Source organism: Halopiger aswanensis (assembly GCF_003610195.1).
Lineage (GTDB): Archaea > Halobacteriota > Halobacteria > Halobacteriales > Natrialbaceae > Halopiger > Halopiger aswanensis.
The window spans coordinates 447185-557553 of record NZ_RAPO01000003.1; the positions used below are offsets into that span (position 1 = coordinate 447185).

General features: G+C 66.1%; 111 protein-coding genes, 2 tRNA genes and 1 pseudogene (1 of these 114 cut by a window edge). 52 read left to right on the forward strand and 62 right to left on the reverse strand.

What is annotated here, in order from left to right:
* Window positions 1-788, forward strand: the 3' portion of a protein-coding gene (gene mdh / locus ATJ93_RS16120; protein ID WP_120245663.1) for a malate dehydrogenase. It extends 127 nt beyond the left edge of the window; the window shows 788 of its 915 coding nt (coding positions 128-915); its start codon lies off the left edge, out of view; it ends in the stop codon at window positions 786-788.
* Window positions 789-870: 82 nt separating this feature from the next.
* On the opposite strand, the gene ATJ93_RS16125 is transcribed toward mdh, so the two are convergent.
* Window positions 871-1116: a ferredoxin gene (locus tag ATJ93_RS16125; protein ID WP_013879002.1), complete on the reverse strand. Its 246-nt coding sequence runs from the start codon at window positions 1114-1116 to the stop codon at window positions 871-873.
* Window positions 1117-1240: 124 nt separating this feature from the next.
* Between ATJ93_RS16125 and ATJ93_RS16130 the strand changes: the two genes are divergently transcribed.
* Complete coding sequence (locus tag ATJ93_RS16130) at window positions 1241-2317, forward strand: poly-gamma-glutamate hydrolase family protein (protein ID WP_170155595.1); 1077 nt, start codon at window positions 1241-1243, stop codon at window positions 2315-2317.
* Between the two features lie 129 nt (window positions 2318-2446).
* Window positions 2447-3655: an inorganic phosphate transporter gene (locus tag ATJ93_RS16135; RefSeq protein ID WP_120245665.1), complete on the forward strand. Its 1209-nt coding sequence runs from the start codon at window positions 2447-2449 to the stop codon at window positions 3653-3655.
* Between the two features lie 40 nt (window positions 3656-3695).
* Here ATJ93_RS16135 and ATJ93_RS16140 read toward each other — a convergent pair whose 3' ends face one another.
* On the reverse strand, window positions 3696-4133 hold the full coding sequence (locus tag ATJ93_RS16140) for a universal stress protein (RefSeq protein ID WP_120245666.1): 438 nt from the start codon (window positions 4131-4133) through the stop codon (window positions 3696-3698).
* A gap of 151 nt (window positions 4134-4284) precedes the next feature.
* Here ATJ93_RS16140 and ATJ93_RS16145 point away from each other — a divergent pair, with 151 nt between their 5' ends.
* From ATJ93_RS16145 to ATJ93_RS16160, 4 genes are all read left to right on the forward strand, one after another.
* The gene (locus tag ATJ93_RS16145; RefSeq protein ID WP_120245667.1) at window positions 4285-4950 is read left to right on the forward strand and encodes a DUF6498-containing protein; all 666 of its coding nucleotides are present in this window, start codon (window positions 4285-4287) and stop codon (window positions 4948-4950) included.
* A gap of 85 nt (window positions 4951-5035) precedes the next feature.
* Window positions 5036-7453, forward strand: coding sequence for an ATP-dependent DNA helicase (locus tag ATJ93_RS16150; protein ID WP_120245668.1), 2418 nt, complete (start codon window positions 5036-5038; stop codon window positions 7451-7453).
* Complete coding sequence (gene cgi121, locus ATJ93_RS16155) at window positions 7453-7980, forward strand: KEOPS complex subunit Cgi121 (protein WP_120245669.1); 528 nt, start codon at window positions 7453-7455, stop codon at window positions 7978-7980. Before ATJ93_RS16150 ends, cgi121 begins: the two co-directional genes overlap by 1 nt.
* Window positions 7981-8157: 177 nt before the next feature.
* Window positions 8158-9333: an LEA type 2 family protein gene (locus tag ATJ93_RS16160; RefSeq protein ID WP_120245670.1), complete on the forward strand. Its 1176-nt coding sequence runs from the start codon at window positions 8158-8160 to the stop codon at window positions 9331-9333.
* 83 nt (window positions 9334-9416) lie between these two features.
* Here ATJ93_RS16160 and ATJ93_RS16165 read toward each other — a convergent pair whose 3' ends face one another.
* Window positions 9417-10271, reverse strand: coding sequence for a metal-sulfur cluster assembly factor (locus ATJ93_RS16165; protein ID WP_120245671.1), 855 nt, complete (start codon window positions 10269-10271; stop codon window positions 9417-9419).
* Window positions 10271-11335 (reverse strand): amidohydrolase family protein, encoded by a 1065-nt coding sequence (locus tag ATJ93_RS16170; RefSeq protein WP_120245672.1) that lies wholly within the window; start codon window positions 11333-11335, stop codon window positions 10271-10273. Before ATJ93_RS16170 ends, ATJ93_RS16165 begins: the two co-directional genes overlap by 1 nt.
* 206 nt (window positions 11336-11541) lie before the next feature.
* On the opposite strand from ATJ93_RS16170, the pseudogene ATJ93_RS24550 reads away from it, so the two are divergent.
* A pseudogene (locus ATJ93_RS24550) lies at window positions 11542-11871 on the forward strand (alcohol dehydrogenase catalytic domain-containing protein); the annotation flags it as partial.
* A gap of 89 nt (window positions 11872-11960) precedes the next feature.
* Here ATJ93_RS24550 and ATJ93_RS23750 read toward each other — a convergent pair.
* Window positions 11961-12069 (reverse strand) — tRNA-OTHER (locus ATJ93_RS23750).
* On the opposite strand from ATJ93_RS23750, the gene ATJ93_RS23755 reads away from it, so the two are divergent.
* Both ATJ93_RS23755 and ATJ93_RS16180 read left to right on the forward strand, forming a co-directional pair.
* Window positions 12064-12549, forward strand: coding sequence for a zinc-binding dehydrogenase (locus ATJ93_RS23755; RefSeq protein WP_281271577.1), 486 nt, complete (start codon window positions 12064-12066; stop codon window positions 12547-12549). The two genes, ATJ93_RS23750 and ATJ93_RS23755, sit on opposite strands and share 6 nt — an antisense overlap.
* Before the next feature lie 404 nt (window positions 12550-12953).
* Window positions 12954-14153 carry a S8 family peptidase gene (locus ATJ93_RS16180; protein ID WP_120245674.1) on the forward strand — a complete coding sequence of 400 codons (1200 nt, stop codon included), beginning with the start codon at window positions 12954-12956 and terminating at the stop codon, window positions 14151-14153.
* 164 nt (window positions 14154-14317) lie between these two features.
* Here ATJ93_RS16180 and ATJ93_RS16185 read toward each other — a convergent pair whose 3' ends face one another.
* Complete coding sequence (locus ATJ93_RS16185) at window positions 14318-14467, reverse strand: hypothetical protein (protein WP_245977616.1); 150 nt, start codon at window positions 14465-14467, stop codon at window positions 14318-14320.
* A gap of 200 nt (window positions 14468-14667) precedes the next feature.
* Between ATJ93_RS16185 and ATJ93_RS16190 the strand changes: the two genes are divergently transcribed.
* Window positions 14668-16017 carry an oxidoreductase gene (locus tag ATJ93_RS16190; RefSeq protein WP_120245676.1) on the forward strand — a complete coding sequence of 450 codons (1350 nt, stop codon included), beginning with the start codon at window positions 14668-14670 and terminating at the stop codon, window positions 16015-16017.
* A gap of 15 nt (window positions 16018-16032) precedes the next feature.
* Here the strand turns inward: ATJ93_RS16190 and ATJ93_RS16195 are convergent, their stop codons facing one another.
* From ATJ93_RS16195 to ATJ93_RS24095, 3 genes are all read right to left on the reverse strand, one after another.
* Window positions 16033-16710 (reverse strand): rhodanese-like domain-containing protein, encoded by a 678-nt coding sequence (locus ATJ93_RS16195; protein WP_120245677.1) that lies wholly within the window; start codon window positions 16708-16710, stop codon window positions 16033-16035.
* A gap of 141 nt (window positions 16711-16851) precedes the next feature.
* Window positions 16852-16924, reverse strand: a tRNA-Gln gene (locus tag ATJ93_RS16200).
* A 140-nt stretch (window positions 16925-17064) separates the two neighbouring features.
* Entirely contained in the window at window positions 17065-17853 is a 789-nt protein-coding gene (locus ATJ93_RS24095) for a homing endonuclease associated repeat-containing protein (protein ID WP_120245678.1), read from the reverse strand.
* Window positions 17854-17973: 120 nt separating this feature from the next.
* Between ATJ93_RS24095 and ATJ93_RS16210 the strand changes: the two genes are divergently transcribed.
* From ATJ93_RS16210 to cysE, 3 genes are all read left to right on the forward strand, one after another.
* A complete protein-coding gene (locus ATJ93_RS16210) occupies window positions 17974-18564 on the forward strand; it encodes an IMP cyclohydrolase (protein ID WP_120245679.1) in 591 nt (196 codons plus the stop codon).
* A 53-nt stretch (window positions 18565-18617) separates the two neighbouring features.
* The gene (locus ATJ93_RS16215; protein ID WP_120245680.1) at window positions 18618-19286 is read left to right on the forward strand and encodes a metallophosphoesterase family protein; all 669 of its coding nucleotides are present in this window, start codon (window positions 18618-18620) and stop codon (window positions 19284-19286) included.
* Between the two features lie 178 nt (window positions 19287-19464).
* Window positions 19465-19977, forward strand: a complete 513-nt coding sequence (cysE, locus tag ATJ93_RS16220; RefSeq protein WP_120245681.1) for a serine O-acetyltransferase — start codon at window positions 19465-19467, stop codon at window positions 19975-19977.
* A 39-nt stretch (window positions 19978-20016) separates the two neighbouring features.
* Here cysE and ATJ93_RS16225 read toward each other — a convergent pair whose 3' ends face one another.
* The 7 genes from ATJ93_RS16225 to ATJ93_RS16255 all read right to left on the reverse strand — a co-directional run bounded on the left by ATJ93_RS16225 (window position 20017) and on the right by ATJ93_RS16255 (window position 30220).
* Window positions 20017-20388, reverse strand: coding sequence for a hypothetical protein (locus tag ATJ93_RS16225; RefSeq protein ID WP_120245682.1), 372 nt, complete (start codon window positions 20386-20388; stop codon window positions 20017-20019).
* Between the two features lie 258 nt (window positions 20389-20646).
* Window positions 20647-21183: a hypothetical protein gene (locus ATJ93_RS16230; RefSeq protein ID WP_120245683.1), complete on the reverse strand. Its 537-nt coding sequence runs from the start codon at window positions 21181-21183 to the stop codon at window positions 20647-20649.
* Between the two features lie 16 nt (window positions 21184-21199).
* Window positions 21200-21667, reverse strand: a complete 468-nt coding sequence (locus ATJ93_RS16235; RefSeq protein WP_120245684.1) for a hypothetical protein — start codon at window positions 21665-21667, stop codon at window positions 21200-21202.
* 42 nt (window positions 21668-21709) lie between these two features.
* Window positions 21710-22246: a hypothetical protein gene (locus tag ATJ93_RS16240; protein WP_120245685.1), complete on the reverse strand. Its 537-nt coding sequence runs from the start codon at window positions 22244-22246 to the stop codon at window positions 21710-21712.
* A gap of 345 nt (window positions 22247-22591) precedes the next feature.
* Window positions 22592-23089: a hypothetical protein gene (locus tag ATJ93_RS16245; RefSeq protein WP_147376659.1), complete on the reverse strand. Its 498-nt coding sequence runs from the start codon at window positions 23087-23089 to the stop codon at window positions 22592-22594.
* Window positions 23090-23094: 5 nt separating this feature from the next.
* Entirely contained in the window at window positions 23095-28563 is a 5469-nt protein-coding gene (locus ATJ93_RS16250) for a hypothetical protein (protein ID WP_147376660.1), read from the reverse strand.
* 256 nt (window positions 28564-28819) lie between these two features.
* The gene (locus tag ATJ93_RS16255) at window positions 28820-30220 is read right to left on the reverse strand and encodes a phosphoglucomutase/phosphomannomutase family protein (RefSeq protein WP_120245688.1); all 1401 of its coding nucleotides are present in this window, start codon (window positions 30218-30220) and stop codon (window positions 28820-28822) included.
* A 152-nt stretch (window positions 30221-30372) separates the two neighbouring features.
* Here ATJ93_RS16255 and ATJ93_RS16260 point away from each other — a divergent pair, with 152 nt between their 5' ends.
* On the forward strand, window positions 30373-30978 hold the full coding sequence (locus ATJ93_RS16260; protein WP_120245689.1) for an NADPH-dependent FMN reductase: 606 nt from the start codon (window positions 30373-30375) through the stop codon (window positions 30976-30978).
* Window positions 30979-30991: 13 nt separating this feature from the next.
* On the opposite strand, the gene ATJ93_RS16265 is transcribed toward ATJ93_RS16260, so the two are convergent.
* The 3 genes from ATJ93_RS16265 to larB form a co-directional block, all read right to left on the reverse strand.
* On the reverse strand, window positions 30992-31243 hold the full coding sequence (locus ATJ93_RS16265) for a GIY-YIG nuclease family protein (RefSeq protein WP_120245690.1): 252 nt from the start codon (window positions 31241-31243) through the stop codon (window positions 30992-30994).
* A 91-nt stretch (window positions 31244-31334) separates the two neighbouring features.
* Window positions 31335-31484, reverse strand: coding sequence for a DUF7563 family protein (locus ATJ93_RS23760; RefSeq protein ID WP_170155596.1), 150 nt, complete (start codon window positions 31482-31484; stop codon window positions 31335-31337).
* 94 nt (window positions 31485-31578) lie between these two features.
* Window positions 31579-32358 carry a nickel pincer cofactor biosynthesis protein LarB gene (gene larB, locus ATJ93_RS16270; RefSeq protein ID WP_120245691.1) on the reverse strand — a complete coding sequence of 260 codons (780 nt, stop codon included), beginning with the start codon at window positions 32356-32358 and terminating at the stop codon, window positions 31579-31581.
* Between the two features lie 286 nt (window positions 32359-32644).
* Between larB and ATJ93_RS16275 the strand changes: the two genes are divergently transcribed.
* The 3 genes from ATJ93_RS16275 to ATJ93_RS16285 all read left to right on the forward strand — a co-directional run bounded on the left by ATJ93_RS16275 (window position 32645) and on the right by ATJ93_RS16285 (window position 33890).
* The gene (locus ATJ93_RS16275; protein ID WP_004267503.1) at window positions 32645-32812 is read left to right on the forward strand and encodes a DUF1931 family protein; all 168 of its coding nucleotides are present in this window, start codon (window positions 32645-32647) and stop codon (window positions 32810-32812) included.
* Between the two features lie 152 nt (window positions 32813-32964).
* Window positions 32965-33402 (forward strand): hypothetical protein, encoded by a 438-nt coding sequence (locus ATJ93_RS16280; RefSeq protein ID WP_120245692.1) that lies wholly within the window; start codon window positions 32965-32967, stop codon window positions 33400-33402.
* Window positions 33403-33467: 65 nt separating this feature from the next.
* The gene (locus tag ATJ93_RS16285; protein WP_120245693.1) at window positions 33468-33890 is read left to right on the forward strand and encodes a hypothetical protein; all 423 of its coding nucleotides are present in this window, start codon (window positions 33468-33470) and stop codon (window positions 33888-33890) included.
* Window positions 33891-33895: 5 nt separating this feature from the next.
* On the opposite strand, the gene rpiA is transcribed toward ATJ93_RS16285, so the two are convergent.
* Window positions 33896-34603, reverse strand: a complete 708-nt coding sequence (gene rpiA / locus ATJ93_RS16290) for a ribose-5-phosphate isomerase RpiA (RefSeq protein ID WP_120245694.1) — start codon at window positions 34601-34603, stop codon at window positions 33896-33898.
* Window positions 34604-35065: 462 nt separating this feature from the next.
* On the opposite strand from rpiA, the gene ATJ93_RS16295 reads away from it, so the two are divergent.
* A complete protein-coding gene (locus ATJ93_RS16295) occupies window positions 35066-35680 on the forward strand; it encodes a twin-arginine translocation signal domain-containing protein (protein ID WP_120245695.1) in 615 nt (204 codons plus the stop codon).
* 42 nt (window positions 35681-35722) lie between these two features.
* On the opposite strand, the gene ATJ93_RS24460 is transcribed toward ATJ93_RS16295, so the two are convergent.
* Both ATJ93_RS24460 and ATJ93_RS24465 read right to left on the reverse strand, forming a co-directional pair.
* Complete coding sequence (locus ATJ93_RS24460; RefSeq protein WP_342768869.1) at window positions 35723-36232, reverse strand: S26 family signal peptidase; 510 nt, start codon at window positions 36230-36232, stop codon at window positions 35723-35725.
* Window positions 36229-36525, reverse strand: coding sequence for a hypothetical protein (locus ATJ93_RS24465; RefSeq protein ID WP_342768870.1), 297 nt, complete (start codon window positions 36523-36525; stop codon window positions 36229-36231). The genes ATJ93_RS24460 and ATJ93_RS24465 overlap by 4 nt, the downstream gene beginning before the upstream one ends.
* A gap of 101 nt (window positions 36526-36626) precedes the next feature.
* Here ATJ93_RS24465 and ATJ93_RS16305 point away from each other — a divergent pair, with 101 nt between their 5' ends.
* Both ATJ93_RS16305 and ATJ93_RS16310 read left to right on the forward strand, forming a co-directional pair.
* On the forward strand, window positions 36627-37487 hold the full coding sequence (locus tag ATJ93_RS16305; protein WP_120245696.1) for an ABC transporter ATP-binding protein: 861 nt from the start codon (window positions 36627-36629) through the stop codon (window positions 37485-37487).
* 3 nt (window positions 37488-37490) lie between these two features.
* Entirely contained in the window at window positions 37491-38807 is a 1317-nt protein-coding gene (locus ATJ93_RS16310; protein ID WP_120245697.1) for an ABC transporter permease, read from the forward strand.
* Window positions 38808-38899: 92 nt separating this feature from the next.
* On the opposite strand, the gene ATJ93_RS16315 is transcribed toward ATJ93_RS16310, so the two are convergent.
* From ATJ93_RS16315 to ATJ93_RS16335, 5 genes are all read right to left on the reverse strand, one after another.
* Window positions 38900-40066 (reverse strand): ABC transporter substrate-binding protein, encoded by a 1167-nt coding sequence (locus ATJ93_RS16315; RefSeq protein WP_120245698.1) that lies wholly within the window; start codon window positions 40064-40066, stop codon window positions 38900-38902.
* Window positions 40067-40173: 107 nt separating this feature from the next.
* Window positions 40174-41079 (reverse strand): ABC transporter ATP-binding protein, encoded by a 906-nt coding sequence (locus tag ATJ93_RS16320; protein ID WP_120245699.1) that lies wholly within the window; start codon window positions 41077-41079, stop codon window positions 40174-40176.
* Window positions 41079-42230 carry a FecCD family ABC transporter permease gene (locus ATJ93_RS16325; protein WP_120245700.1) on the reverse strand — a complete coding sequence of 384 codons (1152 nt, stop codon included), beginning with the start codon at window positions 42228-42230 and terminating at the stop codon, window positions 41079-41081. The genes ATJ93_RS16320 and ATJ93_RS16325 overlap by 1 nt, the downstream gene beginning before the upstream one ends.
* A gap of 254 nt (window positions 42231-42484) precedes the next feature.
* Entirely contained in the window at window positions 42485-43168 is a 684-nt protein-coding gene (locus ATJ93_RS16330) for a DUF5518 domain-containing protein (RefSeq protein WP_120245701.1), read from the reverse strand.
* Window positions 43169-43243: 75 nt separating this feature from the next.
* A complete protein-coding gene (locus tag ATJ93_RS16335; RefSeq protein WP_120245702.1) occupies window positions 43244-44368 on the reverse strand; it encodes an AI-2E family transporter in 1125 nt (374 codons plus the stop codon).
* 87 nt (window positions 44369-44455) lie between these two features.
* On the opposite strand from ATJ93_RS16335, the gene ATJ93_RS16340 reads away from it, so the two are divergent.
* The gene (locus ATJ93_RS16340) at window positions 44456-45586 is read left to right on the forward strand and encodes a thiamine ABC transporter substrate-binding protein (RefSeq protein WP_120245703.1); all 1131 of its coding nucleotides are present in this window, start codon (window positions 44456-44458) and stop codon (window positions 45584-45586) included.
* A 62-nt stretch (window positions 45587-45648) separates the two neighbouring features.
* Window positions 45649-46014, forward strand: coding sequence for a hypothetical protein (locus ATJ93_RS16345; RefSeq protein WP_120245704.1), 366 nt, complete (start codon window positions 45649-45651; stop codon window positions 46012-46014).
* An 11-nt stretch (window positions 46015-46025) separates the two neighbouring features.
* Here the strand turns inward: ATJ93_RS16345 and ATJ93_RS16350 are convergent, their stop codons facing one another.
* The 3 genes from ATJ93_RS16350 to ATJ93_RS16355 form a co-directional block, all read right to left on the reverse strand.
* Window positions 46026-47390, reverse strand: a complete 1365-nt coding sequence (locus ATJ93_RS16350) for a tryptophanase (protein WP_120245705.1) — start codon at window positions 47388-47390, stop codon at window positions 46026-46028.
* A gap of 224 nt (window positions 47391-47614) precedes the next feature.
* A complete protein-coding gene (locus tag ATJ93_RS23765) occupies window positions 47615-47761 on the reverse strand; it encodes a hypothetical protein (RefSeq protein ID WP_170155597.1) in 147 nt (48 codons plus the stop codon).
* 107 nt (window positions 47762-47868) lie between these two features.
* A complete protein-coding gene (locus tag ATJ93_RS16355; RefSeq protein ID WP_120245706.1) occupies window positions 47869-49047 on the reverse strand; it encodes an aspartate kinase in 1179 nt (392 codons plus the stop codon).
* A 206-nt stretch (window positions 49048-49253) separates the two neighbouring features.
* Between ATJ93_RS16355 and ATJ93_RS16360 the strand changes: the two genes are divergently transcribed.
* Together ATJ93_RS16360 and ATJ93_RS16365 are read left to right on the forward strand one after the other, a co-directional pair.
* Window positions 49254-49691, forward strand: a complete 438-nt coding sequence (locus ATJ93_RS16360; protein WP_120245707.1) for a hypothetical protein — start codon at window positions 49254-49256, stop codon at window positions 49689-49691.
* 80 nt (window positions 49692-49771) lie between these two features.
* Window positions 49772-50389, forward strand: coding sequence for a TetR/AcrR family transcriptional regulator (locus tag ATJ93_RS16365; protein ID WP_120245708.1), 618 nt, complete (start codon window positions 49772-49774; stop codon window positions 50387-50389).
* 21 nt (window positions 50390-50410) lie between these two features.
* Here ATJ93_RS16365 and ATJ93_RS16370 read toward each other — a convergent pair whose 3' ends face one another.
* Window positions 50411-51163 carry an HFX_2341 family transcriptional regulator domain-containing protein gene (locus ATJ93_RS16370; protein ID WP_120245709.1) on the reverse strand — a complete coding sequence of 251 codons (753 nt, stop codon included), beginning with the start codon at window positions 51161-51163 and terminating at the stop codon, window positions 50411-50413.
* A gap of 96 nt (window positions 51164-51259) precedes the next feature.
* Between ATJ93_RS16370 and ATJ93_RS16375 the strand changes: the two genes are divergently transcribed.
* Window positions 51260-51601 carry an ArsR/SmtB family transcription factor gene (locus tag ATJ93_RS16375; RefSeq protein WP_120245710.1) on the forward strand — a complete coding sequence of 114 codons (342 nt, stop codon included), beginning with the start codon at window positions 51260-51262 and terminating at the stop codon, window positions 51599-51601.
* 15 nt (window positions 51602-51616) lie between these two features.
* Here the strand turns inward: ATJ93_RS16375 and ATJ93_RS16380 are convergent, their stop codons facing one another.
* Window positions 51617-53179 (reverse strand): DNA-directed DNA polymerase II small subunit, encoded by a 1563-nt coding sequence (locus tag ATJ93_RS16380; protein ID WP_120245711.1) that lies wholly within the window; start codon window positions 53177-53179, stop codon window positions 51617-51619.
* Between the two features lie 176 nt (window positions 53180-53355).
* Here ATJ93_RS16380 and ATJ93_RS16390 point away from each other — a divergent pair, with 176 nt between their 5' ends.
* The gene (locus tag ATJ93_RS16390; RefSeq protein ID WP_120245713.1) at window positions 53356-54309 is read left to right on the forward strand and encodes a S24/S26 family peptidase; all 954 of its coding nucleotides are present in this window, start codon (window positions 53356-53358) and stop codon (window positions 54307-54309) included.
* A gap of 141 nt (window positions 54310-54450) precedes the next feature.
* Here ATJ93_RS16390 and ATJ93_RS16395 read toward each other — a convergent pair whose 3' ends face one another.
* Entirely contained in the window at window positions 54451-54918 is a 468-nt protein-coding gene (locus ATJ93_RS16395; RefSeq protein WP_120245714.1) for a hypothetical protein, read from the reverse strand.
* Window positions 54919-55068: 150 nt separating this feature from the next.
* On the reverse strand, window positions 55069-56760 hold the full coding sequence (locus ATJ93_RS16400; RefSeq protein WP_120245715.1) for a Cdc6/Cdc18 family protein: 1692 nt from the start codon (window positions 56758-56760) through the stop codon (window positions 55069-55071).
* Between the two features lie 960 nt (window positions 56761-57720).
* Between ATJ93_RS16400 and ATJ93_RS16405 the strand changes: the two genes are divergently transcribed.
* The 6 genes from ATJ93_RS16405 to ATJ93_RS16425 all read left to right on the forward strand — a co-directional run bounded on the left by ATJ93_RS16405 (window position 57721) and on the right by ATJ93_RS16425 (window position 61483).
* On the forward strand, window positions 57721-58359 hold the full coding sequence (locus tag ATJ93_RS16405) for an Era-like GTP-binding protein (protein ID WP_120245716.1): 639 nt from the start codon (window positions 57721-57723) through the stop codon (window positions 58357-58359).
* A gap of 6 nt (window positions 58360-58365) precedes the next feature.
* On the forward strand, window positions 58366-58770 hold the full coding sequence (locus tag ATJ93_RS16410; RefSeq protein WP_120245717.1) for a DUF2073 domain-containing protein: 405 nt from the start codon (window positions 58366-58368) through the stop codon (window positions 58768-58770).
* A 1-nt stretch (window position 58771) separates the two neighbouring features.
* The gene (locus ATJ93_RS16415) at window positions 58772-59935 is read left to right on the forward strand and encodes an OapC/ArvC family zinc-ribbon domain-containing protein (RefSeq protein ID WP_120245718.1); all 1164 of its coding nucleotides are present in this window, start codon (window positions 58772-58774) and stop codon (window positions 59933-59935) included.
* An 84-nt stretch (window positions 59936-60019) separates the two neighbouring features.
* Window positions 60020-60109, forward strand: a complete 90-nt coding sequence (locus ATJ93_RS24680) for a hypothetical protein (protein WP_449271600.1) — start codon at window positions 60020-60022, stop codon at window positions 60107-60109.
* Window positions 60110-60120: 11 nt separating this feature from the next.
* Window positions 60121-60903, forward strand: a complete 783-nt coding sequence (locus tag ATJ93_RS16420) for a DUF7089 family protein (protein WP_120245719.1) — start codon at window positions 60121-60123, stop codon at window positions 60901-60903.
* 76 nt (window positions 60904-60979) lie between these two features.
* A complete protein-coding gene (locus tag ATJ93_RS16425; protein ID WP_120245720.1) occupies window positions 60980-61483 on the forward strand; it encodes a cupredoxin domain-containing protein in 504 nt (167 codons plus the stop codon).
* A 92-nt stretch (window positions 61484-61575) separates the two neighbouring features.
* Here ATJ93_RS16425 and ATJ93_RS16430 read toward each other — a convergent pair whose 3' ends face one another.
* Complete coding sequence (locus tag ATJ93_RS16430; protein ID WP_120245721.1) at window positions 61576-62154, reverse strand: DUF7090 family protein; 579 nt, start codon at window positions 62152-62154, stop codon at window positions 61576-61578.
* 420 nt (window positions 62155-62574) lie between these two features.
* On the opposite strand from ATJ93_RS16430, the gene ATJ93_RS16435 reads away from it, so the two are divergent.
* On the forward strand, window positions 62575-63255 hold the full coding sequence (locus tag ATJ93_RS16435; protein ID WP_120245722.1) for a class I SAM-dependent methyltransferase: 681 nt from the start codon (window positions 62575-62577) through the stop codon (window positions 63253-63255).
* Between the two features lie 201 nt (window positions 63256-63456).
* Here ATJ93_RS16435 and ATJ93_RS16440 read toward each other — a convergent pair whose 3' ends face one another.
* Window positions 63457-64038, reverse strand: coding sequence for a DUF1684 domain-containing protein (locus ATJ93_RS16440; RefSeq protein WP_120245723.1), 582 nt, complete (start codon window positions 64036-64038; stop codon window positions 63457-63459).
* Window positions 64039-64161: 123 nt separating this feature from the next.
* On the reverse strand, window positions 64162-64401 hold the full coding sequence (locus ATJ93_RS16445) for a DUF7127 family protein (RefSeq protein ID WP_120245724.1): 240 nt from the start codon (window positions 64399-64401) through the stop codon (window positions 64162-64164).
* A gap of 215 nt (window positions 64402-64616) precedes the next feature.
* Here ATJ93_RS16445 and ATJ93_RS16450 point away from each other — a divergent pair, with 215 nt between their 5' ends.
* Together ATJ93_RS16450 and ATJ93_RS16455 are read left to right on the forward strand one after the other, a co-directional pair.
* Window positions 64617-65582, forward strand: a complete 966-nt coding sequence (locus ATJ93_RS16450) for a CPBP family intramembrane glutamic endopeptidase (RefSeq protein WP_120245725.1) — start codon at window positions 64617-64619, stop codon at window positions 65580-65582.
* A 120-nt stretch (window positions 65583-65702) separates the two neighbouring features.
* The gene (locus tag ATJ93_RS16455) at window positions 65703-68090 is read left to right on the forward strand and encodes an ATP-dependent DNA helicase (RefSeq protein ID WP_120245726.1); all 2388 of its coding nucleotides are present in this window, start codon (window positions 65703-65705) and stop codon (window positions 68088-68090) included.
* A gap of 38 nt (window positions 68091-68128) precedes the next feature.
* On the opposite strand, the gene ATJ93_RS16460 is transcribed toward ATJ93_RS16455, so the two are convergent.
* The 5 genes from ATJ93_RS16460 to ATJ93_RS16480 all read right to left on the reverse strand — a co-directional run bounded on the left by ATJ93_RS16460 (window position 68129) and on the right by ATJ93_RS16480 (window position 70783).
* On the reverse strand, window positions 68129-68716 hold the full coding sequence (locus ATJ93_RS16460; RefSeq protein WP_211334077.1) for an SHOCT domain-containing protein: 588 nt from the start codon (window positions 68714-68716) through the stop codon (window positions 68129-68131).
* Window positions 68717-68774: 58 nt separating this feature from the next.
* The gene (locus ATJ93_RS16465) at window positions 68775-69272 is read right to left on the reverse strand and encodes an adenylyltransferase/cytidyltransferase family protein (RefSeq protein ID WP_120245727.1); all 498 of its coding nucleotides are present in this window, start codon (window positions 69270-69272) and stop codon (window positions 68775-68777) included.
* The gene (locus ATJ93_RS16470) at window positions 69269-69577 is read right to left on the reverse strand and encodes a DUF7521 family protein (RefSeq protein ID WP_120245728.1); all 309 of its coding nucleotides are present in this window, start codon (window positions 69575-69577) and stop codon (window positions 69269-69271) included. Before ATJ93_RS16470 ends, ATJ93_RS16465 begins: the two co-directional genes overlap by 4 nt.
* Window positions 69578-69779: 202 nt before the next feature.
* Window positions 69780-70232: a GNAT family N-acetyltransferase gene (locus ATJ93_RS16475; RefSeq protein ID WP_120245729.1), complete on the reverse strand. Its 453-nt coding sequence runs from the start codon at window positions 70230-70232 to the stop codon at window positions 69780-69782.
* An 11-nt stretch (window positions 70233-70243) separates the two neighbouring features.
* Entirely contained in the window at window positions 70244-70783 is a 540-nt protein-coding gene (locus ATJ93_RS16480) for a redoxin domain-containing protein (RefSeq protein WP_120245730.1), read from the reverse strand.
* 235 nt (window positions 70784-71018) lie between these two features.
* On the opposite strand from ATJ93_RS16480, the gene ATJ93_RS16485 reads away from it, so the two are divergent.
* Complete coding sequence (locus ATJ93_RS16485) at window positions 71019-71663, forward strand: helix-turn-helix domain-containing protein (protein ID WP_120245731.1); 645 nt, start codon at window positions 71019-71021, stop codon at window positions 71661-71663.
* Window positions 71664-71692: 29 nt separating this feature from the next.
* Here the strand turns inward: ATJ93_RS16485 and ATJ93_RS16490 are convergent, their stop codons facing one another.
* Both ATJ93_RS16490 and ATJ93_RS16495 read right to left on the reverse strand, forming a co-directional pair.
* Entirely contained in the window at window positions 71693-72061 is a 369-nt protein-coding gene (locus tag ATJ93_RS16490) for a hypothetical protein (protein WP_120245732.1), read from the reverse strand.
* A gap of 11 nt (window positions 72062-72072) precedes the next feature.
* Window positions 72073-73212, reverse strand: a complete 1140-nt coding sequence (locus ATJ93_RS16495; protein ID WP_120245733.1) for an aromatic ring-hydroxylating oxygenase subunit alpha — start codon at window positions 73210-73212, stop codon at window positions 72073-72075.
* A gap of 282 nt (window positions 73213-73494) precedes the next feature.
* Between ATJ93_RS16495 and solA the strand changes: the two genes are divergently transcribed.
* From solA to ATJ93_RS16520, 5 genes are all read left to right on the forward strand, one after another.
* A complete protein-coding gene (gene solA, locus ATJ93_RS16500; RefSeq protein ID WP_120245734.1) occupies window positions 73495-74643 on the forward strand; it encodes an N-methyl-L-tryptophan oxidase in 1149 nt (382 codons plus the stop codon).
* Window positions 74644-74796: 153 nt separating this feature from the next.
* A complete protein-coding gene (locus ATJ93_RS16505; protein WP_013878928.1) occupies window positions 74797-75222 on the forward strand; it encodes an EamA family transporter in 426 nt (141 codons plus the stop codon).
* Between the two features lie 220 nt (window positions 75223-75442).
* The gene (locus ATJ93_RS16510) at window positions 75443-77959 is read left to right on the forward strand and encodes a GcvT family protein (protein ID WP_120245735.1); all 2517 of its coding nucleotides are present in this window, start codon (window positions 75443-75445) and stop codon (window positions 77957-77959) included.
* A gap of 5 nt (window positions 77960-77964) precedes the next feature.
* Entirely contained in the window at window positions 77965-79200 is a 1236-nt protein-coding gene (gene ilvA, locus ATJ93_RS16515) for a threonine ammonia-lyase (protein WP_120245736.1), read from the forward strand.
* Window positions 79201-79474: 274 nt separating this feature from the next.
* Window positions 79475-81109: a BCCT family transporter gene (locus ATJ93_RS16520; RefSeq protein WP_120245737.1), complete on the forward strand. Its 1635-nt coding sequence runs from the start codon at window positions 79475-79477 to the stop codon at window positions 81107-81109.
* A gap of 176 nt (window positions 81110-81285) precedes the next feature.
* Here ATJ93_RS16520 and ATJ93_RS16525 read toward each other — a convergent pair whose 3' ends face one another.
* A complete protein-coding gene (locus ATJ93_RS16525) occupies window positions 81286-82530 on the reverse strand; it encodes a serine hydroxymethyltransferase (RefSeq protein WP_120245738.1) in 1245 nt (414 codons plus the stop codon).
* Between the two features lie 182 nt (window positions 82531-82712).
* Between ATJ93_RS16525 and ATJ93_RS16530 the strand changes: the two genes are divergently transcribed.
* Window positions 82713-83093 carry a Rid family detoxifying hydrolase gene (locus ATJ93_RS16530; protein WP_120245739.1) on the forward strand — a complete coding sequence of 127 codons (381 nt, stop codon included), beginning with the start codon at window positions 82713-82715 and terminating at the stop codon, window positions 83091-83093.
* 22 nt (window positions 83094-83115) lie between these two features.
* Here the strand turns inward: ATJ93_RS16530 and samp2 are convergent, their stop codons facing one another.
* Together samp2 and ATJ93_RS16540 are read right to left on the reverse strand one after the other, a co-directional pair.
* The gene (samp2, locus tag ATJ93_RS16535; protein ID WP_120245740.1) at window positions 83116-83349 is read right to left on the reverse strand and encodes a ubiquitin-like small modifier protein SAMP2; all 234 of its coding nucleotides are present in this window, start codon (window positions 83347-83349) and stop codon (window positions 83116-83118) included.
* Between the two features lie 150 nt (window positions 83350-83499).
* Entirely contained in the window at window positions 83500-84597 is a 1098-nt protein-coding gene (locus tag ATJ93_RS16540; protein WP_120245742.1) for a bactofilin family protein, read from the reverse strand.
* A gap of 174 nt (window positions 84598-84771) precedes the next feature.
* Between ATJ93_RS16540 and ATJ93_RS16545 the strand changes: the two genes are divergently transcribed.
* Together ATJ93_RS16545 and ATJ93_RS16550 are read left to right on the forward strand one after the other, a co-directional pair.
* Window positions 84772-85782, forward strand: a complete 1011-nt coding sequence (locus ATJ93_RS16545) for a replication factor C small subunit (protein ID WP_120245743.1) — start codon at window positions 84772-84774, stop codon at window positions 85780-85782.
* 35 nt (window positions 85783-85817) lie between these two features.
* On the forward strand, window positions 85818-86000 hold the full coding sequence (locus ATJ93_RS16550) for a hypothetical protein (protein ID WP_120245745.1): 183 nt from the start codon (window positions 85818-85820) through the stop codon (window positions 85998-86000).
* A 21-nt stretch (window positions 86001-86021) separates the two neighbouring features.
* Here ATJ93_RS16550 and ATJ93_RS16555 read toward each other — a convergent pair whose 3' ends face one another.
* Entirely contained in the window at window positions 86022-88532 is a 2511-nt protein-coding gene (locus tag ATJ93_RS16555; protein ID WP_120245746.1) for a GAF domain-containing protein, read from the reverse strand.
* A gap of 260 nt (window positions 88533-88792) precedes the next feature.
* Between ATJ93_RS16555 and alaS the strand changes: the two genes are divergently transcribed.
* The 4 genes from alaS to ATJ93_RS16575 all read left to right on the forward strand — a co-directional run bounded on the left by alaS (window position 88793) and on the right by ATJ93_RS16575 (window position 94810).
* Window positions 88793-91570 (forward strand): alanine--tRNA ligase, encoded by a 2778-nt coding sequence (gene alaS / locus ATJ93_RS16560; protein ID WP_120245748.1) that lies wholly within the window; start codon window positions 88793-88795, stop codon window positions 91568-91570.
* A gap of 131 nt (window positions 91571-91701) precedes the next feature.
* A complete protein-coding gene (locus ATJ93_RS16565; protein ID WP_120245750.1) occupies window positions 91702-92487 on the forward strand; it encodes an alpha/beta fold hydrolase in 786 nt (261 codons plus the stop codon).
* Window positions 92488-92602: 115 nt separating this feature from the next.
* Window positions 92603-93949 carry a class I adenylate-forming enzyme family protein gene (locus ATJ93_RS16570; protein ID WP_120245752.1) on the forward strand — a complete coding sequence of 449 codons (1347 nt, stop codon included), beginning with the start codon at window positions 92603-92605 and terminating at the stop codon, window positions 93947-93949.
* Window positions 93950-94039: 90 nt separating this feature from the next.
* Window positions 94040-94810, forward strand: coding sequence for a type 1 glutamine amidotransferase (locus ATJ93_RS16575; RefSeq protein ID WP_120245753.1), 771 nt, complete (start codon window positions 94040-94042; stop codon window positions 94808-94810).
* 107 nt (window positions 94811-94917) lie between these two features.
* Here ATJ93_RS16575 and ATJ93_RS24100 read toward each other — a convergent pair whose 3' ends face one another.
* From ATJ93_RS24100 to ATJ93_RS16595, 4 genes are all read right to left on the reverse strand, one after another.
* Window positions 94918-95328: a hypothetical protein gene (locus ATJ93_RS24100; protein ID WP_245977619.1), complete on the reverse strand. Its 411-nt coding sequence runs from the start codon at window positions 95326-95328 to the stop codon at window positions 94918-94920.
* A 107-nt stretch (window positions 95329-95435) separates the two neighbouring features.
* Entirely contained in the window at window positions 95436-96698 is a 1263-nt protein-coding gene (thrC, locus tag ATJ93_RS16585; RefSeq protein WP_120245754.1) for a threonine synthase, read from the reverse strand.
* 79 nt (window positions 96699-96777) lie between these two features.
* Complete coding sequence (locus ATJ93_RS16590; protein ID WP_120245755.1) at window positions 96778-97197, reverse strand: helix-turn-helix domain-containing protein; 420 nt, start codon at window positions 97195-97197, stop codon at window positions 96778-96780.
* Between the two features lie 30 nt (window positions 97198-97227).
* Complete coding sequence (locus tag ATJ93_RS16595; RefSeq protein WP_245977621.1) at window positions 97228-97536, reverse strand: hypothetical protein; 309 nt, start codon at window positions 97534-97536, stop codon at window positions 97228-97230.
* Window positions 97537-97669: 133 nt separating this feature from the next.
* Here ATJ93_RS16595 and ATJ93_RS16600 point away from each other — a divergent pair, with 133 nt between their 5' ends.
* Complete coding sequence (locus ATJ93_RS16600; RefSeq protein WP_120245757.1) at window positions 97670-98143, forward strand: DUF6789 family protein; 474 nt, start codon at window positions 97670-97672, stop codon at window positions 98141-98143.
* A 398-nt stretch (window positions 98144-98541) separates the two neighbouring features.
* On the opposite strand, the gene argF is transcribed toward ATJ93_RS16600, so the two are convergent.
* The 10 genes from argF to ATJ93_RS16650 form a co-directional block, all read right to left on the reverse strand.
* Window positions 98542-99459 carry an ornithine carbamoyltransferase gene (gene argF / locus ATJ93_RS16605; RefSeq protein WP_120245759.1) on the reverse strand — a complete coding sequence of 306 codons (918 nt, stop codon included), beginning with the start codon at window positions 99457-99459 and terminating at the stop codon, window positions 98542-98544.
* Complete coding sequence (locus ATJ93_RS16610) at window positions 99456-100574, reverse strand: [LysW]-lysine hydrolase (protein ID WP_120245760.1); 1119 nt, start codon at window positions 100572-100574, stop codon at window positions 99456-99458. The genes argF and ATJ93_RS16610 overlap by 4 nt, the downstream gene beginning before the upstream one ends.
* A gap of 2 nt (window positions 100575-100576) precedes the next feature.
* Window positions 100577-101728, reverse strand: a complete 1152-nt coding sequence (locus ATJ93_RS16615) for an aspartate aminotransferase family protein (protein ID WP_120245761.1) — start codon at window positions 101726-101728, stop codon at window positions 100577-100579.
* Window positions 101725-102600, reverse strand: coding sequence for an acetylglutamate/acetylaminoadipate kinase (locus ATJ93_RS16620; RefSeq protein ID WP_120245762.1), 876 nt, complete (start codon window positions 102598-102600; stop codon window positions 101725-101727). Before ATJ93_RS16620 ends, ATJ93_RS16615 begins: the two co-directional genes overlap by 4 nt.
* An 84-nt stretch (window positions 102601-102684) precedes the next feature.
* Window positions 102685-103761, reverse strand: coding sequence for an N-acetyl-gamma-glutamyl-phosphate reductase (gene argC / locus ATJ93_RS16625; RefSeq protein WP_120245763.1), 1077 nt, complete (start codon window positions 103759-103761; stop codon window positions 102685-102687).
* Window positions 103761-104642, reverse strand: coding sequence for a lysine biosynthesis protein LysX (lysX, locus tag ATJ93_RS16630; RefSeq protein WP_120245764.1), 882 nt, complete (start codon window positions 104640-104642; stop codon window positions 103761-103763). The genes argC and lysX overlap by 1 nt, the downstream gene beginning before the upstream one ends.
* Complete coding sequence (gene lysW / locus ATJ93_RS16635) at window positions 104639-104803, reverse strand: lysine biosynthesis protein LysW (RefSeq protein WP_005554620.1); 165 nt, start codon at window positions 104801-104803, stop codon at window positions 104639-104641. Before lysW ends, lysX begins: the two co-directional genes overlap by 4 nt.
* A gap of 243 nt (window positions 104804-105046) precedes the next feature.
* Window positions 105047-106537, reverse strand: coding sequence for an argininosuccinate lyase (gene argH / locus ATJ93_RS16640; protein ID WP_120245766.1), 1491 nt, complete (start codon window positions 106535-106537; stop codon window positions 105047-105049).
* A gap of 2 nt (window positions 106538-106539) precedes the next feature.
* A complete protein-coding gene (locus ATJ93_RS16645) occupies window positions 106540-107781 on the reverse strand; it encodes an argininosuccinate synthase (protein ID WP_120245768.1) in 1242 nt (413 codons plus the stop codon).
* A 334-nt stretch (window positions 107782-108115) separates the two neighbouring features.
* Entirely contained in the window at window positions 108116-109396 is a 1281-nt protein-coding gene (locus tag ATJ93_RS16650) for a helix-turn-helix transcriptional regulator (RefSeq protein ID WP_245977623.1), read from the reverse strand.
* Between the two features lie 83 nt (window positions 109397-109479).
* Between ATJ93_RS16650 and ATJ93_RS16655 the strand changes: the two genes are divergently transcribed.
* Together ATJ93_RS16655 and ATJ93_RS16660 are read left to right on the forward strand one after the other, a co-directional pair.
* A complete protein-coding gene (locus ATJ93_RS16655) occupies window positions 109480-109674 on the forward strand; it encodes a DUF7554 family protein (protein WP_120245770.1) in 195 nt (64 codons plus the stop codon).
* Between the two features lie 98 nt (window positions 109675-109772).
* The gene (locus tag ATJ93_RS16660) at window positions 109773-110273 is read left to right on the forward strand and encodes a 2'-5' RNA ligase family protein (protein ID WP_120245772.1); all 501 of its coding nucleotides are present in this window, start codon (window positions 109773-109775) and stop codon (window positions 110271-110273) included.
* Window positions 110274-110369 lie beyond the last annotated feature (96 nt).

The following is a 110369-nucleotide window of genomic DNA, read 5'->3' on the forward strand; positions in this document are numbered from 1 at the left end:
TCGGCCAGGCCGCCGACGTCAACCACGGCGCAGCGTACGATTCGAACACGACGATCCGTCAGGGCGGCTACGAGGACACCGCCGGCTCGGACGTCGTCGTCATCACGGCCGGCATCCCGCGCCAGCCGGGCCAGACCCGCATCGATCTGGCGGGCGACAACGCGCCGATCATGGAGGACATCGGCTCCTCGCTGGCCGAGCACAACGACGACTTCATCACCGTCACCACGTCGAACCCGGTCGACCTCCTCAATCGCCACCTCTACGAGTCAGGCGACCGCGCACGCGAGAAAGTGATCGGCTTCGGCGGCCGCCTCGATTCGGCCCGCTTCCGCTACGTCATCGCCGAACGCTTCGACGCGCCCGTCCAGAACGTCGAGGCGACCATCCTCGGCGAGCACGGCGACGCCCAGGTCCCCGTGTTCTCCAAGGTGCGGGTCAACGGCCAGGACCTCGAGTTCGACGACGAGGAGAAAGCAGAGTTACTCGAGGAACTCCAGACCTCCGCGATGAACGTCATCGAGAAGAAAGGCGCCACCCAGTGGGGCCCCGCCACGGGCGTCGGCCACACGGTCGAGGCCATCCTCCGAGACACCGGCGAGGTGCTGCCCTGCAGCGTCAAACTCGAGGGCGAGTACGGCCACGAGGACGCCGCCTTCGGCGTCCCCGTGAAGCTGGGTTCGGACGGCGTCGAGGAGATCGTCGAGTGGGATCTAACCGAGTTCGAGCGCAACCAGCTCGGCGAGGCCGCCGAGAAGCTCTCGGACCAGTACGACAAGATCGCGTAACGACCGCTTCCCGGATTCTTTTCGCAGCGCACCCGACGCACTGTCGACTGCGAGTCGCCGCAGGTGCAACCGAGGCCGATCCTCAGGGAATCAACTGCTCGCCGTCGTCGTCGTAGATTTTGATCGCGTCGACGGGACAGGTCCGGGCGGCGAACTTCGCGTCGAGTTCCGCGTCGTCGGGCACCTCCCGAACGAAGACGCCGTCCTCGACCTCCTCGCTGTCCGCGAGGTCGGCCTTGCCGGTCGATTTGTTCTCCTCGAAGGCGTCCCACTCGGCGACGCACTGGAACATCCCGATGCAGACGTCCTCGTCGAATTCGACCTTCATAGGAGCCCGTTCGGCCGACATCGGTAAAGCCCTGACGGGACGCCGATCGACCCACCGCAGGTTATAAAAATACGTATTATTTTGATGTTGAATTTAAGTTTAGAGAGGTGAGGTATATGACTGCATGGCTGGTAACTCAGACAGATCGGGAGGGGCAGACGGGACGAATCGACGGCGGATGCTTGGCCTCGGCGCGGGGCTCCTGGGACTGGGCGCGGTCACGGCCGGGTTGCGACCCGGTGCGGCCGTCACTGGGACAGGCAGCGATCAGAACGGCGACCTCGCCGCGGTACAGCAGGACGATACCGACGGCTGTGCCGCGATGTCTCAGTGGGACGTCTCGCTCGCAGAAACGACCGCCGACTGGAACACGCGCTCGAGTGCCAGCAGGTACTGCTCCGTGCCGTGCGAGACGACCGAGGGAACCGCCCTCGAGCGCGGCCAGCAGATCCGGATTGCGGCCGACGACGCCAGCGGCGGCTTTCCGGACGCGGTCTACACGATCGTCTCGACCCACGAGGGGACGGCCGTTCGACTGACGCAAGGCGGCCTCGAGCGGATCGGGGCGAGCGATTCGGCGGCGGCGACGCTCGGCGGGCGGGCGGTTCATCCGAGCTACGACACGCGCGAGTTGGGCCGGTACAACGACGAGTACGTCGAGTATCTCGTCGGCGAGGACGACGAGACGACCGACGTGTTCGCGATGGCGCCCCACGGCGGCTTCGTCGAGTACGGCACGGACTTTCAGGCCGAACGGGTCGCGAACCTGCGCGGCGATCTGGCCTGGATCTGTGCTGGATTCAACGACGGCGGCGGCGCGTACAGCCGCTGGCACGTTCCCTCGACCGAGATCAACCGCCGGTCGTTCCCGCTGCTCGACGGCCTGTCGGACCAGCCCGGCGACTGGGCCGTGTCGTTCCACGGCTACGCGGACGAGACCGTCTTCGTCGGCGGCACCGCCAGCGAGGCTGATCGACAACTCGTCGCCGAAGAAATCAGCGCCCGCATCGACGGGGTCGACGTCGTTCTGGCGAGCGGCGACGCGACCGACTACGACGGCGCCGCGCCGACGAACATTCTGAACGAGTCCGCGCCGGTTGGCCGGACCATTCAGATCGAGCAGCCGTCGGGCGTGCGACAGCGCCAGTGGCGCGCCGTCGCCGACGGCGTCGTTTCGGGGCTCGAGACGCTGCTCGAGTAGCAGCCGTCAGCAGCCGCCGCGACCGGACCAACAGCGGCCGGGCCGGCTGGACGATCGAACGCGCGGTCGTCGGTCGGTGAGCCTCGAGTCAACGCTTTTCCCGGCGGTTGTGGAAGAACAGCGGACAGAATGGTCACCCCGTCGTCTACGCTAGTCATCGGCGTCGCGATCGTTGCCTGCCTGTGTATGGCGTGGGTCCTCGGCGCCAACAGCAACTCGCCGCCGTTCGCCCCGGCGATCGGCGCGAACGCGATTTCGACGATGCGGGCCGCGTTCGTCATCGGACTACTCGCGACCGCGGGGGCGCTCATGCAGGGCGGGAGCATCTCGGAGACCATCGGCGCCGACCTCATCGACGGGGTCGCGATCACGCCGCTTGCGGCCACCGCGGGGTTGCTCACCGCGGCGACGTTCATGGGAATCGGCATCTACACGCGGTATCCGATTCCCGCGGCGTTCGCGACGACGGGCGCAATGGTCGGCGTCGGCCTCGCGCTGGGCGGCGATCCGGCAGTGGCGACCTACCGGCGACTCGGGACCTTCTGGCTGCTCGTGCCGATCATGTCCGGGGGGCTCGCGTACGCGACGGCGACGATCCTCCGGCGCGACGACGTGCCGGAATCGATCGGCGTCCCGCTGTTGGCGGGCATCGTCGGGGCGATCCTCGCGAACGTTCGACTGGGCGTCATTCCGGATCCGGTAGCGAGCCAGGGGACGCTCGCCCGGTTTCTCGCTCGCCGGTTCGGGGGTGGCCCGACGCTCGTCGGAGACGTCACCCTCGGAGCCGCCCTCGTGACGATCGGCGCCGGCGCCCTCGCGTTCTACTGGGTTCGCAAGCGGGTCCTCGCCTCCGTCGAGCACGGCATCCGCTCGTTCCTGCTCGTCCTCGGCGGTATCGTCGCCTTTTCGTCGGGCGGGTCGCAGGTCGGGCTCGCGACGGGGCCGCTCGAGAACCTCTTCCGAACCGAACTCGGGCTGCCGAGCATCGTGTTGCTGTCGATCGGCGCGACGGGGATTCTCGCCGGCGCCTGGATGGGTGCGCCGCGGCTCCTGCAGGCGACCTCGCGGGAGTACGCCCAGCTCGGCGTCCGGCGCTCGATCGCGGCGCTCGTCCCCGGTTTCATCATCGCGCAGGTGGCGATCGCGCTGGGGATTCCGATCTCGTTGAACAACATCGTCCTCTCGGGCGTGATCGGCGGCGGCCTGGCGGCCGGATCGGCCGGCGTCTCGCGGCGCAAGATCGGCGTGACGATCGCGTTCTGGCTGCTGACGCTTGGCAGTTCGACCGCCGTCGGCTACGGGCTCTATCGGGGGCTCGCGGCGGTTCTCGGCGGCTGATCCCGAATCCGCCGCTCGAGTCGAGCGCATCCAGTCGGCCTTACTCGAGGACCGTGACCGGCTCGGTGGTCCGCTCGACGACCGTCGCGGCGATACCGCGGCCGAGGAAGCGACGCAAGAATCCGGACGACCGGGTATCGTGGCCGTACATGACGACGTGGTCCACGGCCTCGTCGCTCGCGTATTGCGGAACGACCGTTCCGGGCCGTCCCTCGACGGTGTCGATCCGCACGCGATCCCGTTTCGCGCGCGGAACGGTCTCGAGCAGGGCTTGCGACTTCCGGCGCGCCTGCGCCGTTCGCTCGTCGTCGCGCTCGAGGACGCCGCCCTCGCTGAGCGGCGCGTCAAGCGGCGTCACGACCGAAAGCAGCGTGACGTCGGCGTTGGGAAACGTCTCGAGGGCGTAGGCCAGCGCCTCGTCCTCCCGCGGGCGGCCGAGCGCGGGGACGAGGACGCGGTCCGGGTCCGAATCGGCCATGCGCCGTCTTCGGTCGCCACCGGCATCGGTCTATCGCTCGCAGGGGTTGACAGACAGCGCGCCCCGATGGAAGTACCGATCTGTGAAGGGTTTCGAGCATGCGCGAGAAGAAGTCAATAAATTGATTGTTAGCGGCGCGTACGTTCTCGATGTGCGTTCCTCGCGGAAGCGATCGCAGACGGCGTTCGTCTGGGTACTCCTCGCGAATCTCGCGTCGGTGCTCGCGATCCGGTGGTACGACTGGCAGGCGCACGCGCTCCTGATCGTCTACTGGCTCGAGACCGGGGTCGTTCTGGCGGTCTACGCGGCGAAGATCCTTCGAGCCGAAGGAACCGACGATCCGGCAGAGATTCGGTCGTGGACGCAAGTCGACGGCGAGCCGCCCGAAGCGTACATCGGAGAGTCAAATCGACAGGTCGCCGACGCGCTCGTCCTGAACTACGTCGGCATCTGGCTTTTCGCGGGTGGATTCATTCTCCTCATCCCGTTCACTGAAGAGGCGATTCTGGAACTAGCGAGTCCGGACGCCGTCGCCCTCGCGGGCGTCAGTCTCATCGGCTACCACATCTTCTCGTACTGGTACGAGTACGTCGGATTGCGGGAGTACGAACGGCGGGGCCCGGTATCGTTGCTGGTCGAGCCGGCACCGCGATTCTGGGCGCTCCTGCTGACCCTCATCTTCGGCCTGGGTGCGACCCAGTTTACCCGAACTCCGACGGGAGTGATCGTCGTGCTGGTGTTCTTCAAGACCTGTGCCGATCTCATCGCCCACCGGCGAGAGCGCAAGCGCGCTCTCGAGGCGGTGTCCGAGTCGTGAGAAGAGCCAGCAGATTCGATTCTCGAGCGGAGGGTTCGGCCGCCGAGACGACAGTTTAAACCACGGGACGCGCCAAAGACGGGTAATGAACGTCGAGGAGCTGTCCGGGCTCCCACCCGGTGCCGTTGCCCACTTTCGGGACCAGGGCATCGAGGAGCTCTATCCGCCACAGGCCGAGGCCGTCGAGGCCGGCGCGACGGAGGGCGATAGCCTCGTCGCCGCGGTGCCGACCGCCAGCGGCAAGACGATGATCGCCGCCCTCTCGATGCTGTCGGCCGTCCAGCGCGGCGGGAAGGCGCTGTACATCGTTCCGCTTCGGGCCCTGGCCAGCGAGAAGAAGGCGGAGTTCGAGGCCTACGAGGAGTTCGGCGTGACCACGGGCGTCGCGACCGGCAACTATGAATCGACCAGCGACTGGCTCGCCACCAAGGACATCGTCGTCGCAACCAGCGAAAAGGTCGACTCGCTGGTTCGCAACGGCGCCGACTGGCTTTCCGATCTCACCTGCGTCGTCAGCGACGAGGTCCACCTCATCGACGATCGGAATCGGGGGCCGACGCTCGAGGTGACCCTCGCCAAACTCCGAAAGCTCAACCCCGATCTACAGACCGTCGCGCTCTCGGCGACGGTCGGCAACGCCGACGAGATCGCCGACTGGCTCGACGCCGAACTCGTCGAGACCGACTGGCGGCCGATCGATCTGCGCATGGGCGTCCACTACGGGAACGCGCTGAACTTCGACGACGGCTCGACCAGAGAAGTACCCGTCGAGGGATCGGAGAAGCAGGAAGCCGCGCTCGTCCGGGACATTTTGCAGGAGGGCGGCTCCTCGCTCGTGTTCGTCAACTCGCGGCGCAACGCCGAGGCCGCCGCCCGCCGGCTGGGCCAGGTCTCGAGCCGCGAACTCACGGCCGAGGAGGAGGCCGAACTCGCCGACCTCGCCGCGGAGATCCGCGACGACAGCGACACCGAGACGAGCCGCGATCTGGCCGACTGCGTCGAGCGCGGCGCGGCCTTCCACCACGCCGGGCTCTCTTCTACCCAGCGCTCGATCGTCGAGGACGCCTTCCGCGACCGGCTGCTGAAGGTCATCTCCGCGACGCCGACGCTGGCCGCCGGCGTCAACACCCCCGCGCGGCGGGTCATCGTCCGCGACTGGCGGCGGTTCGACCCCAGCGCCGGCGGGATGGCCCCGCTGGACGTCCTCGAGATCCACCAGATGATGGGCCGGGCGGGCCGGCCGGGACTCGACCCCTACGGCGAGGCCGTCCTGTTGGCGAAGAACCACGACGAGAGCCAGGAGCTGTTCGACCGGTACGTCTGGGCCGAGCCCGAGCCCGTCCGGTCGAAGCTGGCGGCCGAACCCGCACTGCGGACGCACGTGCTGGCGACCATCGCCTCGGGATTCGCCCGTACGCGGGACGGATTGCTCGAGTTCCTCGAGGCGACGCTGTACGCGAGCCAGTCGAGCGAACCGGGGCGGCTCGAGCGGGTGACCGACGACGTCTTGGACTACCTCGAGCGGAACGACTTTATCGAACGCGAGGCGCCACGCACCTCGGGATCCTCGAGCGGGTCACCGCGAGAGCGCTCTGGCGGCGGCGCAGGAGACGCCGAAGCCGATGCGGGTGGGTTCACCTCCGCCGCCGACCTCGCCGAGCAAAACGACGGCGAGGAGGAACTCGAGGCCACCAGCCTCGGCCACACCGTCTCGCGGCTCTACCTCGATCCGATGAGCGCCGCCGAGATCGTCCACGGGCTCGAAAGCGCCGACGACCGGCCGACGGCCCTCGGGCTCTACCAACTCGTCTCGCGCACGCCGGACATGTACGAACTCTACCTGCGCTCCGGCGAGGACGAAAAGTTCGGCGAGCTCTACTACGAGCGCGAGGCCGAACTGCTCGGGGACGCGCCCAGCGAGTTCGAGGAGGACCGCTTCGAGGACTGGCTCGCGGCGCTGAAGACGGGCAAACTGCTCGAGGACTGGGCCGAGGAGGACGACGAAGAGCGGATCACCGAGCGGTACAAGATCGGCCCCGGCGACCTCCGCGGGAAGGTCGACACCGCCGAGTGGCTGCTCGGGGCCGCCGAGTCCCTCGCGCGGGAGATCGACAGCGAGTGGACCGTCGCGGTCCGGGAGGCCCGCGCCCGCGTCGAACACGGCGTCAGCGACGAACTGCTCGAGCTCGTCTCGGTCGGCGGCGTCGGCCGCAAGCGCGCCCGCCGGCTCTACGAGGCCGGCATCGAGGAACCCGCGGACCTGCGCAGCGCCGACAAGGGCGTCGTCCTGAACGTCCTCAAGGGGAAGAAGACGGCCGAGAACATCCTCGAGAACGCCGGCCGCGAGGATCCCTCGATGGACGGCGTGGAACCGACGAGCCCGGATGCCGGCGGAGCGGCTGGCGACTCGAGTCGCAAGGACGAATCGACCGATTCCGGCGGCGCCGCGACGGCCGACCCGGCCGATGCCGACGAGAGCCAATCCAGCCTGGGTGATTTCTGATGCAACTGCTCGAATGCCGACTCGAGATCGACGACCTCGATTCGTTCGTCGCCGACCTCAACGAGATCGGCGACCGACACGACGTGACGATTCAGGCGTTCGACGCCCGCTACGTCGCCGACCGCCGGCACGTAGAGCGGGCGGTCGAACTGGCCGACCGAGCCATCGACCGCGGCGATAACGTCGCCCGGAACCGCGCCGTCGAAATCCTGCTGTACGCCGCCGGCCGCCGGCAGATCGATCGGGCGCTCGAGATGGGCGTCGGCGAGGGCGAGAATCGGGCAGTCGTGCTGGTCGATAGCGTCGACGACGAAAACGACGAGGCGGACGGTGAAAACGAAGCCGCTGCGATCGAGGACGTCACGGCGCTCGAGGCGTGCCTCGAGCGCACTCCGACGCTCGAGTCGACCGACGAGGGAACGCTGTGTGACTTCTTCGAGATTACCGACGCCGAACGGGCGGCGACGGACGCGTCGCTCGCGGCGCTCGTTCGGGAGCGGGTCGCGCTGCTCGAGGTCGAGAAGTAGCCGCGCTGCACCGCCGCCGTCGGCGTCGATCCGCTCGCAGTCTCGCCGAACTTGTAAGCTCGAGACACTACGCTGCGCGGTGTAGTCCGATCGCGTCGTTATCGTGTCAAATACGGCGTCTGTAGCCGATTCCGAACCAACCATCTATATTGGACATCGGCGCCTGGGCTCGCACGAATGATCAGGAAAGTGATGACGGTCGTCCTCGCGCTCGGCGTCTGTACCACCGGCGCGCTCGGCGGACTCTACGCCGTCGGCGCGGTCGGGCTCCCCGATGCCGGCCTCGCGGACAACGAGTGGGGCGAGGTCACCGACGAGCGGATCGAAGTAATCTCGACGGTCTGGATCGACAACCCCAACCCCGGGATCGAACTCGAGGACGTGACCCTCGAGTACGACCTCGCGATGAACGACGTCGACCTCGCGAACGGATCGGTCGACGGCGTCGCGGTGCCCTCCGGCAACTCGACGACCGAGATTCGGACGGACCTGCGCTACGAGCGCCTGCCGTCGTGGTGGGTCTCGCACGTCCGAAACGACGAGGTGAGCGAACTCGCGGCCGACGTGACGGCCCACGCCAGCCTCGGTCCGCTCTCGGGATCGCCCACCTACACCCACGAGGACGAGATCGAGACGGACCTCGAGACGATGATCGAGGAGTCGCTGGCGGCCCACGAGGGCGAGCACTCGCTGTCGCCGGTCCAGACCGGCTCGGGGCCGCAGCGGGAGTTGGTCGAGCCGACGGTCGAAATTCGCGACACCGACGCCGAGTGGGGCGAGGTGACCGAGAACCGGACCGAACTCCACCTCACCTTCGAGGTGCACAACCCGAACGCCTATCCGCTGCCGACGCCCGCGCTGACGGGTGAGATGGAGTTCAACGAGCAGATGGTCGCCCAGTGGGACGCCCACGAGGTCGAACTGCTCGACGCCGCCTACGACACGACGATCCCGCCCCGGAGCACCCGCGAGATCACGTTCGTCGCCTCGATGGACAACGACGACGTCGTCTCGTGGTTCGCGACCCACGTCGACAACGAGGAGGTCACCGACGCCGAGATGCGCGCCCAACTCGCGATGAACATCAACGGCGAGACGGTGACGATTCCCGAGGACGGCGACGCGATCCGCTGTAACTACGACATGCGGACCGCCATCTTCGTCGACCAGGAGGCCGGCCTCGAGCAGCGGGGCTGCGAGGTCATGCCGTGGGCGACCCCCGACGGCGACGCGTTCGACGACCGCGACGGAGGACTCGATCTGACCGACTGGAACGCTACCGAGAGCGACGGTACGAACGAAACCGAGTCGGACGAGAGCGGTTCCGACGGCCCGCTCCGGATCGGTATCTAAGGAAGCGCGCTTCTCGAGCCCGGATTCACCCGATTTCGTAGTCGTCCCTATTCTCCGCCGCCACCGCCGTGCGCCGCACTGAGTCAGTCGTCCGCCGTCTCCGGGTCGCCCGTCTCGCTGCCGAACCGCCGCTCCCTCGCTTCGCGGAGGCCGTCGCAGATGCCGCCCTGACTCGACATGTTGACCTGCGCGAGGCGACCCCGCTGGTGGACGAGGTCGAACGACTCGGGGTCGATCGGCTCCCCGTCGGGCGTACGAAACAGCGGCTCGGTCGACTCCTCGAGCACGCCGGTCTCGCGGGCCTTCTCGAGGTAGCGGTCGATCGGCGCCGCGGGAACGGTGACGACGACTGCCCCCTCCTGAACGGAGATGGCGAGCCGATCGGTGTCGTCGCCGTCGCTCGCAACGTCTTCGGACCGGTCGTCCGTCTCCTCGGACCCGTACCGCTCGAGATCGACCGGCCGCAGGGAAGCGATCGTCGCGGGCTCGAACCCGGCCTCGAGCAGCGCTTCGACGGCGTCGTACTGGCGGACGACGCGGGCCTTCTCGTCTAAGTCCGCGCGGACGGCCGCGACGTCGCCGTCGGCGTCGGGGAACGACTCGGCGAACGACAGCCGTTCGTTGACGCCGCGGTTGATCTCTTCGGCGTGCATGTGCTCGTCGAGGACGATGCGGGCTGCCTCGACGCCCGGCAGCGACTCGACCTCGTCGCGGGCGTCGACCGCCATCATCCAGGCGAAGGCCGGTGAGCACCACGCCGTCGGCAGCGTGAACTCGACCGTGACGCGGTCGCCGTCGATCTCGATCGCGTCGACGTACTCGAGTTCGACGATCGAGCGGTCGAGTTCGGGATCGGTGACCCGATCCAGTCGGTCGCGGACGGCCGCCCGCGTCGGGACGGGAGGCCCGGCGCGGCCGTCGGACTCGGTTTCGCTCATCAGTCGTCCGCGGGGGCTGGTTCCCCGCTGGCGTAGTGGTCCTCGAGGCCGAACCGCTCGCTGATGTCGTCGTCCTGGAACTGGCGGCGCTTCGCCTCGAGGTCGATGTCGTACAGTTCCGCGGCGTTTTCGCCCATGACCTTCTTCTTCGTCTCTAAGTCCCACTCGACGCCGTACTCCATGCGGTGTTCCTGCAGGAACTCGGCCTCCATGACCTCCTCGACGAGCCAGTCGGGGTTCCACAGCGCGTAGTCGGAGCCGAACAGAATGCGGTCCTCGCCGAGCCACCAGAGCAGTTCGGACATGATCTCCGAGAACTTACCGGGGCGGTTCTGGGCGAACGGCGCGGCGACCGCGAGCCCGCCGTAGACGTTGTTCTCCTGGGCGGCGATCCAGCAGAAGTCGTCCAGCCGCGGCAGGCCGACGTGTTCGACGATGAAGTTGAGTTCCGGGAACGACGACGCGGCGTCGTCGACGTCGGCCACGTCGAAGGCGTCGCGGTTGAGGGGTCGAATGGTCGGCCCCTTGTGCGCGTGGATGTTCTCGATGCCGAGATCGGAACATTTCTGGAGGAACTCGAAGGCCTCCTCGTCGTCGAGGCGCCACCCCTTCGAGTCGCCGCGCCACTCGGCGGTGTAGAGCTTCACGCCCGGCACGTCGTAGGTCTCGTGGAGTTCCTCGAGGTACTCGAGGCCCTCGTCGCCGTCGCGGGGGTCGAACGAGCCGTTGAGGACGAACCGTTCGGGATACTCTTCGGCGAGTTCGGCGTTCTGCTCGGTGGTGTTGAACCCCTCCTCGTAGAAGTCCGTGAGGTAGGTCGGCTGGAAGATGCCCATGTCGACCGCCGCGTTGCCGAACATGTCTTCGACCATCCGGTCGGCGCCGTACTTGCGGTACTCCTCGATGGACCACTGTCGGTCGTCCGGCGTGAACGTCGTGTGGTAGTCGTAGAAACACTGGATGAACTCCTCGCCCCCCTCGTGCTGGATGTTCTCCTCGGTCGCGTCCCACAGGTGCACGTGGGCGTCGATGACGAAGACATCCTCACCGTCATGCTGATACATAGCACGCTGGCAGTCAACATGGTTCTTAATTATTCTTTCCCATAAATTAGCGAACTGCCACCGAGAGCGACACTTATCTGCGTGAATTGTAGACATTCAGTCAACATATTCGGCTACAGAGAGGCGGGGTGAACGTTTACGTCGTGTGCGGTGAAGTGTGGTGTGCTACCATGCAAGCAGCTCGACTCCACGAGTACACCGAGGACATGAGCGAGGCGCTGCAGATCGACGACGTCGACCGCCCGGAACTCGAGCGCTCCGATCAGGTGCTGGTCGAGGTCGAGGGCGCGGGCTGGTGCCAGACGGACAACCACATCATCGAGGGGATGTGGACCGACTACGCCCCCCAGGACCTGCCGATGACGCTGGGTCACGAGAACGCGGGCATCGTCGCCGAGACGGGCGAGGAGGTCACGCTGGTCGAGGAGGGCGATCCGGTGATCTGTCACCCCGTCCAGACCTGCGGTATCTGCCGGCCCTGTCGGCTCGGCGAGGACATGTACTGCGAGAACTCGGCGTTCAACGGGCTTACGACCGACGGCGGCTTCGCCGAGTACCTCCAGACCAACGAGCGCGCGGTGATCCCGCTGCCCGACGGCGTCGATCCGACCGAGATCGCGCCCCACGCCGACGCGGGGATTACGGCCTACCACGCCGCCAAGAAGGCCGTCGACGAACTGAACCCCGGCGACGCCTGCGTCGTCATCGGCATCGGCGGCCTCGGCCACATCGGCCTCCAGTGTCTCGAGGCGATGACCGCCGCCGACATCCTCGCCGTCGACGTCAAGGACGAAGCGCTCGAGCTGGCCGAGGATCTGGGGGCGCGACACACCGTCAACTCCGCCGAGGAGGACCTCGCGGACGCCGTCGCGGACCTGACCGACGACGAGGGCGCCCAGCAGGTGCTCGACTTCGTCGGCGCCGACGAGACGACCGGGGCCGCACCGGACATCGTCGCCGCCGGCGGCGACCACCACATCGTCGGCTACGGCGGTCACATCCACGAACCCTGCCAAGCGCTGGTCGACGGCGAGTTCTCCTTCAAGGGGACGCTCGTCGGCCGGTACGCCGAACTGCAGGAACTCGTCGCGCTGGTCGATCGCGGCGACGTCGAACTGCGGACCGAACGGTACGACCTCGCGGACATCAACACGGTCGCGGAACGGCTCGAGCACAACGAGATCGAGGGCCGGGCGGTCGTGACGCCGCCCTGACGCAGTGTGGCGAGCCCCGATTTCCACGCTCGCCGCAGCGGGAATCAGCCGCCGTACGGCACCGTGAACGATCCGTACGGGAAGAGTTTCACCTCCGAGAGCGCAACCAACAACCGCTGACGAGTCGCCGACACCACGCACTCATTCGTCTGCATCGGGTGAATGAGTCTTCTCGACAGAGTATTCCGGAAGTACAGTAGTATATAATCTTCATAATTGATACTCCTCTCGGCCGATTTTCACTCCGATCGGCGGCGTACTCGCAGACTCCGATATAGCTCGGACATATACGATTCAGCGTTCGAATAGCAAGTTATAGTGAGAATGATACAATTTGTGCGGATATTCTCTGCGGACGTGTAATGCAGATCGACGGATTAGATAACGGGCATATCGATCGACGAATGCTTCTCAAAGCGGTAAGTGGAACGGGACTGGCGCTGGGCGGCCTCGCGGGCTCGGTCGGCGTCACCGCCCAGGAGTCCGACGGAGAACGGACGCTGCTCGACCTCGACGACCGAGCACGATTCAACATCGGATACGCGACCCCGCACGGAGCCGAACTAGCAAGAGAAGCGGCAAACGGCGTCGTCCACGAAATCGACCCGATCGGCGCGATCACCATCGAGTCGACGCTCGACGCCGTGCAGGACCTCGCCGGCTCCGATCACATCGAGTTCGTCGAGATCGATCCGGTGTACCGACTCATCCTTCCGCCGCAGGCGGTACAGGATCGCGATCCGACCGGTCAGACGGTGCCGTGGGGTATCGAACGCATCGGTGCGCCGACCGCTCACGCGGCCGGTATCCGGGGCGAGAGCGCTCACGTAGCAGTGATCAATACGGGAATCGATCCGACTCACGAGGACCTTCGTGCGAACGTTGGCGACGGCATCGCAGTCACTCCGTGCCGAGGAGAGTGCGAGACGGCGTGGGACGACGATTTCGGACACGGAACGCACGTCGCCGGCACTATCGGCGCGCTCGACAACCGGCTCGGAGTGCTCGGCGTCGCACCGGAGGCGACGCTGCACTCCGCCAAAGTGTTGAACAGCAACGGGGTCGGATTCGCGTCAGACGTCGCGCTGGGTATCCTCTGGACCGCCGCGCAGGGCTACGACGTCGCGAACATGAGTCTCGGCGGCCCGTTCTCGACGGTGGTCCAGGACGCTCTCGAGTTCGCAGCCGAACGAGACGTATTACTGGTGGCCGCCGCGGGGAACCAATCGGGGCCGGTCAGTTACCCCGCATCCGCCGATGAGGTGATTGCGGTCAGCGCAACGACCGAAACCGACGACCTCGCCGTGTTCTCGAACGTCGGACCGGAAATCGAACTGGCAGCCCCCGGTGTCGACGTTCTCTCGACCCTCCCGAACGACCGGTACGCGGAACTGAGCGGGACGTCGATGGCGGCACCGCACGTGAGCGGAACGGGTGCACTACTCGCGGGGATCGGCTACTCCGCCGAGGAAGCGCGAACCTTCATGAAGGAGACCGCGGAAGATCTCGGCCTCCCGCCCGAAGAACAGGGATCGGGTCTCGTTACCGCCGCAGCCGTCGCCGAGCGGCGACCGAAAAAGAGCGGGCGGAAAACCGCACCCTAATCGGGTTTCCACTGCCGCGTTTCGGGCCGAAACAGCGTCCCGCCTTCGGACCCACTGCTTCTCAGTTTCGTCCCTCGTCGCGACGAAAGACGCGTCGTCGTAACGAGCGTAGCGGACGATATCTACGCCGGCCGCGATTGACGCGTTCGGACGCACCGAACGGGTCAGCCGACGGGCCGGAACCACTCCTCGTCGGATCCAGTTCGCTCGAATCGAGCGCCTTGGCCGCACTTCGGACAGTTGAACTGCCGAAACTCGACTTCCTGTCCGATAACTGGAATCGTCTTCATGGTCCCCTGATTCCTGAGTTCCATTTCGATTCCGCACGTCGAACACGTGGGCGGGTCCGCCGTCGGATCGGTTTCGGTGGGCATCGGTTCATTGGTGTATATTATCATTGAACATACTTCAGACATTCGCATCCGCTCCGAAGGCGACCCAGACCGACCGACGAGACGCGATCGCAGCGCCGCACCGGCAGTACCCTCTTGTGCGGCCGGAGAATACGCCCGCCATGGCCACCCTCGAGGACCCCGTCGAGATCGGCGGCTGCGAAGTTCCAAACCGGCTCTACCGCGCGCCGCTGCTCGAGTGTGCGGGCAACGGCCCCGACGCCGTCGACGCGCTGATCGAGGACCTCGAGCCCGCGGCCGCGTCGGGCGTCGGCCTCATCTGCCAGGGTGCGACGATCGTCCGCGGTGAGGGCGGCTGCGCCGCGCCGGGGATGACCCGCGTTCACGATCCGGCGTTCGTCTCGCGTCTCGAACGGTTGACCGATCGGATTCACGACCACGGCGGCCGGATCTTCATCCAACTCGAGCACGGCGGCCTCCGGAGCATGGAGACGTGGCACGCCGAGTACCGCCGCGAGCATCCCGATCTCGAGCAACTCGCTGTCTCCCGGCCGCCGTGGCAGTTGCGCCTGCTCGACCGGCTGGGATTCCTCTCCTACGACCCGCACGTACTCTCGACCGACGAGGTGTACGATCTCGCGGCGGATTTCGGTCGGGCCGCGGCATACGCCGTCGACGCGGGCTACGACGGTATCCACCTCTCCGGGGCGAATATGGGGATCGTCCAGCAGTTCTGCTCGCCCTTTTACAACCGCCGCGACGACGAGTTCGGCGGCAGTCCCGAAGCGCGACTCGAGTTCCTCGCGCTCGTCCACGACGAGATCCGCGATCGGGCCGGCGACGTCCCCCTGATGACCAAGGTGCCCGCCGAGACCCCCGCACCGCCGTCGCCGCTCGTCCGCCGGAAACTCTCGCTGGCCGACGGTGTCGAAATCGCGCGGCGACTCGAGCGGATCGGCTACGACGCGGTGGTGCCCGTGCAGACGTCGGTTATCTGGGACATGAGCATCGTCCGCGGGGAGTATCCCGAGCGCGCCTGGAACAACGAAGCGCTGCAGGAAGCGTACGACGCGGCCTTCGGCGGGTCGGCGCGTCGTCGGTTGGTCGCGCTCGGAAACTGGCTCGAGTCGCTCCAGTACGATTTCGAACCCGCCTGGAACGAGGATTTCTGTCGACGGGTCCGCGAGCGGGTGTCGATTCCTGTGCTTGCAGAGGGTGGTATTCGGGACCGGGCACAGATGGATCGGCTCCTGGGCGAGGGGAAGGCGGAGCCCGCATGCGATATGGTCGGCATGGCTCGCCCCTTCTACGCCGAACCGCGACTGGGCGCGCGGCTGCTCGAGACCGACTCCGAGACCGAAAATCCACGAGTCGTCTGCGAAAGCTGCAACAACTGTACGGTGCCGCAGGTAACCGGCGCGCCGGGGATCTGCCGGACGCCCGACGTGTTGCGGCGGCGCGGCGAACTCGAGCGCGAGGGGGCGTACGAATTTTGGCGGTCCGAGTCGTAGTACGAAAGGAAGGTTTCAGGGCGTGATAACGGTACTCGTCAACTCGGCGAGAGTCCCTTCGACCGTGTAGTCGGGCGCTTCGACTCTGAACGGCGACGCAGTCGACCCCGCGTAATGTAGCTGTAGCGTGTACGACCCGTCCTCGGCGATCGGCGCTGCTTCGTTGCGGTCGGCGTCGACCTGCTCGAGCATGACCATCTCGCCGGCGTAGCTGGCGTCGGACTGTCCCTCGATCTTGTAGGTTGTACGCTCCTGTGAGACCGCCGATCCCTCGAGTGGATATCCGTTATCGATCCAGGCCTGAAACCCTTCGTCGAGCGCGTACACCTCCTCGTACCCGTCGTCGATCAGCGATGCGGCTCGCATGGACGACAGGTGGTGCGGGCACCCACAGTAGGTGACGATCTGCGTATCGGTCGACCACTCTTCGGCTGGATCGTTTTCGGTCCCGTCCGGTGCAGGCGAAAAGACGGCACCGGCAATGTGTCCCTGTTCGTACTGATTCCGACCGCGCGCATCGGCAAAGTTCGCCTCGTCGTTCTCGTACCACTCGTACACGTCGTCGATCGGAGCGAGGGGCACCTCGATCCCGTTCGTGGTCGTCGTTTCGTATCCGTCATTGCCGCCGAGACAGCCAGCGACGGTCCCGAGGGCCGTCGCCCCACCGAGTCCGAGAAACGTCCGTCGGTTCATATATTACCCTCTAACGAGGATGGAAAGATAGGGTTTCTGGTGACGGACGTGTTATCGGCAGGTTGGACCGACCCCTTCGTTTCAACTGGAAACCAGCCGACGGTACGCAGGGAAGACTCGAGTCGAAAGAACGGAAAGGAGTAGTCCCACCAGGATTCGAACCTGGGTCGAAGCCCCCAGAAGGCTTCAGGATTGGCCACTACCCTATGGGACTTGACATGTTTCGTCGGTCTCCGCTTACCGACGACGTATCAGGTCGTAGTAGGGGAGTATATTAGAGTGTTACGAACTGAGTCGGGGATGCGAATGAGTCTGAATGGCGTGCAAACCTCAGCAAGCGACACCTACGCTCGGCTATTCGTAGTTCGGCGGATCATAGTGTTCCTTTCGATGGCAATTCGCACAGAGGACGGTACACCGTTCTATTTCGGTTCGAATTCGTTCTTTCGGTCGATTATCCGCGACCAGCCTCGTAACGGATGCCTCCTTCGTATTTCGGTCGTGATGAAAGTCTAAACACGCGGGGTCAGTCGCAGTACAGCGGTTACAGCCGGCGTTACGTTCCCTATTGTGTATCCATCGACGACGGTTCTGGGCTGGCTGTACGTAATGGAGCTTCCGGTGACAATTCGCACAGAGAACGTCACACTTCTCGATTTCGTCGCGAAGTCGCGCCTTCCCGTAGCCGTAGGTGACCATCTTCCCGACTGCCATCTCCTTCGCGGTAGTATCGACGTGGTGAAAGTCGAGACACGCGGCAGTATCGGTCCCACACCGTGAACACCCTCGATTTCGCTTTATCTCGTTGAGCCACGAACGAAGCCGTGATCGGCGGCGCAACGACCGCTCCGTATTCCACTCGGCGTTTCGGTAGTGCCATCGCTGATCGACCGAAAGTTCCTCCCAGACGAGATCGGACGGAAGCTCGATGTCGTCCGGTTTCGGTTGTACGCGAGAGCCCCTCGAGGAGGACGTCTCGAGCCCCACAATTTCTTTCGCCTCGCTCCACCCGCCCCACGTCCGGATGATAGTCGCGGACGCCGGCGTCAAGCCCAGTTCCTCGTACTCGGCCTTCGTCGGAGATTCGCCGAGCCGTTCGGCGGCCTCCCGCAGCGCCTCGAGACACTCCGCTTCGGTCGTCACGCCCCGATTGGTCGCGGCATCCGATATAAACGTGCGGCCACGACAACCCCGGTTCCGGCGAATATAGCCAGGCGATCGCAAACCGATACGGCTTTTCCGCTCTCTCGAGCACCCACGCGTATGTACGTCGGACGCTTCGTCGTCGTCGGTCCCGAGGTCGGCGCCTACCGCGTCTCCTCGCGATCGTTCCCGAACCGCAAGCTCACCGAACGCGAGGACGCCCTGACGGTGGGCCCTACGGAGGACGCCCCCGAAACGGACAACCCCTACGTCTCCTACAACTGCCTGCGGGTCGTCGAGACGCCCACGGGCGAGACGGCCGCCTTCGGCAACGGCTCGCACGTCGATCCGATCGCGGAGAAACTCGAGTTGGGCTACCCCGCCCGCGACGCGCTCGCGGAGAGCCTGCTCGCGCTGGATTACGAGAAGGACGACTACGATACGCCACGCATCGCGGCGACGATCGGGGACGACGGGGAGGCGCTGATCGGCACCGTCCGCAAGGACGCGCTGCTGGTCGAAACCGTCGACGAGCCGACGCTGGTCGCGACCTACGAGAAGAACGCCCCCGAGTCGTTCGATTTCACGGCCGAGAGCGCATCCGAGGCAGCGAGCGAGGCCTATGACCTCGAGTTCGAGCACGCGGTCTGTGCGGCCGGCGTCACGCGGACCGACGACGGGTTCGAGACGGCGATCGAGAACGGCAACTGAGCGCGAGCAGCCAACCTACAAACCCCTCGCGTGCGTTACCTTCGCGCAGGACGATGAAGGTCGGACTCATCTCGGACGTCCACGGCAATCGGGTCGCCCTCGAGACCGTCCTCGAGGAGATGCCGCCGGTCGATCAGCTGCTGTGTGCGGGCGACGTGGTCGGCTACAACCCCTGGCCGGCCGACTGCGTCGACGAGCTCCGGGAGCGCGACGTCCCCACGGTGATGGGGAACCACGACGCCGCGGTCGCCGCGGAGACGCCCTTCCGGTTCAACGGGATGGCCCGCGCGGGCGTCGAGTACGCCGAGACACAGCTTTCGGACGACCAACTCGAGTGGCTCGCGGACCTCCCAGTCGAGCGTACCGAATGCGACGGGCGGGTGAAACTCGTCCACGGCCACCCGGACGATCCGGACCGCTATACGCGGTACACCTACCCCGAGGAGTTCTCCGCCAGGATGCTCGGCGACGAGGACGTGCTCGTGCTCGGTCACACCCACGTCCAGGGCGTCCGCAAGTACGCGGAGGGGATCGTCGTCAACCCCGGCAGCGTCGGCCAACCGCGGGACGGCGATCCGCGAGCGGGCTACGCGGTGGTCGATCTCGACGCGATGACCGTCGACACCTATCGGGTCGAGTACGACATCGACGCGGTTCAGGAGGCCATCAGGGAGGCCGGCCTTCCCGAACGGATCGGGAGTCGACTCGAGCGCGGGAAGTGAAACGAACCCTTTTAGGCTGCCTCACCGGTATGCCCGGATATGGTATTTCCCGGCCACACCGCGCGCATCGACAGGGACCAGCGTCGTCGCGTCGGGGGCCGGTGTTGTTGCTGCCAGCGTCGTCAGCGGCGACGGCGTCACTCCGTAATCGATCCGACTGCGTTCGACGAGGTGAACGATGTTTCGACGGCTGCGTGAGGACACTCGGGCGATGTGCGAGCGCGACCCCGCCGCGAAGAGGTGTCTCGAGGTCGCGCTGGCCTATCCGGGCGTCCACGCGGTCTGGGGCCACCGGATCAGCAACTGGCTCTGGAATCGGGACCTGCAACTCGTTGCACGGCTGTTCTCGCACCTCGTGCGGCTGCTGACCGGCGTCGAGATCCACCCGGCTGCGGATCTCGGCCGGCGGGTAACGATCGACCACGGTATGGGCGTCGTCATCGGCGAAACCGCCGAGATCGGCGACGACGTCCATATGTACCACGGCGTCACGCTCGGCGGCGATACGAACGAGCCGGTCAAGCGCCATCCAACTGTGGAGGACGGCGTCCAGATCGGCGCGAACGCGACGCTGCTGGGCGACATCACGATCGGCGAGGACGCGGCCGTCGGCGCCGGCTCGGTCGTCACCGACGACGTGGAGCCCGGGGCGACCGTCGTCGGCGTGCCGGCGAAGCGAGTCGACGACTGAGACTGAACGGCGTCGCTCGAGGTACTTGCTACGAGACCGTCACTGCTGCTCGTCGCTCACCGTTCCGTCCGTGCCCGGCGGCGACTCTGACGCCGGCACACCGTCGTCCGTTTCGGCGTCGCTCGAGGACTCGCCCACCGCCTCGTCGGTCATCGTCTCCTCGGGATCGGATCGGTAGCCCAACTCGAGGTGAAGCTTCGCGGTGCAGTCCATTCCGGTTTCGTCGACGTCGGTCTCGTCCTCCTGCTGGTTGAGGTAGCCGTTGCAGCGACCGTGTTTGACGACGTTCATCAGCGTCGCAGCCGAGCCGCACTCGGGGCAGTCGATGTAGTAGTTGCCGTCGTCGTCCTGGTGCCAGGCGTCGGGCGTGAGTTCAGTGTATGCGGCGTCTTCGTGGTCGCGCTGGCTCATAGGTGTACGCGCCAGCGCGACAGTCATAAAGCGGCACCCGGAGATCGCAAACCGGCCGTCTCCTCGAGTGAAGCGTCACGGCGGTGCTCGCGGTGCTCCAAGTCGCGCCGGCGCACTGCGGTCGAAATCGCATCGCTCTCGACCGCGACCCTGACGCAGCATTCGGAGTTTTTCCGGTGGAGCTCTGGCCAGCAGAGACTGTTAGCTGATCGGGCGACAGTCCCCTGAGAAAAGAGTCGATCGACGGAAGGTCGGGAGTTACGGCAGCCTGTACCCCAGCACGTCTATCCGGCTGCTTACAAAGCGTACATGTTCACTCGTCGTGACTTCCTGATCAACGTCTGAAAGATCGAGCAGCATCGCTCCGCATCCGAGTGAAATAACTGCCGAAGAGAGGTCCTCGAGGGACGCAGGATCGAGTCCCCGCCCTCGATCACCCGGTTCGAATCCGTCTACGAGCCGTATCTCCTCCAGCAACGTGGCGGTATCGTCAACGACGGCTTCGACGGTCCCCTGGAACGCGTGGTCCTGCCATCCAGTCGGATTGTCTGTCGACGGGTCGATCAAACGTTCCCCGGATTCGACGGGGACCACTTCTGTCGTCATCGTCGCCATTAGTAGTACTTCCACGTCTCTCTGTTCGAGCCACTCGGCAGTCGCAACCTGAAGAGCGCCGCCTTTGCTCTGCTTGTAGCCGTCGAACACGCCAAACTTCGTTCCGTCTACCGAGACGATGATGCGTGGCTGTCCGTTTTTCGGCCCGACGTCGTCGATATGTGCATTGATGAGTTCCATCGTGATCAGTAGGTATCTACGGCAGGTTTTGGGGATATGCTGTTTGAGTGAACCCGTTCGATCCCACGTAGACCGTGACTGGTTTCTTGTCCGATTCTACCTTGTAGACGAAGACCGCCTTACCATCGCTAGTGGTCGTGACTCTGTCCGGGTTTCGGATGATACTGTTCACGAGACTCTCGACGCCGTCGGAACTATCGATAGATTCGTACTTATTTACGAGGTCACTCGTGTGTTTGTCATCGATGTGGCGCCATCCGGTCCCGTCATCTCCGGGAACACCTCGTTCAATCCAGACGATGTCGTTGTCGAGCCCCGGGACGTCGTTCTGCTTCTTCACAACCCACCGAGTCTCGCCGAGATTACCATTACTACGGACGACCTCTAGGAGGTCGCTCGCACTTATGCTGGAGTCGATCAACGTATCGGTAATTCGGCGGAGATGATCGGCCTCGAGGTCGCCCTCGCCGTAGCCGACGAGCATCCGGGTAGCAGTCGCATCGTTGACCCTCCCGAGCCACGTCTTCTACGAGGCTCGATCGGTGTTGCTTCTGGGCTCTTCAGCCCTGGCGATTTCTTCCCGAATTTGCTCCATCACGTCCCGAGTCCGCAGGTTCGGATTCATCTCGATAACTGTATCGTGAAAGTCTCGAGCAGTTTCTACGACTTCCTCGATCCACGCCTCTTTTAATACAGGTCGAGAGGTGTCAATATCGAGGCGGTCGTCCGGGTTTCGAGCACCCATCAAGGTCGAGCTTTTCGCCACGTTGACCGCTTCGTCGTCCCACGGTTCGACTACCATCCAAGATGGTCCGAATTCGAACTCGATTATGTAGCGCTCGTCAGAGAGTACCGCATCCACCGAGTCGAGTAGGTTGAGGACGATTCCACATGCGAATCCCGTTACGCCGCTGTCGGAACTCCCCCATATGTACATCTCGCGGACCGCTATCGAGACCTCGATCCATCCGTCCGGATTCTGCTTCTCGGAAACTCTCTGCCGGTACTCCGAGTCGTAGTGGAACGTGATCGTCGCCGAGTCAGTGGGCGCAGTTTCGTTCATGTTGTATCGATAAACCCTCCGTCCCCGTCGTTTAGTTGCGGTACCCACCGCTTGACAGCAGATCTACTGAGCGGATATGCAGTTTCAACTTCCCATTAGGCAATACGAGGACCCGCATATTATCGATACCATTATCGAGATATCCGTTCTCTTTTGGACGGAAATAGTATTTAGGGCACCGGTGACTGGTCAGAAGAGATTCGGTCGCTCGAGCCGTCATGTCAGAACGAGCGCGACTGGTCCATGAGAAATCCGGTGGTGGCGGACTGATCGGTTGGTTACAGGAAAATAGCGAGACACTACAACCCGATGCAGTAGGTGATTCACCAGATCCGGTACCGGTAGTTATCGAATCTCCTCTTCTTCGAGAACCTGTTCAGCCTCTGTGAGCGCTGTATCAATCGGCTGAAACCAATCAGTATCCGTTAAATCGTCGTTAGCCGACAGTGCTTCATCGGCCCACCATCTAATGGTCGTGTAAATCTCCTTGACGAGCGCAGTACGATCGACGAGCTCCGGTGCATCATTCCGGACGTCTCGTGGCAGTTCATCAATGTGGAAATACACGCCCACGGCGTCGTTCTCTGGGACAGGTGTGAATTCGAGTTCTCCCATATCGAACTCTGCAGCGCACTCCTCGTCCTCGAGGATCGCAGCCATGCACCGGAGCAGATCAGGGAACACTTCGTTCGGCAGGCTCACGTCATCCCAAGGACGATCCTCTCCGTCCTCAATTCCACCCGGGTGGATACGCATGTCGGCACCTGGCATCCATCCTTTCTGTAGATGGTCAGCCGGCGGTGATTCGACTTCTATATCGATCTTATCATGCTTATCACCCATGTTTATCACCCCTCATGTCTCCAGCCAACGTCGTTCTGACTGATATATTTCCAGACCGCTGAACCCTTTGTTGGGTAAGCAGTTCGAACATTACCGTTTCTGATTATAACTTCGATCTCTGAAACGCCTGTTCTATCGACGAAGCTTTGATCGAATTTGCTGAACTTGAATGAGTCTTGTGGAGTCGTCTCTGTGTCTTCAAGAGCTTTGTAAATGGCTTTACTGATGTCTCTTTCCGACATCGAATTCGGAATTGGCTGCGTCTTTGAATCGAAATTCTGGCCCGTTGGCCAAAGGGTAGTTGCTCTCTTCTCCTTCATCAATTCCCCATCAATATGACGTGCTTCCAGATAGGCCCATCCGTAGTCTTTGTTGCTAGTATCCGGGTTAAAGACACCACGCTCGAGCCAGCGAAGATTCCCGTTATTGTCAGTGACCACGAGTCGAGTTGTGCTCAGATCATTACCCTGTTCCGGGATTTCAAGGAGATCATTTGCTTGAATGGTGTCCTCGATAAGAGGATTGTCGGCCTTCGTTTTCAGCATCCCCATCATCTGCTGGATATCGGCTTGGTCCATCTTTCCATCATCCAGCAACTTGTTCATCCGCTGGAGATGGTCAGCGTCGATATCGCCCTCGCCGTAGCGGGCCAGCATCTGCCTAGTGGTCGCGTCGTCGACGCGCTCGAGGACCTGCCGGCTATCAGCGCCCGTGCTCTTCACGAACTGGTTTGCATCGAACGAGTCACTGCGACTGTTGACGACCGTCAGTTGATCGCGGAGATCCTCGCTGATGTCACCACAATTGATCGACAGTAACCGGGCGTCACTCGCCTGCTGCGAGACTTCCGCATTGGGTCCCGAGATCCGAGGGCGACGACACGGCGCTCCGAAGAATTCGTCACGCGCATCGGCGTCGAGATCGTCGACAAGTTTTGCGCCGTCATCACCCGTTCGCAGGAGATACTGACCGAGTTGCTCTTGGCGAGCGTCCGAAAGCGAATCGACGTCAGCATCCATCGCACGCTGATGTCGCCAGAGCCGGTACGCCCCGCCGGCGGTGTCGGCCTGACTCAGCAGCGGTTCGGCCGCGTCGCCGTCGACGGCAAGCAGAATCCGTGCCGTTGCACGGCCCTTTGCGGCTTTCTTCGCGTCGCTGACCCGATCGAGGGCCTTCAGCGCCTTCGTGTCGGAGAGTTTCGACCCGACGTCCTGGACCTTATCAGAGCTCTTGAGGGCCGTTTTGACGCTGCCGGAACGGCTCTGGTCGAGGGCCATCTTCGCGAGGAAGCCCGCGGCGTATCCCTCGTACCAGTTCTCCCTGAAGGTGTCGTACAGGTCTGCCTGCTCTTTCTCCTCGAGCGAGCCGTAGGGGTTGTTCACCGCCTGTTTCCGCTCGACGTCCTGTGCCATCGCCTTGACGAGCGTCTCGGCGGCGCCGAGCCCCTCCGACTGGGCCAGGTCGAGCAGCGCTCTAATTCCCTCGACGACCGCCTCCGGATCGTCGATGAGCTGCGAGATGTCTTGGAAGGCGACGCCCAGACTCGCGGAGAACCCGGAGACGGTTGCGAACTCGCTGGCCACGACGTAATCGGCCGGAGTCCCCGTGTAGAGGCTGCCGGCCGCCTCGCCGTAGAAGTTCGCCCGTTCGACGCCGACCGCGTCGTCTTCGTTGCCGTTCCGGTCGCGCGTTTCGACGTAGATCGTCGTCCCCGCGGTCGTATCGCCGACGGATTCGGCGACGCTCCCGGTCGTTTCAACGGCCTTGGCGCCGAACGAGATGAACGTCGATTTGTACGTACTGGTGTCGACGTCAGTGTCCGACTCGGCGAGTTCCTCGGTGAACTCGAGGTAGTCGTAGACGGTCTCGCCGCCGTCGTAGTTCGCCGACGTCTCCTCGTTCCCAGCTTTGACCAGCGCGGCGCGGTCAACGCCCGCCGGGTCGTGGATCCGAACGGAGACCCAGTACGTGGTATCGAGGCTCATCTCGGGGATGTGATACCCCGAGTTCTGAACGTCGATTTCCGGCGGCCGAACGTCGTACAGAGTCGGATCGCCGGCGCTCTCGACCTCTTCGCGATCGAAGATTCCGTCGCGGTCGGTGTCACTCCCGGTCGGATCCGTCGCAAGTTCGCGCTCGCGCGCGTCGTCGAGGCCGTCGCCGTCGCTGTCGGCGCTCCACGGGTTGCTCGTCGTCTCGTAGGTCGTGTAGGCGTCAGTCAGCGTCTCGGCGTCGGACCCCTCGAGAGCGCGCTTGGACTCGCTGACGCTGGTCGTTCTGACGACCGTGCTCTTCCCGATTCGTTCGGTGTAGTCATCGAGCCCGTCACCGTCGGAGTCGGGCGCCGTCGGATCGCTCGCAATGTTGAGATAGACGCCTCTGGTCGAGTTCGTGTCGTACCCGGCCGCCTCGACGGTGTCGAGGAGTGCGCGAGCGCGCTGTCGCTGTCGGTCCGAAGCGCCGCTGGACGGATCGAGCCGGTCGGTGACGTCGTCCAGACTCGTCGGTTCACCGACTTCCTCGCGGTCGCTAAGTCCGTCGCCGTCCGTATCGGCGGTATCCGGATCGGTCGTGATTTTGCCGTGCGGGGTCAGGAATCCCTTCCGCTCGGTGGCGTCGGGGATGCCGTCGCCGTCGGTATCGACCGCCTCGGTGGAGAGTAGTTGCGCTCTGAGATTCACGCCGTCGGCGCTGAGCGTCAACGTCGCCTCCCCGTTACTGAGTGCCGAGACGTCGACCACCTCTTTGACGGTCCCGACGGTCCCGATAGAGAGCGACTCCGTGATCGTGGTCCCGTTTGCGCCGGTTACGGTGAACGTCGCGTTCGGATCGACATTCGTCTGCTCGGTCTGGTACGCGACCGATATTTCGTCGGTTCCCTCGCTCAAATCGTACGTGACGGACGCGTTTCCGGAGTCGCCGACCGCATCGGCCGACTCGTTCATCGCCGGCGCTTCGGGGACGTGGACGGTCACCGGCTCGTCCATCTGCAGCGAGTGGGATCGGGGATCGGTCGCGCGTCCCGTGAGAACCTGCCAATCGGTGAGTTCGCCGGAGTCGAGCGGCGATCGTGTCGCTGCGTCGTTGAACGCGGGATTGATCGTTACCGACTGATTCGTGAGTCCGCCGCGGAAGACGCCACCGTCGGTTCGGATCCGGTTCCAAGCCCAGTCGAACCGTGTCTCGTGTCTGTAATCTCCGGAGTCGTCCCTGACGATCCAGTTACCCTGATCCGTGGGAAGATCGTCGAAGGTCATCGTGACGGCGCCGCCGGAGCCGTCGCTCGGCTTGTCGTGAAGGAGAACCAGACTCAGCCCCTCCGGACCGGACCAGAAGAACAGTTGACTCTTATCGCTCTCGGCGATCGGCAGCGGTGAGTTGATCTGCGCGTTCGCGTAGTCGTAGAACTCCTCTATCCGCTGACCGTTACTCAGCGGGACGACGTCGAAGCTATCGGACCCCTGTTCGACGGTAATCTTGCGGGCGTTCGGCTCGCCGCCGAGAACGAACGTCGAATCGTTCGTAACCTCACACGCGGCATTGCACGTGACGTTCGCATCGGCCTGAAACGGCAGTTCCTCGCTGGTTTCGTCTACCAGCGTCGCGTCAACCCACTCGTCGGCATCCAAGACGGTGAAGTACGAGAAGGAATCAACCGTCGCGCGTGCAGTTCCGTTTTCGATCGTCGACTCGACCGGCATCCAGGTTTCGTTCGCCGAGCCGCTCCATTTGAATACGGAGAGGTTCTCGTACTCCGATTCAGGAACCGTTTCGTTGATCGGAATCTCGATAGTCGCGTTCGTGAAATCGGAGCGATTAACGACACGAACGGTGGGACTAGCGCTGATATCGTCCCCCTCAAAGTACGACGATTTCGGGGTGATCTCCACATCGGACGGTGCGGTACCGGTACCGCGCATCGTCAGGGAAACGTCGGTTTCGTCGTCACGGATCGTCGTTTCGAACGTCGTGTTCCCGTCCGCGATGCCATCACCGTCGGAATCGGCCGCTAGCGGATCCGTTCCGAGCTCGAGTTCCTCGCCGTCCAGCAGGCCGTCGTCGTCGGTATCCGAATTGTCGGGTTCAGTGCCGACATCCAGTTCGCGGCCATCATCGAGTCCGTCTCGATCCTCGTCCGCGAGTTGCGGGTTCGTTTCGGCCTCGTACTCCTCGCGGTTCGTCAGGCCGTCGTCGTCGAGGTCCCACTCGGCGTCGTCGACGCCGTCGTCGTTCGTATCGGCGCGCGTCTGATCGAGTTCGGGATACTGCGCTTCGTAGTGGTCCGGCAGCCCGTCGCCGTCGGTGTCCGACGCGAACGGATTGGTGTCGAACCGGCCCTCGTGGTAGTTCGAGAGGTTGTCGTCGTCGAAGTCCTCGAGGCCGTCGATGACGCCGTTATCGCCGACGTCGGCGTCGACGCGCGGCGAGTCGCTGTCCGGATCCCGGGGATCGGTTTCGACGACGTCGACCTCGTACGTGTCCGGCAGTCCGTCGCCATCGAACAGGACGGTATCGCTGCCGGCCCGCGACGCGTCGGGGCTTCCATGTGGCCGAGTGTCGGAAACGTCGACCTCGACCGACGTGATGCGTTCGTCGAGGGAGACGTTCGCGGCGAACGTCGCGTTCAGGCTGTATCCGGTCGGCTCGACCGGGACCGTTTTCGTCTCGTTGCCGGCGACCGTGATCGTCGCGTTCGGGAGTTCGTGCGGTCGAACGTCGAAGACGGTCCCGCGGATCTCCCCATCGATCGAGTCGCTGCCGTTGCGGGGCGGATCGCCGCGCGTCGTCACCGTCACCTGCGGCGTCGTCTCTCGCTGGATCGTGTCGAGCGCTTGCTGGCTCTGTCGCCACGCCGTCATGAACTGTCGGATCGCACGCGACCGATCGCGCGACGCCCCGGCGACGTCCCCGTCGGTGTCGGCCTCGAGCGCGTCCTGTCCGCGGTCGTACGCGCGGTTCGCGTTCCGAATGTGGCTCTCGATCGCGTTCCGATGGCCGGGATCGTCGAGTTCGTCCGAGAACCGCTCGAGGGCGACCTCCGCGTCCGCGATCGATCTGTTGGCCGTCCGCGCGTTCGCGTGTGCGAGGAGCCACGTCGTCCTGTTGACCCGTTCGGGATCGGCGTCCGAAACCGACGCGAGCTGCTGAACGGCCGCGGCGTCACCCTCGAATACGGCCGGGCTGTCAACGCGATTCCCGTCGAGGTAGACGTCGAGCGTCCCGTTAATGCGGTCGCCAGCCCGTCGGAGACGCCGCTCATCGGATTTATGTGCAGGCGTTATTGACGCAAATTCGGAGACGGCCGCATACTTCAACCCGAGCGCGGTGCCGCCACCCCCGGCTGAGAGGAACTGACTCGTTGCGTCCGATGGAACGGAACTTGCGTTCGTTGCGGGTTGTGCAGCCGTAGTACCCCTAGTCGCGGTCACCGCCGGGCCAACCGCGCCGGTGATCAACAATACGGAGAATACCACAGCCAATAACTTCCGGTTACGAATTTCCATACTGTCAGTCTAAAGTAAGAATATATCAACATATCGGGGAGAATCAAATCTGATAACGTCCGTCCCTGGAATTATTGAAAGTTGTATCGAGGACATCGACTCGGACCACTGCACGGCAACCAATACTGCAATCGAGCGACTCCGAGATCGAATCGACGCGACGACTGAGCAAAAACGCCGAACCGTTAGCGACTCGAGCTCCCGCTTCCGGCTGCCACGCCGACGGTTACACTAAGGGCTCGACCAGATCCTCGCCGGCCTCGAGCAGCTCCGTCACGCGCTCCTCGTCGGACGCCTCGGCGTAGACCCGCAGCACGGGCTCGGTACCGCTGGGGCGGATCAGCAGCCACGAGCCGTCGGCGAGTTGCAGTTTGAACCCGTCGGCGGTGTTGACGCCCTCGACGTCGGTGCCGGCGACGGCGTCGGGGATTTCGTCCTCGAGGTCCTCGAGCACCCGCGTCTTCTCGTCGTCGGGACAGGCGACGCTGAGCTTGTCCTGGACGACGGTGCCGTGTTCCTCGAGCAGGCGATCCACGCGGTCGTCCAGCGGTTCGTCGGCGTGCATCACGGCCGCGAGCAGGGCCATCAGGACGCCGTCTTTCTCGCGAACGTGGCCGCGGATCGTGAACCCGCCCGACTCCTCGCCACCGACCAGGGCGTCGTGCTCGGCGATCCCCTGTGCGACCCACTTGAAGCCGACCGGCACCTCGTGGACGGTCTCGCCGTGGGCCTCGGCGACGCGGTCGATGAGGAACGTCGTCGAGACCGTGCGGATCGCCGGGCCGGCGTCGTCCTCGAGCAGGTAGTCGTACAGCGCGGCGAAAAAGAGGTTCTCGTCGAGGTAGCCTCGTTCGGGCGTGACGATCGCGATCCGGTCGGCGTCGCCGTCGTTCGCGACGCCCAGTTCGGGACCGGCCTCGTCGTCGGTGACGAGGTCGATCAACGTTTCGAGGTTCTCGGTGGCGGGTTCGGGCGCCCCGCCGCCGAAGTCGGGATCGCGCTCGCAGCGCAGACACTCCAGGGAGGCGCCGGCGCGCTCGAGGAGGGCGTCGGTCGTCCCGCGGCCGCTGCCGTGCATGGCGTCGTAGGCGACGGTGAGCCCCGAGAGGTCGACGGGATCGGCGCCGGTCACGTCCGCGACTAACTCGAGGACGGCGTCGGCGTGGGGGCCGGCGAGGTCGACCTCCTCGACGGTGCCGTGCTCGCTCTCGGGGAGGGGATCGGGGTCGGCGAGTCGGTCGGCGATGGCGTCGGTCACCTCGGGTAGGGCCGGCGCGCCGTCGTCAGGGATGAACTTCACGCCGTTGTACTCCGGCGGGTTGTGCGAGGCAGTGATCGCCAGTCCGCCGGCGAGGTCCCGGTCGACGATGGCGTGGGCGACCAGCGGCGTCGGCCGGTCTCGCTCGGGCATGATGACGTCGAACCCGTTCGCACACAGCACCCGGGCCAGTTCCTCGGCGAACCCGCGAGAGGTCTCGCGGGCGTCGTAGCCGATCACGACGGGCGCGTCTCGGCCCTCGTCGCGGAGATACGTCGCTACGGCTTGTCCCACCATCCGTACTCTAGGGGCGGTAAATTCATCGAGCGTCGCCCGCCAGCCGTCGGTACCGAAACTGATCGGCTCCATATCTCCCCCATCACTGGCCCGCTCGAAAAAAGCGACGCACGCTGTTCGGGAGTTCACCGGTCCACCCGACGATGAAGCGGTCGCCGGCCGGTTCCGTCGGACGAAATTACTGAAGACCGCGGATTTTTACGTGAAAAAGTGCTATTGAAAATATGGCCCCGACGCCCTCCGTCCTCGCCGTCAACGGCAGCCTCCGGGTGGAAAGCTACACTCGAACGGCGCTGCGATACGTCCTCCGGGCGGCCGAAGACGCCGACGCCGAAACGACCCTGCTCGACCTGCGAGAGTACGACCTCCCCGTCTACGATCCCGACGTCGACGATCGGAATCAGGGCGACGCCCGCGAAGTGAAACGGCTCGTCCGCGAGGCCGACGCCGTCGCACTCGGCACCCCGGTCTACCACGGCTCGTACTCCGGGGCGCTGAAAAATTTCCACGACTACTGCGGGTTCGACGAGTACGAGGACACGACCGTCGGCCTGCTCGCGACCGCCGGCGGCGGCAGCTACGGCTCGACGCTCGATCACCTCCGGATCACCGTGCGGGGCGTCCACGGCTGGGTGCTCCCCCATCAGGTCGGCATCCGCAACGCCTCGAGTCGATTCCGGGCCGATCCGGATGCGATCGACGGCCGTGCCTTCCGAGAGGACGACCTCCGGGAACGCGTCGAGAAACTCGGCCGGATGCTCGTCGAGTACGCGTCCATCGATCCCGACGTGACTACGCCCCGGACGACGGACGCGGATGCGGACGACTGACGGGCCCGGGCCCTTACTCGAGTCCGATCAGCCGTTCCTTCTCGGCCCGGCTCAGTTGCTTGATCTCGTACTCGCGAGACATCGCCGCGGATCGGGAGTCGAATCGCTCGTGGTACTGTAACTCGACCGGCGTCCGCCCCCGCGTGTACTTGGCACCCGCTCCTGCGTCGTGCTCGGCGACGCGTCGCTCGAGGTCGGTCGTGTAGCCCGTATAGAGGGTCCCGTCGGCACACTCGAGGACGTAAACGACGTGCTCGTCGGCCATCGGGTCGGTCGTAGGGGAACGACGGTGAAAAGCGTCGCGTCCGTAGGAGTCCACCGGCTTGCTTGTCCGTCGCGATGCTCAGGGGGTCGGATCAGGCGCCGCGAGCGCGTTCTCGCGCTGCCTCGGCGATACCCGCGTTTGCCGAACAGCTCACGCAGGCGTGGATTTCGCCGTGTTCGTCGGCGAAGACGCGCGCGAAGCGCTCGGACACATGCGCGCCGCAGTGGTTACACTTGGGCATTGGTCACACCGGCCGAAGCCGGCACCTAAGCATACTGCGGACGGATATAAAAAGACTTTGCCAAACGAGGACTGTGGTTTTCGAAGACGAAAGATTATTTTTTCTCTTCGGTACCATCGGTTCGCGCCGCGTCGATCGCGCGGGCGATGAGCGTCGCCTGTGCCCCGGCCACGAAGCCGGCGTCGACGTTGACGGCCGACATCACGGTACAGGACTGGAGCATCCCCGAAAGCGCCGCTTCGCCGTCGCCGCCGTAGCCGTAGCCGCTCGAGACCGGGAGGCCGATCACCGGCGTGTCGACGAGGCCGGCGATGACGGTCGGCAGGGCGCCCTCGCGGCCGGCGGCGACGATCAGCACGTCCGCCTCTCGGAGCCGGTCGACCTGATCGAGCGTGCGATCGAGCGCCGCGACGCCGATGTCGTCGACCCGATCGACCGTCGCACCCGCGTCGACGCAGACGGCTTCGGCCTCGTCGGCGACCGGCTGGTCGACGGTGCCCGCCGTCACGAGACCGATCGTCGCCTCGAGCGACGGCCGTTCGTAGTCGGGCGTTCGAATCAGCAGGGACGAACTCCAGCGGTCGAACGTCGCATCGGGGACCGTCTCGGGGATCGCTTCCTCGAGCGCCTCGAACTGGTCCTCGGAGAGGCGCGTCAGCAGCGCGCGGTCGGTCGTCTCGAGGGCCGTTTCGGCGAGTGCGACGACCTGCGCCGGCGTCTTCCCGTCCGCGAGGATCGCTTCCGGAATGCCTCGGCGCTGTTGGCGAGCGGCGTCGAATCGCCCCGCTTCGCCGGTGACGTACCCCTTGAGTTTGGCTTCGGCCTGTGCTGGCGAGAGGGAGCCGTCGGCGACGGCATCCAGAAGTTCGCGCATATCGGGTTCTCCGCGGCGACCGTACTCGAATCCGTCGACCCGGCACGAACGGGGTGGCCCAACCGCTCCGCGACCCCCCGAATCGCGAAAGCGCGCGAGAGGGTTCGAACCGCGCGCGAGCCGCATTCTACGGTCCAAACGGCTGGAACGCGACGCCGGCGACTCATCAGTCATATACTTTCCGGTGAACACAGCCCCCGAAACGGACGAATCAACCCCTGAGGGGCGGGTATTTCGACCCTCAACCAAAGCATTTATACCATGGAAGGGGAAACGGATACACCGTATGGCAGACCTTATCGTCAAAGCCGCCGTGAAGGAAGCGCTCGATGACAAGAACGTCGCCTCGGACTTCTACGACGCACTCGACGAGGAAGTCGACGAGCTGCTCGAGGACGCCGCCCGTCGCGCGGAAGCCAACGACCGGAAGACGGTCCAGCCCCGCGACCTGTAAGGCGCGAGGTCAATCGTTCACATTTTTTGGCAGTCAGTACACCGTAGCGTAGCGACTGGTTTCTATCGTCAGGGAATAGATACGCATAATCGGCACGGAGCCGCCGGTAGTGTTCTTTTGGCACTCGTCGGTGTAGGCTACTGCGATCACGCATGCTCCGGAAACTGTTGATCGCGTTTGGTATCTTCGAGGTCGGCATGCCACAGCCGGTCATCGACGCCTGCGAGCGGATCGGTCTCGAGAATCCCGAGGAAGCGCAACTGCGGCCACAAGCGCTGTGGGGCGCCAGACTCGAGGGAATGCTGTTCGTCTGGCTGCTCGCCCGCCGGGAATCGGGCTCGCGAATCGCCAATAACCTGCTCGCGGTCGCCGGGATCGTCCTGGTCGTCCTTCCCCAGCCGATCATCGAGTTCAGTCAGACCCTCGTCTACGAGAACACCGACGACCTCGAGTTGAAGCCGTGGGTGAAACCGGCGGCGCGACTGCTCGGCGCCCTCTATCTGACCGTGGTCTACCTGTCGACGACGGGCGACGAGAACAGCGACGAGCAGTCGAGCGAAACCAAGACGGAAGCGGTTACGATCGACTGACCGCGACGCGCGACCGCAACTCGCACCCCCGAGATCCTTTTATCATCCCCGTGCGAACCGCTTGCATGAAACGAGCGCTCGCACTCGGATTCGCACTGCTCGAGATCCTCGTCCCTCGATATATCGTCACTCCGGCCGAACGGCTGGCCTTCCGAAACCCGGCGGTCGGACGGCTACGGCCGTCGACGATTCCGATCGCTCGACTCGAGGGCGTCCTGTTCGCCTGGCTCCTTCTCCGAGGACGTGGATTGTCGCGACCGCTCCGCGCCGCGTTGGTCACGCTCGGTACCGCCATGGCGCTGCTGCCCCGGACGGCCGTCGAGTCGGGGCTCGCACTCGCCTACGAGAACCCCGGGGAACTCGAGTTGAAACCGTGGGTCGTCCCCGTAACGCGGCTCCTCGGGGCGGTCTATCTGATCGCCGGCTTCGTCGCCGGACGCGCGGAGACGCCAACCGACGGGACTGACCGCGATCGCCGCCGAGCGTAACCCGCTCAGTAGTCCCGAACCTCGAGCCCGTCCTCGAGTCCCACGTAGGTCGCGTCGGCGAGGTCGACGAACAGGCCGTGTTCCACGACGCCGGGGAGTCGCGAGAGTCGCGCCGCCAGCGCGTCGGGGTCGTCGATCCGGCCGAACTCGCAGTCGAGCACCAGATTCCCGTTGTCCGTAACGACCGGCCCGTCCTTGCGTTCGGCGTCCCGCAGCGTCGGGTCGCCGCCCAGGTCGCGGAGTCGGTCGGCGACCACGGTGCGGGCGTCCGGAAGTACCTCGATCGGGACCGACCGCTCGAGGGCGTCGGCGAGTTTCGTCGGATCGGCGACGACGACGAACCGCTCGGCCGCCGCATCGACAAGTTTCTCCCGTGCGTGCGCGGCGCCGCCGCCCTTGACGAGCGCGCCGTGGGCCGGCGAGTCCGGATCGTCGACGACCTGATCCGCGCCGTCGATCGCCAGATCGACCGTCTCGACCGCGTCGAGGTCGGTCAGCGGAATTCCGACCTCGAGCGCCAGTTGCCGGGATTGGAAGGAGGTCGGGATTCCCCGCACCTCGAGGCCGTCGGCGACGGCCTCGCCGATGGCCTCGATCGCGTAGGCGGTCGTCGAGCCGGTGCCGAGCCCGACGACGTCGCCGTCTTCGACTTCTTCGGCTGCGCGTTCCCCCGCGCGCCGTTTCGCTGCGTCGGTGCCGCCTGCCGTCTTCATACTACCTCGGGCGTGGGGCGACGGGAAAAGCGTTGACCTCCGGCTCGGGTCCGGCGGGTCCCATTCGCGGTAGCTATGTCGGTTCGGTCGATTTCTCAGCGACGACCGCGGTTTTGCTACGACCGAAACCGATCGATTTCGGTCACCCTTCGGAATCGTTGTGCGGAGAAACAGCGCGTTGGCAGGAGGATTGTAACTGACTACTGCATCTGAAGCGTCCGTCCCTGGGGTGGAAACGAAACCGTACGGACCGAGGTGCCTGTGACTGCCAGCCGGTTTTCCAAACGTACACTGGTACGTCTCGCGGCGTCGCTCGCCCATCCGTCAACCACTCGCCCGAATTATTTAATTTATACAGGAAATAACACGTATATCTGGAAACAGGGAACCGAATTTAATACCGATATCGGATAGGTTTCCACTCGAGCATCTCGCAGCGCTACCGAGGTGCCACTGACAACCATGACAGACAACGACCCAAGCGTAACGCGGCGTCGACTGTTGAAAGCCAGCGGAGCGACCGTCGTTGCGGGCGGTGCGTTCGCATCGACCGCGAGCGCCCAAGGCGGTCCGTTCAATCCGATCGTGGACGCAACCATCAACTGTACTGCCGGGACGATTACGTTCACGCTCACGGATCGCGACGACTTCCCCGGGGCAATCAACCTCTTCGTGAATGGAGTTCGAGTTGGAGGATTCGGTCCAGAGGGTCAAGACCCAGAAGGTAGCACGCTGACTGTGGACATCGATCCCGAAGCCTCGCCGTTTAACCTCAGGGCAACCGCTGAGGGTGAACCCCAAGGAACGGGTACGACGGTCCGTCCGGATCGCCTTACTTGTCCCGATAACGGCGATGGAGACGGTGACGGCGGACTCTTCGGCGAAGACGGCTTATTCGGCGAAGACGGGCTCGACGCCATCGATCAGGACCAGGACGTCACCGCAAACCAGACGATTGAGAGCGGGGACGCGAACGTGTCCGTCGATGTCGACCAGTCGTCGTCGAACGTCCAGACGGGAGAAGCGGAAAGTGGGGACGCCACCGCAACGAGTTGGCTGCCGTTGGATCTCTTCTGACTGATCCCGAACCCTCGTCGACCGAGACGAGGATCTTCTCATTTAGCGATACAGTGGATCCGTCATTCGATGGACAGCGACATCGATCAGCTGCGATAGTAGCGACTCGAAGGCGAGCCGGATCCGACCGAGCCACGGAATCCGGAGCGCCGCTTTGCCGACGATCCAGTCCGGCCGGACGACGGCCGTCTCGGCACCGGCGTTCGCGACTTGATCGTACAGTCCGTTGTTGTCGCCCTTCGTGACGAACCCGCCATGGGGCGCTGGGCAAGCGGCGACAGCATCGCAGGTCGTTCCGCGGAGGTTCGTCGACTCGGCCTCGGTGTCGACCCAGTTCTCGCCCTCCTCAACCCAGAAGTGCGCGCGGTGGATCACCGGGGTTCGGGAGTCGTTTCCGTCGGGCCGAAAGACGACGACGTCGCCGGGTCGATCGAACGTCTCGTAGCCGCTCTCCCGTCCGTTCTCGAGGGTGACGACGCCGGTACCATCGATCGGGTCGTCGCCGGCGAACCGGTCGGAATCGACGACGAAGACGAGGTCGCCGGTGTTCATGTCGGTTCCATGCTTCCGCTTTCGATGGCGACTAGCGGCGGCCAAACCCCGCTAACGGCAAACAGCACGAGACCGACGAGACCGACGATGGCGACTGCGCTCGAGACGTCCCGGACGACGGCGATCCACGGGTCGTCGCTGTGACGGATCCATCGCAGGAACCCGTCATCGACGACGGAAATCGAATCGGCTGCTGACTCGTCGGAGTCAACATCAGCTCCGGTGTCGGTGGCAGGGTCGGCATCGGTGGAGGACTCGTCCGTCACGGACTCGTCAGGGGGACGGTCGGACATCGTGCACGAGTGCGATCCATCAAATAATCAAGGTTATCACTACGACTCGAGCGACCTGCTGCCCGGCGAACCTTTTTTGCGGCGTCCGTGGTCGAACGTCCATGGCGACATCGGGATCGGGAGCGAGTACAGAGTCGGAGACGACGCCGGAACCGGGGAGCGCAGTCCGCCTCGAGAACGTCCGCAAGACCTACCAGTTGGGCGAGCCGGTCCACGCGCTCGACGGCGTCTCCCTCGAGGTGCCGCGGGGGTCCTACACCGCGATCATGGGGCCCAGCGGCTCCGGGAAGTCGACGCTGATGAACCTCGTCGGCTGTCTGGACACGCCGACCGAGGGGACCGTCGTGGTCGACGGCGAGGACGTCGCGCAACTGGGCGATCGCGAGCGGACTCGACTGCGAGGGAACACGGTCGGCTTCGTCTTCCAGACGTTCAACCTGATGCCGCGGCTGAACGCCCTCGAGAACGTCGCGCTACCGCAGCTGTTTCGGGGCGTCGACCGGGAAACGCGGCGCGAGCGGGCGCGAGACCTCCTCGAGCGGGTCGGGCTCGGCGACCGGGCCGATCACCTGCCGAACGAACTGTCGGGCGGCCAGCGCCAGCGGGTCGCCCTGGCGCGGGCGCTGGTCAACGATCCGGCGATCGTGCTGGCCGACGAACCCTCCGGCAACCTCGATACCGAGACGGAGGCCGACGTGCTCGACCTCTTCGCGGAGTTTCACGACGCGGGCACGACGATGATCGTCGTCACCCACGAGCGCCACGTCGCCGAGCGCGCCGAGCGGATCGTCCACCTGCTCGACGGGACGATCGAACGGATCGAACCGCTCGAGGGTAGCGGGACCGTAGACGATGCGAGGTCCGCGAGCGGTTCGGATGCGAGCGCGAGCGCGGACGCAAACGCGGAACGACCGGCAGACGGAACCGAAACCGACGACTCGCCGGAGACGGAGCGGCGCTAACGAATGCGCCCGCTCGAGCACCTGCGGCTCGCGTGGCGCTCGATCCGCGGCCACAAACTCCGGTCCGCCTTGACGACGCTGGGGGTCGTGATCGGCATCGCCGCCGTCATCGCGTTCGTCACGCTCGGAGCGAGCCTCCAGGCGGGCGTCATCGGCGACATCAGTCCCGACGACCGTCGCAATCTCTACGGGTGGGCCGCCGACCCCGATACTGAGGGCGGGCCGCTCGCCGGGGCCCAACCCGTCTTCAGCCAGGACGATCTCGAGGAACTCGAGGGTCGCGAGGATATCGAGGCGGCCTACGGCTACGCGACGATCCAGACGCAGGCGGTCTCGAACGGCGACGAGCAGATCGCACAGGGGGACGGGTTCGTCGCGTCGGGACCGTCGTACATTCGGGAGGGGCGACTCGCGGAGGGGCGCCAGTTCGAGATGGGCGAGTCGGAAGCGGTGCTCAATCCCGCCGCAGCGGGCCAGTTCGAGGACAACGTAAGCGTCGGCGACGAACTAACGGTCACGTTCCTCGGCGGCCAGCAGGCGACCGTCGAGGTGGTCGGGATCACCGACACGTCCGAAGGGTTGAGTCCGTTCGAGGGATTCGAGGCCGCGCCGCGGATCTACGTGCCGACCGAGCCCTACTACACGGAGCAGGCAGCCGGGTTGGGGATCGGGACGGACGGCGGTAGCGACGGTGGTGATGGTGACGAGAACGGGACCGAGTCCGGCACCGCCCAGGGCGGCCAACCCCGCTACCTCGCGATCGTCGTCGAGGCCCAGTCCGCCGCCGAGAGCGACGTCGACGCCGCTCGCGAAAGCGCACTCGCCTACCTCGAGAGCGACGCCGCCGACGCCAGCGAGTTCCTCGGCGACGACCTCGCGGTGACCTTCCAGACGAGCACGGAACTGCTCTCGCAACTCGAGGACATCCTCGAGCTGCTCCAGAACTTCATCGTCGGGATCGCGGCCATCTCGCTGGTCGTCGGCTCTATCGGCATCGCGAACATCATGCTGGTCTCGGTGGCCGAGCGGACCCGCGAGATCGGGATCATGAAGGCGGTCGGCGCGCAGAATCGGGACGTACTGGGACTGTTCCTCACCGAGGCGGTCGTGCTCGGGGTGATCGGCGCGATTCTGGGCACTGCACTCGGGCTCGCGGCGGGGTATCTCGGCGTGTGGTACATCGACCTCCCGCTGGTCTACCCCTACGAGTACGTCGCGCTGGCGGTCGCGGTCGGCATCCTCGTCGGCATCGGTGCGGGGTTGTATCCGGCCTGGCGGGCGGCGCGGACGGATCCGATCGACGCGCTCAGGTACGAGTGAGTGGGAGAACACGGGTGGTGTGCGGGTGGTATACGGGCGATGCGGCGGCGAGGGAGATCCCTCGCAGGGTCACCCCGACAGCGGGAGCCGAATTAGATATCGTCGGTGACGATCTCGGCGACGCGGTCGCGGTCGAACAGCTGTTCGTCATCGGGGATATCGACCGAGTCACCGGGCCACTCGCCGAAGCGATCGGGGTAGACCTGTTTGGCCAGCGCCTCGGTCGAGAACAGGTGCGTGATCGGCCCCATGAACTGACCGGCGGAGCGGACCACGTTGCCGTTCTGGACGGCCGAAAGTCGACTCGCGGTCGAGTGATCCTCGAGCGGCTCGACGACCTGGGACTGCCACTCGTCGCCGGTCATCGAGGCGAGGTTGTAGGCGGCGATGTAGTCGGGGTCGAGATCGAGCAGCGTCTCGTAGCCGACTGCACCGTCGGGATCGAGGCCGGCCTCGGCGAAGGCGTCGCGAAAGCCCAGATCGCGGAAGCTCCGGGCGTCGTTGCGCTTCTCGTGGATCGGCGCCGGTCGGAACTCGCCGGCGTCGGCGTCGATGCCGCGCCAGAAGACGGCGACGGTCGGCCCCTCGCCGTCCGGAAGCTCCGACTCGATCTCGTCGATGAACTCGTCGTGGAGGTCGGCCCAGGCCTCGTACTGGGCCCGTCGCTGGAACATCGTAGCGATCTTCTCGAAGAGTTCGTACATCGTGTAGTAGGGCGCCTCGCCCTCGTAGTCGAAGCGGATGTACGAACCGAGGATCGGTGCGACGTTCTCCTCGATTTCCGCCATATCCTCGTCGCTCCAGTTGGAGTAAAACTGGAGCATCCGGGGATCGGCGAGGACGACGTCCGGATCGACCTCGTAGAAGATTTCCTTGTCGTAGTTGCGGGCGGACTCGCCCTCGCCGTACTGGAGGATCTCGTCCGGATCGTGCTCGACGTCCGGTAACTGGTCGTAGAACTTGTAGGGCTTGCGATCGGGATAGGCGTGGGCGTCGACCTGAATGCCGAGCGACATCGCCATGTCCTCGGCCGCGCCGGGGATGGTAAAGACCGTCTCCGGCACCTCCTCGAAGGTGTGACAACCCGCGGGTTCGATGCACACCTCGTAAGAGTCGTCGACCGACTGCGTCGACGATTCTCCGCCGTTACCGTTCCCGTTGCCGTTACCATTCCCCGATTCGTCTCCGCCGAGACAGCCGGCGATACCGGCGCCGAGGAGCGTTGCGCTCGATGCGAGTAGTCGTCGTCGTTGGACCATGTGGTTTAGGCTAGCCTAAAACATTAAAAGTATGTTTATTTAGGTTTGCCTAAATATTCGGGCAGGGAGACGGGACGGCAGGCGTCGACTCGAGGGATACACCCGAGTCAGCGACGGAGGATCTCGCGCCGCACCTCGTCGGTCGATTCGTCGTGTAGCGGGCCCAGCGGCGTGATGTCGGGACCGGTCTCGCCGCCGTATTCGACCGTCGCTTCGATCTCGAAGACGTCCGCGAGCAGTTCCTCGGTAATGACGGCCTCGGGCGGTCCGCGGGCGTAGATCGAGCCGTCGTTCAGCGCCAGCAGGTAGTCGGCGTAGCGGGCCGCCTGCTCGATGTCGTGGAGCACGAGGACGATCGTCACGTCGCTGTAATCGCGCAGCGCCTCGACGATCTCCATGACCTCGAGTTGGTGGTGGACGTCGAGGAAGGTGGTCGGCTCGTCGAGCAGCAGGACGTCGGTCTCCTGGGCCAGCACCATCGCGATCCAGACGAGTTGCTTCTGGCCGCCGCTGAGGCTGTCGAGTTCGGTTTCCCGCAGGTGGTCGACGCCGGCCAGCGCGATCGCGCGATCGACGGCAGCCTCGTCCTCGTCGGTCGTCGACTCGAAGAAGCCCCGGTGGGGGTACCGGCCGTGGAAGACGAGTTCCTCGACGGTCAGCGAGCCTGGAGAAACGTTCTCCTGGGAAAGCAATCCCAGCTTCCGGGCGAACTCCTTCTTCTCGAGGTCGTGGATGTCCGCCCCGTCGAGCAGTACCGACCCCGATTCGAGGGAAACCTGCCGGGCGATCCCCTTCAGCAGCGTGCTCTTGCCGCTGCCGTTAGGGCCGATCAGCGCCGTCACCTGCCCCTCCGGCACCTGGAGCGACTCGCCGTCGATGACCAGTTCGTCGGCCTCCGGATAGCCGATTTCGAGGTCGGTGCCGGTCAGGTGCGAGTTCTCGTCGGCGGTGTCGGTATCCGGTGAACGATTTCGGTCGGAATCGGCCTCGAGGGGCGCATCTGGCTTGCTCATTAGACCTCACCCAGGTTCTCCTTCCGGCGCATCAGGTAGAGGAAGTACGGGCCGCCGATCAGTCCGGTGACGATCCCGACCGGAAGCTGGACGGGATTGAGCGCGAGCCGCGCGCCGACGTCGGCGACGATCATCAGCGCCGGGCCGACGAAGACGCAGCCGACCATCAGCTTCCGGTAGTTGCTGCCGACGACGTTGCGCACCACGTGCGGGACGATGAGCCCGACGAAGCTGACGATGCCGGCGACGGCGATGCTCGCGGCCGCCGCGAGGACCGCGATCCCCGACAGCCCGAACCGGACCCGTTCGACGGACATGCCGAGCGACGAGGCCGTCTGTTCGCCGAGCAGGAGGACGTTCAGTTGACGCGAACTCAGATACGCCAGGCCGACCGAGGCGGCCGACCACGGGAGCGCGATCCGGACGTGTTGCCAGTTGACGCCGGTAAGGGAGCCGTTCAGCCACGAGATCGCCTGCTGGACGACGGCGATGTCGTCGGTGAAGACGAACATCGCGGTCTGGAAGGATCCGAAGACGGTGCTGACGATGACGCCGGCAAGCACCAGTCGCACGGGACTCGTCCCGTGGTTCCACGCGATGACGTAGACGAGCAGGAAGGCGATCGACCCGCCGACGGCCGCGATCAGCGGCAGGACCGTCGTCAAGCCGCTAAAGACCGTCAACACGAGCAGGATCATCAGTCCGGCCCCCGAGGAGACGCCGAGGATGAACGGGCTCGCGAGCTCGTTCCGGGTGACCGCCTGGAAGATCGCCCCGGAGATCGAGAGGTTGACCCCCACGATGATCGCCGTGAGCACCCGCGGGAGCCGGATATTCCAGACGATGTGGGTTGCCGTCGACAACTCCGGCAGATCCCCCGCCTGATGCCCCGTCAGCGTCTCGAGTAACCCCTCGCCGAGCAGGAAGTTGAGCAGCCAACGGTAGTCGAGCAGCACCGTCGTATCGAACAGCGCCCGCCAGGCCTCGGCGAAGGACATCGAGTACGCGCCGAAACTGATCTGAACGAATCCGCTTACGAAGACGATCAGCGAGCCGCCGAGACAGACCGAGAGTAGCTTCGAGTCCACCAGCGAAAACCGATCCGTGTCAGTGCTCGACGAGGAAACCCCCTCCGGCGCCGTCTCAGGCACGGACGACCCCTCCGTTTCGCGTCCGACCGACGAGCCGACGTCGCCCAGTATCCTGCCGGGCCGTCGCCGATCCAGTCGGGAGTCGCCGGGACGCAGTCGCGTCTTGTTCCATGTGTTTTAGGCTAGCCTAAAACAATAAATGTGCTTTGATTTTGGGGAGCCTAAAGAACGGGTTCAGTCGAAGACACCGCGACCGACTACGAAAAAAGTAGGGGAGGCGGCGATCGACGCCGACAGCCGCGTGCGGCGGGTGACTACTCGTCTCGCTCGCGTTCGCGTTCACGCTCACGATCCTCGCGGTATCGATCCGTCTCGGAGCCCCTCGAGTCGGTATCGAACGGTTCTCGATCTCGAGTCGCCTCTCGATCGGGTTCCTGTTCTCGGCCCCAGTTCCGGTCCCGATTTCGGTCGTCGAACTCCTCGAGGTCCGAAGCACGGCCGTCCGATCGATCGGCCGGCGGATAGCGCTCGGGCGATCGCCCCCTCGAGTCGGGGTACGACGGCGCTCCCGCGTAATCCGATGGGGAGTCAGCGGCCATCCCGAGCGATCGACGCGTCGTCCGGCGTTTCCGGGGGTATTCCCGTGCGAGGTACGCGCCGAGATAGCCGCCCAGCAGCGAGAGGCCGACGGTGTAGAGGAGGACGATCAACGCGAAGACGAGGATGGTGAACGCGGCGATCGCAAACCCCTCGAACGGCGCGGCGGCGACCCCCATTCCGAACCCGAGGAAGCCGAGCAGCAAGACGGCGACCGCGGCGACCGGCACGAACGCGATGATGCCGGCGACCGCGCCGGCGATCGTGCCCGCCCGGCTATCGGGCCCCTCGAGAAAGCCGGCAACGGCGCCGCCGATGACGGTGGAAAACGGGATGAACGAGAGGACGATGCCGACGACGGCACCGATAACCGCGTGGATGAGAGTTCGGTCGCTCGCCATAGTGGATCGTCCACGAGCGCGGTGAAAAGTGTCGGTGGTCGAAGGAGAGTCGGCGGCGGGCTGAATCTCGACGGGTCAGTCGTCGGCAATCGGCGGATCCGGTTCGTCGTGGTGCGGCTCGGTAGCCGAGTCGCTATCGGCGTCGGAGTCGGCCGCGGCGAGTTCGGAGAAGGTGATTTCGCTGTTGACCTCCTCGGAGAGCAAGTCGACCGCCTCGACGAAGACCGCGATGATCAGCGGCCCGACGACGATGCCGATCGGACCCAGCGTGAAGAGCCCGCCGGTAAAGCCGATGAAGTAGAGGCTCCCGGGCAGGCCGGCGGAGCGGCGGGCGAGCCGCGGCCGAACGGCGATATCCGGAAGCCAGCCGATGAGCACGAGGCCGAAGACGGAGAGCAACACCGCTGCGGCGATCTCACCCGCGGTGACGTGGTAGACCGCGATCAGTCCGATCAGGATGCTCGGACCGACGATCGGCACGAACTGCAAGATCGCGGCGATGATCGCGAGCGTCAGCGACATCTCGTAGTCGAGCAGCCAGAAGACGGGGTAGGCGATGAGCAACGTCGCGACGGACGTCGCGAGTTGCAACACGTAAATCGCGTACAGCGTCTCGCGGGCTCGAGTCGCGAGCGCGTAGACGACGTCGCGGTACTCGCGGGGGATCGGGGCGATCGCGGCCCGGCCGGCCGAGTCGGCCTCGAGCAGGAGCGCAAACAGGAGCGTGAGAAACAGCGCGAACTTGATCGCGAGCACCGGCAGCGACAGCGCGAAGGTGGCGGCGATGCTGCTGAGGTAGTCGACGACGAACGACTGCACCTCCACCGCTTCGATCGTGTACGTGAAGTTGAACACCGTAATCGGCACCGATTCCGGCAGTCCCTCGATGATCCTGGTGATCTCGTCGACCCGGAAGTACAGGGTCACCGCGATCGGCGAGAAGACGGCGACCGCGCCGACGAAGCCGATCACCGTCGCGGCGGCGGCCCCGAGCCATTCCGAGAGTCCGCGCCTGACGAGCCAACCCTGCAGCGGCAATAAGACGTAAGCGACCGTCAACGCGAACAGGATCGTTCCGAGCACCTCGAGGAGGATCGCGCCGGTGACGATCCCGAGAAGTGCGACGACGCCGGCGAGGACGTACCGACGCCGGCGGCCGCCGGAACGCGACGACCCGTTCGATTTCGTGTTCGTCGACACAGTCGTGACTGTCACTGCGAGGATAAAATCTTTCCCACCGACCGGCGCGGCAGCGGTCTTAAGCCCTCACGGGGCGATGATCCGCGCATGAGACGGCGGACGCTCGTCCGCGGTGTCGGGGCGGGTACCGGAGCCGCACTGACGGGACTCGCGGGGTGTCTCACGCGTGACGCCGAGGAGGAAGAACCGGACGACGGCGTCGAGGAACCCGACGAGAACGCGCTCCGCATCGCGACGTACACCTCGATGGTCACCGGCGAGCGGCCCGCCGGCCGGTGGCTCGAGGAGGCGTTCCTCGAGGACCACCCGAACGCCGAACTCGACTGGCGGGTGCCCGAGGCCGGCATCGAGCACTTCATCCGGCGCGGCGAGATCGGCGCCGAGCCGGGCGCGGACGTCTATCTGGGACTGACGCTCGGCGAACTCGTTCGCGTCGACGAGGCCCTCGGCGACGACGGCGAACTCTTCGAATCGCTCGAGCGGGGGCGGCTCGACCGCGACGGGCGGCTCCGCGACGACCTGACGGTCGACGATCCCGACGACAGGGTCCTGCCGTTCGATACGGGCTATATCTCGCTGGTTTACGACGAACGCGACCTCGAGAACGGGCCGCCCGACTCCTTCGACGCCCTGCTCGAGTCCGAGTACGAGCGGGCGCTGCTCGCGCAGGATCCTCGCTCGTCTGATCCGGGGTTGGCCTTTCTGCTGTGGACCATCGCAGCCACCGGCGAAGACGGCTACCGCGAGTACTGGCAGGCCCTTCGGGACAACGGCCTGCGCCTCGGCGAAAGCTGGACCGAGACGTACCGGAACCGGTACCTCGAGGGAGAGGGTTCGATGATCGTCTCCTACTCGACGGATCGGGTCGGCGCGGCCGCAGCCGAGCGCCCGCTGGCGCGCCACCGGGTCGCCATGCTCGAGGATGCGGGCTACCGCAACACCGAGTTCGCCGCCGTCTTCGCCGACACCCCTCGAGCGGAACTGGCCTACGAGTTCCTCGACTTCCTGCTCTCGTCGACGGCCCAAGCCGAGATCGCGACCCGTAACGTGCAGTTCCCGGCCGTCGCGGACGCGTCCGTCGATCTCGAGCCGTCGTTCGCCGACCGCGCCCGCGAGCCGGAGCGGACGGTAACGATGACCTACGATGACATACGGGGTAACCTCGGCGACTGGCTTTCGGAGTGGGAAACGCTGTGGACCGGTGAAAGCGACGGGTAACCCGCACGGCGCTCAAACGCCCAGCGCAGTTTTAAGGACGGGTACGTGGTACGTCGCTGCGCATGGCGCTCCAACGGCTACTCAGCGGCAACCCATCGAGAAACGCGAAACTCTACCTCGCGATCGGCGGCCTCTCGCTCGTGAAAGCGATCGCAGTTCGGAACGATCGCGAGCGGTTCCGCCGGGAGCTGGTCGACGCCGGGATGTTCATCGGCGCCGGCCTCCTCCTGCGACAGTACAGCCAGCTCAAGGAACAGAAACGGGAAGAGATCGAGTCACAGATGCCCGACTGGGCGGTCGGCATCGCGGAGTCCGAATCGGCGAAACAGGGCATCCGCGCGGCCGCAAATCGGCTGCAGAACCGGTCGGAGTCCGAGCCCGAACCGACGCTTCGCGATCGGGCGCTGGGCTTCGTCTCGAGTCAGTAACGCGATCCCGCTCACCGGTCTTCGGACCGCGGCTCGAGCCCGGCCGTGAAGTGCCGTAACTCCGGCATCTCGGGTTCGGTCACGATCTCGAGCCCGTCGACGGCGCGTCCCTTCTCGAGTACGGTTGCGGCGGTCTCGGCGACGTGGTCGAAGTGTTCTCGGTGGTAGGTTCGGCGCGGCACGGCGAGCCGAACGAGCTCCGGGCGATCGGTCTCGGGAAAGGCGAAGCTGCCGAGTTCGACCCCGCGGACGCCGCCCTCCCGGTAGAGCTCACAGACCAGCGCCTGTCCGGGGAACGCGTCGGCCTCGAGGTGGGGCAGCGCCGCGGCGGCGTCGAGGTAGACCGCGTGGCCGCCGACCGGCTCGTAGATCGGAACGCCCGCGTCCCGCAGCAGCGAGCCGAGCGTTCGGACTTGTTCGACCCGATCCGCGACGTACGACCGCTCGACGGCCTCCCGGAGGCCGACGGCCATCGCCTCGAGGTCGCGGCCGGCCATCCCGCCGTACGTCGGAAACCCCTCGTAGAGGATGGCGCGCTGCTTGCAGCGCTCGAAGAGTTCCTCGTCGTCGGTTGCGACGAAGCCGCCCGCGTTGACGAGCCCGTCCTTCTTGCCGCTCATCACGACGGCGTCGGCGTAGCCGAGTTGCTCGCGGGCGATCTCGGCGATCTCGGTCTCGGCGGCGGCGAACTCGTCCTCCCGCTGTCCCACGAAGTACGCGTTCTCCGCGAACCGGCAGGCGTCGATGACGAACGTCGCGTCGATCTCGTCGGCGAAGTCCCGAACCCGCCGCGTGTTCTCGACGCTGACCGGCTGGCCCGCCGCCGAGTTGTTCGTGATCGTCTGGATCACTAGCGGGATCCGATCCGCGCCGACCTCGTCGACCAGCGCCCGGGCCCGCTCGAGCGAGAAGTTCCCCTTGAACGGCGCCTCGAGACCGGGATCGTGCGTGCCGTCGACGGGACAGTCGATCGGTTCTGCCCCCTGGTTCGCGACGTGGGCGCGGGTCGTATCGAAGTGGGTGTTGTTCGGGACGACCGCGTCCTCGGCGTCCGAGAGGAGCGTGCCGTAGAGGACGTTCTCCGCGCCGCGGCCCTGATGGGTCGGCACGACGTGTTCGACGCCCATCACGTCCCGGACGGCCGACTCGAGGCGATCGAAGCTGCGCGAGCCGGCGTAGGCCTCGTCGCCGCGCAGCAGGGCGGCCCACTGCGCGTCGCTCATCGCGCCCGTGCCGCTGTCGGTCAGCAGATCGATGAAGACCTCGTCGGCGGGGAGATTGAAGACGTTGTACTGGGCTCGCTCTAAGTTACGTTCGCGTCGCTCCCGGGCGGGGAGCGAAATCGGCTCGACCATCTTGGACTTGTATCCGGCCATATCCACACACTCACGCCCTGATAGTTCAATTCGAGCGACGAAAGGTGGCGAGCGACGGCGGAACTCGAGGGTCGGCGGACAGGACCGAGCGGTAACGAACGGTGTTGTTCTCGAGGGTGACCGCGTCGGCGGGCGCGTCGGTTGGCGCGGCGGTTCGGGCCCGATCGGGATGCAGACTGGTCGAGACTATCTCGGAAGGAGATGAACGTAGCGTCGGCTACCGACTAAATACCGGATTCGTTGAACGACTCACCGCAGGCGAGACAGCGCCGCAGCCCCGGCGTTGCGGGGATACCGACCGTCCGCGCCGACTCGCAGTGGGGACACTGCGTTCCCAGCCGTCGGCACAGCGAGCGGAGTCGATCGCGCATACCCGGCGCAACGGCGGGCAGTCACAAACGCGTTTCCGCCGGCAAAGATCAGTGTGCGAATCGCGCGAGTGGCGCCGGACGCGGAGCCGCGCTCGCGCGACCGACGTTCAGAAGAGTTCTTGGGTGATCTCGAGGGTCTTCTCGCGGTCCTCCCACTCGACGAACAGCGCGACGCTGGTCGCGCTCGTGATGACGTCCTGCAGGTGGATGCGCTCCTCGGCCAGCGGCGTGACGATGTCGCTGACGATCCCCGGCTGGTTGGGGAGTTCGCCGCCGGTCACGCGGACGACCGCGATCGGCGAGTCGACGGTGACGGAGGAGAGTTCGTCGCGCGCGATGACCTCGCGGTGGAGGATGTTCTCGGCGCGTTCGGCCTCGGCCTCGTCGATGTAGAACGTGACCGTGTCCATCCCGCTGGCGACGGCGTCGATATTGACGTCGCTCTCGGCCAGCGCCTCCGAGAGGTGGTTGAAGACGCCGGACTCGTTGCGGATCGCCCGGCCGGCGACGGTCAGGCAGGCCAGGGGCCGCTCGCGCAGGTCCACGAGGTTTTTGAACTCGCCCTCGATGCTGGTGCCGCCCGAGAGCAGGTCGCCGTGCTGGTAGTGGACGACGCGGACGTCGAGTTTCCCGTCCTTGTACGACAGTGCGGAGGGTGCGACGACCTCAGCGCCGCGGAACGAGAGGTTCCGCAGTTCGTCGACGGAAATCTCGCCGACGTTGCGGGCGCCCTCGACGACGTTCGGGTCGCCGGTCATGACGCCCTCGACGTCGGTCACGATGACGACTTCGTCGGCGTCCATGTACTTGCCCATCATCACGGCGGTGGTGTCGCTGCCGCCGCGACCCAGCGTCGTGATCGAGCCGTCCGGTCCCTCCGCGAGGAAGCCGGTGATGACCGGGACGACCTCGTCCATCTCCGCGGCGACCTCCTGGGCTCGCTGCTGGGTCGCCTCGACGTCGACCTCGCCGTACTCGTCGGTGATGACCGGCCAGTTCTCGCTGCCGGGCTCTAAGAAGACCGCGTCGATGCCCCGCGAGGAGAGCGCGGCCTTGAGCATCCGTACGGAGGTGCGCTCGCCCATGCTGACGATCTGGGCGCGGTCGGCTTCGTCGGTCTCGAAGGTGATGTCGTCGAGCAGGTCGTCCGTCGTCGATCCCATCGCGCTGGCGACGACGGCGATCTCGTGGCCGTCCTCGACGGCGGCGGCGATCGAGTCCGCGGCGCGGTCGATTCGCTCGCCGCTGCCGAGACTGGTCCCGCCGAACTTGGCTACGACTCGCATACTGACACCTCGCACTTGTCCTGTGTTCGCATACCGGTGGCGTGGCTCATACACCGTCGTTACCAGACCGAGCAGATAACTGTGTCCCATTGGCCGCATTTTTACCGGCGATGCCCCCGCTCCGGCGGTCTCGACCTGTCGATCGATTCACACTCACCCCCGTCGCGGGCGGGATTTATGGTCGTGCGCATCAATACCACACGCTAATGAACGTACGGGACGCTCTCGAGGCCGACGCCGACGCGCTCGCGTCGATCGCCGACTCGCCGACCGACGTGATGCGCAACCTCGTCCACGACCGGACGGTCCGCGTCGCGGAGGACGGCACCACCGATCCGAACGCCGACGTCTCGAGTTCCCAATACGACGGCTCGGACCCGGAGGATCTCCTCGGGTTCATCAGCTTCGACGCGCGCGAGGATACCGTCCACGTCACGCAACTCGACGGGACGACCGAGGCCTGCAAGCGACTCCTGGCCGAACCGGTCCGGTTCGCCGAACGCGAGTCGATGGCCGTCGAGGTGCTCGCGCCGCCGGATACGGACGTGATCGTCGACGCCGCGGAGGAACTGGGCTTCGAGCGCCGGGGGACCGGCCCGCGGTTCAACGGCTCGCGGACGATCCGGTTTCGACTGGAACCGTAGCTGTCACAATCGCCGTCGTGTAACCGAAAACCGACCGGCGATGAACAGCTACATACCGTCTGACTGACTATTTATTCATAATGAGTGACACGGATCTCTTCGCGGCTGCGACCGACGATACGCACGCACAGATGATGCAAGCGACCTACGAAGCGCTGCGGAAACACGGCTACTCCGAACTAACGATCCAGCGCATCGGCGACGAGTTTCCCAAGAGCAAGTCGCTGATCTACCAGCACTACGACAGCAAGGACGAACTGCTCGTCGCCTTCCTCGAGTACCTCCTCGAGCAGTTCGAGGCGGATCTGCCGATCGGCGACGACTTCGAGAACGCCAAAGAACACCTCGAGATGCTCATCGAGTACGCCCTCCCGAACGAGTTCGGCGACGATCACCTCGATTTCGCGAGGGCCGTCGAAGCGCTGCGCGGGCAAGCGCCCCACGACGAGGCTTATCAGGAGCAGTTCGCCGCAACCGATGCGTTCTACCGGCGCCTCACCGCCGACGTCATTCGGGTCGGGATCGAGCAGGGTGTCTTCCGCGACGTCGATCCCGAGCAGACGGCTGCGTTTATCGTCGCAAGCGTCCACGGCGCACGAAATCAGCGCGTGACCGCCGACACGGCGGCTCCGGTCCGCGCCGCGCGCCGGGAACTCGAGCAGTACATTCGGACGCGACTGGTCGCCGACGACCAGTGACCCGGACAGGAGGCGGGTAACTCAGAGCTTGTGCCGAAACGCCCGCAACGCGTTCTCTCCCGTCTCCGTCAGCGAGACCTGCTTCGTGCGGCCGACGGACTCGACCTCGATGTAACCGACCTCGAGCAGCGGCTCGACGATCCGGTTGTTCAGCAGGGCGAACTTCGCCTTCTCGTTTGCGGGATCGGACTTAGTCATGAACTCGAGGGACTCCTCCTCCGCGAAGTCGATAAGGTCGCTCTTTTTCGGCGTGTAGACCGCGGTATCGGCGCCGTCGATGTAGTTCAGGATTCGGACCTGATCCGTCGACGGCGTCTCGAGCGGGTAGGAGGGAAGCTGTTCGGCCATCGCCATCCCCTCGGTGCGGGGCCGCTCGTCGACCGGATGGGCGCGGGATTTCGGGTGGACGTAGTAGCCGCTCGCATCGGTCGCCATACACGCCAGTGCAGCACCGATGTCCGCCAATTTCGGACCGCTCGAGACGTTGACGCGGACGATATCGTCCTCGTAGTCGGCGGCGATCGTCGTGATCTCCCCGAGGACGTCGTACATGTCGCCGAAATCGGTGTCGCGGACGTGGACGGTGACGCCGTGGCTGGAGAGGTCCTCGACGAGCGACTCGTGATAGGACGCCTCGGCCGCGTCGTCGTCGGCGAGCAGGTAGAGGATATCGGCGCCGTACTCGAGAACGGGGGCTTTGATCCGATCGAACTCGAATCCCAGCGGCGCGATGTGGACTTCGACGATCGATCGGAGTTCCGTCTCTCCTGTCATTGTAGATAGTATTAGTAGTAAGGATACTATAGTAGTATCGGTTGTATGTATAGTAACAGGATAGACCTGAATATATCCCGCCGTATAGACGTAGATATGTCACAGCGACAACAGCGCCGACGGGAGAGCGAGCACGGACTCGAAATCGACGCGGCGCTCGCGCTGCTGGGGGACGACTACGCCCAGGAGATCCTCGCGGTCCTCATCGAGGACCCCGCGACGGCCAAGGAGCTCACGGAGCGGTGTCCCGGCTCGCGCGTGACGATCTATCGGCGGCTGAACCGCCTCGAGGAGGCGGGGCTCGTCGAGACCGAGATCCGGATCCGCAGCGACGGAAACCACTGCGAGCGGTATCGGCTCGCGGTCGACGAGATCACCGTCTCGATCACCGAAGAGGGGTTCGAGGCCGAACTGCGGCCGTCGTCGGACGGGGAATAAGAGAAAGCGGAGGAGTCAACTGAACTTCTGGACCGTGACGTCGAGCGTGTCGAGGTCGACGATCGGCGCGTACCCCGCGTCGGGGTCGATGTTGACGCTCTTCTGGAAGTCAGTCTGGGCCTGCCAGCAGCCGGAGTTGATCGCGAGCACGTTGTGGTACTTGCCGAACCCGAGTTTGTGGACGTGGCCGGTGTGGAAGATGTCGGGCACCTCGTCGATGACCAGGTAATCCTTCTCTTCGGGTGCAAGTCGGGTGTGGCCCCCGAACTGCGGGGCGACGTGGCGCTTCTTTAAGAGCTGGTACATCGCCTTGTGGGGATCGTCGTAGCTGGCCTTCTCCTCGGGGAGTTCCGCGATCACCTCGTCCAGCGAGACGCCGTGGTACATCAGCACGGAGACGCCCTCGACGGTCACCGTCGACGGGTTGCTCACGATCTCCGGATCGTGGGCCGACATGATCTCCCGGAGTTCCTCGTCGAAGCCGGGTTGGGGTTCCGCGAGGCGAACCGCGTCGTGGTTCCCCGGAATCATGACGATCTCGAGATCGCCGGGTACCTTCTTCAGGTGTTCGCTGAAGGCCTCGTACTGCTCGTAGATGTCGATGATGTCGAGTTCCTCGTCCTGGTCGGGGTAGACGCCGACGCCCTCGACCATGTCGCCGCCGATCAGGAGGTACTCGACGTGCTGGGCCTGTTCCGTGTGGAGCCAGTCGGCGAAGCGGTCCCAGGCGTCTGCCATGAACTCCTCGCTGCCGACGTGGACGTCGCTGATCAGCGCCGCCTGGACGTGGCGGTCTGCCGTCGACGGCTCGTAGGTCCGGGGGACGTCGGGGAAGTACATCGAGTCGACGAAGGCGATCCCCGAATCGTCCGCGAGGGTACCCTCCATCGCCAGCGCCTCGTCGCAGAGCAGTTCGTCGACCAGATCGACGTAGTCGCGATCCTTCATCACCAGCCACGGGAAGGTCCCCGTGGCGTCCTCGAGTTCGATCAGCCAGTGGCCGCTGGCGGTCGACCGGATGTCGTTGACCAGCCCGACCATCGCGACCTCGCTGCCGCCGGGCATGTCCTGGATGGCCGTGGCCGGCCGGTGGTTGACGCGCCCGCGGAGCTTCGATCCGAGGCGCTCGAGCCGGTCACGGAACACGGAGACGAAGTCCTCGTACTCACCCGTTCCGGTACTCTGGCCGGTCATATCGCCCTCGATCTCGAGCGAACGGAGGTCGGGATCGACGGTCCGCTCGATTGGTTCCGACCCCTCCGTTTCAACTGGAGAGTGGGTTGCCGAATCGCCCGACACGGGTGCGTCGGTTCCAGTTGAAACGGAGGGGGTAGGCTCCCCGCGAGCGTCGATCGATTCGGTCGTCGGAGACGGCGTCGAACTCGAGACCGCGTTTACCGCCGCCTCGACGTGCTCGCTGCGAACGACCAGGGCGTCGTCGGGAATCTCGTCGAGAAGGTGCTCGAGCACCGCGTCGGGATCGTCCGCGGCCGCGAGTTGCGTGACCGCCTCGCGTTCGGCGTTGTAGCCGCGACTGGTGAGTTCGCTGACGATCCGGGCGTGGCCCTCGAGCGGCACACGACTCGCATTCGCGACGGGGATAAAAAGGATAGCGGAACGCCCGGAGTGGCCGAGTCACTCACAGTCACGGACGCTGGCGATCGATCCGTCGCGATCGCGAGCCGCGACGGTCGATCCGCAACGAGCCGACTCGAGCAGAAGGTTGATTTCCGATCCCAGCAAAACCCCGACCAATGAGCGGTCCCGACCCGGGTAGTTCCGACGACGAGCGAACCGACGGCGGTAGCGGTCCTCGCCGCGGCTCGAGCGACCAGAACGGTCGGTCGCCCGACGCACCGGCCGCAGGCGGGGACGAGTCCGGCGCCGACGTCACCATCGAGGACGACGGCATCGTCCGCTGGTTTCTGCGCACCGACGAGGAAACGATCGTGCTCGCGCGAGACGTCGTGAGCAGCGTCGCCATCGTCGCCGTCATCGGACTCCTGCTGTTCGCGGTCAGCGGCATCTGGCCGCCGCTGGTCGCCGTCGAGAGCGAGAGCATGGTCCCGAATATGCAGAAGGGTGATCTGATCTTCATCACCGATTCCGATCGGTTCGTCGGCGACAACCCGGTCGAGGGAACCGGCGTCGTCACGCTCGAGCGGGCCCAGGAAACCGGCTACGAGAAGTTCAACCGACCCGGTGATGTCATCATCTTCAAACCAGACGGCAGCGAGTACGAGACGCCGGTGATACACCGCGCGCACTTCTGGGTCGAGGAGGGCGAGAACTGGGTCGACACCAAGGCCGACGAAGAGATCACCGGCGGGGTAACCTGCGAGCAGGTGCGGACCTGCCCCGCGCCCCACGACGGCTTCGTCACGAAGGGCGACAACAACGACGGCTACGACCAGTTCGGCAATAGCGTCAGTACCGTCGTCAAGCCCGAGTGGGTCACCGGGAAGGCGACGTTCCGGGTCCCGTGGCTCGGCCACATCCGGCTGGCGTTCGATAAGCTGTTCAGCGGGACAATCGCGCCGTCGCCGACGGTCTGGGACGCGGGACTGGACCCCGCCTCGCCGCAGCTCACCAGTGGACCGAACGGACCGACTGCCGTCGACGGAGTCAGCGCCGGCGCTGGCGTCGGCGCGGGAACCGGAATCGCAGCCGGGACCGCCGCGGCCGCGATCGGTCGCTCTCGTCGGTAACAGTCCGTCGAGTCTCGTTCGCCCTGCGTTGCCCACTCCTTCTACTCGAACGGATCCGAACGGATCGCGAGAGAACTCGATACTCGAGCGGCAAACGAATTCCTCGAGAGGCAACAGATACGTCGAGAGAGACGGCTCCGATCAGTCGTCACTCGAGCCGTCCGTCGTCACCTCGAGCCGCAGCGAGTCGCCGTCGTGGAGTTCGGTCTCGGTCGGGTCGACGTCCTCCCCGTTGACGGCGAACGCGATGTCGGTCCCGTCGTCGCGTCCGTCGTAGACCGTCCCGTCGACGGTGACGACGTGGTTTCCGTCCGCTCGTTCGTAGGCGAAGTGGGGGAGGAGATCGATCCCTTCCGCGAACGTCACCCGGTCCCCCTCCATGTACCAGTGTTCGTGGCCCTCGTGGAGGTGAAAATCCATGGACGAGTTGTCGGCGTTCTCGGCCTGAAACCGGGGCGCCTCGAGATCGATCGGCTCGCCGTCAACGGTGACTTCGATGGTGCCGCGCTCGTAGTCGTGCTCCTGAGAGCCGATCACGTCGGAGAGACAGCCGGCAAGCGAGCCGAGGCCGACCGCCCCGGTCGCGGCGAGGACCGCTCGTCGGTTCATGTCCGAGCGAAGACAGGCCTCGTATATCCGTCCTTCGTTGGTTCCGAGCGGCTCGCAACGATCACACGCCGGACAAGGAAAACGAAAACGAGCACGACTCGATCCGGCGCCGATCCGAGCGTGACTCTCGAGGCGGTGGGGAGCAAGCAGTCAGTTCTCGAACCGCGCCTGGACGAACGGCTGGATGTCGTCGATATCGGAGAGGCGAGAGTCCGAAAGCAGGACGGCTTCGGTCTCCTCGAGCGGCACCGAGAGGCTGATCTCCTTCGTGCGGCCGTAGCGGCCCTTCGAGACGACGACGGCGTTGACGATCCCGAGCATGTCGAGTTCGCTGATGAGGTCCGTCACCCGGCGCTGGGTGAGCACGTCGGCGTCGATCTCCTCGCAGAGGCGCTTGTAGATGTTGAACACCTCGCCGGTGTTGATGCTGTGGACGCCGTTTTTCTCGAGCAGGATGATCGCGAAGAGGACGAGTTTCGACTGCGTGGGGAGCGTGCGGACGACCTCGACGACCCGATCGAGTTCGATCTTGTCCTGAGCCTGCCGGACGTGCTCCTCGACGATCGTCTCGGCCTGGGAGCGCTCGGCGAGTTCGCCCGCGGTCCGCAGGAGATCGAGCGCGCGGCGCGCGTCGCCGTGTTCCTGGGCCGCGAACGCGGCACAGAGGGGGATCACGTCCTCGGAGAGTGCGCCGTCCTTGAACGCGACGTCCGAGCGGTGCTCCAAGATGTCCCGCAACTGGTTCGCGTCGTAGGGTGGAAAGACGATCTCCTCCTCACCCAGCGAGGACTTGACCCGGGGATCGAGGAAGTCGGTGAACTTCAGGTCGTTCGAGATGCCGATGATCGAGACCCGGGAGTTCTCGAGTTCGGAGTTCATCCGCGAGAGGTTATAGAGGGTGTCGTCGCCGCTTTTCTCGACGAGTTTGTCGATCTCGTCTAACATGATGACGACCACCCGCTCGTCGTAATCGACGGCGTCGAAGAAGACGTTGTAGACGCGGTCGGTCGGCCAGCCGGTCATCGGGACGTCCTCGAACGAGTCCTTGTCCTCCTCGAGCGAGTCGATTCGGTCCTCGATCTCGGTTACGGAGTCGAACGGAGTCGATGCGAGGGGGTGAGACGGTTCGGCGTCGCCATCGGCCGTGGCACCGGACTCTCCCGCGGTGTCGCCATCCGAATACCCCTCCGTTTCAACTGGAAATTCGCTTGACGTGTCACGATTATCGTCTCCAGTCGAAACGTCGGATTCAGATGCGTCGGCGAATTCGTCCGGATAGTCGAAATGCTCCGACCCATCGGCGGACGGGGCCGCTCCGTCCTCGTACTCCTCGACGGCCTCGAGCAGGTCCTCGAGCGAGTCGATTCGTTCGTCGATCCGCTCTTTGTTCTTCTCGATGAATTTGTTCGCGAGTTGCGCGAGCACGCGATACTGCGTGTCCGTTACCTCGCAGTTGATGTACTCGACGTCGCAGGGGACGCTGTACTTCTGGGAGGTGCTCTCGAGTTCCTTGCTGACGAACTTCGCGCTGGCGGTCTTGCCGGTTCCCGTTTTGCCGTAGATGAGGATGTTAGACGGCGTCTCGCCACGAAGTGCGGCGACCAGGATCGTCGCCATCTTGTTGATCTGGTCGCTCCGGTGGGGGAGTTCGTGGGGCGTGTAGGACGGTCGAAGGACCTCCTTGTTCTCGAAGATCGGTTCGCCGCTCAGCAGGTCGTCGAACAGCCCCTGTTTGGGTTCGTCGTCGCCGAGCTCGGTATCGCCGAAGTCCGTCGAAAACCCGTGCGTATCGTCGCCCTCGACGTCGTTCGAGCCCGTGAATTCAGTATCGTCATCTGACATCCGTCGTACAGTCACCCCCTTGTTTCAGGTGGAAATCCGAACCCGAGATCAGGAATTTAGTGAGGTAGACGGGCCGTAGGTAGCCATCTACTATTCCAGCAACCCGGTCCGGGTCCAGTTGATGCAAACGAAACAGAGGAAGACCGTTGTATTAAATTCTTCCCTTCGATTCACGGCGGTAATCGAGACTGGACTCGCTTCCGGTGTCATAGTCCGGGATTAGGATGTCCCGCTGCTGTGCCTGCGTGGCTAATAGTAGATTATTGATTAGGTGGGCGGTGAATGTTCCAGCACATCGTTCTGGAAGCCGAGGGACTGGACGATATGCTATCGTCGAACAGTGTCCGGAAAGAGAGGACAGGTTTCTGATAGATACTGCGGCGTGATATCGTGGACCGTGATCAACTCGAGAGATCGGTGGCGATCGCCGGAAGCCCCCCACCCCTTCGTTTCGGGTGGAACTGTCTGAAGAGGGGGTGGGAGGGGAGCGGGTGCCTCTAGAAGGGGAAGCTTTAGGTCGGTGGCTGGAAAACAATATCCGAACGACTAGCAAATATAGAGTTTTACTAGGGATGTTGTAGTCTGTTACTAGTTACAACTAGATTCTCTGTCTAGAGCGCCTCGAGTTACTAGAACCGCCGATTCCATCCGATTCCGTCCGGAGACGTCCTCTCTTTTCGGTTCGCCTCGAAAGAAAGGGGTTCGTTCGACCGGTCGAGCTGTTCCAGACCACCACTCCTTCGACACTCTCCAGTTGAAACGAAGGGGTGGGGGAGCACGGCCGAATCGGGTTAACACTTCCCGTGAGACTTCATACCTATCTGGATATTGGGAGACATACTTTCACATCCTTCCTGATAACTCACTATTGTTGGTTTATGGATATGTCTGACATAAGCTTAAGTGAATTCAGTCAGTAGTACGCTCAGATGCACCCCGCGGTGCTGGAGGGCCCTACAGATGGGACTGTTCACAGAACTCAAAGATAGTATCTCTCGGGTTACGGACCGCCTGTTCTCAGAACAGGAACCCAAACGTATCGGTATCTACGGTCCGCCGAACGCCGGCAAGACGACGCTCGCAAACCGAATCGCACGGGACTGGACCGGTGACGCCGTCGGTACGGAAAGTCACGTTCCACACGAAACGCGACGCGCACGCAGGAAAGAAAACGTCGAGATCGAGCGCGACGGGAAGAAGGTGACCATCGACATCGTCGACACGCCCGGCGTGACGACGAAGGTCGACTACGAGGAGTTCACCGACGAGATGGACGAAGACGACGCGATCCGTCGCTCCCGCGAGGCCACGGAGGGCGTCGCCGAAGCCATGCACTGGCTTCGCGAGGACGTCGACGGCGTCATCTACGTCTTGGATAGCGCCGAGGATCCGATCACGCAGGTCAACACGATGTTGATCGGCATTATCGAATCCCGCGATCTCCCCGTTCTTATCTTCGCCAACAAGATCGACCTCGACGAGTCGAGCGTCAAGCGTATCGAGGACGCCTTCCCGCAGCACAAGACGATCCCGCTGTCGGCGAAGGAAGGCGACAACATGGACGAAGTCTACGACAATATCGCGGAGTACTTCGGGTGAGTTGCCATGCCTAAAGCAACCAACACCGACGACGCTGACGGTCCCGACGACGGCGTCCAGATCGACCTGATCAGCGGCGAGCGCATGCAGGATATGGCGACGATGGAGAAGATCCGGATGATCTTGGACGGCGTTCACGACGGGAACATCGTCATCCTCGAGGAGGGACTGACCCCCGACGAGGAGAGTCGGCTCATCGAGGTCACGATGTCCGAGATCAGTCCGGACGAGTTCAACGGGATCGAGATCGAAACGTATCCGAAGTCGGGGACGCGCGACTCCTCGCTGCTCGGCCGGATCATGGGCGGCGACGAGCCGGACGCGAAGCTGACGGTGATCGGACCGGCCAACCAGATCGAAACGCTGCACAAGGACGAAACGCTGATCAGCGCGCTCGTGTCTCGAAACTAAAATGCCACACCAATGTACGAACTGCGGCCGCACGTTCCCCGACGGCTCCAAGGAGATGCTGTCGGGGTGTCCCGACTGCGGCGGGAACAAGTTCCAGTTTACGCCGTCGGGATCCGGGTCGGGAACGGGATCGGGATCCAGCGGCGGATCGGCCGCAGCCGGGTCGTCCGACGCGGCCGCCGGTTCCGCGTCCGCCTCGAGCGCCGCGGACGGTCCTGATGCCGGCTCCGGTCACGACGCCGCGCCGGAGACCGACGACGAGAGCGTCGCCTCGCGAGCCGCAGACACAGTACGAGACCTGATGTCGCCGGATTCGGCGTCTGCAGCCGACTCGCGTTCGACCCCTAACACGGGCGCCGAGACGGGGTCGGGGACGGAGGCGGAACCGGACGAGATGGCCTCCGAACGATCGTGGCCGAAAACAGCAACCGAAGACGCACGCGGCGGCGCCGATGACGCATCGGACGAACCGGAGGGGTTCACGGAGTGGCCCGAGACGGCGCGCCGACCCGAAGACCGGGACGGCAACGCGGGGACCGCCCCCGCGGACACCGAGTCCGAGGACTCGAGCGTCGACCGGCGAAAGCCGACCGCGACGCTCGCCGACAGCGAGAACACCGCCCAGGCCGACGCGCGAAGCGACGTCGTCTCCTCGACGGAACTCCCCTCGCACACCGACCGTGACGATCTTCGCAACCGGACCGCGTCCCAGTCCGTCGACTCGAGCGCGACCGACCGCAATTCCGACGCCGATTCCGGCACCGCGGACACCAGCGAGTCCGGCGCGTCCGTCGATGCAAGCGCGTCCACTGATTCGACGGCCGTTCCTGACTCCAACACGGACTCGGCGGTCGAACCCGCCGTCGACGAACCGACTGCCGGCGATACGGTCGCGGAGGCTGGCTCCGGTTCTGATTCCAGCGGCGACGACCAGCCGCCGTCTCACGGCCGGGTCGTCAGCGAACCCTCCGGCGACGAACCGTCGATGGAGGAGCTTCGCGAGGAGCTGAACAAGCAGTTCGAGAGCATCAAGATCGTCAGCCCCGGACAGTACGAACTCAACCTGATGGAGCTGTACAACCGCGAGGAGTACATCATCTCCCTGCAGGAGGACGGTCGATACGTGATCGACGTCCCCGATTCGTGGCGCGAGGCCGACGAGTAACGGTTCTCTCGATCGATTCTACCGCCGACCGGTACCGACGCCGAGACAGATGGATTTAAGCGACGGGCGTGATAGCTCTCGACTATGAGCACCGCAACCAAGGTCGTCCTCACTACGGTCGGTATCTCGGCACTGCTTGCAATCCTGCTGGTCTTCCAGACCGTCCTCGCCTGAGCCGAGCCCCGATGTTCGAGGCTCGCGAACTCTCGCCGCCGGTCGAGGCCGTTCGAGAGTCCCAGGCACCCGAAACGAAGGTCTTCGACTGCGAGCGCGATTTCGAGACGCTCCCGCCGGCGCTGGCCGAGGATCTGGGCCTCGTCGTCGACGCGCTCGAGCCGGCGACGTATCCCGCGTCGTGGCTCCCCGACGACGCACCGACGCTGCTGGCCCGGTACGCGAGCTCGGATCTGACCATCGGCATGCCGGGCGACGGAAGCATCGTCTGGACGCGCCAGACCGAGCCGCCGGTCGTGCTGGTCAAGCCGCGCGTCGAGGGGACGCCCGAGCCGTTCCTGAACTTCCTGCTCGCGGAGGCGTTCGTCGAACTGGGACTCGGGGTGCCCGAACACTTCATCGGCTTCTTCGAGGACACCTACTCGGATCTCGATCGGGCGGTCGACCTCGACCCGAACGGGACCTACCAGGTCGCCGCGGCGCTGTTCGACGGCTGGGTCGGACTCCAGACCCGCGAGGTCTTCGCGGACTGGCACGCGGAGAACCCCGACCTCGCCGACGCGTGGCAGGACGCGGGCACGCGCCTCGAGGATCGGGTCTCGGAACTGCCGCGTGCGGTCGCCCGCGGCGAGACGGACTTCGCGGACGCGACGGAACTGGCGTGTGCGGCGATCAAACACGCGATCGAACTGCCGGCGCCGTTCGCCGCGCTCGATACGGACGCCTACCGCGACCACGGTCCCGAGTACGCGGTTCGGTGGGCCGAGAAGACGTTCGACTCGCTCGCGGAGTAGGCCTCGAGCCTCGAGTCTCGAGGGTCGTCGGCCGACCGTGAACAACGTTTACTACCCCCGCCACGTAGCCCCGGCTATGCGGGGGAGAGATACGGTACCACGGCGCACGGTTGTCGGCCTGGTGGGGTCCACGGCGGCGGCCGCTGCGGGCTGTCTCGGCCAGCGGGACGAGTCGGTCGACGACGCCGGCGAGGCTGAACTCGCCTCCGACGAGGATGCGGGCGCGAACGAAACCCCATCGACCGACTGGGAATCGATCGACGAAATACGCCTCGAGACCGACATCACGGTCTGGACGGGCGCCGAGCCGGCGGGAATTGCGGGCGAGTCGAATCCGACGCTCGTGCTCGTCGCCGGTCGGGAGTACGCGATCACGTGGGAGAATACGGACGGGTTCCGGCACAACCTCGAACTCCGGGACGGGGACGATGCGGTCGTGGACGGCTACGCGACCGAGTCGGCGGCGACCGAGGGAGCGACCCGGACCCTCACGTTCGAGGCGACGCCGGCGATGGCGGCGTACGTCTGCGAACCGCACGAACCGACGATGCGCGGCGACCTCGAGATTCGCGAGGCGTAACAGTTGCCGGCGGATTGTTTTTCGAGTGGGTATCGTTGCTCTGTGGGCTGCCGAGAACTGAGAACGGAACCGAGAGACGCGAGACCGCGGACCTAGAAGTCGGCGTCGATGCTGCCGTCCTCGTCCAGATCGATCACGCCCTCGAACAGCGAGCGGAACTGATCGACGATTTCGGGATCGTGGGGTTCCTCGGAGACGTGGAAGAGACCGACTGCGTCGTACTCCTCGAGCAGATCGAGGATCCGTTCGACCGCCTCGATCGCCGCCTCGTCGCCGGCGTAGTAGGCGAGTTCGGTGACGGAGTCGAAACTGAGGCGGAGTTTGCCGTCGTTGTCGGCGAGGAAGCTCTCGATCTGGTTGACGATACCGTCGATATCGTCGGGCGCGGCGACGTAGTGGACGGCGTCGCTCTTGCGACGGGAGTAGCCGCGTTCGATAGAGAGCGTGTCGAGGATCTCGGCGCACTCCTCGTCGACGTCGTAGTACTCGAGTTTCTGTCTGACTTCGCGGGCCGTCGTTCGCGTGGAGATGACGAGGAAGTGGTCCGTGTCGGTTTTGAGAAAGTCGGTGTCGATGCGGTCCGTCTCGCCGGTGCTCGGGTGGAGTAAGAGAATTCCCGTCCCACCCGTAATCGTCTCCGGCGTCCCGTCGATCTCGAGCGTGTACTCCATTCTGGCGTCAACAACTTTCGGGACCGACTTAATAGTGCGGATGTGTCGGCCGCGCCGGTGCTTGGTGGTTCGCTAGCGGTCGAGACGCGACGCGCGATCACCGTACTCTCGACTCGAGGAGCCGGTCTCCGAAGCAAGGGGACGAGAGGTCGAGGCAGCGAGTGCTGTCCGTTCGACCGAGAGCCGATGCCCACGGTGTGTCGGTCGACCGCAACCTCTCCACCCATCTATTTTTAGGCCACCCTAAAGAAGCTGTCGGTCGGTCCGCCAGTACAGTCCAGTCCGGTCGGCGCAGTGTGGACGTGACGCTGCGTTCATGCTCCGAACCGTCCCGTGGGGATCAAGCCCACCGTTTCGACTCGAGTCGCTCCCAGCGTCGAAAGCCGAACGGGTTTTGGCCGCGGAGACGGACTATCGCGTATGAGCGTACGCGAGGAGTTCGACGCGTGGGCAACGAGCGGCCGCGACCGCGGCATGGAGGAGCGCCACTGGCACACCGCCAAGCACGCGCTCGCGCGGATGCCGGTCGAACCCGGCGACACCGTGCTCGATCTCGGCTGCGGCAGCGGGTACGCCGGCCGCGCCCTGCGGGACAACAAGGACGCGGGCCGGGTCTACGGCCTCGACGGCTCGCCGGAGATGGCGCGCAACGCCGCCAGCTATACCGACGACCCCGAGGTCGGGTACCTCGTCGGCGACTTCGACTCGCTTCCCTTCGCGGACGACTCGATCGACCACATTTGGAGCATGGAGGCCTTCTACTACGCCGCCGATCCGCACAACACGCTCCGGGAGGTCGCCCGGATTCTCCGCCCCGGCGGCACCTTCTACTGCGCCGTCAACTACTACGAGGAAAACGTCCACTCCCACGAGTGGCAGGAGAACATCTCCGTCGAGATGACCCGCTGGGACCGCGGGCAGTACCGCGAAGCCTTCCGCGAGGCCGGCCTCCACGTCGCCGAGCAGGACAACATTCCCGACCGCGAAATCACGATCCCCAGCGAGGCCGAGTTCCCGACCGAAGACTGGAACACCCGCGACGACATGGTCGAGCGCTACCGCGAGTACGGGACGCTGCTGACCGTCGGCGTCGCGCCCTAATCTCGTCGCGACACGCGCTTCCTTCTCCTCTCGAGTTCGGTTTCGCGTCGCCCCTCGAGTTCGACTCGAGTACGGACGGTTCCAGCGCTAACCCCTTGGCTTCGACTCGAATCGCCGCGTTACCGGTCTGTGACCCGGCTTTCCCGCCCGTTGTTCGACCCGAAACGCTCCGATGGTACTCTGAACTCCGGCTGTAACTGACTATTCGAACCGTTCGCCCGCCGCGATCGCCACCTCGAGCCAGTTCTCTTCGGGCGGCAGCGGGCAGTCGAAGGTCTCGCTGTAGGCGCAGAAGGGGGTGTACGCGAGGTTGAAATCGAGGACGATCTCGTCGCCCGTCTCGAGGTCCCGATCCGGCGCCAGTTCCATGTACCGACCGCCCTCGTAGCTCTGCTGGCCGGTCGTCTTGTCCCGGAACGGGATGAACAACTGCTCCTCGTTCGGGTTCTCGAGTCGGTAGGCCGCCAGCTCGTAGGTGCCGTCGGCGAGGTCCTCGTCGTCGCGCGCTAAGTCGAACTCGAGGGTCGCCACGCGGAGGTAGCGCATCTCGCGGCCCGCGGTGGTGTCCATGCGGACGACCTCGGGGTCGTCGTGGACCGTCGCGGTCGCGGTGACGCGGTAGTCCGGATCCGGCTCGAAGTAGTCGAGCCCGTCGAAGTCGTCGCGTTCGTCCGGCGGAATCGGCGACTGCGGGTGCTCGGCGAAGAACTCGTCCTTCTCGGCGCGTTTCGACTCGAGTTCGTCGCGCCACTGGTCGACGTCGACGTCGAACGAATCGCTCATACTCCCCGTAGCCGCCCGGAACGGGAATGGGTTGCGTTTCGATCGACGCGCTGTCGCAAACTGCAGGGTAAAAACGAGGGTCGTCGAGATCGGAAGCGCGAGCGGGAGTGAGAGTGAGAGTGGTTACTCCGTGATCGTCAGGACGCCATTTTTTGCGGAGACGTCGCTCGCTTCCGGCGGAAGTTCGAACTCGAACTGCTCGCCGTCTGTCACGATGAGTGCAGTGTCACCGACGATGTCGATCGACACGTCGCCGGCGTCGCTTCCGAAATCCACCGCGATGACGCTCGTGTCGTCGTACTCGACGGTACGGACGATCGCACCGTGGCGGTCGGCGTTTCGGAGTGATTCGGGAACGTTCACACTCTTTCTTGGGGCCTTGGACTTATAAGGGACGCGCCGGCAGTGGCTACCCGATTCGGTGCGTCAGTCCTCTCGAGCGTCCGCTTCTGGCCTCTTCGAGCCGACGCCGTGGTGTCACCTCGAGCGACGTCGTTCCGTCAACTCGAGTCGGCGGTGTTCGGTCGCTCTCGTCGCCCCAGTATTGATGTCGTATCGACACGTCATCAGGAGTACGAATGCCCTTCGGAGCGATCGATCGTCGGCCACTCGTCGTCTACCTCGTCGCGCTCGCGGCGCTCGCGAGCGGGTTCGTGCTCGTCTCGCGGCTCGCCGGCGTGAGCATGATCCTCCTCGCGCCGGCCTACATGTTCACGCCGCTGCTGGCCGGCATCGTGACCTGTGTTTCCGGCGCGCTGTCGTTCGAGCGCGCGGGGCTGCGACTGCCGCGCGGACGATTCCGCTGGCTCGCGGTCGCCGCGGTCGTCCCGCTCGCGTTCATACTGGTCGGCACCGCCCTCGCCTTGGCCCTGCCAGGGACCGAGTTCGTCCCCGACGCGAATCCGACCACCGGCGCGGGGACGTCGTTCGAACAGCCCGAAACGACGGAAGCCGGCCCGTCGCTTCCCGGGTGGCCGGTGAACCTCCTCATCATGCTCGTCGTCGCGGTCGTCGCCGGCGCGACGATCAACGCCGTCTTCGCGTTCGGCGAGGAGTTCGGCTGGCGCGGCGTCCTCCAGACCGCGCTCGCGCCGCTCGGCTTCTGGCGGGCCTCGGCCGTCGTCGGCTTCCTCTGGGGTGTGTGGCACGCGCCGATCGTCATCGAGGGGTACAACTTCCCGAACAATCCGGTCGTCGGCGTCGGCGTGATGACCGTCGCCTGCGTCGCGATGGCGCCGGTTTACACCTACATCACGCTGGCCGCCCGGTCGGTCCTGGCGCCGGCGATCTTCCACGGCACGTTCAACGCCTTCGCCGCGACGATGCTCGTGTTCCCGCAGGGCGGCTCCGAACTGGTCGTCAACCCCGTCGGCGGGCTCGGCATCCTCGTGTTCGGACTCGCCGCGGTCGCGATCGCCGTCGTCGGAACGCCGCCCCTCGAGCCCGACTGGGCGCTTCCGGCCGACGCTGGGGCGACCGGAGCGTCGTCGGCTCGGGACGCCGAGTCCCCGGCTTCCGACATCACCGGCGGGGACGAGAGGTAGCGCGCTGTTCTCACCGATCATCCGTCCGCCGAGCGCGCCCGTCCCTTTATCACTGAAGGCGCGACGAATGCGGTCCGTCAACCCTATGGCCGACCGCTCCCGAGTAGGCGAAGACACAGCATGACGGACTGGCGCTCGATCTTCGGTCACACCGAGCCCTACGAGCCGCAGGTCGACGGCATCGAGACCGCGATCGAGGCCGCTCGAGACGGCGGCTACACGGTCATCGAAGGGGCCTGCGGCACCGGGAAGACGATGATCGCGCTCACGGCGGGGATCGACCTCGTGCGCGACCCCGATACCGACTACGAGCGCGTCTTCGTGCTCACGAGCGTCAAGCAACAACTGCGCCAGTTCGAGGAAGATCTCGAGACGATCAACGAAAATCTCCCCGACGACTGGCGACCGGTCTCCGGACTCACCCTCGTCGGGAAGGCCGACGTCTGTCCCTACAACCGCGAGAAGACGGCGGGGTTCGACGACGGCACCGTCTACGACCGCTGCGAGACGCTGCGGGACCGCACCCGCGACCTGGTCGGCGAAGGCGGCGACACGACCGCCCAGAACCTCGCGGCGCGGGCCCGCAGCCAGCAGATCGGGCTGGCCGACAGCGGCAGTCGGGGCGGGACCGCGAACTACCTCGAGACCGCCGGCGAGCCGACCCCTTATCCGCCGGACCTCCCCGAGTACGGCGAGGGCGGCCCCGTCGGCGCCGAAACCGAGTACTGCCCGTTCTACGCCCAGTATCTCGAGGATCTGCCCGAAGAAGATAGCGAGGGCGACGCCGCCGAAGCGGTCCCCTACGACTTCACGACGGCGGGGATGATCACCCCCGAGGACCTCGTCGCGCGCTCCGTCACGCACGGCACCTGCCCGCACTCGGTGATGGGCGCTGCACTGGGCCACGTCGAGGTCGTCATCGGCAACTACTACCACGCGTTCGATCCGACGACGACCGGCTCATTCACCGGCGCTCTGCTGGACGACTCGACGTTCGTCGTCTGCGACGAAGCGCACATGCTCGAGCCGCGCGTGCGCGATCTGGTCAGCGACGGGGTAGCCGACGCCACCTTGCGGGACGCCGAAACCGAACTCTCGCGGGTCATCCAGCCGATCAAATTCGAGCGCGAGGGCCGCACCGCCGAGGGCGGCTCGAAGACCGCCGACGCCGACCTCGTCCGGAGCGAACTCAACGACAGCGACGTCACCTACGACGAACTGAACCGGACCCTCGAGTTCATCCGCGACTTGCGCGGCGAACTCGACCGTCGCGTCACGGCGCATCTCGACCGGAAACACAGGGGGTGGCAGTCGAACCTCACCGACCTCGAGGACGCCGAGATCCCACTGCGCGATCCGGGCGAACCCGCGGAGGACGAACTCTCCGCGTGGGCGCGCGAGGCCGGGTACAGCGACGCCGACTGGGTCCGCGCCGAGGCCGTCGGCGCCGTCGTCGCGCGCATCTTGAACGAAGCCGAGGACGAGGATCGGACCCGCGCCGCCCCCGCCGTCGGCCGCGTCCTCGGCGAGTGGTACCGCCGCGACCACACCGACTACTTCCGCGAGATCGAACTCGAGCGCACCTGGAACGAGACCGAACCCGCCGACTCGTGGCGCCGGGCCTACACTGCTCGGATCGCCCTGCACAACTGCGTCCCCAGCGACGCCATCGGCGACCGCCTCGCGAAGTTCGGCGGGGGCATCCTCATGAGCGCGACCCTCGAGCCGATGGACGCCTTCACCGAGGTCACGGGCCTGCAGTACGTAGAGCGCGAGGAAGAGCGACCGGTCGTCGAACGCCGCTACGGGCTGCACTTCCCCGCGGAGAACCGCGAGAGCTTCGCGGTCGCCGCGCCGAAGTTCACCTACGACAACCGGGGCCATCCCGGTGAAGAGAACCCGACGCGCCGGCAGTACGCTAACGCAATCGCGAAGATCGCCCGCGTCTCGGGTAACGTCCTCGTCGGGATGCCCAGCTACGCCGAAGCGGAGTGGGCCGCCGGCGTGCTCGAGGACCGCGTTTCCAAACCGATCCTGCTCGACGCCTCGACCGACGACGAGGCGACCGAATCGCTCAAAAGCGAGTTCTTCGCCGGCGACGGGAAGGTGCTCGTGACCAGCCTCCGCGGGACGCTGACCGAGGGCGTCGACTACAGCGGCGACCGCCTCGCCGCCGCCGTGGTCTGTGGCGTTCCGATCGTCAACACCTCGAGTCCCCGTACCGAGGCCGTCCGTCGCGCCTACGACGACGCGTTCGGCGACGGCTTCACCTACGCGCTCACCATTCCCGCCGTGCGGAAGGCCCGGCAGGCGATCGGGCGCGTGATCCGCTCGCCGGAGGACGTCGGCGTGCGCGTCCTGCTGGACGAGCGCTACGCCCGCGATAGCTGGGATTCGGTGCGGGAGTTTCTCCCGGAGGACAGCGAATTCCAGCCCGTCAGCCCCGACATGCTCGATGTCGGCCTCGAGCGGTTCCGGTCGCGTCTCGAGTCGGATTCATCGCCGTAGCGCCGCGATTTCGTCCGTCCCCCGCGTCGTGCGACGATTCAGTTCCGTTCGGGCGTTCGGGTCCGCTCCCGGTCGCCGGTGCTCGTTCCGGCTCTTCTGGCCCCTGTCGACCCCTCGACGTCGGTCGCCAGTCGTTCCTCGAGGCGCCGCTCGAACTCGTCCTCGGTGAGTTCGCCGCTCTCGTACTTCGCTTTCAGGTCGCCGAACGGATCTATGTCGTCGGGATCGGTCGGTGAACGGGTTGACCCGCGATCGATATCGGTTTCAGCGCCGGCGGTGATCGATTCCGTCGCCTGTGCGCCGGTCCCGCTGCCGACCGGGTACTCGGCCGTCGAATCGAGGTTCCCGATGAGCGAGAGGTAGATCGGCCAGAGGGTGAGAAGCGAGAGGAGCACCATCGGTAGCCCGAACGCGAGCAACACGGGCGTCCAGAACAGCGCGGCGAGTGACAGTCCCCAGCGCGGAATCTCGAACAGTACCAGCGCCAGCAGCCAGAGCCCGAACGTTCCTGAGGGCGCGCCGAGAAGGAATCGGCCCAGCGCGCCGTCGGGCGTGTAGCGTTCGACGAGCGCGTGCACCCGGCGCCCCAGCGAGGCTGACCCGGGCAGTGAGCGACGACTGTCCATAGTGTTGGTTCGAATACACGACACATAACTGTAGCGCTACTGAACGGTCGGTCCCCGATCAGGAGAGTTCGACCGCGCGGCGCTCGAGAACGCGCTCTCTGATACCGCTGCTCGAGAGGATCTCGTCGTCGGACTCGAGCGGACTCGCCCGCTCGACGCGGCAGTCGATGCCCCACTCGGCGAGCATGGCTGCAACGTCGTCCTCGTCGTGGTGCTGGTCGTAGCCCAGCACGAGCACGTCGGGATCGATCGCCGAGATCGGCACCGAGAAATCCTCGGGGTGGCCGAGCCGGGCGTGATCGACGGCCTCGAGCGCGGCGACGGTGTCCCGGCGCTGCGCGTCCGGCAGGACGGGGTCGGGTTTGTGCGCGATGTTCTCCGCGCGGGCGACGATGACGTGGAGTTCGTCGCCCGCCGCGGCCGCTTCCTCGAGGTAGTGGACGTGGCCGGGGTGGAGAAGGTCGAAGGTGCCCTGGGCGACGACGCGCGTGGGCTCGTCGCCGCTCTCGTCGGCGGCTGCTGACTCCGCCGCCCGGTCGCGGTCGTCGTCGGTCACTCGGACCACCCCACGGTGATGGTCGTCGTCGTGTTCGTCTCCGTGTACAGTGAGTACAGCAGGACGGCGAAGCCGCCGGCCGTGAACGAACTCTGGATCGCGACGCCGAGCGCGACGCTGCGCAGCAGGTGCGCGACGCCGCCGAGGACGGAGCCCGCTACGATGATCGCGAAGCCGGCGGCGACGGCCCGCAGCGCCGGCGACCCGGTGCGGCGGAACGCCCGGTAGGCGAGCATCGCGACGGCGCCGCCGGTCACGAGCGTCGCCGCGTTACTCGCCGCGATGAAGAGCGCGTAGTCGGTCATGGGTTTCCGTAACGACGGCTCGTGCGGGGGCCGTCCATCCGAATCGGTCGATCGTCGGCACGTCCGAGCACTGGATGCATCCTGCGTCCCATCGGCCGTAGTCGTTTCTATCCGAGCGTGCGCGATGGACCGCCTTGAGTCCCGCCGGTGTTCCCACGCGGGTGGAATACGGTGAATATGTTCGGCTCCGTTAGAAGCAGTCTCAGTCGTCGGCCACGACCACGCCCTGATGGCGCTGGCCGTCGATCGGTTCGATCGAAAACCCGAGCCGCTCGTAGAACGGCCGGACACCTTCGTCGAACCGCGCCGTCAGCCGCCCCTCGCGCTCGAGGCCGCGCTCGACCAGCGCACTCCCGAGCCCGCGACCCCGGTGGCGCCGGCGAACGCCGATCGCCGCGATGTGCGCACCGCGCTCCCGGTCGAGCGGCTCGAGGACGAGCGTGCCGAGGATGCGGTCGGTCGCCGACTCGTCGCCGCGGCCCCGGCGGTCGCCCGCCACGAACACGTCGCCGGCGTCGATCCGCGCCTCGACGTCGCCGGGCTCGAGCATGGCGGCGTCGAGGATGCGCCGGACCTCGAGGGCGTCGTCGGCGGTTGCGGGGCGGACGAAGGCGGCGTCGGAACTGCCGTCGGAACCGGGGCCGGAGCCGGACATCGTCTCTCGTGTCACGTTTCTCGGTCGATCGTCGCCAACAACTCGTCGATTCCCGGCCGGTCCATGTTCGTGTGGCCGCGGTGGCTGGCGGCGACGGTGATTTCGTCGCCGTCGTTCCGGACGTCGAGGACGATCGCGGCGGGCATGCGGCCGACGAGGTCGACGTGCCGGCCGAGCGCCCCGAGTCGGACGGGCTGCTCGAACGCCTCTCCGACGGTCGCGTCCGGGTCCGCACAGAGCGGATAGGGCAGCTCGTACTGGTCCTGCCACTCGCGGACGCGCTCTCGAGGTTCGGGGACCACGGAGACGACCTGACAGCCCCGCTCTCGAAACTCCCCGTAGCGGTCCGCGACGGCCCGGACCTGCCGGCGACACTGGCCAGCGTGGTGGTCGCGGTGGAGCAACAGGAGGACGGTCTCGTAGGCGGGATCGGCTCCGTCGGTCGTCGTCGGATCCGGCGGCGCGACCGGTGTGGCGAGGTCAGCGATCGCGAGTTGGTCGGGGCCCGGGCCGACGTTGGGTAGCGGAACCTCGACGGCGGCATCGATCATAGCCGCAGTACCGTGCCGGCCCCGAAAACGACTCGGCTTTCAACGGTCCGGTCTCCCCCTCCGCCGCCCGGCCGACCCCCCCATACGAGGGAATGATTAAGTGCCGATGTGTGGTACGTAGTGGCAAGACAATGTCAAACACGGCCGCATCGTCAGTAGAAAAACAGAAATTCCGACGACCGGTGTATAGACGTCGAACGGAACGACTCCCGACCGAACGAGGGTGGCAGAAGCCGTGAGCCTGATCGCAATACTCGACGTCGCGCACCCGGATCTCGCGTTGACGCCGACGATCCGGGATTGTCCGGAGGCGTCCATCGAAGTCGTCTCCCACTCGACCACGGACCCGGAGACCGGCCTGTTCTTCTTCCTCGTTCGAAACGCGGACGAGACGTTCGAACAGGTGCTCGAGGCGGATCACACCGTTGCCGACTGGTTGCTGATCGACGATCTCGGCTCGACGCGTCTCTACCGCCTCGAGCACACCGAGGGAACGAAACTCATCTCGCCGATGGCCACGGAACTCGGCGGGCTCCTGTTGCGGGCCGAGAGCAACGACCGCGGGTGGACCGTCCGCCTACACCTTCCCGACCGAGAGGCGCTCGCCGCGCTCTGGGACCGGTGCAAGGACTGCGACATCTCGTTCGAACTGCACCGCATGTTCCGGCGGGACGAGTGGACCGACGGAGTGGCGCCGGAAGTGACCGACGAGCAACGCGCCGCGCTGGTCACGGCCTACGAGGAAGGCTACTTCGAGGAACCCCGGGAGACGTCGCTGGAGGAACTCGCCGACTCGCTCGACATCTCGCCGACCGCGGTCGGCGGCCGTATCCGGCGCGGGACCGGCACGCTCGTGGAGACGACGCTGCTCGAGGAGTGAGGCGGTCGCGAACCGTCGCTGGCGCTCGCTCAGACGACGGCGACGTGATCGTCGCGCGGTTCGTAGAGCGCACCGGTCAACCGCACGTCGTGTAGTTCCTCGAGGGTCTCTCCGACGGGGACCCCCTGCTCGCTCGTTGCCGCGACGACCGCGCCGAGCGGGACGCCGTTTTCGTAGTGGGCCTCGAGTTCGGCGACGACGGTCTCGACGTCGGTCGCCGTCGGCAGGTCGAACGCGAAGTCGGTCCGCGTGACGACGACGTCGTGGTCGGTCTGTCGGCTGTGGCGACGGTAGAACGCGACGAGTTCGTTCGCAGAATCGACGCCCTGTTCGACCTCGCACTCTCGGCACGCGGCCGCGAACGGGGCCTGCCGTTGTCGTGAATCGCTCGCGGTCATGGTCCGACGAGCTACGCCTCGTAGGCCTCCTGTGCGAGGCGGTGCAGTTTGTGCACGGTGTGTTCGTTCGGGCCGAGCTGGGCCTGGGCGATCGCCCCCGACTCGAGGCCGCGCTGCTGGCGTTCGACCAGTTCGAAGTCCTCCTCCTGGAGCTGGCGGCTCGTCCGGACGAACTCCGCTTCCTCGTCGGACAGGTCGGGGTCCTTGAAGTAGTAATCCGCGACGAGCTGGAACCGCCCCTCATCGATCGGATCGATGATGTAGGTGCCGTAGCCGTCGGCGGTCCCGTACATGTTGACCGTGAAGTTCGGCCAGAAGTAGTAGAACTTCGCCTCGTGCTCTTCGTGGATGCGCATCTCGTCGTCGACGTCCTCCTTGTGCTGGTAGTGGAGGATCCAGTGGTAGTCGTTGACTTCGAGTTCGGACTCGAGGAGTTCGAGGTCCCGCACCCAGTCCTGGTGGTTGGCCTGGCAGTGGTCGCACTCGGAGTAGTTGCCGCCGAAGACCTTCCAGTTGCACTCGACCTCGGAGACGATGCGCCTGGCGAGGTGGTACTCCTCTAACGGGAGGGACTCGAGTTCGGTCTTCATCGAACCGGCCTGCTCCGCGAGGGGCATCGGATCGTCGTCGAAGTTGACGAAGACGAACGGGCCGATGCGGTCGGTGTGGACCGACATGAGGGCGTTCTCCTCGGCGTCCGGTTCGGAGACGTCCTCGTCCTCGAGATCGGGGTTCAGTCGCGCGTCCTCGAAGCTCTTGGGCGTGCTCGCGAGCGACCCGTCGAGGTCGTACGTCCAGAGGTGGTACGGACACTTGATCCGGCCCGCGTTGCCGGGGTCGGTCATCGGCGTCTCCTCGACCATCGCGGACCCGCGGTGGGCGCAGACGTTGTAGAACGCCTCGACGTCGCCGTCGTGGGTCCGAACGACGATGATCTCCCGATCGCCGATGTTGCGCGTGAAGTAGTCTCCCGCGTCGGGGATGCAGTTCGCGTGGCCCGCGTACACCCAGTACCGGCCGAAGACCGTCTCCTTCTCCATCTCGTGGACCGCCGGATCGGTGAAGTACCGCGCCGGCAGGGCGTTGGTCTCCTCGGTGATGTCGGGGCTGACCGGTTCGACTTCGTCTCGACCGTTGTTCCACCGGGTCATACTGTGTGGCATGCCATGCCGTATCGCTCAATAAGGGTTGATCGCAGGTAGTTCGTACCTATAAGTGCCGGCGACGGCCGGGGCGGATCTGCGCCTGGTCGACGCCGTCGAACGCCGACCCCCGCGCCCTCGAGAACGGGTTCGCGCGCCACCCGCTCGAGACCCCGGGATGCGAGCGCGGTCGAACCCGATCGAGCCGTCGGGACGGAACGAGCCCGTCAAAAAGGTACGATGTGAGACGGATTAACAGTCAAGGGGGTCGTCGCCGAATCGGTCGCCAGCATGAACGCGACAGCGGACCGGTACGACGTCGTCGTGATCGGCGTCGGCGGCATGGGCAGCGCGACGACCTACCACCTCGCCGAGCGCGGCCTCGACGTGGTGGGACTCGAGCGGTACGATATTCCCCACACGATGGGGTCGTCCCACGGCATCACGCGGATCATCCGTCGGGCCTACTACGAGCACCCCGACTACATCCCGCTCATCGAGCGGGCCTACGACCTCTGGGACGACCTGGCGGAGGAGACCGGCCGCGACGTGATCCACCGGACGGGATCGATCGACGCCGGTCCCGAGGGGAACGTCGTCTTCGAGGGGTCGTTGCGCTCCTGCGAGGAACACGACATTCCCCACGAAGTCCTGACGAGCGCCGAGGTTGCCGAGCGGTTCCCCGGCTACGACCTCCCGGAGGGGCACAAGGCGCTGTACCAGCCCGACGGCGGCTTCGTCGTCCCCGAGCAGGCGATCGTCGGCCACGCGGAGGCAGCCCAGGCCGCGGGCGCCGAGGTGCGCGCCCGCGAGCGCGTCCTCGACTGGGAACCCACGCCGGACGAGGGCGTCCGCGTCGAGACCGACCGCGACACCTACGAGGCCGACGCCATGGTGCTGGCCGCCGGCGCCTGGAACTACAAGTTTACCGACGCGCTCGAGGGGCTCGCGGTACCCGAGCGACAGGTGCTGGGCTGGTTCCAACCCGAGCGGCCGGCGACGTTCGAACCCGACAACTTCCCGGTCTGGAACCTGAAGGTCCCCGAGGGGCGGTTCTACGGGCTGCCGATCTACGACGTGCCCGGGATGAAACTCGGCAAGTACCACCACTTCGACGAGGACGTCGACCCGGACGAGTACGACCGGGAGCCGAACCGCGAGGACGAGCGACTCCTCCGCGAAGTCGTCGAGAACTACTTCCCCGGGGCGGCGGGGCCGACGATGCGGCTCGCGACCTGCATGTTCACCAACTCCCCGGACGAGCACTTCATCTTAGACACCCTGCCCGACCACCCGCAGGTGGCCGTCGGCGCGGGCTTTTCGGGCCACGGCTTCAAGTTCGCCAGCGTCATCGGCGAGATCCTCGCCGACCTCGCGGCCGACGGGGAGACCGACCATCCGATCGAGATGTTCGGCCTCGATCGGTTCGACGACGCGTAGCGGTCGATAACGGGGCGATCGGTCGGAATGGCGTTTCTCGAGTCGGTTGCACGTTCGGCGACGTAGCGCGCTCGACGCTCGAACGGCCGCCATTTAAGCGTCGCAGGTAATGAAGGGGGAGGCGTTTTCCGGTGGCGATAGAGCCTTCCACTGATGGGGCTCCCCGAGATAGATTCGGCCGTGTTCTTCGGGTCGATTACGATGGTAACGTGGGGAATCTGGGTCGTCTTGGGCAACGCTGCGTCGGAGTCGATCGACCCGAGGACGGCCGCCGCGATCTCCTACCTCGTCGCGGGACCTCTCGCGCTCGGGTTCATCATCGTGTCGGACGCGTCGCTCGCCATCACCGCGAGAGGCGGCCTGCTCGCCGGGACGGCGGGGTTGTTTACCGGAATCGGCCTGATTTCGATGTACGTCGGCCTCTCCGGCGGGTCGACGACGATCGTCTCTACGCTCGGTGCGATGTACTTCGTCGTCGCGGCCCTCATCGGGATGGTCGTCCTCGGCGACGACGTGACGGTAACGAGACTCGTCGGGATCGCCTTCGCAGTTCTCGGGGTCGTCCTGGTTACCCGATAGATCCGCCCGCCGTAATCGCTGGGTTCGGAACAGTCTCACCGAAAAGAGGACGACAGCTCCACCCCACCCCATCCCACCCCATTCCTCTCCCTTCTCGAGCCGGCCGATCCGGTCGTACCGAACCGCAGCCCGGCACGTGGTCTCGGTCCCGCGACTGTTATACGCCACAGGTTATCCACCCGGATAGCTATGCTCGGTCTCGTGGCACTACCTGTGACATATGAGTACAGGGAACACGCTCCCCGACAGCGCGGGTACCGTCGTCGTCGGCGCCGGCTGTGTCGGCTGTAGCGCCGCCTACCACCTCACGCGGCTGGGACGCGAGGACGTCGTCGTCGTGGATCAGGGACCGTTGTTCGAGACCGGCGGCTCCACTTCGCACGCGCCGGGGCTGGTCTTCCAGACGGGCGGGAACAAGCTGATGACCCGGATGGCGTCGTACACGCGCCGGCTCTACGAGGACCTGGACGGCTTCCGGACCTGCGGCGGGATCGAGGTGGCGTACACCGAGGACCGGTGGGACTTCCTCAAGCGAAAGCGCGAGCGAGGGCAGTCCTACGGGATCGAGGGCGGCGAACTGCTCTCGCCCGACGCGGTCGCCGACCGCGTCCCGCAGATCGACCCCGAGGCCATCCGTGGCGGCTACTACGTCCCGACGGACGGCAAGGCCCACGCCGTCGACGCCTCCGCGGCGATGGCCGAGCGGGCTCGAGCGGCCGGCGCCGAGTTCTACGGCGAGACGACCGTGACGGACCTCGAGGTCGAGGACGGCGAGATCCGGACGGTCGTCACCGACCGCGGGACCGTCGCGGCCGACGAGGTGCTGGTCGCGACGAACATCTGGGGGCCGCTGTTCGGCGACATGGTCGGCGTCGACATCCCCTTGGTCCCCTGCGCCCACCAGTACCTGGTCTCGGACGAACTCCCGGAACTGGCCGGCGCGGACCGCGAGATCGAGCAGCCCCTGCTGCGCCACCAGGACCGGTCGCTGTACTTCCGCCAGCACGGCGAGCGCTACGGCATCGGCTCGTACAACCACGAGTCGCTGCTGGTCGATCCCGAAGACATCTACGGCCCCGAGAAGCTCGAGGACTTGGGCCTGGAGTACCCCTCGCTGCGGGAGTTCACGTCCGAACACTTCTACGAGAACACCCACCCCGATCACGAGCAGGCGGCCTACGACGCGGCCTGCGAACTCGTCCCCTCCCTGCGGGACGCCGAGTTCGAGTCCGCGATCAACGGGATGTTCTGTTTCACCCCCGACGGGATGCCGATCCTCGGCCCGACCGAGGGGATCGACGGGCTCTGGTGGGCGCTCGCGATCTGGGTCACCCAGTCGGGCGGCGCCGGGAACATCGTCGCCCATTGGATGGAAGACGGCGTCCCCCGCCTCGAGGGCGAGCGCGTCGACGTCACGGGGGCACACGTCTCGCGGTTCCAGCCCCACGCGGGCTCGCGGGAGTACACGCGGGGCCGGGGCGCACAGCAGTATCAGGAAGTCTACCAGCTGATCCATCCGCGCGAGCAGCCCGAGGGACAGCGCGGCCTCCGCCGGAGTCCGTTCTACCGCCGCCAGGAGGAACTCGGCGCGGAATTCTACGATTCCGGCGGCTGGGAGACCCCGCAGTGGTACGAGACCAACGAGGCCCTGCTCGAGGAGTACGACGTGCCGGACCGGCCCGATTGGCTCGAGCGCGGCTGGTCGAAGGCCCAGGGCGTCGAGCACCAGGCGGTCCGCGACCGCGTCGCGATGGTCGACATGACCACCTACACCGGCATCGAGGTGACCGGCGACGGCGCGACGGAATTCCTCCAGCGGCTCCTGACGAACGACGTCGACGTCTCGCCGGGCCGAATCCGCTACGCGGCGATGTGCAACGAGGACGGCGGCATCCTCGCGGACGTGACGGTCGCGCGGCTCGCCGAGGACCGGTACACGGTGTTTACCGGCGGCGGCAACTCCGCGACGCTGCACTCGCGGTGGCTCCGCGAGCACGCGCCCGACGACGGCTCGGTGTCGGTGCGGACCCGCGATTCGGACATGTGCGGGGTCGGCGTTTTCGGCCCCGACTCCCGCGCGGTCCTCTCGTCGCTCGTGGAGACCGACCTCTCGAACGACGCGTTCCCGTTCTACACCGCCCAAGAGACCTACCTCGAGAGCGTTCCGGTCACGATGCTCCGGCTCTCCTACGCCGGGGAACTCGGCTGGGAGCTGTACGCGCCGATGGAGTACGGCGCGCGGCTCTGGGAGCTGATCGAGGACGCCGGCGACGAGTACGGCATCGTTCCGATGGGCTGGGCGGCGCTGGACTCGACGAGCATGGAGAAGGGGTTCCGGCTGTGGGGGACCGACGTCACGCCCGAGTACGACCCCTACGAGGCCGGGATCGGCTTCGCGGTCGACCTCGAGACGGATTTCATCGGGAAGGAAGCTCTCGTAGAGGCCCGCGACGCGGGCGTCGACCGGAAGCTCGTCCCGATCACGCTCGACGAGCCGGGCGCGGTCGTCGACGCCGGTCACCCGGTGCTCGAGCTGGGCGGTGACGAAGTACTCGGCTACGTCACCCGGGCGGACTACGGCTACTCGATCGACGCCGGAATCGCGTACGCCTACTTGCCGGCGGACGACGCCGAGGCGGGCCGGAACGTCGAGATCAGCTACGAGAACGACCGGTACGCCGGGACGGTTCGGGACGAACCGCTGTTCGATCCCGACCGCGAGAAGATGCTTCGGTGAGGCCCATGAACGGAGCGTACGAGACCGTCGAGATCGCCGACGTCGAGGCGGCCCGGGACCGGATCGACGACGAGTCGGTCGTCAAGCACACGCCCGTCGAACGGAGCACGTCCCTCGACGAGCTGACCGGGGCCGAGGTCCACCTCAAGATGGAACACCTCCAGTGGACGGGCTCGTTCAAGACCCGCGGCGCGTACAACAAGATCGCCCAGTGCGTCGCCGACGGCGGGACGGAGCGCGTCGTCGCGGCCAGCGCCGGCAACCACGCGCAAGGCGTCGCGCTCGCGGCGACGAAACTCGGCGTCGATTCGACGATCGTCATGCCCCGCGGCGCGCCCCAGGCGAAGGTCGACGCCACGCGGAGCTACGGCGCCGACGTCGAACTCGTCGGCAGCGACTTCCAGGAGGCGATGACGTACGCGAAGGGGCTGGTCGACGACGACGCGACGGCGTTCGTCCACGCCTACGACGACCCCGCGATCGTCGCCGGCCAGGGGACCCTCGGCCTCGAGATGTACGACGACCGCCCCGACGTCGACACCGTCGTCGTCCCGATCGGCGGGGGCGGGTTGATCTCGGGGATCGCGACGGCATTCGCGGATCGGTCGCCGGAGACGCGCATCGTCGGCGTGCAGGCGGCCGGCGCGTCGACCGTCTCCGAGAGCCTCCGGAAGGGAGCCGCGGTCTCGCTCGACTCGGTGGACACGATCGCCGACGGCATCGCGACCGGCGGCATTTCGGAGCTAACGCTCTCGTCGATCGAGTCCCACGTCGACGAGGTGGTCACCGTCACCGACGGCGAGATCGCCCGCGCGGTGCTCCTCCTGCTCGAGCGGGCCAAGCAGGTGGTCGAGGGGGCCGGCGCGGCGTCGGTCGCCGCGATCGTCAGCGACGAACTCGACGTGCGCGGCGAGACGGTGATGCCGCTGTTGAGCGGCGGGAACCTCGATATGACGATGTTACAGACGGTGCTCGTCCACGCGCTGACCGACCGCGAGCAACTGCTCAAGTTGCGCGTCCGGATCGACGACCGGCCCGGGAAGATGGAGGACGTCTCGGGGCTCATCGCCGACCACGGCGCCAACATCCGGACCGTCCGCCACGACCGCTCGGCGCCCGAACTGGACGTCGGCGAGGCCCACCTCGTCTTCCAGGTCGAAACGAGCGGCGCGGGCCAGTCGCGAGCGATCGTCCGTTCGATCCGCGATCACGGGTACGAGGTCAGGCGGGTCAACGCGTGACCTCTCTTTCGTCAACGCGATACGAGTATCAACCCCGAATCGCGCCTCGAGGGTGACGTGTTCGGGCGGGGTACAAAAACGGCTCCGGTTATGAAGATGAACCTTGATTTGAAGGGTTGGTATCAATACGCACGGTGTATGATACCATGGAGGGACAGGGCACCGATCGCGTGCCGCTTCGAATCGGCAGTACGGGTGCCGGTTCGCTCGAGACCGTGTGCGAATCGAACGACCGCTTGAGGGACTGCTCGGCGCCGTTGGGGGGTGAGCCGCGATGAGTACCGCCGATCGCGACGGGGCGGACGACGACGGGCCGCTGGAAACGTTCGTCGCCGAACTCGATCCCGTCGTCTTCGGCGTCGGATTCGTCGTCGCCGCGTCGATCGTCGTCGCGTTTCTCCTCCGGGAGGAACGGACGCTCGGGCTCATGGAGGGGACCAACGAGTTCCTGTGGACGAGTTTCGGCTGGGCGTACCTCGTTTCGATGTTCGCCCTCGTGGCCTTCGTCCTGTTTCTCATCTTCGGGCCGTGGGGGAACATCAAACTGGGCGACCCCGACGAGGAGCCCGAGTTCAGCTTTCTGTCGTACTTCGCCATGCTGTACTCCGCGGGGATCGCCGCCGGGATCGTGTTCTGGGGGCCGGCGGAAGCGATCTTCCACTACTCGACGCCGTCGCCGTTCTCGGGGGTGGAAGCGGAAACGACGGGCGCCGCCGTCAGCGCCCTCCAGTACACGTTCTTCCACTGGGGGCTCTCGGCCTGGTCGGCGTACGTGATCGTCGGCATTCCGATCGCGTACTTCGCCTACCGACGGGGCGCGCCGATGCGTATCTCGACGATCATCGGGCCGATCGTCGGCTTCGACAACCTCGACAGTCCCTGGGCGAAGCTCGTCGATATCCTCGCCGTCTTCGCGACTATCGGCGGCATCGCGACGACGCTCGGGCTGGTCGGCAACCAGTTCCTCGTCGGCCTCGAGTACGCCGGCGGCGTCTCGTTCGGCGACGCGGGGACCGTGCTCGTGATCACGGGGCTGACCGTCGCCTTCACCGTCTCGGTCGCGCTCGGCGTCGAGAAGGGGATCCGGCGAGTCTCGTACTTCAACATGGCGCTGTTCGTTCTCCTGACGGTCGTGGCGTTCGTGCTCGGCCCGTCGGTGTACATCATGACCGTCGGGACCCAGGCGCTCGGCGCGTACATCAACGAGTTCGTGTCGATGAGCCTCTTCATGGGCGCGTCCGAAACCGGCGGCCAGGGGGCTGACGCCGGCTTCGTCGGCGCCTGGACGGTCTTCTACTGGGCCTGGTGGTTCTCGTGGGCGCCGTTCGTCGGCCTCTTCATCGCCCGGATCTCGCGGGGCCGAACGGTTCGACAGGTCGCCGCGACCGGCGTCGTCGCCTCGACGGCCGTCACCATCCCCTGGTTCGCGACGATGGGCGGGACGTCCATCTTCCTCGAGTCCAGCGGGCAGGCGGCGATCCTCGGCACGCTCGAGGCCTGGGGCTACCAGGAGGCCGTCGCCGGCTACCCGCTGTTCGAGGCGCTGCCGGCCGGCGAGGTGCTCACCGTCCTCTTCCTGGTGCTGGTGACGACGTTCTTCGTGACGTCGGCTGACTCCTCGACGCTGGCACTGGGGATGCTCACCACCGGCGGGAAGCGCAAGCCCTCGACGATCAACCGCGTCATCTGGGGCGCGCTCATGGGTGCGCTGGCCTCGCTGCTGATGGTGGCCGGCGGCACCTCGGCGCTCCAGCAGGCGGCGATCATCGCCGGCGGTCCCTTCGCGATCATCACGCTGCTCGCGGTCGGCGTCATGGTCTGGGTCTTCGGCAGCCGTCGGGCGGTCTTCCTCCACGAGGAGGACCGATCTTCGTCCCCGACCGGGCAGGCGACGCCCGAAGACGACTAACCCCGACCCGCTCGTTTTCGGTCTCAGTTTCGCTCTCGTCGTCGCCTCGAGCCGCGATGAGAGTCGACACTCCGTGAACGTCGTCCCGTTCTCTCATCGTCTCGAGTCCGACTGAAAATCAGGAAAATCGGCGATCCGACACCGACACCGAGAATCGCTGCAACCGCTCGCCGCGACTACTCGTACACGGGGAACCGGTCGCAGAGGTCGTCGACCGTCTCAGAAACGCGCTCGAGGGTCGCGTCGTCGTCGGGCGCGTCGATCACGTCGGCGATGCAGTGGCCGACCCGTTCGATCTCCTCGGGACCGAATCCGCGAGTCGTCAGCGCGGGCGTGCCGATGCGGACGCCGCTGGTGACGAACGGGGATCTGGTTTCCCCGGGGACGGTGTTCTTGTTGACGACGACGCCGACCTCGGCGAGCGCTTCCTCGACGTCTTTCCCGGTGAGGTCGGGGTGCGAGTCCCGCAGGTCGACGAGCACGAGGTGTTTGTCGGTGCCGCCCGAAACCAGCGACAGGCCCCGGTCCCGGAGGACGTTCGCGAGCGCGCTCGCGTTCTCGACGGTTCGCTCGGCGTACGCCTCGAACGCCGGCGTCAACGCCTCGCCGAAGCCGACGGCCTTGCCCGCGACGTTGTGCATGAGCGGCCCGCCCTGACTGCCCGGGAAGACCGCGCTGTCGACGTCGTCGGCGTACGCCTCGTCGCACATGATGATCCCGCCGCGGCCGGCCCGGATCGTCTTGTGTGTGCTGCCGGTGACGAAGTCGGCGTGCTCGATCGGACTCGAGTGGACGTCCGCCGCCACGAGGCCCGTGATGTGGGCGATGTCGGCGAGGTGGTACGCGTCGACCGATTCGGCGATCTCGCCGACCCGCTCCCAGTCGAACTCGCGGGGGTAGGCCGAGGAGCCGCTGACGATCATCGAGGGGTCGACCTCGCGGGCCTGTTCGGCCAGTTCGTCGTAGTCGATGTAGCCCGTCTCGGGGTCGACCTCGTATTGGTCGACCGCGTAGAGTTGGCCCGAGAAGTTGACGTGGTGGCCGTGGCTGAGGTGGCCGCCGTGGGTGAGATCCAGCGAGAGGATCGTCTCGCCGGGCTCTAAGGCGGCGAAGTAGACGCCCATATTCGCCTGCGTGCCCGAGTGGGGCTGGACGTTGACGTGATCGGCGCCCCACAGCTCTTTCGCCCGCTCGATCGCGAGGCGTTCGACCTCGTCGACGTGCTCGCAGCCGCCGTAGTAGCGCGCGCCGGGGTACCCCTCCGCGTACTTGTTGGTCAGCGCCGTTCCCTGCGCGGCCAGGACGGCTTCCGAGGCGTGGTTCTCCGAGGCGATCATGCCGAGCGTCGACTCCTGGCGCTCGCGCTCGCCGGCGACGGCGTCCGCGACCGCCGGATCGATGTCTTTGAGATGATCCGACATACCACGGACATCCAGAACGGTCGCCAAGTATCTTGATCGCAGGTGATCGACCCGTTCAAGAGCCCGCTCTCGCTCGTTTCGATCCCGGTCCCGACTCCGCCGCGAACCGCGATTTCCGCCGACTTAAGCGTCCGAATTATCGGCGATCGAACGTTACGGCGGTCCGCCTCGAGGACGGTCCCATGCCACGCGTTATCAGCACCGACGACGCGCCCGCGGCCGTCGGCGCGTACAGTCAGGCGACCGTCGCCGGCGACCTCCTGTTCACCGCCGGCCAGCTCCCGCTGACTCCGGACGGCGAACTACTCGATGACGAACCGGTCGCCGAGCAGACCCGGCAGTGTCTCGAGAACGTCGACGCGATCCTCGCGGCGGCGGACGCGACGGTCGCGGACGTCTGTAAAGTCACCATCTTCCTCGAGGACATCGACGATTTCGACGCGATGAACGAGGCCTACGCGGCGTACTTCGACGACGCGCCGCCGGCCAGAAGCGCGGTCGAGGTCGCCAGCGTGCCGAAGGGCGCCGCCGTCGAGATCGAAGCCGTCGCGTCGCTGGCGTGATCGGCCGGCGGCCGGCCGCTCCTCACCCGCCCTTGATCAGCCGCAACACCGTCACGTGGTCGCTCTCGACCGGCTGGTCCTCGGGCACCGGCCGTCCGTCGACGAGGACGCTCACCTCGTGGGGGCTCAGGTCGACTTCCCGGAGCAGATCGGCGTACGTCGGGCCGCTGCCCCCGTCCGACTCTTCGGCGGCCGCGAGCGCCTCGAGGTCGAATTCGTGGGTGCCCTCGCCCTTGACGTCGACGGTGACGTGCATACTCGGGCTTACGAGCCGTCGGCCTTGAGCGCGTCGTTCGGCGGCTCCCGCCGACGATGTGGATCGGATCACTCGAGACGGCTCGGGAGAGGCCTCGAACTCGAGGCGGCGTGATCCGTCGTGACTACCAGGGCTCGATTCTCGAGCGGCTCAGTCAGCCGCCGGCCCCTCCGGCACCCCGGGCTGGGGTTCCTGGCGGCCGCCGCCGACCGCCTTTCGGTGGCTGTACAGTCCGTAGGCGAACGCGCCCAGCCCGAGCAGGAAGACGAGTAGGCTGACCAGCCCGCCGACGTAGGGAATCTGGGAAATGAGCGTGCCGGCGAGCAGGCCGACGACGAGCGCGAGCCATCGGTTCTCGACGTCGGCCGCCGAGAGGGCCTGCGCGGCGACGGCGAACCAGCCGTAGACGACGCCGATCCAGAGGACGAAGGCGAACGCGAACGCGCCGACGATCGACAGCGGGATGCCGACGATCGTGATCGCGAGCGCGATCAGGAGGACCGGGATACCGATCAGGACGCCGAGACCGACCAGTCCCGAGCGGAGCGGCGTCCGTCCGACCCGATCCGCGACGCCGTCGGAGAACCGCGGGAACAGCCCGAGCAACACGGCGCCGAGCACGAGATGGAGGGCGAACGTGTAGCCCGCGACGAGCCACGAGCCGAAGGGGATCGAGGGCGCGAAATCGCCGCCCGTGCCCAGCGACGAGTCCTGCTGGATCTCGCCCGCGACCGCGTCGGTGTTGCCCTCGAGATCGCCGCCGTACCGCAGATCACCGGCGATCGCGGCGTTCTCGCCGAGCCGGATCGTGTCGGCCCCGATCGTGGCGTCGCCCTCGAGCGTCCCGTCGATCGCGACGCTGCCGGCGCCGCCCGAGAGGTCGCCGCCGATCGTCGCGCTCTCGGCGATCTCGAGGCTCCCGGTCGCCGCCTCGACGTTTCCGTCGATATTCCCCGCGATCGTGACGCTGCCGCCGGTCGCCTCGACGTTCCCGCCGACGTCGCCGTTGATGCGGATGCTGCCCGCGACGGCTTCGACGTCCCCCGTCACGGTACCGTCGACGACGACGGTCCCCGCGAACGCCTCGAGGTTCTCGACCGTTTCGCCCTCCTCGACGACGACCGTGCCGCCGGTTTGGGCGTCCTGTACCTGTGCCTGTGCAGTGACTGCCCCCGGCACCAGTCCGACGCACACCACGAGGGCGATCAGCACGGTGACCAGGCTCGTTCGCAGCCTCGTTCGTGTCATTCCACGCACCATACGACAGCGTTCGTCGACCAGTGACAAAAAGACGACACCCTGTTCCCGAGCGTGAAACGACTCGAAACGGGTGGTTCCGGATCGAACGGACGAGGGGGGGACGGCGACGTCCTCGACGAGCCCCTTCGGTCGATTTATTTCCGGTGGCCCCCTTGGGCCGGTATGAGCGAGGCCGAGGCCGACGCCGACCCCGACGCCGAGGCGGCGGAGCCAACACCCGGTCGGACCGAAGTCTGGATCGAGAAGTACCGCCCTGAGCGACTCGACGAGATCAAGGGCCACGAGAACATCGTGCCGCGTCTCAAAAACTACGTCGAGAAGGACGACCTGCCCCACCTCATGTTCGCTGGGCCGGCTGGGACCGGGAAAACTACCGCAGCACAGGCTATCGCCCGTGAAGTCTACGGCGACGACTGGCGGGAGAATTTCCTCGAACTCAACGCCTCCGACCAGCGCGGGATCGACGTCGTCCGCGACCGGATCAAGGACTTCGCGCGCTCCTCCTTCGGCGGCTACGACCACCGGATCATCTTCTTAGACGAGGCCGACGCGCTGACCTCGGACGCCCAGTCGGCCCTGCGCCGGACGATGGAGCAGTTCTCCAACAACACCCGCTTCATCCTCTCGTGTAACTACTCGAGCCAGATCATCGATCCGATCCAGTCCCGCTGTGCGGTCTTCCGGTTTACCGAACTGACGGACGACGCAATCGAGGCGCAGGTCCGCGAGATCGCCGCCGATCAGGACATCGAGGTCACCGACGACGGCGTCGACGCCTTAGTCTACGCGGCGGACGGCGACATGCGCAAGGCGATCAACGCCCTGCAGGCCGCGGCCGTGATGGGCGAGACCGTCGACGAGGAGACCGTCTTCGCGATCACCGCCACGGCCCGCCCGGAGGAGGTCGAGGAGATGGTCGATCACGCCATCGAGGGCGACTTCACCGCCGCCCGCGCGGCCTTGGAGGACCTGCTGACCGACCGCGGCCTCGCAGGCGGCGACGTCATCGACCAACTCCACCGCTCGGCCTGGGAGTTCGACATCCCCGAGCAGGCGACGGTCCGACTGCTCGAGCGACTCGGCGAAGTGGACTATCGCATCACGGAGGGCGCGAACGAACGCCTGCAACTCGAGGCGATGCTGGCGTCGCTGGCGCTCGAGGAGCAGGAATAGAACGACCGTTCCCTTTTGTCGGAGAACTGCAATCTATGACCGATCGGAACGATGATGAGGCCGTCGAGGAAGCCCGCCAGGTTGGCGACGCCATCGACGATATCGGCGTCGAACGGCTGTCGGAACGTATCGTCGAAGTGTATCGGGAATCGCTGGACTCCCTCGAGAACAATTCGGCCGATGGGCCTGTGGCCGGCGACTCCGACTGCGACGACTAGCTAACGCTTCGCTTCCGGTTCTCAGACCCGATCCCGGTTCACGCTGATCGCGTCGACGCCGCGGAACGCGAAGGCCGTCCCGTCCTCGTCCTCGGCGACGCCGACGTCCCAGCCGTGCTCCTCGGCCACCTGCTCGACTACCTCGAGTTGCAGTCCGGCGCCGTCCGAGGCGGTCAGCCGACCGGGTGTCGGCGCCTCCTGTCGGCCGTCGTCGGTCCCGCTGGCCGCCGGCCTATCGCCGGCGACGTAGAACCCGTCGTCGGTCGCGCCGACGGTGACGGTCACGGGCGCGGCGGCGTCGTCGCCGTCAGAATCGATCTCGAGCGCCGACCGGACCACGAACTCGAACAGTTCGTGCAGGCGGTCCCGGTTCGCCTCGAGGATGAGGTCGTCCTCGGTTACCAGCCGCGCCTCACCGGTCTCGATGCCGGTCCAAGCGTGCCTGGCGACGTCGTGGAGGGCGACGGGCTCGGTGTCGGCGGCGTCGTCCCACGCGGCGACGTCCTCGATGGCCGCGATGCGGTCGTCGAGTTGCTCGTGGGCGTCCGCGATCACGTCGAAGTGCTCGTTCTTCCCGCTCTTGGCGGCGAGTTCGAGGTAGCTGTGCGCGACCTGCAGCGGCTTCTCGACGTCCTCGTCGATCAGGTCCGCGACGCGCTCGAGGCGCTCCGTGGCGGCCGCGAGTTCGAGTTCGCGGCGCTTGTCCTCGGTGATGTCCTCGTAGACGAGCAGTCCCGCGTGATCCGCCCCGTCGGCGGCGGCCGCCCGCTCGAGGGGGACGACGGTCAGCATGAAATCCCGCACGCCGTCGACGGTCTCGCGGCGATCCAGCAGTTGGCGCTGCTCGTCCGCCTGCAGCGCCTCGGTGAGCGTCGCCGCCCGCTCCTCGAGTCCCTGCGGGACGACGTACTCGTCGACGGGCGTCCCGTCGAGCGCTGCCGGATCGTCGCCGAAGACGTTCTCGACGGCGGCGTTGACGTCCCGGATGACCGGTTCGTCGTCGACGATCTCGTAGCGCAGCGTCGGCTTGTTGACGTCTTCGACGAGCGCGAGGAGCTGGTCTCGTTCGGCCGCGAGCCGATCGCGTTCGTTCGCCAGCCGCTCCGTAGCGGCGGCGTACTGCTCGCGTTCGCGTTCGAGACGGTCGACTTCGCGCTCCAGTCGATTGCGCTCGTTGACGACGCCCATCTCGTGCCAGTTGCGCTCGAGGACCGCCGCGGCGGTCCGGCAGAGTCGCTCGAGGAGGGTGACGTCCGTCTCGTCGAACGCGTTCGCCTCGGCGGCGGCCACGCGGAGCACCCCGAAGTCGCTGACTGGGACGCTACACAGCGAACGCACGCCCGGGAACGGCGGCACGATCTCCTCGCGGCCGGCGAGGTCGTCGATCCGCGTCGACGCGCCCGTTCGGAACGCCTCGCCGAGCGGCCCCTCGACCGACGTCGACTCGAGGCGGTTGGCGGGTACCGACGGAGCGAGAGCGCGCGGCACGAGTTCGCCGAAGTGAACCGTCGAGAGCCAGCAGTACTCGTACCCGAGGATCTCGACGGCGCCGTCGACGAGCCGTTCGAACAGCCGTTCCCGATCGTGACAGGTGACGAGGGTGGCGGCCGTCTCGAGGATCGCGGTTGCCGTTTCCGTCGTGCCGTCCGCTGTCTGATCCGATCGCGAATCCGTCTTCGATTCCGTCACCGGCCTCGAGTTCGAGTTCGCCTTCGTCTGTGGCTTCGACTCGGAATCCGAATCTGGATCCGTCTCAGCATCCGGATTCGAGTCCGGTTCGCCGTCCGTTTCTATCTCCGTCTCGGAGTCCGCCTCTCGGTCCGCTTCCGCCGCCTGCTCGGCGGATTCGCCGTCCTCGAGCCCGTCTGGTTCGGAGTCCCGTTTCCGATCCGAATCCGCCGCCGCAGCTGCGGGCTCGCCGGACTCGTCGCTGCTTCCGGTTTCGATTTCGGTTTCGTCGGTCGCGGTTCGCTCCCCGTCGACCTCCTCGAGGACGTCGCGGTTCCGTCCGTGCTCCTCGAGTAATTCCTGGACCGCGTCGTAGCTGTCGGCCGATGGCTCGTCCTCGTCCTCGTCTTCGTCGTCCGCTTCGGATTCGGGCTCGTCGTCGACCGCCTCGCTGTGACAGACCCTGTCGATCTCGTCCGCGAGGTGGACGACGGCGTCCTCGGTGTCCTGACGGACGTAGCCGTCGATACCCTCGGCCGAACGCGTGACCGCTGAAGCGTACGACGCGTCGGTAAACAGTACCAGCGGCGTCGCGCCGCAGGCCGAGGCGATCTCCAGCAGGCTCTGGCTCAACCGTGGCTCCGTCCGGGTCGCGTCGCGCTCGCAGACGACGACGCAGTCGGCCTCGGGGGCCAGTTCCCGGAGCCGATCGATCGACTCGAGCGGATGGACCGTCGGCTCGCGATCGGGATCCGCTGCCGTTGCGGCGCGCTCGAGCGCCGCGGCTCCCTCGCGGGCCGCGTCCTCGCTCGGGGCCGCATAGAGGATCGTTCGCGATCGGTGACGGGGTGACGGGTGTGCCATCGTGTATCGTACCGACGAACCGAATCGGTCGTCTATACATACAGTCCAGAAGACCTAGTTAAAGATTCTGCTGGCCGAATCGAACGGTGAGTCGTGTCCCGGCGACCGATTCCTGTGCCGTGAGAAGATAGTAAACTGTCAGTGAGCGGCGCCGGCATCCCTGAACTGGCCCGTAGCGATCGGAGACTCGTGGATCTGCCGTTCTCTCGCCGTGAACGTTGCGGAACTGTTTTAGGCGCTGGCTGGCCAACAGAGGTATAATGAGCGAACTGGCGGACGAGTACCGCCTCGAGTACTTCGAGGAGGAAGGTTTCGTGCGAAAGGAGTGTCCCGAGTGCGGGTCGCACTTCTGGACGCGCGACGAGAGCCGGGAGACCTGCGGGGAGCCGCCCTGTGCCGACTACGAGTTTATCGGTTCGCCCGGCTTCGACGAGGAATTCACCCTCGAGGAGATGCGCGAGGCCTTCCTTTCGTACTTCGAGGACCACGGCCACGAACGAATCGATCCCTACCCCGTCGCGGCCAACCGCTGGCGCGACGACGTCCTGCTGACGCAGGCGTCGATCTACGACTTCCAGCCGCTTGTCACGTCGGGCGAGACGCCCCCGCCGGCCAACCCGCTGACGGTGTCCCAGCCCTGCATCCGGATGCAGGACATCGACAACGTCGGCAAGACCGGCCGCCACACGATGGCCTTCGAAATGATGGCCCACCACGCGTTCAACAGCCGCGAGGACGCCGAGGCCGACTACGCCTACGAGGGCGAGGTCTACTGGAAGGACCGCACCGTCGAACTCTGTGACGGCCTGCTCGAGGAACTCGGGGCGGACATCACCGACGTCACCTACATCGAGGACCCGTGGGTCGGCGGCGGCAACGCCGGACCCGCCATCGAGGTCATCTACCGCGGCCTCGAGGTCGCCACGCTGGTCTTCATGTGTATGGAACAGGACCCCGACGGCGAGTACGAACTCAAGGACGGGAACACCTACTCGTTCATGGACACGTACATCGTCGACACGGGCTACGGCCTCGAGCGCTGGACCTGGATGAGCCAGGGCACCCCGACGGTCTACGAGGCGATCTACCCCGAGATGATCGACTTCCTCAAGGACAACGCCGGGCTCTCCTACACCGACGAGGAAAGCGAGATCGTCTCCCGCGCGGCCCGCCTCTCCGGCCAACTGGACATCGACGACGTCGACGACGTCGAGGCCGCCCGCGGCGACATCGCGGCCGAAATCGGCGTCTCGGTCGAGGAGCTCCGAGAGCTGGTCGAACCGCTCGAGGACATCTACGCCATCGCCGACCACTGTCGCACCCTCGCGTACATGCTCGGGGACGGCATCGTCCCCTCGAACGTCGGCACGGGTTACCTCGCGCGGATGGTCCTGCGGCGCACCAAACGGCTCTGCGATAACGCCGGTGTCGACGCGCCGCTGGACGAACTCGTCGACATGCAGGCCGAGCGACTGGACTACGAGAACCGCGACACGATCCGCGACATCGTCCGCACGGAGGTCGAGAAGTACCGCGAGACGCTCGAGCGCGGCGGTCGCCGGGTCGAGACGCTCGCCGAGGAGTACGCCAAGAAGGGCGAGCCGATCCCCACCGAGGAGCTGATCGAACTCTACGACTCCCACGGGATTCAGCCCGATATGGTCGTCGAGATCGCCGAGGAGACTGGCGCCGACGTCGACGTCCCCGACGACTTCTACAGCCTCGTCGCGCAGCGCCACGACACCCCCGAGGGCGTCGAGACGGCCGCGGAGGGCGAGTCCGACGAGCGCTTCGCGGACCTCCCCGAGACGGAGAAACTCTACTACGACGACCAGCAGCGCACGCAGTTCGAAGCCGTCGTGCTCGACGTCTTCGAGCGCGAGGAGGGCTACGACGTCGTGCTCGACCAGACGATGTTCTACCCCGAGGGCGGCGGCCAGCCCGCCGACACCGGGACGCTCTCGACGGACGATACGACCGTCGAAGTCGAGGACGTCCAGATCGAAGACGGCGTCATCCTCCACCGGACCGACGCGAACCCCGGCAAGGGCGAGTTCGTCAACGGCCAGGTCGACGGCGGCCGCCGGCGACAGCTGATGCGCCACCACACGGCGACCCACATCGTCATCCACTCCGCCCGCAAAGTGCTCGGCGAGCACATCCGTCAGGCCGGCGCCCAGAAGGGCGTCGACTCCTCGCGCATCGACCTGCGCCACTACGACCGCATCTCCCGCGAGGACGTCAAGGAGATCGAGCGCGTCGCCAACGAGATCGTGATGGACAACACGCAGGTCTCCCAGGAGTGGCCCGACCGCCACGACGCGGAGGCCGAACACGGCTTCGACCTCTACCAGGGCGGTATCCCGCCGGGCGAGCAGATCCGGCTGATCCACGTCGACGAGGACGTGCAAGCGTGTGGGGGAACCCACGTCTCCCGCACCGGCGACATCGGCTCCATCAAGATTCTCAACACCGAGCGCGTCCAGGACGGCGTCGAGCGCATCACCTTCGCCGCCGGCGACGCGGCCCTCGAGGCGACCCAGCGGAAGGAGGACGCCCTCTACGCGGCCGCAGACGTCCTCGACGTCTCGCCCGAGGAGGTCCCCGAGACTGCCGAGCGGTTCTTCGAGGAGTGGAAGGACCGGGGCAAGCAGATCGAGGACCTCAAAGAACAGCTCGCCGCGGCCCGCGCCGGTGGCGGTGGCGACGCCGAGGAGGTCGACGTCGGCGAGGCGACGGCCGTGATCGACCGGCTCGACGCCGACATGGACGAACTCCGCGCGACTGCCAACGCCATCAGCGAGGAGGGTAAGATCGCCGTGCTGGGCAGCGGCGCCAGCGGCGCCCAGTTCGTCGTCGCCGTGCCCGACGGCGTCGGCGTCAACGCCGGCGAAGTCGTCGGCGAACTCGCCTCGAAGGTCGGCGGCGGCGGGGGCGGTCCGGCCGACTTCGCGCAGGGCGGCGGCCCCAACGTCGACGATCTCGACGCGGCGCTCGAGGACGCGCCGGACGTGTTGCGGCAAGTGCTGGACGCCTAACCGGCTCGTCGCTCTCCGTTCTTTTCCGCCGTTCGCTCGAGATTCCGGTTCTTCCGATCGACTGCTAGAGTAGACACGCACACACACACGGAACCGAAACCGTCGCCTTCCTCGGCCCGCTTTGCTCGAGTATGCCCACCGCTACGAACGGGTCCGTCTCGCTGTACTACGACCGCGAGGGCGACGGTCCGACCGTCGTCTTCGTCCCCGACGCCGGCCTCGGCGGCTGGTCCTGGGGCTGGCAACACGCCGCCGTCGCCGGCCCCTACGAGGCCGTCGTCTGGGACCTCCGGGGGACCGGCCGCTCCGACGCGCCGCCGGGTCCTTACGACCTCGAGACGCTCGCTGGCGATCTCGAGGCCGTTCTCTCCGAGTGCGAGATTCGGAACGCGCACCTCGTCGGCTGTGGTCTCGGCGGTGCCATCGCCCTCGCCGCGGCCCGGACCTCGAGTCGCGTCGCAACGCTCTCGCTGATCGGGACTGCGGCCGAAGAGTCCGAATACGACCTCGAGCCGCTGTTCGCGCCGCCGAACGACCGCAACGCACTGCGGGAGTCGCTCAGGGCGGGCCTCTCCGACGAGTTCCTCGCCGAACAGCCAGACGTTGTCGACGGCATCGTCGACTGGCGGGCTGACGGCGACGCCGACCGCGCGGGGTGGGAAGCACAGACGGCTGCGTTCGAGGGGTTCGACGCGACCGACTGGCTGGTCGAGGTGACCCAGCCGACGCGGGTCTTCCACGGGACTGTGGATGAACTCGTGTCCGTCGACGCCGGCCAGGACCTCGCCCGCGGGCTTCCGCGCGGCGAGTTCGTCGACCTCGAGGGCGCGGGTCACCTCGCGATGATCGAACAGTCGCGGACGATAAACGACGGATTGCTTGGCTTTCTCGAGGCCCAGACCGACGACGAACGCTGACACGCACTCGAACGGCCTCGAGGGCGACTTCCGCTAGCGTGTTCTCGAGTCGAGTGGGTCGGTGCTTGCCAATGTGTCCCACCGTATTACGGACTCGAGCGTGGTAGCCGCGGGCGTGACTCTCTCGCTGGCGCGGCGCGCGGATCGGTTCCCCGATCGGACGGCGGTCGTCGACATCTCCGAGGAGCGACTCTACGCCCCCGCGGAGACGATCCACGAGCGCCGCGTTTCCTACGCCGGACTTTCGGAACTGGCCGACGCGACGGCCAAGCGGCTCGCCGAACTGGGGATCGACGCCGGCGATACCGTCTGTCTCGTCACCCGCAACCGGGTGGCCTCGCTCGCGCTGCTGTTCGCCTGCCGCCGGCTCGGCGCGACGTTCGCCCCCATCTCGCATCGCTTGACGCCCGTGACGGTCGAGCGGCCGTTCGAAGTGCTCGAGCCGACGCTCGTCGTCGCGGAGGCGGCCCAGCGGGACCTCGTGCGTTCGATGCCGTTCGATCGGACGGTGACGCTGTCGGAACTGGCGGACGTCGATGTTAGCGAAGGCGGTGACGCTGACGACGGCCTCACTACCGACGAAACAACCGATCCCCGCATCGGCGACGATCAGTCCGCCACTGACGACCCGCTCCTGTTGCTCCACGGCGACGGCGGCCGCCCGATAGCCGAGTACTCCGCGCGGAGCCTCGAGTGGAACTGCATCGCGACGCTGGTGACGTGGGGCCTCTCCCCGCGCGATACCGTCCCGCTGGTCTCGCCGCTGTCGGCCCACGACGGACTGGTTCGCGTCGCGCTCCCGACGCTGTACGCCGGCGGCCGCCTGCTGCTCGACCGGGCGTTCGACCCCGGCGATACGCTGACCGCGATCCAGAGCGAGGACGCAACCCTGTTCGCGGGCCGAACGGCCGCGTTTCGGGACCTCGCGGCCGAGTCTGGCTTCCCCGAGGCCGTCGACTCGCTCGAGCGGGCGTTCCCCGACGGATCCGTTCCCGAGGACGTCCTCGAGCCCTACCGCGAGCACGGAATTGCGGTCGCGCGGACGTACGGGCGCCTCGAGTGTCCGATCGCCCTGAGTCAGTCCGATACGGCGGCAGCGTCTGCCGATACTGACGCCGACGGTCTCGGCAAACCGGTCCCCGACTGTCGCGTCCGGTTGGTCGCCGACGGGAGCGACGAGACCGACGGCGAGCCGCTCGAGGACGCAGGGACTGGCCAACTCGCTCTTTCAGGACCGGTAGTTGCGGACGGCTACGTCGGGGACTCCGCCACCGATGACGACGGCGACGGCGAAACGGCCGTCGACGCCGGCTTCGGAACCGGCGATCGAACGAACGAGAAATCCGACGATACCGCGGACCGCGGTCGATTCGCCGACGGCTGGTTCTCCACAGGCGAGTCGTTCCGACGCGACGAAACCGGCCGCTACTACCGCGTTGACAATATCGATAATGAACACTAGTAGCAAACGAATGCGCGGTCTCGACCGCAATCGCGGCAACGACGGCGACGTGCAGAAGGCCTTTCTTTATCGAGTCGCCAATGGAGGACGATGAAACAACTTCGAATCGCCGTCCTGAACGCGGCTCATCGGGACGAGAACACGACGCGGAACTTCCGACGCGAACTCGATGCGTCGCTGTCGGAGTTCGACGTGACCGCGGGCGAGGTCCCCGAAACCTTCGACTACGACGGTGCCGTCGTCACCGGGTCGCGGTCGTCGGTCTACTGGGACGAGGAGTGGATCGAGACGACCGAGGAGTGGGTCAGCGAGGCGATCGATCGCGACATTCCCTTCCTCGGCGTCTGTTGGGGTCACCAACTGCTCGCGCACGTCCTCGGCGGCACGGTCGAGGACATGGGCGCCTACGAGGTCGGCTACAGCGAGATCGAGCAACTCGGCGACTCGCGACTCTTCGAGGGCATCTCGGAGGAGTTTACCGCCTTCACCAGCCACTCCGACGAGGTGTCGGAACTGCCGCCGGGCGCCGAACCGCTGGCCGAAAACGAGTACTCGAACCACGGCTTCCGCACGGACCGGGTCTTCGGCGTGCAGTTCCACCCCGAGTACGATACCAAAACCGCGCGCGAACTCGTCCACCGCAAGGAACTCTCCGACGAACGTCTCGAGTCGATCCTCGACGAAATTACCGCGGAGAACTACCGGAAGGCCTGTCCGGCGAAGCTCGTCTTCGACAACTTCCTCGCGTTCGTCGAGGAGGTGCGCGCCGAGGCGGCTGCGGCCGCGAGCGCCGATGCCGATCTCGAGACCGCTGCCGATGCGAAGGCGGACGCGACGGCCGAAGTCGGCAGTTTAGACTAATTCTGTGTCTCGGTTTTCGTCGCCTTCGGGTCCGCAGTAGTCGTCGCTCGTCGCTCGTCATCCTCGACCGGGTTGAAAACGGTGTGCGTCAGGGGGACCGAAAATCGCTACCGCCAGCGCTCGAGCAGTCGTTTCAGGAGGCCGTTGTCCTCAGTGGCTGCGTCCGTGCTCGAGTCGTCCCGGGTCGTCTCGTCCGTCCGCTCCGCGAGCAACCGTTCGTACTGCGTGACGATCTCCTGCTGTCGGTACTCGCTCGTCTCGAGCGCGCGTTCCAGGGCCGTCACCCGTGCTTCGAGCTTCGTTTGCTCGATGCGGTGGCTGAGCGGCGGCTCCGGCGCGGCGGTCGTCGATCCAGTCGACGCGGATGCGGACGCGGCTGCGGTGCTCGAGTGCGCTTCCGTCGACGCGGCGGACGAACGGTACGCGAGTTCGACGTCGGTCGCCGCGGGACCGGGCTGATCGTAGTCGGATTGGGCCTCGGGGGACTGGGCCTGAGAGGGGTGTCGGTCGGCGGACATGGACAGCACAGGGTATGCGATCGGTACCCAAAAGAGTCAGTCAGTCGGGCGTCAGACGCGTCCGACGCGGGGATGACGCGCGTCGGTCGTCGCTGCGTCGGTCGTCGTTACTCGTTCTGCAGGTGCTCGAGCACGCCCTCCGTATCGGCGGGCACGGGCTCGGGATCGTTGCCCGCGGCCGCGGCCGCGTCGGGGTCCTTGAGCAGGTGACCGGTCGTCAAGCAGGCGACGCGCTCGTCGTCGTCGACGATGCCCTCGGCGCGCAGCTTGCGGAGACCGGCGACGGAGGCCGCGGAGGCCGGCTCGACGCCGATCCCCTCGCGGGCGAGGTCGCGCTGGGCCTCGGTGATCTCCTCGTCGCTCACCGAGATCGCGGTGCCGCCGGTCTCGCGGATGCCGGGCAGCGCCTTCGGCGCGTTGACGGGGTTACCGATCCGGATCGCCGTCGCCCGGGTTTCCACGTCGTCCCAGCGCCGGACCTCGTCGGCGCCGTTCTCGATCGCCTCGACCATCGGCGCCGCGCCCTCGGCCTGGACGCCGACGAGTTTCGGCACCTCGTCCTCGGAGAGCGCGCCGGCCTGGACGAGTTCGCGGAAGGCCTTGTACAGCGCCGAGGTGTTGCCCGCGTTCCCGACGGGGAGGACGATCCGATCGGGGAATTCGCCGTAGTCGTCGCGGAACCCTTCGAGGATCTCGAGACCGATCGTCTTCTGGCCCTCGAGGCGGAAGGGGTTCAGCGAGTTCAGCAGGTAGGCCTCGCCGGCCTCCGCGAGTTCCTGCACGATGTCGAGGCAGGCGTCGAAGTTGCCGTCGACCTCCAGAATTCGGGCGCCGTGGAGGCTCGCCTGGGCGATCTTGCCGGCGGCGACCTTCCCAGCCGGCAGGAGCACGAGCGTCTCCATCCCGCCGCGGGAGCCGTACGCCGCGAGGGCGGCGCTGGTGTTCCCGGTGGACGCGCAGGCCAGGCGGCCGACGCCCAGTTCCCGCGCGACGGCGACGCCGACGGTCATCCCGCGGTCCTTGAACGAGCCGGTGGGGTTCATCCCCTCGTGCTTGATTCGCAGCGCCTCGACCCCAACCGAGTCCTCGAGCCGGGGCACCTCGTACAGCGGCGTCGCGCCCTCCTGGGTCGTCACGCCCTCCTCGAGGGGCAGCGCATCGGCGTAGCGCCAGACGCCTTCGCCCTCGAAATCGTCGAACGTCGGGAGGTCGGCGTAGCGAACCTCCAAGAGGCCGTCGCACTCGTCGCAGGTGTAGCGGACATCCTCGAAGGGGGCGAACGTTTCGCCGCACTCGATGCACTCGAGCCAGACGCCGTCGTCGGCGGCGTCGGGCGTTGCCGGCTGCTCGGCCGAGAGACTGAGACTCATTGTCAGTCGAGAAGGAGGCAAAGGGGAAAAAGTGAGTGGATTTGCCAGCCGGATTCCGCTCGCGATCGCGTCGCCGATCCTACGTTCGCCCGTGTTTCTCCGTTGGCGGCCCCGTCCGCGCTCGCTCGCCGTCGAACTCGTCGATCACGTCGTGGACCGTCGCGGTCCACGCCTCCAGCGCCTCGTGGAGCAACGCCTTCGCCTCCGGGAGCGCGACCGCGGTGTACTGGTAGACGTAGCCGCCGCCGTCCAGGAGCCGCCGCTCGCGCCGCGCGAGCCCCCGCTCGTGCAGCGTCGCCACCGATCGGTTGACCGTGCTCCGGTCGCGCTCGAGGGCCGCCGCGAGCTCGTCGACCGTGCTCCCCGGCCGATCGCAGAGCGCGAGGTAGGTCCGCGTTTCGTGGTCTTGGATCCCGAAGACGCAGCTCATTACCTTTTCGAACGGGGGGCTCGAGTCCTCCAGTAGCTCTCCGAGTCGGTGCTCGGTATCAACGCTCATAGGTGAGCCGTCGACCCGCGGCACAAAGAGCTATTGGTCCATCGGGTCCGAGTCGGTCGTCGACTCGGCGTCGGCCGCCGAGCCCGTCGCCGTATCCGCATCCGCGTCCGCCCCGTAGCCCATCCGTCGAATACACGTTCGCATCTCGCCCTCGCTCTCGTGGCGGTGCAGCCGCGTCGGAGTGTCACAGTAGTACACCGATCCGTCGTACCGCAGCACGATTTCGTGGGTCTCGCCGGCGACCGTCGTCGCGACGACGACGCGAGCTCCGGCCTCGATCGCGGCGATAATCTCGTCGGCCGGCAGGTCACCCTCGGAAATCCGGATCGTCTCCCCCATTGGCTCCGATTGGGACCGCCGGTGCAAAGAACGTTCGCGTCGGTCGGCACGGCGTCGGACGATTCTCCGCGGTTGTGCACGGGCGGTTCCAGACCGAGGTACCGCTACTACTCACCGGGTGCTAGTATTACACATGGCACAAGAAACCGAACGCAGAACCGTCGACCGCACCGCAACCGCACTCGAGCCCTGGCAGTCCGGCGCCGTCGGCGGCATCGTCGGCGCGATCGTCTTCGGCGCGCTGATGGCCGCCCAGACGCCCGGCGTCCTCGAGATGGCGATCCCCTCGATGTACGGTCTCGAGGGCGGCCTCGCGGGAATGATCATCCACGTCTCCCACGGCGCCGTCCTCGGCGTCGTCTTCGCGGCGCTGCTCGTCGCGGCGGGTCGTCCGAGCCTCGGCGCCGGCGCGGCTAGCGCTGCCGGACTCGTCTACGGACTCGCCGTCTGGGCGCTCCTGGCGGTCGTCGTGATGCCGATCTGGCTCTCCGCCGTCGGCTTCCCGATGGCGCCGTCCGTGCCGAACGTCGCCGTGGAGAGTCTCGTCGGTCACGCCGCGTACGGGCTCGTCTTGGGCGTGACGTACGCGGCACTCACCCGACGGTAGATCGCGATAATCGACGCGTCTCGCGGCGACGATTCGCGACTCTCGAGATTCTCGAGCCGGCGAGGACACCACCGTCGGCTGCGCTCGCTCACAGCACGTAGAGCCCGACCAGCGCGGCTGGCCCCAGCAGCATGATGAAGACTGCGAGTAGCACCCTGAATGACATACCCGTAGTTGTCTCCGAGTGACATATAATAGCTCGAGATCGTTTACGGATTTGATCACCGAATCCGGGAGTCAACGACCGGTTGACGGCCGGATTTCGGAGAACTATCCGTTCGAACCGCTCGAGCGACACGGGAATCACTCGCGGGACTGAATTACGTTCTCGAGAACGCCGTTCCGCGAGAGACGACCAGAGAATACCGATCGCTCCACCGCTCGCGATCGGTGCTAGTCTACTCTAAGAGCCAACTCAACAGCGCCTTCTGTGCGTGCAGCCTGTTTTCGGCCTGATCGAAGACGACCGAGCGGTCGCTCTCGATGACGTCGTCGGTGATCTCCTCGCCGCGGTGGGCGGGCAGACAGTGCATCACCGACGCGTCGGGCGCCTGCTCGAGTAGCTCGGCACAGACCTGAAAGCCCTCGAAGGCCTGCATGCGGACGTCGCGCTCGTCCTCCTGGCCCATGCTGATCCAGACGTCGGTGTAGATGACGTCGGCGCCGGCGGCGGCCTCGTCGGGGTCGTGCGTGATCGTCGGATCGCCGCCCAGTTCGCGGGCGCGTTCGATGACGTCGTCGTCGATGCCGTACCCCTCTGGGGTCGCGACGGTGAGGTCGATGTCGGTCAGCGCACAGCCCAGCACGAACGACTGAGCGACGTTGTTGCCGTCGCCGATCCAGGCCGCGGAGACGTCCTCGAAGCCGCCCTCCTGCTCGCGGATCGTCAGCAGGTCCGCCAGCGTCTGGCAGGGGTGGGCGTCGTCGGTGAGGCCGTTGACGACCGGGACGTCCGCGTACTCCGCGAAGACCTCGATGTTCTCGTGTTTGAAGACGCGGGCCATCACCGCGTCGACGTACCGCGAGAGGGTTCGGGAGGTGTCCTTCAGCGGCTCTCCGCGGCCCAGCTGGATGTCGTCCTCGCCGAGGAAGACGGCGTGGCCGCCCAGCTGGGTCATCCCCGTCTCGAAGGAGACGCGGGTGCGGGTGCTGGGCTTCTGGAAGATCATGCCCAGCGTCTGCCCGTCGAGATCCTCGTGCTCTTCGCCCTCGTGTTGGGCGCGCTTGTACTCCTCTGCGCGCTCGAGGATCGCCAGCAGTTCGTCCTCGGAGACGTCGTCGATTTCGAGGAAGTGACGCGGGTCGCCGCCCGTCATTCGTCGTCACCTCCAGACAGCGTCGCGGCGACGCGCTCGAGTACGTCGACCGACTCGTCGAACTCCGCGAGCGAGAGCCGCTCGTCGGGCGCGTGGTCCAGATCGGAGTTGCCGGGGCCGTAGGTGGCCATCGGGCAGTCCCACGCGCCGGCGTAGAGGTTCATGTCGCTGGTGCCGGTCTTGCGAACTAGCCGCGGCTCGCCACAGACCTCCCGGATCGCCACGCGGAACGCGCGGGCGACCTCGGTCCGGGGGCTCTCCATCACCGGCGGGATCGGCTCGTCCCAGGAGACGGTGCCGATCTCGAGTTCGGCTTCCGCCGTTTCGCGGACCGATTCGGCGTCCAGCGACGGGGGAATCCGTAGCTGGACGTCCAGCGTCGCCTCGACCGAGAGGCCGTCGTCGCTGATCCCGCCGTCGATGTCGACGGGCTTGGTCGTCACGCGTTCGAAGACGGGGTGGTACTCGTCGTTCTCGAAGGCCGCCTCGACGTTCGTCCACCACTCCGTCGCGTGCTGGATCGCGTTGGGTTCGGGACGCGAGGTGTGGCCGGATTCGCTCGTGGCGACGTAGGTGCCCGCGAGGAAGCCGCGGTAGCCGAGCGTGATACCCGTCGTCCCGCTGGGTTCGCCGTTGATGACGGCGTCGGGTTCCTCGCGCTCGGCGACGAGGTGGCGCGCGCCCCTCGAGTTCGTCTCCTCGCCGACGACGCCGACGAAGGAGACCCCGGTGCGAACGGCCGCGGCGGCCATCGCGGCCAGCGGGCCGGTCGCGTCGACGCTGCCGCGTCCCCGGAGGATCTCCTCGCCGGTTTCCTCGGCGACGTCGGCCGCGACGTCGTCCTCGTCGGCCGACTGCACTTCGACCGGAATCTCGCCGGGGACGGTGTCGACGTGCGAGGTGAGCAGGACCGAATCGTCCGCGGGTGCACGGACGTTGCCGACCTCGTCGATCCAGGCGTCGCGGCCGTGGGTCTCGAAGAACGCGACGAGTCGCTCGGCGGCGTCGCGCTCCTCGCCCGTCGGCGACGGGATCGAAACGAGATCGATCAACAGCTGTCGTGCGACCTCGTGCGAAACGTCGGCCGCGTCCTGATCCCGTGTGGCTGCGCTCATGGTTAGTTCCCCTCCGACTCGGAGCCGATAACTGCCGTCAGGGCGTCCACGAGCTGGTCCGCTTCCTCCCGGCCGATCACGAGCGGCGGAAGCAGGCGCAGCACGGTCCGGCCCGCGGGCAGCGCCAGAATCTGGTGGTTCATCGCCAGATCGCGGGCGGCGCGGTTCGCCCCTCGTTTCAACTCGAGGCCGACGAGCAGGCCCTGGCCGCGGACCTCGCGGACGTCGTCGCCCAGCGCCGCCTCGAGTTCGGTGACGAGGTAGTCGCCGATCTCGGCCGCGTGGGCGGGGTACTCCTCCTCGACGATCGTGGAGACGGTGGCGTGGACCGCGGCGCCGACGACGGGGCCGCCGCTGAACGTGGCATTGTGGGAAGCCGCGCCGTCGGCGATCCAGTCCTGGACTGCGACCGCGCCGACGGGGAGGCCGTTGCCTAGCCCCTTCGCCGTCGTGAGCACGTCAGGCGTGACGCCCGCGTTCTGGCAGGCCCACATCTGGCCGGTGCGGCCCATTCCGGTCTGGACCTCGTCTAAGACGAGCGCCGCGCCAGCCTCGTCGGTGAGTTCGCGGGCGGTCTCGAGGTAGCCCGCCGGCGGGACGTTGATCCCGCCCTCGCCCTGGATCGGCTCGAGGATGACCGCCGCCGTCTCGTCGTCGACGGCCTCGGCGAGTTCCTCGCCGTCGCCGTAGGGGACGAACTCCACGTCGCCGGCCAGCGGCTCGTAGGGCTTCTTGTACTTGTCCTTCCAGGTGGCCGCGAGCGAGCCCATCGTCCGCCCGTGGAACGAGCGGGTCGCGGCGACGATCTTCGACTCGCCGGTCGCCGAGCGGGCGAACTTCAGGGCGGCCTCGTTGGCCTCGGTCCCGGAGTTGCAGAACCAGGCCGACTCGAGGCCGTCGGGCGCGGCCGCGACGAGCGACGCGTAGGCGTTCTCGCGGGCCTCGACGGGGTAGGAGGAGTCGACGAACGTCAGTCGGCCGACCTGCTCCTGGACCGCGTCGACGACCGCGGGGTGGCAGTGCCCCAGCGGCGTGCAGGCGTAGCTCGCGCCCGCGTCGAGGAACTCCGTGCCGTCGGCGGTGTAGAGGTACGGTCCCTCGCCGCGCTCGAGGCCGATCGGCTTGCTACCGGAGACGAAATCGAGGTCGCTCATTGGGCCACCTCCTCGCCGTCGTCCGCTTCGTCGGCTTCGTCAGCGAGCACGCCGGGCTCGAGCGTCGTGCCTTCGCCCTCGAGCGCGCTCGTGATCGGTGCGTCGGCGTTGGCCGTCGCGACGGTAACGGACGCGGCGCCGCCCTCGAGCGCTTCCTCGGCGGCCATGACCTTCTTCGTCATGAAGCCTTCAGCGGCCGCTTTAACGGCCTCGAACTCCTCCGGCGTCGCGGCCGATTCGATCTTGGTCGACTCGTCGTCGGGGTCCTCGTAGATCCCCGAGACGTCCGTGAGGACGACGAGGTCGGCCTCGAGCGCGCCCGCGATCGCCGCGGCCGCGCGGTCGGCGTCGGCGTTGACCGCCGTGTACCCGCCCGACTTCTCCTTGCCCAGCATGGGAACGGAGACGACGGGCGTGTAGCCGCCTTCGAGGGTCGTCTCGAGCAGGTCCGCGTTGACGGACTCGATCTTGCCCGAGTGATCGCCGCGCTTGATCTTCTTCTTGCCGTCCTCTTTGACGCGGACGGCGGACTTGCGCTTACCCTCGAGCAGCTTGCCGTCCGTGCCCGAGAGGCCGACGGCGTCGACGCCCTCGTTGTGCAGGCTCTCCACGAGATCCGTGTTGAGCTTGCCCGGCATGACCATCTTGAAGACGTCCATCGTCTCCTCGTCGGTAAAGCGGCCGACGACGCCGCCGGGGGTCTCGACGTAGGTGGGTTCCTTCCCGAGGTCCTCGAGCGTCTCGTCGACGGCGGTCGAACCGCCGTGCGTGAGGACGACGTCCTCGCCGTCTGCGACGAGCGAGGCGACGTCGGCGAGCGCGCCTTCGGGATCGACGGCGCGAGCGCCGCCGATCTTGACGACGACAGTCACGCGAGCCACCCCCGGTGGCGAGTGTGACTAGACAAGTCGCAGCCCGCCCAGCCACGCGAGCAGGAACGTCTTGGCGTAGTCATCTTAAGGCGCCCCCACGGGGTGCAGCCCCGTAAACTCGAGTCCGGCGGTTTCCTCTAAGCCGAGCGCGACGTTGGCGGCGTGGACCGCCTGCCCGGCCGACCCCTTCATCATGTTGTCGATCGCCGAGAAGACGACGACGCGCTTGTTCGAGGGGTCGAGTTCGAAGCCGACCTCCGCGAGGTTCGTCCCCGCGACGGCCTTCGGTTCGGGGTAGCGGTAGACGCCGGAACCGCCGGCGGCCATCCGGACGAACGGCTCGTCCTCGTAGCAGCCCCGATACGCTTGCCAGAGGTCGCCCTTCGAGACCGGACTCGAGGGGAAGACGTGGCTCGTCGCGCTGGCGCCGCGGATCATGTCCACGGCGTGGCACGTGAAGGCGACCGAGGTGCCGAGGAACTGCTCGATCTCGGCCTCGTGGCGGTGGCCCGTCGGCGCGTAGGGGCGGACGACGCCCGAGCGCTCGGGGTGGCTCGAGGCCTCGCCGCCGCCGGCGCCGCCCTCCGACGATCCCACTTTCACGTCGACGACCACCTGTTCGCCGCCCTCGAGGATGTCGTGCTCGAACAGCGGGTACAGGCCCAGAATGGTCGCGGTGGCGTTACAGCCGCCGCCCGCGATGAGTTCGGCGCCTGCGAGGTTCTCGCGGTTGATCTCGGGGAGCGCGTACTCGGCCTTCTCTAAGTACTCGGGGGCCTCGTGGCCGTCGTACCACTCGTCGTACTGCTCTTCGCTGTTCAGGCGGAAGTCAGCCGAGAGGTCGACGACCGTATCGGCGTGGTCGAAGAACTCGTCGATCTGGCCCATCGAGACGCCGTGGGGCGTCGCCGCGAACAGCACGTCGACGCTCTCGAGATCGTCGGGTTCCGTAAATCGGAGGTCCGACCCGCGAAGCGGCGGGTGGACGGAGCCGACGCTCTTGCCGGCCTTCGACCGACTCGTTACCTCGGTGATCTCGAAGTTCGGGTGGCCGGCGAGCAGGCGAAGCAGTTCGCCGCCTGTGAAGCCGGAGCCGCCGACGACGCTCGCGGTGATCGTCTCCGCGTTCTCGTCGGCGCCGGTCTCGGTGCCGACCGCCATCAGACGGTCACCTCGAGTTCCTCGTCAGCCGCCTGGGCCTTCTGCTCGAGCCAGTCGACGACGGTGCCGGCGATGTCGGTCTCGACGGCGCCGTCTAAGGCCTTGAACTCGACGGTGTGGTTGACCTCGTGGACGGTGTAGCCGTCTTCGGTCTCCATGAGGTCGACGCCCAGCAGCCCGCCGCCGACGGCGTCGCTGGCCTTCCGGACGAGTTCCTCGGCTTCGTCGTCGAGTTCGAAGACGTCGGTTTCGGCGCCCTTCGCGGCGTTGGTGATCCAGTGGTCCGAGGAGCGAACCATCGCGGCGATGGGTTCGCCGTCGGTCGCCAGCACGCGGATGTCGCGGCCGGGTTTCTCGACGAACTCCTGGACGTAGAACACCTTGTGCTCGTAGTGGCCCAGCGTCGCCTTGTGCTCCAAGATGGCCTCGGCGGCGTCGGGTGAGTCGATCTTGGCCATCAGGCGTCCCCACGAGCCGACGACGGGTTTGAGGACGCAGGGGTAACCGAACTCCTCGATGGCCTCCATCGCGGTCTCCTTGGTGAAGGCGACCTTCGTCGCGGGCGTGGGCACGCCCGCCTGCTCGAGCGCGAGACTGTTCTTGACTTTGTCCGCGCAGATGTCCGCGGTCTCGTGGCTGTTGATTACGGGGATACCGTACGCCTCGAAGAACTGCGTGGCGTACAGGCTCCGGCTCGTGGCGAGACAGCGGTCGACGACGATGTCGAGGTCCGCGAATTCCTCGGGGACCTCGCCGATGTCGAACTGCTGTTTGCGGACGTCGATCTTTTCGATCTCGTGGTCGCGCTCGCGTAGCTCGTTCAACAGCAGCTTCTCGTCCTTGCGGATCCGGGAGTAGAGTATTCCTACTTGCAAGGTCACTCACCCCAGTCCTCTTCGAGCTCCGGGGCTCGCTCGAGGACTGGTGGCTCGGTGTCGACGACTTCCAGCTCGGCGCCGCAGGTCGTACAGTCAACGATCTCTCCAACTTCCAGATCGTCGTGCAGGGACACTTCAGCCCCACACTCGACGCATTCGGTCATTGTACCTGCAACTGGGAGCCGATATCCCTTAAAGCCTTCGAACTTATCAGAACAAAAACATGAAGCTCACTACCGGCTAACGGAGGGAAAAGGCGGCCACGCGACGGATTCAGTCTGACATATCATGTGGTAGGTAGTACGTCCCCTCGCGGGGACGGCGGCGGCGAGATCGGAGATCTCGGCCGTCCGTCGGTGAGGGGCGAGCCTACGGACGGCGGAACTGGGACCGGCGTCAGTGCGACGTCACACATACTCGTTCACCTCCGAACGGAGCGTTTCGTGTGCGTCCTCGAGCGCCTCGGTACGCTCCTCGAGCATCGCCTCGTCGTCCGCGACGGCGCTCCGTGCGCCCTCGAGTTGGTCGGCCACCGCGCCGGGTGCGGGGCCGCCCTGTGAGTCGCGGCTCGCGACGCTTTCGGCGGGATCGAGCGCGTTCCGGACGTCCTCGGGGTCGACCAGCGACTCGAGGGGTTCGCCGAGTACGTCTTCGGCGGCGGCCTCGAGCGCGTCGTAGTCACCCCCGTTTTCGGCGGCGACGGCCACCATTTCGTGTGCAGTGCGGAAGGGCAGGCCGTTGGCCGCGAGCAGGTCCGCGACGCCGGTCGCCGTCGAGAAGCCCTCGCCGGCTTCCGCGGCCAGGGTCTCCGCGTTCCAGTCGGCGGTGGCGACCGCCCCGGCGGCGACCTCGCTGGCCTCCGTCACGGCGTCGACGGTCTCCCAGGCGTGGGTCGTCGCCCGCTGGAGGTCGCGGTTGTAGGCGCGGGGGAGTCCCTTCAGGGTCGTCGTCAGGCCCTGCGCGCTGCCGGCGGCGTCGCCCGCGACCGCGCGGACGAGCTCGAGCGTGTCGGGATTCTTCTTCTGGGGCATGATCGACGACGTCGACGAGTAGTCGTCCGAGAGGTCGACGAAGCCACGGTTCGCGAAGATGACGACGTCCTCCGCGAGCCCCGACAGCGTCGTCGCGTGGGTCGACAGCGCCTGCACCGTCTCGAGCAGGAAGTCCCGGCTCGAGGAGGCGTCCATCGAGTTCTCGACGACGCCCTCGAAACCAAGCAGTTCGGCGGTGCGCTCGCGGTCGATATCGAAAGTCGTGCCCGCGAAGGCTGCGCCGCCCAGCGGCGACTCGTTGATGCGGTCGTAGGCCTCGAGCAGGCGCGCCGTATCGCGGCGGACCGCGGCCTCGTAGGAGAGCGCCCAGTGGGCGACGGTGATCGGCTGGGCGGGCTGGAGGTGGGTGTAGCCGGGCATGATCGTCTCTTGGTGGTCGGCTGCAACCTCAACGAGCGACTCGCGCAGCGCGAGGGTGGTCTCGATCGCCTCGAGGACGTCCTCGCGCAAGCGATATCGGATGCAGGCCGCGACCTCGTCGTTGCGCGAGCGCGCGGTGTGCATCTTCCCGCCCTCCTCGCCGATGCGCTCGATGACGGCCGTCTCGATGGCCTCGTGGACGTCCTCGCCTTCGGGGAGGCCGGCGTGGCCCTCGACTTCGATCGCGTCGAGGGCCGTCAGCACGCTCCCCGCAACCGCGTCTTCGACGATCCCCTGCTCGGCGAGCATCACGACGTGGGCGCGGTCGACCTCGAGGTCGGCCTCGAAGATCCGCCGATCGGCCTCGAGCGAGGAGAGGAAGCTCCGGGCGGGGCCGCCGCTGAACCGGTCCCGCCGGACGACGCCTTCGTCGCCCTCGTCGGTCGCGAACTCGCCACCGCCGCCGTGAGCGCTCTCCTCGGTCATCGTTACTCGTCCTCGTTCTCGCCGCTACCGTCGGTCGCGAGTTCGACTTCCTCGCCGTCCTCGGCGTTGGCCGCGATGGCCTCGTTCGCGAGGCGGCGCTGGAAGCCGTGGTACTTCGCGACGCCGGTGGCGTCCTCCTGCTTGATCTTGCCGACCGTCTCCGTGTCGAAGGAGGCGTGCTCGGCGGAGTAGGCCGCGAATTTGCTGTCGCGGGCGACCGCGCGGGCCTGACCGCCTTCGAAGCGGATCGTAACGGTGCCGGTGACGCGCTTTTGCGTCTCGGCGATGAAGCCCTCGAGCGCGCTCACGAGCGGCGCGTCGACGAGGCCCTCGTAGCCCTTCTTCGCCCAGCGCTGGTCGATCAGCTGCTTGAATTCGCGTTCCTCCTGGGTCAGCACGAGGCCCTCGAGGGCTTCGTGGGCGTTCAGCAGCGTCGTCGCGGCCGGGTGCTCGTAGTTCTCGCGAACCTTCAGGCCGAGCATGCGGTCTTCCATCGAGTCCGTGCGACCGACGCCGTACGGACCGGCGACCTCGTTCAAGTGCTGGATGAGTTCGACGGGCTCGTACTCGACGCCGTCGACGGCGACGGGGTAGCCATCCTCGAACTCGATCTCGATCTCCTGGCTGTCGCCGGTGGGCGACTGGGTCCAGGCGTAGATGTCTTCCGGCGGGACGTAGCTCGGATCCTCGAGCTCGTCGCCCTCGACGGAGCGGCTCCAGAGGTTGGTGTCGATCGACCAGTCGCCGCCGCTGCCGCCCTCGACGGGCAGGTCGCGCTCGTCGGCGTACTCCTGCTCCCACTCGCGGGTCAGGCCGAGTTCGCGCACGGGCGCGATGACTTCCAGATCCGAGTCGCGCCAGACGGCCTCGAACCGGAGCTGGTCGTTGCCCTTACCCGTACAGCCGTGGGCGATGCCGTCGCAGTCCTGCTCTTCGGCGACCTCGAGGATCGCCTTCGCGATGACGGGTCGCGCGAGCGCCGTCCCCAGCGGGTACCCCTGGTAGGTCGCGTTCGCGCGAACGCTCTCGAGACAGAGGTCCGCAAATTCATCCTTCGCGTCGACGACGTAGTGGTCGAGATCGAGGGCTTCGGCGGTTTCCTCGGCTTCCTCGAACTCTTCGGCCGGCTGGCCGACGTCCACCGTGACGCCGATTACTTCGTCGTATCCGTACTCCTCCTCGAGCAGCGGGACACAGACTGTCGTGTCAAGGCCGCCCGAGAACGCAAGTGCCACGCGGGTCATGTCGTACTCGAGTGAAACGGAAGGACGGACTTAAATTCATTGGTTTAAATCGAGAAAATTAAGGGTAGAGCGGCTGCTAACCGGAAAATCGGGAGTTTCTGCAACGAGTGAAACGTTGGAACGAACCGGGACGTGGGGTAGTAGTATAGTACGGGCTCAAAGGCCCGGTCGCGGCCGTCGCGGTCGCCGCGCCAGAACGGTCCCGTCGGTACCGAGAACGGCGAGCGTGGTGCCGACGGACTGACTCATTGGTGGCTCTATACTACTTCGTGGTATTAAAGCTTGCCCGCTTGGCAAGTGTTACACGGGTTCTGCGGGCCGAACCGCGATTTCGTCACTCGTTACCGACGCCGGTCTCCGGGTCGGACGCCGAGCCGCTTTCCGATCCTGATCCTGATCCTGATCCCGATCCCGGTCCCGGTCCCGGCGACACGCTGTGACCGCCCTGCTCGCCCTCGTCGGGCAACGACAGCACGTTCTCGCGGCCGATTCGGAACACCTCGATCTCGCCGTCCTCGCGGAGACCGCTGACGACCTGGCTCGTCTTGGCCTCGGTCCAGTCCAGTTCCGAGACGACCTCCTGCTGTTTGATTCGGCCGCCGCGTTGCTCGAGCAAGCGGAGGACGCGCTCCTCGTTGCTCAGCAGTTCCGGCGGCGGGCCGTTCGACTTCGCCTCGCCGCCGTTTGCCGCGCTCTCGGCCGGCGGCGATCCACCGGAGTCGGGGGCCGGCCCCGGGCCGAGAATCTCCCGATCGCGGATCCACCACCCAGCAGCGCCGACGGCCGCCAGCAGCGCGAGTGCGCCTGCGACGATGAACCACCGCATCGCCGGCCCCTGCCCTTGTCCTTGCTCGCCGCCTGCGCCCGAGTCCGACGTCGCGTTCGCCGACTCGTTGGCCGCGTCGCCGTTTTCGATCATCACGACCGTCGGCGGATCGGCGGTGAAGTCGGTGCTGTCGCCCTGCCAGAACACCGAGTCCTCGTTGGACTCCGTCGAGGATTCGTCCTCGCTGATGACGTATCCCTCCGGCGGGTACACCTCCATCGTGGTGTCTTGCGAGAGGACGATGCCGGTCAGGACGTCGCCGACTTCGATCCGATTGAGCTGGACGTAGGCGAAGTTGACCCACTCGAAGGACACCTGCACGTGCCCGAGATTCCGCGGCTGCGAACTCGTGTCGGTCGCGATCGCGCCGTTCTCGAGGTGCATCTCGCGGTCCGTCGCGTTCTCGCTGTCCTCGAGGGTTTGGTTCCAGGCGTCCATCTCGTCGGCCACGTAGCCGTCGGCGTTGGTCTCGATGTCCTCGCGGAGCGCCTCCCAGTCGCCCGAGGAGTCGTTCTCGAACCGGTAGTCGACGACGACCCTCGCCGAGCCGTTCTCGCGGACGAAGACGTCGATGTGTATCTCGTCCGCGTTGTCGAGCTGGCCGCTCCCGTTTCCTTGCAGCCGTTGCGTTTGTATCTGCGACTGCCCTTCGTCCTGCTGTGCCAGCGCGTTCGGGCCACCGTTCCCGGCGTCCGCGGCCGCCACGGGTGCGGCGATCGGCGCGGACGCGAACAGGCACCCGACTACTACGAGCACGCAAAGCAGGGCTCGCAGCCCCTTCCCGTCCATTACCTGCACATGTCATAGCCGGCTAAATAGGTCTTTCCGACTGTAGCAGTGTATTTTTCAAACCAGTCTCCGTACGTGACTGTATGCTCGATCGACGCGGTTCCCTCGACGTCGAAGCCCTCCTGAAAATCGTGCTCGGACTGATCGCCGTCCTGCTGGTGATCGAAATCATCGAGACGCTGCTGTCCGGGCTCGCGTGGCTGCTCGGCCCGTTCGTGCTGCTCGTCCAGCTGGCGATCGCCGTCCTGATCGTCCTCTGGTTGCTCGATCGGCTCTGAAACGCCCACCCGTCCCTGCTCAGCCCAATCTCGAGGGCACGAGTGCACGGACACCAGACTGATAATCGCGCCGCCCCTACTCCATCCAGAGCACCACCGTGTACAGCGTCAACGTCCCCGTCCCCGGCCGCGTCCGCCAACTCGCGGACGAACTCTACCCCGACTTGATCGGCTTCGACACGATTCGGGACACCCACTCCTGTCTCCTCAAGCGCCTCGGCGACGCCGATCACGTCTCTCAGTTGCAACACCGCGTCCACCGCGCCCTCGAGAGCGCCCCCGCCGTCGAAGCCCGGATTACCGGGATCGACTACTTCGAGGACCCGCCGCTGGGCTCCGCCCCGGTCGTCTACCTCGCGGTCGAGAGTCCCGGCCTCGAGGCGCTCCACGCGGACCTCGCGGAGACCTTCGAGGCCGTCGACGGCCTCGAGGGAGCCGATTACGTCCCGCACGTGACCCTGGCCCGCGGCGGCGACGCCGAAACCGCGCGGCGGGTGGCCGACCGCGAGATCGAGCCGGTGACCTGGACGGTCAGCGAACTCGAGTTCTGGGACGGTACCTACAAGCTCCCGGTAAGCCGCGTATCGTTGCCGGCCTGACGAAGAGACAGTTCGGACCGCCGTCAACCGACCGTTCGTGACGGCGTCTCGTATCCGAGTCATTCCCATTCGGGAGCTGCAAATACCGCTGGTACC

Bases quoted from the DNA above. Each gene is read 5' to 3' on its own strand.
- ATJ93_RS16125 (WP_013879002.1), bottom strand. From the start codon at position 1,116: ATGAAGGTCGAATTCGACGAGGACGTCTGCATCGGGATGTTCCAGTGC.
- ATJ93_RS16130 (WP_170155595.1), top strand. From the start codon at position 1,241: ATGGCTGGTAACTCAGACAGATCGGGAGGGGCAGACGGGACGAATCGA.
- ATJ93_RS16135 (WP_120245665.1), top strand. From the start codon at position 2,447: ATGGTCACCCCGTCGTCTACGCTAGTCATCGGCGTCGCGATCGTTGCC.
- ATJ93_RS16140 (WP_120245666.1), bottom strand. From the start codon at position 4,133: ATGGCCGATTCGGACCCGGACCGCGTCCTCGTCCCCGCGCTCGGCCGC.
- ATJ93_RS16150 (WP_120245668.1), top strand. From the start codon at position 5,036: ATGAACGTCGAGGAGCTGTCCGGGCTCCCACCCGGTGCCGTTGCCCAC.
- cgi121 (WP_120245669.1), top strand. From the start codon at position 7,453: ATGCAACTGCTCGAATGCCGACTCGAGATCGACGACCTCGATTCGTTC.
- ATJ93_RS16160 (WP_120245670.1), top strand. From the start codon at position 8,158: ATGATCAGGAAAGTGATGACGGTCGTCCTCGCGCTCGGCGTCTGTACC.
- ATJ93_RS16165 (WP_120245671.1), bottom strand. From the start codon at position 10,271: ATGAGCGAAACCGAGTCCGACGGCCGCGCCGGGCCTCCCGTCCCGACG.
- ATJ93_RS16170 (WP_120245672.1), bottom strand. From the start codon at position 11,335: ATGTATCAGCATGACGGTGAGGATGTCTTCGTCATCGACGCCCACGTG.
- ATJ93_RS16180 (WP_120245674.1), top strand. From the start codon at position 12,954: ATGCTTCTCAAAGCGGTAAGTGGAACGGGACTGGCGCTGGGCGGCCTC.
- ATJ93_RS16185 (WP_245977616.1), bottom strand. From the start codon at position 14,467: ATGGAACTCAGGAATCAGGGGACCATGAAGACGATTCCAGTTATCGGA.
- ATJ93_RS16190 (WP_120245676.1), top strand. From the start codon at position 14,668: ATGGCCACCCTCGAGGACCCCGTCGAGATCGGCGGCTGCGAAGTTCCA.
- ATJ93_RS16195 (WP_120245677.1), bottom strand. From the start codon at position 16,710: ATGAACCGACGGACGTTTCTCGGACTCGGTGGGGCGACGGCCCTCGGG.
- ATJ93_RS16210 (WP_120245679.1), top strand. From the start codon at position 17,974: ATGTACGTCGGACGCTTCGTCGTCGTCGGTCCCGAGGTCGGCGCCTAC.
- ATJ93_RS16215 (WP_120245680.1), top strand. From the start codon at position 18,618: ATGAAGGTCGGACTCATCTCGGACGTCCACGGCAATCGGGTCGCCCTC.
- cysE (WP_120245681.1), top strand. From the start codon at position 19,465: ATGTTTCGACGGCTGCGTGAGGACACTCGGGCGATGTGCGAGCGCGAC.
- ATJ93_RS16225 (WP_120245682.1), bottom strand. From the start codon at position 20,388: ATGAGCCAGCGCGACCACGAAGACGCCGCATACACTGAACTCACGCCC.
- ATJ93_RS16230 (WP_120245683.1), bottom strand. From the start codon at position 21,183: ATGGAACTCATCAATGCACATATCGACGACGTCGGGCCGAAAAACGGA.
- ATJ93_RS16235 (WP_120245684.1), bottom strand. From the start codon at position 21,667: ATGCTCGTCGGCTACGGCGAGGGCGACCTCGAGGCCGATCATCTCCGC.
- ATJ93_RS16240 (WP_120245685.1), bottom strand. From the start codon at position 22,246: ATGAACGAAACTGCGCCCACTGACTCGGCGACGATCACGTTCCACTAC.
- ATJ93_RS16245 (WP_147376659.1), bottom strand. From the start codon at position 23,089: ATGGGTGATAAGCATGATAAGATCGATATAGAAGTCGAATCACCGCCG.
- ATJ93_RS16255 (WP_120245688.1), bottom strand. From the start codon at position 30,220: ATGGAGCCGATCAGTTTCGGTACCGACGGCTGGCGGGCGACGCTCGAT.
- ATJ93_RS16260 (WP_120245689.1), top strand. From the start codon at position 30,373: ATGGCCCCGACGCCCTCCGTCCTCGCCGTCAACGGCAGCCTCCGGGTG.
- ATJ93_RS16265 (WP_120245690.1), bottom strand. From the start codon at position 31,243: ATGGCCGACGAGCACGTCGTTTACGTCCTCGAGTGTGCCGACGGGACC.
- ATJ93_RS23760 (WP_170155596.1), bottom strand. From the start codon at position 31,484: ATGCCCAAGTGTAACCACTGCGGCGCGCATGTGTCCGAGCGCTTCGCG.
- larB (WP_120245691.1), bottom strand. From the start codon at position 32,358: ATGCGCGAACTTCTGGATGCCGTCGCCGACGGCTCCCTCTCGCCAGCA.
- ATJ93_RS16275 (WP_004267503.1), top strand. From the start codon at position 32,645: ATGGCAGACCTTATCGTCAAAGCCGCCGTGAAGGAAGCGCTCGATGAC.
- ATJ93_RS16280 (WP_120245692.1), top strand. From the start codon at position 32,965: ATGCTCCGGAAACTGTTGATCGCGTTTGGTATCTTCGAGGTCGGCATG.
- ATJ93_RS16285 (WP_120245693.1), top strand. From the start codon at position 33,468: ATGAAACGAGCGCTCGCACTCGGATTCGCACTGCTCGAGATCCTCGTC.
- rpiA (WP_120245694.1), bottom strand. From the start codon at position 34,603: ATGAAGACGGCAGGCGGCACCGACGCAGCGAAACGGCGCGCGGGGGAA.
- ATJ93_RS16295 (WP_120245695.1), top strand. From the start codon at position 35,066: ATGACAGACAACGACCCAAGCGTAACGCGGCGTCGACTGTTGAAAGCC.
- ATJ93_RS24460 (WP_342768869.1), bottom strand. From the start codon at position 36,232: ATGAACACCGGCGACCTCGTCTTCGTCGTCGATTCCGACCGGTTCGCC.
- ATJ93_RS24465 (WP_342768870.1), bottom strand. From the start codon at position 36,525: ATGTCCGACCGTCCCCCTGACGAGTCCGTGACGGACGAGTCCTCCACC.
- ATJ93_RS16305 (WP_120245696.1), top strand. From the start codon at position 36,627: ATGGCGACATCGGGATCGGGAGCGAGTACAGAGTCGGAGACGACGCCG.
- ATJ93_RS16310 (WP_120245697.1), top strand. From the start codon at position 37,491: ATGCGCCCGCTCGAGCACCTGCGGCTCGCGTGGCGCTCGATCCGCGGC.
- ATJ93_RS16315 (WP_120245698.1), bottom strand. From the start codon at position 40,066: ATGGTCCAACGACGACGACTACTCGCATCGAGCGCAACGCTCCTCGGC.
- ATJ93_RS16320 (WP_120245699.1), bottom strand. From the start codon at position 41,079: ATGAGCAAGCCAGATGCGCCCCTCGAGGCCGATTCCGACCGAAATCGT.
- ATJ93_RS16330 (WP_120245701.1), bottom strand. From the start codon at position 43,168: ATGGCGAGCGACCGAACTCTCATCCACGCGGTTATCGGTGCCGTCGTC.
- ATJ93_RS16340 (WP_120245703.1), top strand. From the start codon at position 44,456: ATGAGACGGCGGACGCTCGTCCGCGGTGTCGGGGCGGGTACCGGAGCC.
- ATJ93_RS16345 (WP_120245704.1), top strand. From the start codon at position 45,649: ATGGCGCTCCAACGGCTACTCAGCGGCAACCCATCGAGAAACGCGAAA.
- ATJ93_RS16350 (WP_120245705.1), bottom strand. From the start codon at position 47,390: ATGGCCGGATACAAGTCCAAGATGGTCGAGCCGATTTCGCTCCCCGCC.
- ATJ93_RS23765 (WP_170155597.1), bottom strand. From the start codon at position 47,761: ATGCGCGATCGACTCCGCTCGCTGTGCCGACGGCTGGGAACGCAGTGT.
- ATJ93_RS16355 (WP_120245706.1), bottom strand. From the start codon at position 49,047: ATGCGAGTCGTAGCCAAGTTCGGCGGGACCAGTCTCGGCAGCGGCGAG.
- ATJ93_RS16360 (WP_120245707.1), top strand. From the start codon at position 49,254: ATGAACGTACGGGACGCTCTCGAGGCCGACGCCGACGCGCTCGCGTCG.
- ATJ93_RS16365 (WP_120245708.1), top strand. From the start codon at position 49,772: ATGAGTGACACGGATCTCTTCGCGGCTGCGACCGACGATACGCACGCA.
- ATJ93_RS16370 (WP_120245709.1), bottom strand. From the start codon at position 51,163: ATGACAGGAGAGACGGAACTCCGATCGATCGTCGAAGTCCACATCGCG.
- ATJ93_RS16375 (WP_120245710.1), top strand. From the start codon at position 51,260: ATGTCACAGCGACAACAGCGCCGACGGGAGAGCGAGCACGGACTCGAA.
- ATJ93_RS16390 (WP_120245713.1), top strand. From the start codon at position 53,356: ATGAGCGGTCCCGACCCGGGTAGTTCCGACGACGAGCGAACCGACGGC.
- ATJ93_RS16395 (WP_120245714.1), bottom strand. From the start codon at position 54,918: ATGAACCGACGAGCGGTCCTCGCCGCGACCGGGGCGGTCGGCCTCGGC.
- ATJ93_RS16400 (WP_120245715.1), bottom strand. From the start codon at position 56,760: ATGTCAGATGACGATACTGAATTCACGGGCTCGAACGACGTCGAGGGC.
- ATJ93_RS16405 (WP_120245716.1), top strand. From the start codon at position 57,721: ATGGGACTGTTCACAGAACTCAAAGATAGTATCTCTCGGGTTACGGAC.
- ATJ93_RS16410 (WP_120245717.1), top strand. From the start codon at position 58,366: ATGCCTAAAGCAACCAACACCGACGACGCTGACGGTCCCGACGACGGC.
- ATJ93_RS16415 (WP_120245718.1), top strand. From the start codon at position 58,772: ATGCCACACCAATGTACGAACTGCGGCCGCACGTTCCCCGACGGCTCC.
- ATJ93_RS24680 (WP_449271600.1), top strand. From the start codon at position 60,020: ATGAGCACCGCAACCAAGGTCGTCCTCACTACGGTCGGTATCTCGGCA.
- ATJ93_RS16420 (WP_120245719.1), top strand. From the start codon at position 60,121: ATGTTCGAGGCTCGCGAACTCTCGCCGCCGGTCGAGGCCGTTCGAGAG.
- ATJ93_RS16425 (WP_120245720.1), top strand. From the start codon at position 60,980: ATGCGGGGGAGAGATACGGTACCACGGCGCACGGTTGTCGGCCTGGTG.
- ATJ93_RS16430 (WP_120245721.1), bottom strand. From the start codon at position 62,154: ATGGAGTACACGCTCGAGATCGACGGGACGCCGGAGACGATTACGGGT.
- ATJ93_RS16435 (WP_120245722.1), top strand. From the start codon at position 62,575: ATGAGCGTACGCGAGGAGTTCGACGCGTGGGCAACGAGCGGCCGCGAC.
- ATJ93_RS16440 (WP_120245723.1), bottom strand. From the start codon at position 64,038: ATGAGCGATTCGTTCGACGTCGACGTCGACCAGTGGCGCGACGAACTC.
- ATJ93_RS16450 (WP_120245725.1), top strand. From the start codon at position 64,617: ATGCCCTTCGGAGCGATCGATCGTCGGCCACTCGTCGTCTACCTCGTC.
- ATJ93_RS16455 (WP_120245726.1), top strand. From the start codon at position 65,703: ATGACGGACTGGCGCTCGATCTTCGGTCACACCGAGCCCTACGAGCCG.
- ATJ93_RS16460 (WP_211334077.1), bottom strand. From the start codon at position 68,716: ATGGACAGTCGTCGCTCACTGCCCGGGTCAGCCTCGCTGGGGCGCCGG.
- ATJ93_RS16470 (WP_120245728.1), bottom strand. From the start codon at position 69,577: ATGACCGACTACGCGCTCTTCATCGCGGCGAGTAACGCGGCGACGCTC.
- ATJ93_RS16475 (WP_120245729.1), bottom strand. From the start codon at position 70,232: ATGTCCGGCTCCGGCCCCGGTTCCGACGGCAGTTCCGACGCCGCCTTC.
- ATJ93_RS16480 (WP_120245730.1), bottom strand. From the start codon at position 70,783: ATGATCGATGCCGCCGTCGAGGTTCCGCTACCCAACGTCGGCCCGGGC.
- ATJ93_RS16490 (WP_120245732.1), bottom strand. From the start codon at position 72,061: ATGACCGCGAGCGATTCACGACAACGGCAGGCCCCGTTCGCGGCCGCG.
- ATJ93_RS16495 (WP_120245733.1), bottom strand. From the start codon at position 73,212: ATGACCCGGTGGAACAACGGTCGAGACGAAGTCGAACCGGTCAGCCCC.
- solA (WP_120245734.1), top strand. From the start codon at position 73,495: ATGAACGCGACAGCGGACCGGTACGACGTCGTCGTGATCGGCGTCGGC.
- ATJ93_RS16505 (WP_013878928.1), top strand. From the start codon at position 74,797: ATGGGGCTCCCCGAGATAGATTCGGCCGTGTTCTTCGGGTCGATTACG.
- ATJ93_RS16510 (WP_120245735.1), top strand. From the start codon at position 75,443: ATGAGTACAGGGAACACGCTCCCCGACAGCGCGGGTACCGTCGTCGTC.
- ilvA (WP_120245736.1), top strand. From the start codon at position 77,965: ATGAACGGAGCGTACGAGACCGTCGAGATCGCCGACGTCGAGGCGGCC.
- ATJ93_RS16520 (WP_120245737.1), top strand. From the start codon at position 79,475: ATGAGTACCGCCGATCGCGACGGGGCGGACGACGACGGGCCGCTGGAA.
- ATJ93_RS16525 (WP_120245738.1), bottom strand. From the start codon at position 82,530: ATGTCGGATCATCTCAAAGACATCGATCCGGCGGTCGCGGACGCCGTC.
- ATJ93_RS16530 (WP_120245739.1), top strand. From the start codon at position 82,713: ATGCCACGCGTTATCAGCACCGACGACGCGCCCGCGGCCGTCGGCGCG.
- samp2 (WP_120245740.1), bottom strand. From the start codon at position 83,349: ATGCACGTCACCGTCGACGTCAAGGGCGAGGGCACCCACGAATTCGAC.
- ATJ93_RS16540 (WP_120245742.1), bottom strand. From the start codon at position 84,597: ATGACACGAACGAGGCTGCGAACGAGCCTGGTCACCGTGCTGATCGCC.
- ATJ93_RS16545 (WP_120245743.1), top strand. From the start codon at position 84,772: ATGAGCGAGGCCGAGGCCGACGCCGACCCCGACGCCGAGGCGGCGGAG.
- ATJ93_RS16550 (WP_120245745.1), top strand. From the start codon at position 85,818: ATGACCGATCGGAACGATGATGAGGCCGTCGAGGAAGCCCGCCAGGTT.
- ATJ93_RS16555 (WP_120245746.1), bottom strand. From the start codon at position 88,532: ATGGCACACCCGTCACCCCGTCACCGATCGCGAACGATCCTCTATGCG.
- alaS (WP_120245748.1), top strand. From the start codon at position 88,793: ATGAGCGAACTGGCGGACGAGTACCGCCTCGAGTACTTCGAGGAGGAA.
- ATJ93_RS16565 (WP_120245750.1), top strand. From the start codon at position 91,702: ATGCCCACCGCTACGAACGGGTCCGTCTCGCTGTACTACGACCGCGAG.
- ATJ93_RS16575 (WP_120245753.1), top strand. From the start codon at position 94,040: ATGAAACAACTTCGAATCGCCGTCCTGAACGCGGCTCATCGGGACGAG.
- ATJ93_RS24100 (WP_245977619.1), bottom strand. From the start codon at position 95,328: ATGTCCGCCGACCGACACCCCTCTCAGGCCCAGTCCCCCGAGGCCCAA.
- thrC (WP_120245754.1), bottom strand. From the start codon at position 96,698: ATGAGTCTCAGTCTCTCGGCCGAGCAGCCGGCAACGCCCGACGCCGCC.
- ATJ93_RS16590 (WP_120245755.1), bottom strand. From the start codon at position 97,197: ATGAGCGTTGATACCGAGCACCGACTCGGAGAGCTACTGGAGGACTCG.
- ATJ93_RS16595 (WP_245977621.1), bottom strand. From the start codon at position 97,536: ATGGGGGAGACGATCCGGATTTCCGAGGGTGACCTGCCGGCCGACGAG.
- ATJ93_RS16600 (WP_120245757.1), top strand. From the start codon at position 97,670: ATGGCACAAGAAACCGAACGCAGAACCGTCGACCGCACCGCAACCGCA.
- argF (WP_120245759.1), bottom strand. From the start codon at position 99,459: ATGACGGGCGGCGACCCGCGTCACTTCCTCGAAATCGACGACGTCTCC.
- ATJ93_RS16610 (WP_120245760.1), bottom strand. From the start codon at position 100,574: ATGAGCGCAGCCACACGGGATCAGGACGCGGCCGACGTTTCGCACGAG.
- ATJ93_RS16615 (WP_120245761.1), bottom strand. From the start codon at position 101,728: ATGAGCGACCTCGATTTCGTCTCCGGTAGCAAGCCGATCGGCCTCGAG.
- argC (WP_120245763.1), bottom strand. From the start codon at position 103,761: ATGGCGGTCGGCACCGAGACCGGCGCCGACGAGAACGCGGAGACGATC.
- lysW (WP_005554620.1), bottom strand. From the start codon at position 104,803: ATGACCGAATGCGTCGAGTGTGGGGCTGAAGTGTCCCTGCACGACGAT.
- argH (WP_120245766.1), bottom strand. From the start codon at position 106,537: ATGACCGAGGAGAGCGCTCACGGCGGCGGTGGCGAGTTCGCGACCGAC.
- ATJ93_RS16645 (WP_120245768.1), bottom strand. From the start codon at position 107,781: ATGACCCGCGTGGCACTTGCGTTCTCGGGCGGCCTTGACACGACAGTC.
- ATJ93_RS16650 (WP_245977623.1), bottom strand. From the start codon at position 109,396: ATGGACGGGAAGGGGCTGCGAGCCCTGCTTTGCGTGCTCGTAGTAGTC.
- ATJ93_RS16655 (WP_120245770.1), top strand. From the start codon at position 109,480: ATGCTCGATCGACGCGGTTCCCTCGACGTCGAAGCCCTCCTGAAAATC.